The organism is Gordonia malaquae, assembly GCF_037148075.1.
Taxonomy (GTDB): Bacteria; Actinomycetota; Actinomycetes; order Mycobacteriales; family Mycobacteriaceae; genus Gordonia; species Gordonia malaquae.
In genome coordinates this window covers 1-110,697 of record NZ_JBBCUB010000001.1, presented here as the reverse complement: position 1 = coordinate 110,697, position 110,697 = coordinate 1, and the positions used below count along the sequence as shown (strand labels likewise).

Sequence of the window (110,697 nt, the reverse complement as noted above, 5' to 3'; positions counted from 1 at the left end):
GGTCGCATGTGCCGGCCCCGCGATCACTGCGACGTCGCGATGGCCGCGGTCGAGAAGATGCCGGGCGGCGAGCGCACCTCCTTCGACGTCGTCGGCCACCACAAAAGGCAGGCCGGACTGGCCGTGGCGCGTCACTGCGATCATCGGGATCGAGCCGACCGACAGTTCGTCGATGAACGGTTGCGCAGGCGCGTGGAGGCCGCCGAGGAGAAGGCCGTCCACCTGGCGTCCGACCAGAAGCTCGATCGCGCGCCGCTGCGCCTCCGGGTCGTCGGGTGGGCTCGACAGCAGCACCGAGTAGCCGGCGAGAGCCGCGGCCTCTTCGATCCCCTGGTAGGTGGTCGCGACGACGCCGTCGGTGAGCCGCGTCATCACCACACCGAGGGTGTTCGTCTTTCGTGTGCGCAGGCTCGCCGCCCATTGGTTCCGCTGGTAGCCGAGTTCTTCGGCGACCTCGCGCACTCGACGGGCCGCGTCGGACCATCCATCGGCGGGCTCGCTCTGGCGAAGGACGCGGGACACCGTCGAGGTGTGAACGCCCGCGATCCGCGCGATCTCCTTGAGCGTCGCGACCCGTTCGTCGGCCATCGTCGACTCCCTCGTCTTGTGGTTGACCAATCGTCATCCACACCTTAGCGTGTGCTGTGCAATCGTTTGCGCAATCGTTCTCACTAGGAGTTTCGGCCATGTCTCAGTCCATCGAATCACTGTTCGCCATCGACACCCTGATCGACGACGAAGAGCGCGCGATCCGCGACACGGTCCGCAAGTTCGGCGTCGACCGACTGCGACCGCACATCGCCGACTGGTTCGAAGACGCACGACTTCCTGCCCGTGAGCTCGCCCAGGAGCTTGGAGCGCTCGGCGCACTCGGCATGCATCTCGACGGTTACGGCTGCCCGGGTGCCAGCGCAACCGCCTACGGCCTCGCGTGCCTCGAGTTGGAGGCCGTCGACTCCGGCATCCGCAGCCTGGTCTCCGTGCAGGGCTCGCTTGCGATGTTCTCCATTCACCACTGGGGCAGCGAGGAGCAGAAGCTCGAATGGCTGCCAGGCATGGCGGCAGGCGAGAAGATCGGCTGCTTCGGCCTCACCGAACCCGACTTCGGCTCCAACCCCGCCGGAATGCGCACCAACGCACGACGCGACGGCGACGACTGGATTCTGAACGGCACCAAGATGTGGATCACCAACGGATCCATCGCCGACGTCGCCGTCGTCTGGGCCCAGACCGATCTCGAGGTCGGCGCCCGCGGCATCCGAGGGTTTGTGGTTCCGACGAACACGCCGGGATTCTCCGCACCGGAGATCACCAAGAAGATGTCTCTGCGGGCGTCGGTCACATCCGAACTCGTGCTCGACGACGTTCGGCTGCCCGCGGCCGCGATGCTGCCGAAGGCCGAGGGACTCCGCGGCCCGCTGACCGCACTCGGCGAGGCCCGGTTCGGGATCATCTTCGGAGCGACCGGCGCGGCACGCGACTGCCTGGAAGTGGCGGTCGACTACGCCCAGAGCCGTGAGGTGTTCGACAAGCCGCTCGCCGGCTACCAGCTCACCCAGGCGAAGATCGCCGACATGGCCCTTGAGGTCGGCAAGGCGAACCTCCTCGCACTGCACCTCGGCCGGTTGAAGGATCGCGGAGAGATCACCCCGGCCCAGGTCAGCACGGGCAAGCTCAACAATGTCCGGGAAGCCATCAAGATCGCCCGCCAGTGTCGGACCATCCTCGGCGCCAACGGCATCACCCTGGAGTACCCGGTCATCCGGCATGCGAACAACCTGGAGTCGGTCCTCACGTACGAGGGCACGTCCGAAGTGCATCAGCTCACCATCGGTCAGGCGTTGACCGGAGAGAGCGCCTTCCGGTGACTCTCGCTCCGTCGGAGTCCGCGCTCGGAGGGCTCGTCGTAGCCGACTTCGGACGAGTCCTCGCCGGACCGTACGCGACGATGCTGCTCGCCGACCTCGGAGCCGAGGTGATCAAAGTGGAACGCCCTGGCGTCGGCGACGACACCCGTTCGTGGGGACCACCGTGGGTGGGCGACGAATCGTCGTACTTCTTGTCGGTCAACCGGAACAAGACATCCGTCTCCCTCGATCTCAGGGATCCCGCCGACCTCGACCGCGCCCGCGAACTCGTGGCCCGCGCCGACGTCGTCGTAGAGAACTTTCTTCCCGGGACCATGGATCGCCTCGGCCTCGGCTACGGCGACGTGGCGCAGGTCAATCCGGGGGTCGTGTACTGCTCGGTGACCGGCTTCGGCGGCGAGAACAACCTGCCGGGTTACGACCTGCTGATCCAGGCCGTCGGCGGTCTGATGAGCATCACCGGACCCGACCCGCAGACCCCGACCAAGGTGGGTGTCGCCATGGTCGACGTGATCACCGGATTGCACGCGGCCGTCGGAATTCTGGCGGCACTGCGGCATCGCGACCGGACGGGAGAGGGCCAGCGGGTCGAGGTGAACCTGCTGTCGTCGCTGCTGTCGGCGCTGGTCAATCAGTCGTCCGGATTCGTGACGGCCGGTGTTGTGCCGAGCGCGATGGGCAACAGCCATCCGAGCATCGCGCCCTATGCGGTCTTCCATGCCGCGGACCGGCCGTTTGTCCTCGCGGTCGGGAACGATCGCCAGTTCGCGGCGCTCGTCGACGCATTCGGGCGCCCCGAACTCGCCGATGATCCACGCTTCTCGACAAACGCCTCACGTGTTGCGAACCGCGGCGAGCTCTCGCACATCGTCGACGCCGAACTCGCGAGCGACACCGCCAATCAGTGGTACAGCATGCTGACCGAGCGCGGCGTGCCGTGCGGACCGTTGAACGACCTGGCGGACGCCTTTGCTCTCGCCGAGCGCCTCGGACTCCAGCCGGTCACGACGATCGACGACCCGGGACGACCCGACCCGAGCCGGACCGTCTCCAATCCGATCCGGTTGAGCCGCACTCCCCCGACATACCGCACCGCACCGCCCCGCCTCGACTCGTGAGCCTCCTGCTCGGCGAGCGCAGTGTCCGCTCACGCCGATGCGGCCAGGATCTCTCGGGGATCGAAGGTGACGTTGACAGCCGTGATCAGTCCGTTCTCGACGTGAGTCCAGTTCGCGACGGCGGTGGCCGGTGCTCCGCCCATGCCGAGGTCGAACCAGGTGATCACGTCGGTCTCGTCGGATATCCGCTTGCGGACGTCGAGCGAGTCGGTTCCGGCGGCCATTCCGGTCAGCCCGCGGAGGAACTCGTTGGGTCCCTGTGCGACGCCGAACACGCCGGTGAACGTGCAGTCGGGTGACAGGTGCGGCGCGAGGTCAGTGAAGTCTTTGCGCTCCCAGCAGTCGAAGTAGAGGGCGGCGATGGAAGCTGGAGTTGTTGTCATGCATCCACTCTCACCCCGCAACCACCCAGCAGTCCAACAGATAGTTCTACTAGTGGCTAGCATTGTTGGTTATGGAGCTGCATCAACTGCGATACCTCGTCGCCGTTGCCGACTCCGGTTCGTTCACCGCCGCCGCAGCGAGTCTGCACGTGAGCCAGTCGGGAGTGTCGGCGCAGGTCGCGAAGCTCGAGCACGAGGTCGGACACCGACTCCTCGAGCGCGGAGGGCGAACCGTCCGGCTCACCGACGCCGGCACGCAGATCCTCCCGCACGCCCGCGCGGCACTCGACGCGGTCTCGACGATCGGCTCCGTCTCCGACGAACTGTCCGGAGTCGTCCGCGGCAACCTCCGCCTGGGCACGGTGATCGGATGCACGATCCCCGGCTACCTCGCAGGCTTCGCCGACTTCCGCCGAGCCCACCCCGGCGTGCACGTCTCCGTGATCGAGGACAACTCCGACCGACTGATCGCCGACCTCGAGAGCGGCAGGCTCGATGTCGCGCTCGTTGCGCACGCCGAGCGCCTTCCGGGGGCTGTCAGCGCTCAGACCCTGGTTCGGGAGCCTCTGGCAGCTGTGGTCCCCGCCGATCACCCTTGGTCGTCGAAGACGTCGGTGACCTGCGCAGAGCTGGCAGCAACGACAGTGCTCAGCCTCCCAGTCGGCACCGGTGTCCGGTCCGCGTTGTCGTCGACGTGCGCAGTCGAACGTGTTGACGTCGTCCCGGCCGTGGCCGCTCACTCCCCCGAGTCGATCCTGTCGCTCGTTGAACTCGGCAGCGGTGTCGGGTTGCTGACCCCATCGATGGCGAGCGGGCATCGAACACTGGCAGCGGTTCCGGTGGCGCGGTCCACCCGGTCGATGCTGTCTCTCGCGATCGGCCCGGCGCCCTCCGCCGCCGCTCGGGCGATGGCCGCCGCCCTGGCCGCCCACCTGTTGCCGACTCGGTAGTCTTTCAGGGTGGATCTGCAGGATTTGAGACGGTTTCCCGACGTGGACGGGCCTGGGCTCGCCGCATCGGATGCCGCAGACCGGCTGATCCTCGACGAGGCCGCAGAGTGTCTGGCAACTGCCCCGGACGGATCGGTCGCCGTCATCGACGACGCGTACGGCGCGCTCGCGCTGGGCTCGCGGGCCGCCGGGGTCCGAGTCCATCAGGATCTCGTCACCGGCGAACGAGCGCTCGCCGCCAACGCGGCGACCTTCGGTGTCACCGACGTGCGGTCCCTCCCGTTCGGATCGGAGGTCGTCGACGGGGCGCGGGTCGTCCTCGTTCGGCTTCCTCGGTCGCTCGACCGTCTCGCCGAGGTCGCGGCGTTGATCGCGGCCACCGCCGACGACGAGGTCGTGGTCGTCGCAGGAGGTCGGATCAAGCACATGTCGGTCGCGATGAACGATGTGCTGCGCGAGTGCTTCGACCGTGTCGACGTGAGTCACGCCCGACAGAAGTCACGTGTGCTGTTCGCTCGCGGCCCCCGGCGCGCTCACGCCGAGAATCGTCTCGCCGCGTGGCCCCAGACCCAGACGCACACCGATCCCGCGGTGACTGTGGCGGCCCACGGCGGGGTGTTCGCCGGTACCCGCATCGACATAGGCACACGTCTCCTCCTCGGCGTTCTCGACGCCGCTCGCCCCGACGCGGACAGCATCATCGACCTCGCCTGCGGCACCGGCGTCATCGCGGCATCACTGACTTCGGCCCGACCGTCGGCGTCCGTCCTCGCAACAGACAGGTCGGCGATCGCGGTGCGGTCGGCCCGCGCCACTGCTGAGCTGAACGGCGTGGGCGACCGAGTGCGCGTGGAACAGGCCGACGGGCTGGAGAACGTCGCCGACTCATCCCAGCACCTGATCGTGTTGAACCCGCCGTTCCACAGCGACGCGGCGCTGTCGACGGGGATCGCGCATCATCTCTTCGCCGACGCGTCCCGTGCGCTCGCACCCGGCGGCGAACTGTGGTGCGTCTGGAACTCGCATCTCGCCTACCGTGGTTCGCTCGGCCGGATCGTCGGGCCGACACGCCAGATCGTGCGGAACGCCAAGTTCACCGTGACGGCGTCGACCAAGGTCTGATCCGACGCTCTCGGCCGTGCGACAGTCGAGGGATGGACGTCACCGAACTCATCGACCGCCACCAGATCACCGCCTTGATGACCGCCTACACCAGGGCCGTCGACACCAGCAGCTGGGACGACCTCGACTGCGTGTTCTCCGCGGACGCAGTCCTCGACTACAGCGCTCCGGGCGGCCCCGTCGGGCCACTCACCGAGGCGAAAGCGTTCATTCGCAGCCTCGAAGGCTTCACTCGATGGCAGCACATGCTCGGGCAGTTCGACATCACCCTCGAGCCGGGGGCCGACACCGCTTCCGGCGTCACCTACTTCTTCAACCCCATGATCGCCACCCGAGCCGACGGCACGGAACAGTTGTGGGAGGTCGGCGGCTACTACCACTTCGACGCAGTCCGCACGTCCGACGGCTGGCGCCTGTCCAAGCTCGTCGACGACATCGTCTGGACCCGCGTGCAACCCTGACTCACTCCGTCCGCCAGTTGTGTCACGTATGTGGTCACAACTGGCGGACGGGGAACGTCACTTCGCAACTAGGGTCGCCGCGACCAGCTTCGCTTCGAACCCCGGTCCAATCAATGGATTCAACAGCATCAGCCGGCGCTTGCTCTTCAATTCGACGAGCAGTACCTCGTCGATCCAGAACACAGCCCTCACCGTCGAGGCCCGCAATATGAGTTGCCCACTCGCGTCCATGATCCGGAGCACGCCTGAGTCAAGCCCGACCGCCGCCTCGCGGCCTGGTTCCGCCCACCAGAACGCCTTTCTCATGCGGTAGGCCGTCACGACGAAGAAGAACAACGCCATTGCGGGAATACCCAGCAAATACAGCAGTTCGTCGAACTGTATCGCGCAAAGCCCGAACGCCACGGTTTGCACCGCGATCATGATCCAGAGCCCACGGTTGTGCGACAACCACAGAATCCAGGCCACGCGGCGCAACTTCGCTCTGTCGCCCTCCACGTACGTGTACTCGTGGTCGAACTCGGGCACATAGCCCTTCGTAGTCGTCATCGCCGCATACCTGCGTACACACGGTTGTACGCTTCGGGCGGCATAAGCTCGGGCCCTGCGATGAGCGTCACACCTCGGAGGTGCTTCGCGCGCATCGCCGTGGCCCGCTTGTATGCACGCAGCGAGACGACGTCGGTGTACGGGATCTCAGCGGGGAGCTTCTCTGCGCGCGGACCGTAATAGGAGAAGCCGTTCTCACGGAAGACGAGTTCCTGTTGCCCAGGCTTCCTGTTGACGCGTCGAACAGCGACCAAGAAGACCAGTCCGAGCACGATCGGACCGACAAGCAGGTACCCGAATCCGACCAGTGCGAACAGCCCGTCGAATGGCGAAAGCACTGTCGTCATGAGAATCATGATGATCACGCTCCATGCCACCGCGGGGCGTCGGAAGAACTCGGGAATCAGGACTGTCACGATGATCGCCAGCGACTCGGACCAGTCCCACTCATCAGGACCGAGATTCTCCCGGTAGCGAAGCTCCGCGACCCGTGACTGGCCCATAGTCGTCCCCCTGAACAACCCAAAGCGCGCAGACCCCCTGCGCCGTTGATTTTTACCACATAGTGGTCACGATCAACGGCATAGCGGACACGAGCGGGTCAGCGCGGGAGGATTCCGTCGAGGACGATGGAGAGGTACTGGTCGGCGATCTGCTCGACGGTCTTGGCACCGCCGGGGCGGTACCAGCGGACGGCCACCCAGACGGTGTCGCGCATGAATCGGTAGACGAGGTCCACGTCGAGGTCAGGGCGGAAGTCGCCCTCGGCGACGCCGCGGCGCAGGACCGAAGCCCACAGTTCACGGTTCTCGCGATTGCGATCGTTGATGTAGGAGAAGCGTTCCTGACCAGTGAGTTGACGCGCTTCGTTCTGATAGATCGCCACTGCCGTGTGTCGAGTGTCGATCGCCTCGAACGAGGCGATCACCAGCTGCCGCAAGGTCTCGGCAGCGCTCAGGCCTGCGGCGTCGATCTCGCGATACCGGGAGAACAGCGCGTCGAGGAAGTCGCGCAGCAGCTCGTCGACCATCGACTCCTTGGAGTCGAAGTGGTGATACAGACTGCCGGACAGTATCCCCGCGGTGTCGGCAATGTCGCGGACTGTCGTCGATCGCAGGCCGCGCTCGGCGAACAGTTCACCTGCGATCCCGAGCAGTTCTTCGCGTCGGGACGAACCCGACGTCGTCTTCGACGTCAATCCAGCCTCCTCACTACACTGCCTCCACCCTAGCAAGTGCTTGGTTTTCCACGACGCCGCAGGTGATCGCCCGCAACTTGTCATAGCCTCATGCGAGAGTCGGTGCATGGCTCGAAGTCGCACCTTCTACACGTCCGACCTCCATCTCGGGCATCAGTTGGTGGCGGATCTTCGCGGATTCACCACAACCGACGACCACGACGCATGGATCGTCGACATGTGGGCTACATCGGTCACCGACAACGACTGCGTCTGGATCCTGGGAGATCTGACCGGAGGCGGACCCGGCAAGCAGTTGCGTGCATTCGAGATCCTCAATTCACTTCCGGGAAGGAAGTTCCACATTCTCGGCAACCACGATCTCGCGCACCCGATGCACAAGCGGGCCCGCAGTTGGACTGCGAGATACAACGACGCCTTCGACTACGTCGGCATCGCAGCGCAGGTCCAGGTCGACAACACCTCGGTGATGCTGTCGCACTTCCCCTACGCCGCCGCCGACGCTGCGAGTTCACGTCACACGCGCTACCTCCAGTGGCGGCTGCCCGACGTCGGAGCGCCGCTCCTGCACGGTCACACGCACCGGGAGACCGCGACCCACCCCGACGCACCGCGGCAGTACGACGTCGGCCTCGATGCACACCGGTCGCTGGTGTCCGAGGCCGCCGTCGCGAACGCCGTCGCCACGATGACCCGGTGAAAACAACGAGGGCCGCCCGCACAAGCGGACGGCCCTCGATGGGGATGCGTGAGATCAGCGCTTGGCCGACTTGCGGCTGGCGCGACCCTGGATGAAGTTCCACATCTTCATCTGGGCGTTGGTCAGGCGGGTGTCGCTCTTGGTGAACGGCGCGGAGACGAGCTCGGCGAACTTGATCGGCATCGTCGAGACGGTGACCGCACGAGCATGGCTGAACGTGTCGAACCCGAACTTGCCGTGGTAGTTGCCCATGCCCGACCGGCCGACGCCGCCGAACGGCAGACCGTGCGAAAGCAGATGCAGCGCGAAGTCGTTGCCGCTGATCGACCCGCTGCGGGTGTTGTCGGCCACGCGCTTGAGGTTCTCGTTGTCGTCACCGACCCAGTACAGGGTCAGCGGGTGTCCCGCCGAGTTGATCTTGTCGATCGCCTCGGACAGGTTGCGGTACGGGTAGACGGTGAGGACGGGTCCGAACACCTCGTCCTCTTCGATCTTCATGCCGGCCTTGACACCGGTCAGGAGGGTCGGCGGGATCTTGCGTGCCTCGGCGTTCGGCAGCGACTCGCCGGCCGGGATCACCTGGTGCTTGGTGGCGCCGAGTTCGACGGCGTCGTCGATCAGGCCGGTGATGCGCGTGTAGTTCTTCTCGTTGATCGTCGACGTGTACTGATCGTTCTTCTCGATCGTCGGGAAGTTCTTGGTCCAGCGGGCGATCACCTTCTCGGTGAACTCGCCGACCTTGCTCTCCGGCACGAACACGTAGTCCGGGCACAGGCACACCTGACCGCCGTTGATCATGCGGGCGTCGGCGATGAAGTTCGCGGCCTCGGTGATGTCCTGAGTGGCGTCGACGATCACCGGGTTCTTGCCACCGAGTTCCAGGGTCACGGGGACCAGGTTCTTCGCGGCCTCCTGCGCGACCGACGCACCGACCTCGGGTGAACCGGTGAAGAACATGTGGTCGACCTTCAGCTTCGCGAAATCGGAGCCGCCGCCGTGGGCGGAGGTGACGACAGCGAGCTCTTCGATCGAGAAGTAGTCGGGGGCCACACGCGCGATGACGGCGGTCGTCTTCGCGGTGATCGACGACGGGCGCAGCAGCACGCGGTTGCCGGCGGCGAACGCCGAACCGGCGGGGACGATCGTCAGCTGCAGCGGGAAGTTCCAGGGACCCATGATGCCGACGACGCCGAGCGGATCGTGGCGCAGGCGCTGCTTGTAGCCGAGCGCTCCCTGGATCTTGGAGACGTTGGTCTCCTTCATCCATTTCTCGGCCGAACGACGCTGGTGGGTGAGGTCGATGAGGCAGCCTGCGACGTCAGTGGCGATCGACAGTTCGCGGGGACGGGTGCCGAAGTCCTCGTTGAGCGCGGCGGTGATCTCGTCGGCGTTGTCGAGGAGCATCTGACCGAGACGGTTGATCCGGTCGACGCGGGTCGCAGCGTCAGGGATGCCGTCGCGCAGGAAGGCAGCCTTCTGGATCTCGAGGAGCTCGGTGAGACTGTGCGATTCCGACGAGACCTTGTCGCCGGCGCGCACCGGGGTTTCTGCAGGCTTGGTCATACGACCCTCCACTTCATGGCGAACTGCTCGATGTTGAGACGAATTCTGAATGTCATCCCATACTACCGGCCGGGTGGCCCGAATCACAGGGCCGCCCGGCCGGTGAGCGCGAGAGCGAGTCAGGCGCCGATCGCGCGGCCGAGCTGCGGCCACGACTTGTGCAGCTGGTCCTGCCAGTAGGGCCACGAGTGTGTGCCGCCGACCGGACGGTCGACCGTGGCCGGGATGCGCAACTGCTGCAGACGGGAGGCCAACTGTTCGGTGCACACGCGCGTCGCGGTCTCGATCGCGCCGCCGACGACGAGCCGGTCGGCGAGAGTCCCCACCTCCGGCACCTCCCGGAGGTTGTCGTGTTCGCCGGGAAGCCCTGTCGCCGCACTCAGATAGAGCGACAGCCCACGAAGCCCTTCCGCGTGACGGATCGGGTCGTTCTTCTTCCACAGCGGGCCGCGGAGTTCGCCCCACATGTTCCGGACGTCACCTCCGCCACGGGTCTCGACGACGATCCGCATGAACAACGTCCCGTGCTCACTCGACGTGCTGGCACAGCCGCTGTACGAACCGACCGCACGGTAGAGGCCCTTGTTCGCGATCGCGAGATTGAGCACCGATGTCGCCGACGACGAGATGCCCGCGATGGCGTTCTTGCCGGTCGTCTTGTACGAGCCGTCGATGGCGGGCGGCAGTTCGTCGGCCAGGAACGTGCCCCATTTGTTGACGCCGAGCTTCTCGTCGGCCTTGATCCAGTCGGTGTAGTACGAGAAGGCGCCCTGCATCGGGATGACCACATAGACGTGCTTGTTCGCGAAGAACTTCACGATGTCGGTGTTGAGCTGCCACGTCGCCGAGTCCTCGCCTCCGCCTGCACCGTTCAGCAGGTAGAGCACCGGCGCGGGCTTCGACGTATCCTTCGGCTTCAGGACCGTCAGCGGGATGTCACGCCCCATCGCGGCCGAGTGCACCATGATGTCGGACATCTGGGTCGTGACATCGGTCGAGGTGACGACGCTGCTCGGCGCCGCATGCGCGATGGAGGGAAGCCCGGTCAGCGTCATCGCCGCCGCGGAGGCGAGCGCGGCCGCGCGGAGGATGAGTCGCGAGCGCGTCATGGTGACTCCTTCAGAAGTTGGTGGGTGGTGGACGATCAGGAATGGGTGAGTCGTGCGGAGAGCGCCGGCGGCCGAGTCGAGGCGAGTCCGTACAGACGCGTCTCCTCGTCAAGGCGCCGCTCGGCGAACGGCGTGAGGTTCCACGCCGCGCAGTACAGGTCGCGGAGGTCCTCGCGGGCAGTCCACGCGCAGAACTGGACGCCGTCGGCGATGCACGCCTCCTCGACTACTCCGACGAGCGACCTGAGGACACCGCTGCTCCGGCGCGTTTTCGAGACGGCAGCGACCGAGATCGTGACCGCGTCCGGCTCCGGAATCGGGAGTGCGGGTTCGTTCACCCGAGCGAGCAGTCGGGTCGCGATATCGGGATGAGCCCGGAGGAACTCAAGGTCGCTGGCCGCGGACTCCATGTGGGGATCAAGCGAACCGGCCGACGGTCGATGCATCACGAGCAGCCCCGCGAGGCCGTCGCCGTCATCGACGCCGACCACACAGCCGGCGTTGATCAAGGGCCGCAGAAAGACTCGGGCAAGGGAGTCGCACACGGATGGGTCCGCGGTGTGAGCTCCGAGAAGTGCGGCGTAGTCCGGGATCTCGGGAAGCCCTTCGGCCAGCACCGCGGCAGCCGCCACGAGATCATCGGCGACCAGCTTCCGGGCTGCAGACATCTGTGCTCCTGTGCGGGATCGTGAGCGGACGAAGGGTGCCGGGCCGCGCAGTGCGCGGCCCGACGTGCGGGCACGCGGCCCGCTGTGCCAGTCGTCAGGCGGACGGAGTCTGGCTTCCGCCGTTCTCGTTGGAACCGGCCTGGTTGAGAAGCGCGTTGAGCGTCTTCATCAGATCGTTGATGCCGGAGATGTCAGGGATGTTGCCCATGATGGAGCCCTTTCGCGGGGTGAGGATTGAACAATTGAGACTCAGACTCGTGGTCGCGCGCACATGACACGCGGGACGTGACCAAGCTCTCGTATCGCAGTCAATCAGTTGATCAGATGAACCACTAATTGAGTTATTCAATCGTTACTGAATGGTCACTCAGTGCCATTGGGCATATGCGGCAAAACGTGAGCGTTCTCGGCCGAATCGGTCGATTCTTAGGTCGATCAGACGATAATTTCATCCCATGATCGGACTACTTGTCGGAGGCGAATCCACTAGTGGGGCACCGCGACACGACCCAGAAGCGATCGATCACACGTCGGAGACGACAACAGCCCGGGCAGTATGTGCCCGGGCTGTTGTCAAACGTCAGATCTGTGCCAGCTGAAGTCAGCCCAGTCGCTCGATGATCGTGACGTTGGCGGTTCCGCCGCCCTCACACATCGTCTGTAGTCCGTAGCGTCCACCGGTGCGCTCGAGCTCGTTGAGGAGCGTTGCGAACAGCTTCGCACCGGTCGCGCCGAGAGGATGGCCCAGCGCGATGCCGCCGCCGTTCGGGTTGACGCGGGCCGGGTCGGCGCCCGTCTCCTTCAGCCACGCGAGAACGACCGGCGCGAACGCCTCGTTGATCTCCACGACGTCGATGTCATCGATGCTCATGCCGGTCTTCTCCAGCGCCCACTTGGTCGCCGGGATCGGCGCCGACAGCATCATCACCGGGTCGTCACCGCGGACCGACATGTGGTGGATGCGGGCACGAGGCGTGAGGCCGTACTCCTTGAGTGCCTTCTCCGACACGACCAGGGTCGCCGACGAGCCGTCGCAGATCTGAGAGGCGACGGCGGCGGTCAGATCGGAGCCCTCGGCGAGAACGTTCAGGGACGCCATCTTCTCCAGCGACGTCTCACGCGGGCACTCGTCGACGACGCAGTCGCCGAGCGGGACGTACTCTCCCGCGAAACGGCCTGCTGCGATCGCGGCGCGGGCGCGCTCGTGGCTCTGCAGCGCCCAAGCCTCCATGTCACCGCGGCTGATGTCCCACTTCTTGGCCATCATGTCGGCGCCGACGAACTGACTGATCTCCGCATCGCCGAAGCGCTCGACCCAGCCCTTCGACTCCGCGGTGGGGGTGGTGAATCCGAGTTCCTGGCCTGCGATCATCGCCTGGCTGATCGGGATGGCGCTCATGTTCTGAACGCCGCCCGCGAGGACGACGTCCTGCGTCCCGCTCATCACTGCCTGGGCCGCGAAGTGGATGGCCTGCTGGCTCGAGCCGCACTGGCGGTCGACGGTGGTGCCGGGGACGCCGAGCGGCATGCCCGCGGTGAGCCATGCGGTGCGTGCGATGTTGCCGGCCTGCGGGCCGATGGTGTCGACGCAGCCGAAGATCACGTCGTCGACGATCTCCGGGTCGATGCCGGTGCGCTCGACGATCGCCGAGATCACGTGCGCGCCGAGGTCGGCGGGATGGACGGAGGCGAGTGAACCGCCGCGCTTGCCGACCGGGGTGCGGACGGCGTCGACGATGTAGGCCTGAGGTGCGGTCATGGTGGTTGGCTCCTTGCTATGCGCGCTGGCTGGAGATCGACACGATCTCGCCGGTGAGGTAGGTGGTGTAGTCGCTGGCGAGCATCGCGATGGTGGCCGCGATCTCCCACACTTCTGCGGCGCGGCCGTACGCCTCGCGGGAGGCGAGTTCGTCGAGCAGGTCGTCGCTGGTCACCTTCGCGAGGAACGGATGACGGGCGATCGACGGTGCGACGGCGTTGATGCGGACGCCGTAGTCGGCGGCCTCGACTGCAGAACAACGGGTGAGGGCCATGACACCGGCCTTGGCAGCCGCATAGTGCGCCTGACCCCGCTGCGCGCGCCAGCCGAGGACGGACGCGTTGTTGACCAGGATGCCGCCGTGGCCGGCGTCCCGGAAGTAGCGGAGGGCGGCGCGAGTGGCGCGGAACGTGCTGGTCAACGTGATGTCGACGACCCGGTCCCACTGCTCGTCGGTCATGTCGGCGACCGGGGTCTCCCCGCCGAGTCCGGCGTTGTTGACCAGGACGTCGATGCGTCCGAGCTTCTGCGCCGAGGCGGCGATCAGATCGTCGACCTGTTCGGTGGACGACACGTCGCAGACGTGGGACGTGACTCGCTCGGCGCCGAACTCGGCGGCGAGCTTCTCGACGGTCTCGCCGAGGCGACGCTCGTGGAAGTCGGAGACCAGGACGTCGCCGCCTTCGAGGAGCACACGGCGTGCGGTCGCGAAGCCGATGCCGGTTCCCGCGGCTGCGGTGACCACGACCTTCTTGCCCTTGAGCAGGTCGTGGCCCGCGATCTCCTCGGGAGGGGTGGCGAGTGGGGAAACAGGACGGGTCATGGACGTGCCTCTCGGGGAAGGCCGAGGACGCGCTCGGCGATGATGTTCCGCTGTACTTCGTTGGAGCCGCCGTAGATCGTGTCGGCGCGGGTGAACAGGAGCAGTCGTTGCCACTCGTCGAGTTCGACGTTCTCCGGATCTGAGATGTTGTTGGCTCGCCCCTCGGTGGTGGCGGGCGGCCCGATGAGGGAGGGCGCGCCGGCGACTGCCACCGCGAGTTCACCGAGGTCGCGGTGCCAGTTGCCCCAGAGCAGCTTGGTGACCGACGCGGCCCCGGCTTCGGAGACGATGTCGCCGGCGAGGGTGCGCCGCGCGTTGGCCTCCATCACCGAGAGGCCGACCTTGGCGCGCCGCAGGCGGGAGGCGATCTCGGGATCGGACGCCGCACCGTTGCGTTCGGCGAGGTTGATCAGGTTGTCGAGTTCGCGGTGGAAGCCCACCTGCTGGCCGAGTGTGGACACACCGCGCTCGAACTGCAGGAGGCCCATCGCGACCTTCCACCCGTCGCCCGGCTCGCCGACGATGAGGTCGGCGGAGGTCTTCGCGTCGTCGAAGAACACTTCGTTGAACTCCGACGTTCCGGTGATCTGTTGGATCGGCCGGATGGTGACACCGTCGGCGTCGAGAGGAACGAGCAGGAAGCTCAGGCCCTTGTGTCGACTCGAGCCCTTCTCGGTGCGAGCGATCACAAAGCACCATTGGGACAGGTGAGCCAGCGACGTCCAGATCTTCTGGCCGTTGATCACCCACTGGTCGTCGTCGAGCACAGCGGAGGTCGCGACGCCCGCAAGGTCACTGCCCGCTCCCGGTTCGGAGTAGCCCTGCGCCCATAGCTCGGTGACGTCGACGATGTGCGGCAGGAAGCGAGCCTGCTGCTCCGGCGTGCCGTATTCGATCAGTGTCGGGCCGAGAAGTTCCTCACCGAGGTGATTCACGCGCGCGGGTGCGTTGGCCCGCGCATACTCCTGGTGGAAGATGATCCGCTGCTCGATGGTCGCACCGCGGCCGCCGTGTTCAACGGGCCATCCGAGGCATGTCCAACCCGACGCCGCGAGGTGGCGGTCCCACTCGAGTCGTTCGGCGAAGAACTCGTGTTCACTGCCCGGTCCGCCGCGTCCGCGTAGGGACGCGAAGTCGCCCACCAGGTTGTCGGAGAGCCAATCGCGCACGGCCTGCGCGAAGACGGTTGCCGCATCAGGGGTGCGGGCCGCCCATTCGCCGAGGTCGACGGCCCGATCGGCGAGATTGATCGTCGTCATGACCGCTAGCTTAACCTACCAAGCATTTGCTAGGTTTTGTTCATGCTTCCGACTCCGCTCACCACTCCCGCAGCACTCCACCGCGCGGAACAGTTGTGGCCCGATCTTCCGGCGATCGTCGACGAACAGTGGGCCGAGCCGGTCCGACTCACCTGGAGCGAGTTCGCCGACCAGGTACGACGCTTCGCCGCGGGCCTGATCGACCTCGGCGTGCAGCACGGCGACCGCGTCGCCGTGTGGGCCCCCAACAGCCATCACTGGCCCATCGCCGCACTCGGCACTCACTACGCCGGAGCCGTCCTCGTCCCCCTGAACACGCGCTACACGATCAGCGAGGCGTCGGACATCGTTGAGCGCTCAGGCGCACGAGTCGTTGTGACGTCCGGCGTGTTCGCGGGCATCGACCGTCTCAGCGAGGTGCTCGACTCACCGATCGCGCAAGACCGCACGGTCGTCGGGATCCCTCTCGAGCAGGCCGTCGATCCGGCGACCGGCGCGGTGCCGTGGAACGACTTCATGAACGTCTCCGAGGCCGCCGCGGAGGCCACCCGCGAACGGGCGAACGCCGTCACCGGAGATGACCTGTCGGACATCCTGTTCACCTCCGGCACCACCGGCGCACCGAAGGGTGTGCTCGCCGAGCATCAGCAGACCGTTGCCGGCTCGCATGCCTGGGGCGCGAACGGTCGTCTCACCGAGACCGACCGGTACCTGATGGTGAATCCGTACTTCCACACGTTCGGCTACAAGGCCGGCATCCTGCCGTGCGTGTTGTTCGGCGCCGCGATGCTCCCGCTCGCCGTCTACTCCCCCACTGAGGCCTGCAAGCTGACGGCGGCCGAGTCGGCGACGGTCTTCCCCGGAGCCCCGACGATCTTCCAGACGATCCTCGACGACCCCGCCCGGGCCGACTACGACCTGTCGAGCCTGCGTCTGATCGTCACCGGCGCCACGATCGTCCCCGTCGTCCTGATCGAACGCCTCCAGTCCGACCTCGGCGTCGAAACCGTCGTCACCGCCTACGGCCAGACCGAGACCAGCGGATTCATCACCACCTGCAGGCCGGACGACGACGCGGTCACCGTCGCGACCACCTGCGGTCGGACCTTCGACGGCATGGAGATCATGCTGTCCGACGCAGGCGAGATCCTGGCGCGCGGCGCGATGGTGATGCGCGGCTACCTCGACGACCCGAGGGCGACCGCCGAGACCATCGACGCCGACGGCTGGCTCCACACCGGCGACGTCGGCACCATCGACGACCGCGGCAACCTCAAGATCACCGACCGCCTCAAGGACATGTACATCTGCGGCGGCTTCAACGTGTACCCCGCCGAGGTGGAGCAGGTCCTGTCCCGCATCGACGGTGTCACCGAGGCGGCCGTCATCGGAGTCCCGGACGAACGCCTCGGCGAAGTCGGCAAGGCCTTCCTGACCGTGCGGGACGGCGCGAACGTCACCGCGGAGCAGGTGACCGCTCATGCCCGCGAGCACCTCGCCAACTTCAAGGTCCCGCGGTCCGTCGAGTTCGTCGACGCGTTCCCCCGCAACCCGTCCGGAAAGATCCTCAAGCGCGAACTGTCGTAGGCGGCCGATCGCCGGAACGACGACCACCGGCGGCACGCTTCAACGCGTCAAGCACCCTCGCGACGCAGGACGAAACGCTGCACCTTGCCGCTCGGCGTCTTCGGCAACGACTCGACGAAGTGGACGGTCCGCGGGTACGCGTGCTTCGAGTACTCGTCGCGGACCAGATGCTTCAACTCCGTCGCGAGGTCGTCGCTCGCCGTGAAACCGGTGTTCAGGACGGCAAACGCTTCGACCACCTCGCCGCGAATGCCTTCGGGGTCCGGCCTGCCGACGACGGCGACCTCGGCGATCGACGGATGCACCGCCATCACGCTCTCCACGTCGAACGGTCCGATGCGATATCCGGCGGCGAGGATCACGTCGTCATCGCGGGCGGTGAAGGAGAAGTACCCCTCGTCGTCGAGCTTTCCGGTGTCGGCTGAGAGGTACCACGCACCGTCCTCGGTGAACCGTTCGGCGGTCTTCTCCGGTGCGGCGTCGTAGCCGGTGTACCAGAGCAGCGGGCTGCCCTTCACGTCGAGTGCGATCTGGCCGTCGACGATGCCCGCCGCGTACCCCGGCATCACCTGCCCCATCGATCCCGGCTTGAGCGGAAGCGCGACGTCGGACTGCCAGTGATTGCCGATGACCATCCCCGTCTCAGTCTGGCCGTAGTGGTCGCGGACCTCCGTGCCGAGCTGGGTGAGACCGAACTCGACGATGTCCGGGGTCAGCGGTTCACCGGCCGACGAGGCACGGCGCAGGGTCACCCCTGACATGTCCGCACCCGCTCGCAGCGCCCGGTACATGGTCGGCGCGCCCGCGAAGTTGGTGACGCCGAAGGTCTTCACGACGGCGACTGTCGAATCCGGCGTGAAGCCCGCGTTGAAGAGCAGACTCGTCCGGGCACCGACGAGCGGACCGAGAATCGCGTAGTAGAGACCGTACGCCCAGCCGGGGTCGGCGGCGTTCCAGAAGACGTCGTCGGGTGTCACGTCCAACGAGTAGTGCTGATACGTCTGGAACGCGGCGAGCGCGCGCAGCGGCACCGGGACGCCCTTGGGCTTGCCGGTGGTGCCGCTCGTGTAGAGCTGGACGAGTGTTCCGTCGCCGCCGATCACGGCGTCGTCGGAGAACGGCTCCGCACCGACCGACTCGGCAGCCAGATCGTCGACGTCGAGCACCGTGACGGCGTCGATCGGATCGACTTTGTCTCGCTGCGACGCATCGGTGATGACGACCTTCGCAGACGCCCCCTCCACCCGGAGCAGGATCGCACCGGTCGCGAAGGCCGTGAAGAGCGGTACGTGGACGGCGCCGATCCGCCACAGCGCCATCAGCGCGACGATCAGCTCGCGCCGTTTGCCGAGGAGAACCGGGACCCGATCGCCGCGCTCGACGCCTTTGGCGACCAGGACCGTCGCCATCGCACGCGACTCGTCGGCCAACTCGCCGTGGGTGAACGGCGTCGACGTCAGATCGGGTTCGACCAGCGTGAATGCGACGGCGTCGCGGTCGTATCGATCGCACAGCAGGTACGCGGCGCTCGCATTCGGCGCGCTGTACTCGTCGAGCCACTGATGCACCTGCCGCTCGGCCGCCTGGCGTCCATCGGTCATGTCTTGCACTCCATCGTCGTCGTGTGATCACGGATGGAACAATGATGTGTGTGACCCCCGCCACCGACAACCCTCCGAAGAGGGGTACGCCATCGGACGAGCTGGCTCGTCGATTGCGCATGCCGCTGGAACGACTGCGGCTGCGCACTGGTGCCGGGCTGGCGTTCGCGGGCCGAGTGCTGCCGGGAACCGCCGATCACATCGAGCTGTTCGCGTTCGACGGCGATGTCGTCGGACCGTTGCGCGGCGCCAATCTCTATCCCGGACACGGGCTCGGCGGTCGAGTGATCGGCCGCAGGCGGGCGGCCGCTGTGCACGATTACGTCCGGTCGCCGCTCATCACGCACACGTACGACGAGATCATCCGCGCCGAGAATCTGCGGGCGATGGTCGCAGCGCCGATCATCGTCGGACGCAAGCACATCGGCGTTCTCTACGCCGCTCGGCGCAATCCGCACGATCAACTCGGCGTCTCGTTGGACGCCGTCGCCGACGAGGCCCGCGGAGTGGAGCAGCAGCTCGCAGTGGCCGACGTGCTCGCCACTCTCCGCACAGACGACGAGGAGCGCGACCTCGCCGCATGGCGTGCACAGATCCAGGACTCACATGCTCGCCTGCGCGCCCTCGCCGACACCACGTCCGACGCTGCACTCCGCGATCAGATGCTCGACATCGCGGACGGTCTCGCCCACGACTCCCCGTTCGACGAACCGTCCGTCCACCTGACCGCACGCGAACAAGACGTGCTCGGCCTGCTCGCCGCAGGTCTGCCGAACGCGACGATCGCCGACCGCCTGGGCATCGGCGTCTACACGGTGAAGGACCACGTCAAGCGGTTGCTGGTGAAGCTCGACGCGTCGACGCGGTTCGAAGCCGTCGTCAACGCCCGGCGTGTCCGCCTCATCCCCTGACCTAGTGTCATTCGTTTGGACTACACACCCCTAACGGTCCGCGCATGGACGTTCGACATACCAGGTAGCGGTCGAGCACACCCGACAACGCAGCGCACACCGCGGCCTGACCGCTACCGCTCGCCTGCGAGAGGACGTGAACATCATGCGCAATCGAACTCGAGTCATCGCCGGAACGATCGTGGCAGCCGGACTGGCCGGCGCGAGCCTTTCGGCTGTGGGAGGTGCGGCCGCCGACGGTTTTCCCGGCGGTCCGTACTGCCGCGGGCCGGCGAAGGTCATGGCCGAATCGGCACTGTCGCAGGTCGTGATCTGCCCAGTGCAGGGACCGACCGGCTGGGGGTACAGCGGCAAGGCCAAGACGACTGGCAACTGGATCGACGTGAACGGCGCCACGCAGGACCAGTTCGGCAGGTTCCACGCCTACAACAACGGCTACACCTATCACGTCCACCGCGAGTATCTGCACATCACGGCACCGGACGGCACCACCGTCTCGTACGAGCCATGGACGTTCTACACCCAGCGCTGAGCGTCAATGCTCCTGAGATCGGTCGAATCATCCGGGTCCGACGGCACTACGCCATCGAACTTCGCTGATCCGACCGATCTCAGGACCACATTCGACTTATCGTCGACGAATGACTGAGATCACCGACCTCGTAGCCCTTTTCGACGACGAATCCGCAAACTTCCGCATCGCCGTCGACGGCGTGACCGAAGAGCAGGCACGCGCCACGCCGACCGTGTCCGCCTTGAGCATCGGCGGGCTTCTCAAGCACGTCACCCTGACACATGAGGGTTGGTGGAAGACGATCACCGACGCCGACCCGAACGCCGAGTTCGACATGGCCGGCGCGGCCCACGCCTATGAGCTCACCGACGACGAGACCTTCGCCGAATGGGCCGAGAAGTACGACGCGCAGTACGCGAGCACCGTCGCCGCGCTGAAGGCGACGTCGGACCTCGACGCGTTGATCCCACTCCCCACCGCACCCTGGGCGCCAGAGCGGGAGTACCGGTCGGTGCGGTGGATCGTCCTGCACATGCTGCGCGAACTGGCCCATCACGCAGGACACGCGGACATCATCCGCGAAACCCTGGATGGCCAGAGCACCACGATGACCCACGCCCGCAACGCGGGCATGGACGTGTGAAGTGCCGACGGCGACCTACTGAACCGGCTTGACCAGCGGGAAGAGGATCGTCTCGCGGATGCCGAGTCCGGTGATCGCCATCAGGAGACGGTCGATGCCCATGCCGGTGCCTGCGGTCGGGGGCATCGCGTACTCCATCGCGGCGAGGAACTCCTCGTCGAGGACCATCGCCTCGTCGTCGCCTGCGGCGGCGAGGCGGGCCTGGTCGACGAAGCGCTCACGCTGGATCACCGGGTCGACGAGCTCGGAGTAGCCGGTCGCCAACTCGAAGCCGCGGACGTAGAGGTCCCACTTCTCGACGACGCCCGGGATGCTGCGGTGCGCGCGGACCAACGGCGAGGTCTCGACCGGGAAGTCACGGACGAACACCGGCTCGTCGAGCTTGCTGCCGACCATGTGCTCCCACAGTTCTTCGACGAGCTTGCCGTGGCCGTAGCCCTTGTCCTTGGGGACGTCGAGGCTGACTTCTGCGGCGATCGCCAGCAACTCGTCGACGGTGGTCTCGAGCGGCACGATCTCGCGGCCGAGCGCCTCCGACAGCGACGGGTACATGGAGACGGACTTCCATTCGCCCGACAGGTCGTAAGTGCTGCCGTCCGGCATCGTCGGGGTGAGCGTTCCCGCCGCCGCCAATGCCACCGCTTGGACGAGTTCACGCGTGGTCACGGCCGCGTCGTCGTACGTCCCGTACGCCTGGTAGGTCTCGAGCATCGCGAACTCCGGCGAATGCGTCGAGTCGGCGCCCTCGTTCCGGAAGTTGCGGTTCACTTCGAAGACTCGTTCAAGGCCGCCGACGACGGCGCGCTTGAGGAACAGCTCCGGCGCGATTCGCAGGAACAGGTCCATGTCGAAGGCGTTCGAATGCGTCACGAAGGGGCGCGCGGCGGCGCCGCCGTGCAGCGTCTGCAGCATCGGCGTCTCGATCTCGAGGAAGTCACGCTCGGTGAGGAAGCGGCGAAGCTCGGCCATCGCCTTCACGCGGGTGCGGGCGATCTCGCGAGCGTCAGGATTGACGATGAGGTCGACGTACCGCTGGCGGACGCGCGACTCCTCGTTCATCTCCTTGTGCGCCACGGGCAGGGGCCGCAGCGACTTCGACGCCATCTGCCAGGCGTCGGCCATCACCGACAGTTCACCGGTGCGGGAGGAGATGATCTCGCCGTGCACGTAGACGATGTCGCCGAGGTCGACGTCGGACTTCCAGCTCGCGAGCGAATCCTCGCCGACCTTGGCCTGGCTGAGCATGGCCTGCAGCTGTGTGCCGTCACCCTCCTGGAGGGTCGCGAAGCAGAGCTTGCCCTTGTTGCGGATGAAGATCACGCGCCCGGCGACTCCGGCGATCACCCCGGTCTCGGCTCCCGCTTCGAGGTGGGAGTACTCGTCACGGACTGCGCGCAGCGTGTGGGTGCGAGCGATTTCGACGGGGTACGCCTCGCGTCCTTCGGCCAGAATCCGTTCGCGCTTCTCGCGGCGGATCCGCAGCTGCTCGGGGGTCTGGTCGTCGTCGCGGGTCGTCTCGTCGTTCTGGTGCTCGCTCACGCCTCTAGGTTAAGTGTCCGGCCAGCGCAGACACCAATCGAGACGGCCAGGTCAGCGCGGGTCGTACAGACCGAGCGCGTCGGAGCCGATCGAGCCGGTCACGCCGCGGCTGCGCAACGCCCGATGACCTCCCACGACGAACCGCGCACCACGCACACCGCGCGCCTGCAGGTGCCAGGCGAGCCACTCGGCGTCGTAGCCGTCCTCGGAGACGAGGATCCACTCGGCGTCGACAGTGGCCGCGCGGAGCGCGACGGGGGAATCTGGGCCCAGGAGATCAAGCGCCTGATCGGAGGCGACGGCGACCGCTCCGAGCAGTGCGCCGTGCGCACGGTGCTGGGCGGCGTCACGCAGGTCGACGGCGACGGCGCCTGCGGCAAGCGCGGCACGGAAATCGTTCGCCTGCACAGAGAGGGGAACGGAGACGAACGGAGCAGAGACGGGTGCGGTGAGCGCAGTGGTCATGAGGGATTCCTCGAATGGTGATCGAACGTGCAGGGAGGCTGAAGAACAGGGCCGTCCTCGCTCAAAGGCGGGACGTCAGCCCTGACAACACTCCTGACAGCTCTTGATCACGTCGACCACTCTGCCACACCGGCACGCGAGGCGGCCAGAGTTTTGTGCAGGCCCGCGCGAAATCCGGCAAGCGAACTCTGGCGGCGATTCTTGGTAAAGGGCCAAGAATCGCCGCCAACGTTCAATTGCAGCTACAGCGAGCGGCCGATCAGTTCCTTCATGATCTCGCTGGTGCCGCCGTAGATGGTCTGAACGCGGGTGTCGGCGTACATGCGGGCGATCGGGTACTCGGCCATGTAGCCGTAGCCTCCGAACATCTGCAGGCAGCGATCGACCACTTCCTTCTGCTTCTCAGTACCCCACAACTTGGCCATCGACGCCGTCGCCGGGTCCAGACGGCCGGCGATCTGCTCCGAGATGCAGTGATCCATGAGCGTCTTGCCCGCAAGAACGTCGGCCTTGCATTCCGCGAGAACGAATCGGGTGTTCTGGAACTTGAGGATCGGCTGCCCGAACGCCTCTCGCTCCTTGACGTACTTGAGGGTCTCGATGACGGCGGCTTCGGCGACGGCGACGGCCCCGACGCCGATGATCAGACGTTCGCGCTGCAACTGACTCATCAACTGATAGAAGCCCTGGCCTTCGACGCCGCCGAGGAGATTCGCGGCAGGCACCCGCATGTCGGTGAACGACAGTTCGCGCGTGTCCTGGCCGTGCTGCCCGATCTTGGCTAGGACGCGTCCGCGCGCGAAGCCGGGAAGGTCCTTCGTCTCGGCGACGATCAGCGAGACCCCCTTCGCACCCTGGGTCGGGTCTGTCTTGCACACGATGACGAGGAGGTCGCAGTGGGAGCCGTTCGAGATGAACGTCTTCGATCCGTTGATCACGTACTCGTCGCCTTCGAGGACGGCGGTGGTCCGGACGGACTGGAGATCGGAACCGGTGCCCGGTTCGGTCATGGCGATCGCGAGAACCGACTCACCGCTGGCCGCGCGCGGCAGCCACCGGCGCTTCTGCTCGTCGGTGCCGTACGCGTTGATGTAGTGCGCGACGATCGTCGAGTGCACGGCGAAACCGAATGCCGAGTCGCCCGCGAAGGCGAGTTCTTGCTGAACGATCGCCTCGTGCCCGAAGTCGCCGCCCGATCCACCGAACTCCTCCGGCAGATCAAGGCAGAGCAGACCCGCATCGCCGGTCTTGGTCCAGAACTCACGGTCCACCTGGTGCTGTTCCGCCCACCGTTCCTGATTCGGGGTGGCCTCCTTGGTGAAGTACGCGCGAGCGTGTGCGCGGAGCGCGGCCTGGTCGTCGCTCTCCCACGATGCGCGGTAGTCGGGGAACAGTGTGGTCATGGGCTTCTCGATTCCGATAGGGGTGGGTGGCGTCGCGAGCCGGCAGAGGAGCATCTCCATCCAACATCGCTATACAGCCGTATAGTAAGCAGTGTGCGTGTATCGGTCAATGGTCCCGCCGTAGACTCATCCACTGACGATCGGAAGGAGCCGACATGAGTGATCCCCGCACGTCCGCCTCCGATCTGACCGCTCGCGCGAAGATCCGGAACGCGGCGCTCGACCTGTACTCCGAGCACGGCGAGGACCGCGTGTCGATGCGAATGATCGCGGCGCAGGCCGGGGTCACCGTCGGTCTCGTGCAACACCATTTCAAGACCAAAGACGGTCTTCGTGACGCCGTCGAGCAACTCGTGGTCGACTATCACGCACAGGCGATCGCCGACGCCCCCTCAGGCGACTCGCCGGCCGAATCGGCTGCGGCTCGTGATCGTGCGGTCGCACAGATGCTCCACGCGCACCCGCCGGTGGTGAACTACATGCGTCGTGTGCTCCTCGACCCGCACAACAGCGGCGGCACTCTCCTCGCGCGCCTCACCGAACTGAGTCGGCAGGGTGTCGTCGAGATGCGTGGAGCCGGACAGGCGTCGACCGACCGCAGCGTCGCCGATCAGACACTCGGGCTCATGATCAAGCACGTCGGCCACCTGTTCCTGCAGCCGATGGTCGACGCGATGTGGGCCCAACTCACCGCGGACGACGAGCCGCCCGCCGACAAGCCCGTGCTCAGCGTGACCGCTCGTACGACGGATTAGCGCCCACTTCATCAGCTACGACGCGTCTCCGGTTACAGTCGCTTCATGTCGTGTTCAGAATCACTTCATCTGAGCGAGGTCGCCCGATGAGCATGTCCCGCCGTTCCTTCTTGCGTCGCAGCGGTGCTGCGGCCGGAGCCGTCGCCGCATCGTCCCTGGTCTCCGGTGTGGCACACGCAGAGCCCGGCGCGACGTCGTCCGCGAATGCGGCGGGCACCACGCTGGAGAAGGTCGGCGTCGGAGGACGCGCGAATGCCAAGGGCTACCGCAAGCTGGTGCAGGGCAAGGGCTGGCCGCTCTTCATCCGCGAGGAGCTCGCGACGGCGAAATCGGGCCGCGACGACCGTCGGACCGCGGTCGCGTCGTTCGTGCAGCTCACCGACATCCACATCACCGACGTGCAGAGCCCCGCACGATTCGAGTACGTGCACCCGATTCAGGGCCCGGCGTTTCGTCCCCAGGAAGCCCTCGGCACCCAGGGCGCCGTCGCCTTGATCAACCGGATCAACGCACTCTCTGGTGGACCGTTCACCGGTCGCGCGTTCGACTGCGTCGTCTCGACCGGAGACAACACGGACAACCACGAGATCATCGAACTCGAGTGGTACCAGCGACTCCTCGCAGGCGGTGCGATCACCCCGAACACCGGCTCGAAAACCCGCTTCGAGGGTGTCCAGGCCCTCGGGTCCGCGCTCTATTACCGACCTGAGCTCGACAAGCCCGACATCTACAAGGACCGCGGATTCCCGACGATCCCCGGGATGCTGCACGCCGCGATGCGCACGCACACCAGCCCGGGCCTGAACATGCGGTGGTACTCGGTCTTCGGCAACCATGACGACCAGTTGCTCGGCACCGTTCCCAACGGACTCGTGGACTGGCTGTACCTGTCCGACGTGAAGTACGACCTTCCCGGCTCCGACCCGACCGCGCAGGCGATCGGCCAGGCGCTCGGCTCCGACCCGGCGGCGGTCGCCGGGATGCTGGCGAAGCTCAAGACCACCGGCCCGACACTGCCGGCCACCCGAGATCTGCGCCGACGCCCGTACTCGCCGCGAGAGTTCGTCCGCAGGCACTTCGATCCGGCGTTGACCGGAGCGGGTCCGGTCGGCCACGGATTCGCCGATCCGGAGGGCCCCACCTGGTACAAGTTCCAGATCGCGCCCGGACTCCTCGGCATCGCGATGAACACGACGAACAGCATGGGCATCGCCGACGGCTCGATCAGCGAGAAGCAACTCGCGTGGATCGAACGCCAGATCTCGTCGCACAGCGACCAGCTCGTCATGGTGTTCAGTCACCACACGTCGTCGACGATGACCGCCAAACTCCCCAACCCGGAGACCCCGGGGGAGCGGACGTTCGACGGCACGCACCTCGTCGAACGACTGAAGTCGCACTCCAACGTGATCGCGTGGGTCAACGGCCACACGCACCGCAACGAGATGATCGCGCACCGCGGGTCCACCGGAAAGCACAGCTTCTGGGAGATCAACACGGCGAGTCACATCGACTTCCCTCAGCTCGCACGCATCATCGAGGTGTCCGACAACAAGGACGGCACGCTCAGCATCTTCACCCCGCTGATCGAGGCCGACAGCCCGTATACGGCAGACACGTCCGACCTGTCACAGAAGGGTCTGGCCAGCCTGTACCGCGAACTGTCGTACAACGACATCCACGCCGACCTCGAACTCCTCGGCAAGGCGTCGGACCGCAACTGCGAGCTCCTGCTCACTCACCCTCTGCGCTGACTCGCGACGCGCAGTTCGGCGTCCGTCGCCGAGACGACGTGGTCGACGGTCACTCCGGGAGCGGTCTCGCGCAGGACGAGCCCACTGCCGGTGACGTCGATCACGGCGAGGTCGGTGATGATCCGGTCGACCACTCGCCTGCCGGTCAACGGCAACGTGCAAGTCGGAACGATCTTCGACGATCCTGCGCGGTCGCGATGTTCCATGACGACGATGACGCGAGCAGCACCGTGCACGAGGTCCATCGCGCCGCCCATGCCCTTGACCATCTTGCCGGGGACCATCCAGTTGGCCAGGTCGCCGTCGGCCGACACCTGCATCCCGCCGAGAACCGCCGTGTCCACGTGACCTCCGCGGATCATCCCGAACGACAGTGCCGAGTCGAAGAACGCGGCGCCGGGTTCCACGGTGACGGTCTCCTTGCCCGCGTTGATCAGGTCCGGATCGACGTCCTCGACAGTCGGGTAGCCGCCGGTGCCGAGTATCCCGTTCTCCGAGTGGAGCACAACGTTCACCGAGTCGTCGAGGTACGTCGGAATCAGGGTGGGCAGACCGATGCCGAGGTTGACGTACTCGCCATCGATCATCTCTGCCGCGGCACGTTGCGCCATCTGCTCACGTGTCCAGCCTCGTGCGACGGTGGTCGTCATGCTGCGGCTCCTTCGGTCGTGACGGTGAGTTTCTCTATCCGTTTGGCCTGCGGTCCGGTGTCGACGATGCGCTGGACGAAGACACCGGGAAGGTGCACCTCGCTCGGGTCGATGACGCCGGGCGCCACCAGCTCCTCGACCTGAGCGATCGTGATGCGCCCGGCCATGGCGGCGAGCGGATTGAAGTTCTGGGCGGTCTTGTCGAAGACGAGGTTGCCGTCGGTGTCGCCGAGCGCGGCGTGGACAAGCGCGTAGTCCGCGGTGATCGACCGTTCCATCACGTACTCCCGACCGCCGAAGGTGCGAACCTCCTTCGCGGGCGACGCCACCTCGATCTCTCCGCCCGGCGCGTACCGCCAGGGCATCCCGCCTTCGGCGACGAGGGTGCCGACTCCGGCCGGGGTGTAGAACGCGGGAATCCCCGCTCCACCCGCGCGGAGTCGTTCGGCGAGTGTGCCCTGCGGGACCAATTCCACCTCGAGCTCGCCTGCGAGGTACTGCCGCGCGAACTCCTTGTTCTCACCGACGTAAGAGGCGGTGACCCGCCTGATCCGCCGTTGAGCGAGGAGGATTCCGAGGCCGTAGTCGTCGACGCCGCAGTTGTTGGTGAACACCTCGAGGTCGCCGACGCCCAGATCGTGCAGCGCCTCGATCAAGGCGTCCGGCACACCGCAGAGCCCGAACCCGCCGACAGCGAGCGTCGCGCCGCTGGTGATCACACCGACCGCGTCAGTCGCCGACGCACACACTTTTCTGGACATGTCCAGCCTCATTCCTCCGTTGAACAAACACCTCAGCATCGGCTTCGAGTGTCACTTTCTGCACGTCAACAGTTCAAGAGGTGCGGTCCAACCTCTCTCTGGGCGGTCGCCGGATGAACCTTGCGTTCATTGAGTGAACGCCTTAGCGTCGAGGCCATGGCGTCGACAGACAAGTCAGGACAAGGCGTTGCGCGGATCGCCGCGCTGCTGCGGGCCATCGGCTCGAGTTCGGCGGCGACGTCGACGACGGCGCTCGCCGCAGCCGCGGGCCTGGCACGCCCAACCGCGCACCGTCTGCTCACCGCGCTGGCGGCCGAGGGCCTCGTCGATCGCGACAACAGAACCGGCGATTGGTCGCTCGGGCCGGAGCTCTATCTGCTCGGCGCCACCGCAGCCGCGGCCTACGACATCAGGGACGACGCCCAGTCCGTGCTCGATCGACTGGCCGGCGAGTCGGGCGAGTCGGTGTTCTTGAGCGCCAGGCGCGGTGACGAGACCGTGTGCGTCGCAGGTCAGGAAGGAAGCTTTCCGGTCCGTTCGCACGTGCTGTACGAGGGCATTCGGTTCCCTCTCGGCGTCGCCTCGGCCGGGCTCGCGATCCTGAGCCATCTCCCGGACCGCGACATCGACGACTACTTGCGAAGGTCCGATCTGGGTGCCACGTGGGGCCCCGAGCATGCGCACGACATGATCCGCCGCCGCATCGCTCGAACTCGCCTCGACGGGTACGCCACCAATCCAGCCCTGCTCGTCGAAGCGAGTTGGGGCATGGGCGCAGCAGTGTTCGATTCCGACGGCCGTCCCGCATGGGCCTTGAGCCTGACCGGCGTGGAGGCTCGATTCCAACCAGAGCGCAGGACCGAACTGGGCCGACTACTCCTGGCTCAGGCACACGAGTTGACACGAAAACTCCAGGTCAGGCGTAAGTCCAGCACGCGGCTCGTGTGACGCGTCTCAAAAACGACGCTTCAGGCTTTGCCGCCGACAACGACGAGCAATAGGGTTGGCTGACCTTACTAGAGAATTGTGAAGGACGGCCATGCGACGCCCGATCATCCGACTGTCCGTCGTGACGACGTCTGTTCTGCTCACCGCAGCGCTCGGCGTCGCACCCGCGTACGCCTCACCGATCGACGACGGCCTCGCCGCTGTCGGCAATCTACTGCCCGGTGCGCCGCACCCCGACAAGCCGAAGCCCACGAAAACCGCTCCCTCGACACCGAAGGCCCGACCGACCACATCGTCACCCAAGCCTTCAACGACGACGTCTGCGGCGCCCACACCGGCCGCCGCTCCAGCCGGTGAGCGTGTCGACCTGGTGGACGGCACGTCGATTCTGCTGCCGCACAACGCATCCGCCGCGACCAAGGTCTCCATGCTGACCGACGTCCGCGAACGTCTCACGGCACAGGGCATGGACCTGCTGAACCGGCTGATGTCCCTCCTCCCGGGAACGAACGGTCCCAGCCGTGGAACTCCGGTCCTCACAGTGACGCCCACGACCGGTCTCCGGTCGGGCGCGACGGTGACCGTCAGCGGCAAAGGATACCGCAGCGGCGAGAACGTGTACGTCACCCAGACGATCGCGAAGCCTTCGTCGGGCTACCCGAGCACATACGCCGACGCCAAGAAGGTCACGGTGGGCTCCACCGGGACCTTCAGCACACAGATCGCCGTCACCTCGACGTTCGGCAAGGTGAACTGCCTGCGCACGGCATGCTTCGTCGCATCGTTCACGGCATTCCCGAAACTCGCCGACCGTAGTCAGGACGCATGGGTCCCGATTTCGTTCAGCGCGGCGGGCGGCCCGGCGGAAACCGCTCCCAGTGCACCCGGCCGGCCGGCCGCACCAGTGGCTCCCAGGCCGGGCGCAGGTCCGTCCGTCAGTGTCGATCGAACCTCCGGACTCAACCCGTCGGGCGATTCCGTCACCGTCTCGGGCTCGGGATTCTCCACCAGCGGTCCCGGAGTCTACGTCGGCATCGCGCAGTCGAACCAGTTCTCAGTCACCGACCAGTCGTCGTTCGACGATCGTGCAGTCTGGGTGGCCACCAGCAACGGGCGCATGCGCGCCGACGGCTCGTTCAGCGTGCAACTCCCGGTCAAAGCGAAGTTCGGCCGCGCCGACTGCACCACGTCGCCGTGTGCGGTCTACACGTTCGCCGCACACGGCTCATCCGACCGCAGTCAGGACACCGCGACCGGTGTCTCGTTCACCGGAGGGCCCGCCGCCGACCGCGCCGTGGCGGTTCCGACCGACGGCGGCCGGTCGCGCCCCGCGCCGCCTGCGGAGAACCGCGGCACCGGCACTGCCTCGACGTCCCTGTCCACATCGACGATCGCCGCGACCGGCACCACGTCGGTCACCGTGAACGGCACCGGTTTCGCGACCACCGGTCCGGGTGTCTACGTCGGTGTCGCCGAGACCGGCAAGTACTCGACCACCGACTCGAGTGCGTACAACCCGGTGACATGGGTGCCGTCGACCCAGATCTCCGCCGACGGCTCGTTCTCGGTGACCCTCGACGTGGCCCCTGTGTTCGGTGCGGGCAACTGCATCAAGAACGCGTGCGCCGTGTACACCTTCGCCGCCCACGGATCATCTGATCGCAGCCAGGACACCTCGTCGCCGCTGACCGTCGCAGGCACTGCTGCCGAGAAGGCGCGCGCGCTCAGCGACGGCCCGAAGCCCGGCGCCCCGTCGTCAACCGCTCCCGGCTCGTCGACGGCGCCCGCCGTCGCTGCGGCAGGCGACCCGTCCACACCGACCACCACGGCGTCCGCACAGGACGATTCCTCGACCAACTGGTGGGCGTGGGGAGGCGGAGCACTCGCCGTGGTGATCGCAGCGGCTGCAGGCTACGGAGCCGCTCGACTCCGCAACTGATCTCCAGAGGTGGGCGCCAGGTGCACGTAGAGGGTCGTCGACACGGCCAGCACCTGGCGTCCCGTCTGGTTCGTGAGCGTCCGCTCGACCGCGACGAATGCTCGTCGACGATCGGGCTCGTGGTCGATCCGCATGATCTCGCCCTGACCGGACAAGACGTCACCGACGCGCACCGGACGCAGAAATCGCACGTCGACGCTGCGTCCAGCGATCACGTGCCAGTGCCGGTACATCGCTTCGACGGACAGTCGTTGGTTGATCGCCATCGTGTGGACACCGGACGCGATCAGCCCGTCGTATGCGCCGTCGTCGGCCGCCTCCGCGTCCGAGTGAAAGTCTTGCGGGTCCCACTTCTGCGCGAACTCGACGAGTTCGTCGTGCGTCACCTCGTGTCGGCCGAACCGGTACACGGTCCCGACCCGGAGGTCGTCGCCGTAGAGCTTGTCCATCGTCCGACCGTATCGGACGAGTTCGACGTCAGACCTTGCGGCGGATGAGTCCCTGCATCATCTTGTGGTGACCGAGGACCGCGCGGGCACGATCGGGCAGGCCGGTGACGACGGGACTGTCCTGATTCGGCGAGACGACGTGCACCGGTCCGGCGGCGAGATTCGCCAGCCCTTCACGAGCGACGTCGCTCGGCTGCCCGACAGCGAGGCCCGGCATGTCGAAGTCGAGGCCCCCGCGTCGCATCGCAGGAGTGTCGGTGACTCCGAGGACAAGATGGAGGACGTCGACGCCCGCATCCCGAAGCTCCAGCCACAGGCCTTCCGTGAAGATCCGCATGTACGCCTTCGACCCGCCGTAGACCGTGTGCTCCGCCGATCCCAGATACCCGCTCATCGATCCGATCGTGACGATCCCACCGGAGCCACGCTTGCGCATGCGCGCGCCGAAATGGTGAGCGAGCGCCATCGGCACGGTCACGTTGAGCGTCAACACGTTCATGAACTCGCCGAGATCACCTTCGACGAACCGCGAGCCGTAACTGTTGGCGCCCGCGTTGCAGACGAGCAGCCCGACGTCGAGCCCGTGAGTCTCGTCCATGACGAGTTGGAGGTCGGAGGGAACTGTGAGGTCGGCGCTGATCACGAGGACATCGGCGCCGAGCGCCCGGCATCGCTCCGCAGTCTCCTCGAGCGGAGCCTTCTTCCGTGCGACCAGGACGACGTTCAGACCAGCAGCGGAGACCTGTTCGGCGAACTCCGCGCCGACGCCTTCGGAGCCCCCGACGATCACCGCCCACGGGCCGTACTTCGCGGCGTCGATTCCTGGCACGTCTGACATCGCTCTCCCGTCGTCGAAGGCTTGCATCACCTTCGACGCTACCTGTGCGGTGAGACTCGCTCAGCGCTTACGGGACCGTTCATGGACGCGACGCAGGCCGTCCAGGGTGAGATGGGGCCTGTGGTCGGTGAGCGTGACGCATTCGCCGAACATGAGCGGCGCCAGGTAACCGGTCGCGACGACGGCGACGTCCGGACCGTCGAAGCCGGGAACGTCACGGCGGATCCGCTGGACGAGACCGTCGATCTGACCTGCGAATCCGTAGAGGATGCCCGACTGCAGCGCTTCCACGGTGTTCTTGCCGACGACGCTGCGCGGGGGTCGGAGTTCCACCTTGCGCACAGTCACCGTGTGGTCGCTGAGAGCTCCGACGGCGAGGTCGATGCCCGGAGCGATCGCGCCTCCGAGGAACTCGCCGTTCGCCGACACCGCGTCGACGACTGTCGCCGTTCCGCAGGCCACCACGATGCACGGGCGGCCGGGGAAGTTCTCGTGTGCGGCGAGCGCGTTGGCGACCCGGTCCGTGCCGACTTCCTTTGGGTTGTCGACGAGCAATGGGACACCCGTCCGGACGCCCGGCTCGAGCAGCACATGCGGCCCGTTCCCGAAGTACCGCGGCAGCATCACGCGCATCTCACGCAGCAGCGACGGGACCGTCGACAGCACTGCCACCGCCGTCACCTGCTCGACGTCGCGCCCGAGCAGGCCGCGCAATGTCAGCGCGAGTTCGTCAGCGGTGTAGTTCGGCTGGGTGTGGATTCGCCAGTCGCGCACGAGTGCCGCATTGTCACCGACACCTGCGAACACTCCGAGATGGATGTTCGTGTTGCCGATGTCGACCGTGAGGAGCATCAGGCGGGGGTGGTGACGAGTTCACGCTCGGGGTGGCGCGGATCCTTGAGGCCGGAGTCGGCGGGGACGTCCGCCGGGTCGTCGCCGACGCTGATCTGTCGGTTGTCGGCGTCGACGAACACCACGCGCGGGGAATAGGCGGCCACTTCGGCCTCGTCCATCACGCCGTAGGCGATGATGATCACCAGATCGCCAGGGTGGACGAGATGGGCTGCAGCACCGTTGATCCCGATCACGCCGGTGCCGCGTTCGCCTGCGATGGCATACGTCTCGAGGCGGTTGCCGTTGTTGATGTCGACGATCGTCACCTGCTCGCCCTCGAGGATGTCGGAGGCCTCGAGCAGGTCGGCGTCGATGGTGACCGAGCCGACGTAGTGCAGGTCGGCCTGCGTCACCGTCGCCCGGTGGATCTTGGACTTCATCATGGTGCGGAACATGCTCAACCTTCTTCTTTTCCGATGAACCCGGTACCGATCGCGACGCCGACGTTGTCGAGCAGTCGTGTGGATCCCAGTCGGGCCGCCACGAGCAGCCGCCCGTCCCCCACCTCGGGGGGATCTTCCAGTCCTCTGCCGCGCAGCGCGAGGTAGTCGACCTCGATGCTCGGCTCGGTGTCGAGCACGGCCCGGGCCGCCGCGAGAATCGCGGCCTCCCCGTGCTCTGCGGCGTGCGTGCCAGCGAGCAGAGCCGCCGACAGCGTCGTCGCCAGCTCGCGATCCTGCGCCGACAGGTACCGATTGCGCGACGACAGGGCGAGACCGTCCGCCTCGCGGACCGTCGGGACACCGACGACCGCGACGTCCAGGTTCAGATCGTTGACCATCTGGTTGATGAGAACGAGCTGCTGGTAGTCCTTCTCGCCGAAGTACGCGACGTGCGGGGCCACGATGTTGAAGAGCTTGTTGACGACGGTGAGCATGCCCGAGAAGTGCGTGGGACGCGCAGCTCCCTCGAGTATCTCCCCTGCCGGGCCCGGGTGGATCGTCGTCCGCGGCCCGATCGGATACATGTGCTTCGCGGTGGGCGCGAACACCAGCTCGACGCCGATCTCGCGGAGCTTGGCGACGTCGTCGTCGAACGTGCGTGGGTACGCGTCGAGGTCTTCGCCCGCGCCGAACTGCAGCGGATTGACGAAGATCGACACGACCACCACGGTGCCCAGGTCCTGTGCGGTCCGCACCAACTGCAGGTGTCCCTCGTGGAGGGCGCCCATCGTCGGGACGAGCGCGACGCGCTTGCCGGTGCCGCGCAGGGCCTTGGTGATGCGACGCATCACCGCGGGTTCGCTGTGCACGGTCAGCTCGCCGGGCGTGAACAGGGGTGCATCGGTCACGGGTGTGCCTCCAGCATTTCGCGGAGGGCCTGCGGCGAGTCGTGCTGGGCTGCAGCTCGACCGGCGAGCACACGGTAACCGTGAGCGATGCCCTCGTGGACGTCGGACAATTCATCGAGGTGTCGGGCGACTGTGTCGATGTCACCGCGGGCGACGGGACCGGTCAGTGCGGACCGCCCCTGTGCAAGCACGTTCTCCAACGACGCGGTGACCAGCGGTGCGAGGAGCTGCTCGGCGAGACCGATGGATCCGCCGTCTACTGTCGCGGTTCGCGCGGCGTGACCGCCGGGCCCCGCGATCGCCGCCTGTAATGCCGTGACGGCGTCGATGATCAGTGCGTTCAAATTGTTCGCGCCGTGCGCGAGGGCCGCGTGATAGAGCGTCCTGCTCGTCTCGGCGATGCGGATGGGCGTCGCTCCCAGTTCCAGCACCAGAGCCATCGCGATCGCGTCGCCGATCTCATCGGCCGCCGTGACGCCGAAGCACGACGCCGACAGCCGAGCCGTGTCGTCGCGGGTGCCGACGAATGTCATGGCCGGGTGGGTCGCGAGAACGATGCCGCCGCGGCGGGCGATCGGGCCGAGGACATCGACGCCGTGGGCGCCTGCGGTGTGGGTGACGATGATTCCCGGTCGAAAGGCGTCGGCGGCGGCGATCTGCGATGCGACGTCGGCGAGAACGGTGTCCGGGACGGCGACGACGATGAGGTCAGACGCCGCGACGAGCGAGTTCAGATCGCAGATCTCAGCGGACGGCAGTCGATCATGGACGCGTGCCGCAGACTGCGGGGAGTTCGCGACGACGGAGTTCACGTGGTGACCTGCGGCGGCTAGGGCCTCGCCGAGTGCAGTACCGACACGTCCCGCACTCACGATCCCGACGCGTAGCCGCGCCGACGCCGTCGGTGAATTCACCGCTGCCTCCAACTCGATGTTCCAGTCCCTCCCACATGCGGTGCGCATGCTCCGGGTACCAGACGTCCGGACACCACGATAGGCGTCCCGCCACGACCTCGCCAGACGCCTGTGACTGGCTTCACCCTGAAGTGGTGTCGCCGTGGTGAGTCCTGACGCAGATCAGTCGCGGCGGCGGCGGCCTCCGGACTTGCGTTCGCCGTCGTTCGCGCCTTCGCGAAGTCGCGAGAACAGTTCACTCGCGGGCCGGCCTGCGGCGTGCGCGCCGTCTTCGTTCGGATGCTGCTGCGGCTGGGACTGCGGGGGCTGGGGACCTTGCGGGGGCTGGGGACGCTGCGGGCGAGCGGGCGTCTGACGCATCGGGCCCGACGGCGGTTCGTACGCGCCTGCGGCGAACGCGGCACGCTGATGTCCACCGGTCTGCGGGCCCGCGGGAAACTGCGGCCGTGGTCCGGGTCCGGTCTGGTGGGGACGCTGGGGCGCCTGCGGGACCGGCGGCGGCTGCGGGAACCTGCCCGATGGAGCCTGTTGGGGCTTGGCCTGAGACGGCTGCGGCTCTGCACGGGCAGGTTCGGGTGCCGGTTCCTCGGTGACCACCGGGATGATCTCCGTCATGCCCGACGGCGGGACGTCACTCGCGGGGGCATGGCGTCCCGACTCGACGGGCGGGGCCGTCGAGGCGAAGTCTCGCTCAGCGGCGGCACGGTCGTCCGAGTCTCCGGCGTATGTCGCTCCCGCAAGGCCCGATCCGAGTTCGCGGGGCCGTTCGAGGCCGATCGCGATCCGCGACGCAGGCAGTGGCTCGCCGAGCAACTGCTCGAGGCTCGACCGCAGCGCCAGTACCTGAATCTTGAGGTCTTCGAGTTCGTGGTTGGTCTCCGTCGACATCTCGTGCCGGATCGACGCCTCGACGTCCGACTCGTACTGACGACGGGCCGCGATCTCACGCTCCAACTGGAGCTCGTAGACGAGTCGCAGATCTCGGGTGCGCCCTTCGGCGACGTCTGCCTGGCGTCGGTACTTCGTCACCAGGACCGCGCCGATCACCGCCGCCCACAGAGCCGCGATCACGGCGAGAGACGCCTGCATCGACAGGTCGTCGCCCAGGACCATGAGCAGACTCGCGACCAGGGCCAGCACCACGAAGAGCGCGATCACCCACTGGCCTGCGGAAGTACGCGAACCCTGATTGGAGTCGGACTGTGCCTCGTCGGTCATGCACGCCAACTTACCGGCCCGTAGACGCGTACGGACGTACCGGACCTCGGAAAGTCGTCCCCGTCGCCTTCGTTCGCCGTCCGACGCCCCCATCGAGGCGACGCTGTCAGGCGGGAGCGGGGTCGGAGGCGTCCGATTCGGAGTCGGGATCGTCGGGTGCGCGGCAGCAGTGCTCCAGCCACACTGCGGCGGCCGCGAGCAGGACACCACCGACGGCCCCGACAATCGCGGCCGGACGGTCGGCGCGCGCAGCGTCGAGCAGGCCGTTGTCGAGCAGGAACACGAGCACACCGGTCCACCCGCCTGCGGCGATCGCACCGAGGATGGCTGACGCCTTCGCCAGCACCATCACTCGGGCGACGGCGATCGGGTGCAGTTGTCCGCGTGCCCGACCGATGTCGCGTCCGGCGACGCGCGCTCGAACGATGAAGCCCGTGATGAACTCGAACACCGCGAGAACGTACAGGGACACTCCGGCGGGCCACGGCAGCGACGGAAACGCGCCGTAGTTGTAGCGGATCAGGATCCACAGTGCGAGTCCGGCGACCACGGCGATCAGAAGCAGGTCGCGGACGCGAGTGAGGGTCATCCGCTCTTCGTCGTCGCCGGTCCCCTTCATCGCAGCGCTCCCGCACGGCGGACGCCCGCCGCTTCGGCGGAATCCAAACCGCTGATCAGGTCGGCGACTGCCCGCGGACCGACCTCTGTGACGAGCACGGCGTCGGGGTCGACTGCGAGCCACGGCACGAGCACGAAAGCACGCAGTTCGGCACGCGGGTGCGGGAGCGTGAGGTCCGGGTCGTCCGCGACGACTGTCGTTCCGTCGACGTCGACGGTGATCACGTCGACGTCCAAGGTCCGCGGCCCCCATCGCACGTCGCGGACCCGTTCCGCGGCCTGCTCACACGATCGGCAGAACTCGAGCCACTCCGCCGGAGTCCGGTCGGCTTCGACGATCAGGGTCACGTTGGCGAAGTCGTCTTGTTCGACGCCGCCCCACGGCGCGGTGAGGTAGACGTCGGACACCGCGACCAGGTCGTCGCCCGCAGCGTCGACCACCGACCGCAGGAACGCCTCGCTGTCGCCGATGTTCGACCCGGCGGACAGGACTGCGCGGCTGGTCACGCTCCGCGCGGCTTCCGTGAGCGTCGTGCGACGACCGCGACGTCGTCGAAGGTCAGTGGGATCGGCGCAGACGGCTTGTGCAGAGTCACTTCGCACGCGACGATCCGTTCATCGTCGGCCATCACCGTGTCGGCGATCTCGGCGCTGACCGTCTCGATGAGGTCGCGCGACGGACCTGCGATGATGTCGTGCGCACGCTGCGCGAGCGTGCCGTAGTCGACGGTGTCGGCGAGGTCGTCGGACGCGGCGGCGGCCCGCAGGTCGACCCACAGTGTGACGTCGACGATGAACTCTTGGCCGTCGCGCTTCTCGTGGTCGAAGACGCCGTGGTTGCCGCGGACCCGCAGTCCACGGAGTTCGATCCGGTCAGCCATGAGTTCCCCTCCGTCCCCCGGCACGCCATGCGGCGGCCACGTCGATCGCGTCACGGCTCGCCGCGACGTCGTGCACTCGCACTCCCCACGCGCCCCCGGCCGCCGACAACGCCGAGACGGCCGCGGTCGCGACCTCACGTCCGGCAGGCGGGCGGTCACGCCCGTCCGCAGCCAACAGGGACCCGAGGAATCGCTTGCGTGACGCCCCGATCAGAATCGGGAAACCCAGTCCGACAAGCGTTGGAAGCGCGTGCAGCAAGGCCCAGTTGTGCTCCGCGGTCTTCGCGAAGCCGAGACCCGGATCGAGGACGATCCGATCCGGATCCACTCCGGCGGCGACTGCCGCGTCGACCTGACCGAGGAGTTCACCCGAGACCTCGGCGACGACGTCGCGGTACCCGACCGCGTCGTCGACCCGGTGGGTGAAGTGACGGTCTCCGGCCGCAGCCTCACCCGCTGGTCGCCAGTGCATGAGAATCCACGGCGCGCCGGCGTCGGCGAGGACACGACCCATGTCAGGGTCGGCACGGCCACCCGACACGTCGTTGACGATGCTCGCACCCGCTTCCAACGCCGCCGCCGCGACCGACGCACGCATCGTGTCCACGGACACGCGAACCCCGGCATCGGTGAGCGCCGAGATCACCGGGACCACCCGCTGAGCCTCCGTACCGGGATCGACGCGAATCGCGCCCGGCCTCGTGGACTCCCCGCCGACGTCGACGATGTCGGCGCCGGCCGAGGCGAGAGCCTGGCCGTGCCGAACCGCGTCGTCCACGTCGAGGTACCGACCGCCGTCGGAGAACGAGTCGGCCGTCACATTGAGCACACCCATCACCAGGGTGCGCTCATCGACGGGCTCGTCTGCGAGTGGTCGGCCGGTCACCGAGTGATCAGGTCCAGAGCTTCGCCGCGCGAGGTCGCGCTGGTCTTGAACAGTCCGCGCACGGCGGACGTCGTGGTGGTGGCTCCGGGCTTGCGGATGCCTCGCATCGCCATGCACAGGTGCTCGGCCTCGATCACGACGATCACGCCGCGCGGGTCGAGTCGACGCACGAGCGCGTCGGCGATCTGACTGGTCAGGCGCTCTTGAACCTGCGGACGCTTCGCGTACAGGTCGACGACGCGAGCAAGTTTCGACAGGCCGGTGACCTGCCCCGACTCACCCGGGATGTAGCCGACGTGCGCAACGCCGCGGAACGCGACGAGATGGTGCTCGCACGTCGAGTACATCGGGATGTCCTTGACCAGGACCAGCTCTGAATGACCCTCGTCGAAGACTGTCGCGAGGACCTCGTCGGGCTCGATGTAGAGCCCGGCGAACATCTCGCGGTAGGCGTTGGCGACGCGGTGCGGCGTGCGCTTGAGCCCTTCGCGGTCGGGATCCTCGCCCACTGCGATGAGAAGCTCGCGGACTGCGGCCTCCGCGCGAGCTTGGTCGAACTCTCCGACCGCACCGTGTCCCGGCGCAGTCACGCCGTCCACCGCGTGGGTGTCGTCGACGCTGGTCATTGTCTCTCCTCGAGTCACCGGCGATCGGACGAGCCGTCGCCGTCAGTCTGGTTCTCCGGCGGCCATCCGGGTGCCGACCAGTCACGCGGAGCCCCGTAATCGGGCCGCGTGCCGTGCGTGGACTGACCGTTCGGGGCGGCAGGCGGTGTCGTCCCCGGGTACAGGTAGCCCTGGCCTGCCTGTGGCTGTGGTCCGGTGGCCGGCTGCCCGCCCGCAGGTTGCCCGTACGACGGCTGCCCAGCCGGAGGCTGCCCGTACTGTGCAGGAGCACCGTACGCAGGCGGCTGCTGCGGGTACGCCTGCCCGTCGTACGCGGGCTGCGGCTGGTACTCAGGCGCCTGCTGGTACTGGGGCGGCTGTTGCTGGGGAGCCTGGTACTGGGGCGGCTGATTCTGCGGTGCCTGGTACTGGGGCGGCTGATTCTGCGGTGCCTGGTACTGGGGCGGCTGATTCTGCGGAACCGGTGCGACGGGCTCTGCAGGCTTCGGCGGCCACTCCTCCCCACGCTCGACTGCCAGCTCACCCGGCGTCTTGATCGGCGGCTTGGTGCTCGGCGTGCGGTCGCCGAAGACGTCGAACTTGGTGATCCGCGGACGTTTCACGACGCCTTCGAGGATCTCTTCGAGGTCCTTGCGGAGCAGCGTCTCCTTCTCCAGGAGAGCGCCCGCGAGAACGTCGAGGACGTCACGGTTCTCGTCGAGGATGGCCCACGCCTCGGTGTGGGCCGCCTCGATGAGGTCACGGACCTCGGCGTCGATCTCGGCCGCCACGCCGGACGAGTAGTCCACGCTGTTGCCCATCCCGCGCCCGAGGAACGGGTCGCCCTGTTCCTGGCCGTAACGGACGGCGCCGAGCTTGGCGCTCATGCCGTACTCGGTGACCATGGCGCGCGAGATCTTGGTGGCCTGATCGATGTCAGAGCTCGCTCCGGTGGTCGGTTCGTGGAACACGAGTTCCTCCGCGGCCCGACCGCCCATCGCCATCACCAGACGCGCAAGCATCTCCGAACGGGTCATCAGTTCCTTGTCCTGCTCGGGCACGGCGAGCGCGTGTCCGCCGGTCTTGCCTCGGGCCAGGATGGTGACCTTGTAGATCGGGTCCAGATCCGGCATCGCCCACGCGGCGAGCGTGTGACCGCTCTCGTGGTAGGCGACGACCTTCTTCTCGTGCTCGCTGATGATGCGGCTCTTGCGACGCGGTCCGCCGATCACGCGGTCGACCGCCTCTTCGAGCGCCTCGCCGGTGATGACGTTCTTGTGCTCACGGGCGGTGAGCAATGCGGCCTCGTTGATCACGTTCGCGAGATCCGCGCCCGACATGCCGGGCGTGCGCTTGCCGAGACCGTCGAGGTCGGCGTCGGGCGCGATCGGCTTGCCCTTCGCGTGGACGGCGAGGATGGCGCGACGGCCCGCGATGTCCGGGTTCGAGACGGGGATCTGACGGTCGAAGCGGCCCGGCCGCAGCAACGCCGGATCGAGGATGTCGGGACGGTTGGTCGCGGCCATCACGATGACGCCGGACCGGTCGCCGAATCCATCCATCTCGACGAGCAACTGGTTCAGCGTCTGCTCGCGCTCGTCGTGACCGCCACCCATGCCTGCGCCGCGCTGGCGTCCGACGGCGTCGATCTCGTCGACGAAGATGATGCAGGGACTGTTCTCCTTGGCCTGTTCGAACAGGTCACGGACACGCGACGCACCGACACCGACGAACATCTCGACGAAGTCGGAGCCGGAGATCGTGTAGAACGGCACGCCCGCCTCGCCCGCCACTGCGCGCGCGAGGAGCGTCTTGCCGGTTCCCGGAGGACCGTAGAGCAGGACGCCCTTCGGGATCTTCGCGCCCAACGCCTGGTAGCGGGCCGGATTCTGCAGGAAGTCGCGGATCTCGTCGAGTTCTTCGACGGCCTCATCGGCGCCGGCGACGTCGGCGAACGTCGTCTTCGGCATGTCCTTGCTGAGCTGCTTGGCCTTCGACTTCCCGAAGCCCATCACGCCGCCGCGTCCACCGCCCTGAGCCCGGTTCATCAGGAAGAAGAACAGGCCGAACAGGATGATCATCGGTAGGACGAAGATCAGGATCGACTGCCAGATCCCCGAGTCCTTGGTGATGTTCGTCTGGTAGGTCGCCCCCGACTTCTGGGCTGCGGTGAAGATGCGCGACGAGACACCCGACGGGTACTGCGTCGTCACCTTGGTCTGGTCGGCGTCGTCGACCTTGACGGGCTTCTTCAACTCCATCCGGAGTCGTTGTTCGCGGTCGTCGATCTGAATCGACTTCACGTTCTTCGCGTCCAGCTGCGCCATGGCTACGGACGTGTCGACGCCGGTGTATTCACGGTCGGAGTTCCGCATCACGCTCCAACCCCACAGGGCGAGCAGCACCACGGCCACGATGGCGAGGTTTCGGAACAGTTTCTTACGGTTCATGGGTGTGCGCGTGGACCGGTGCGTGAGGTGGCGTACTCGCCGCGCATGGGCACCGGACCTCTAGTCCTTCCCGTCGTTCGACGAATACGAGGCTACCTGTCAACGCTCGGGCGACCCGCGGTGTTCCCGGCGACGCCAGATCAGGACGAGTAGACGTCCGGATGCAGGGTGCCGATGTACGGCAGATCGCGGTACCGCTCGGCGTAGTCGAGTCCGTATCCGACGACGAACTCGTTGCCGATGTCGAAGCCGACGTCTGCCACGTCGATCACGGCGCGCATCGCATCCGGCTTGCGCAGTAGGGTGACCACTTCGAGTGACCGCGGTGAACGGGTCGCGAGATTCTTCATCAGCCACGACAACGTGAGTCCGGAGTCGATGACGTCTTCGACGATCAGAACGTCACGCCCCGCGATGTCCCGGTCGAGGTCCTTGAGGATGCGGACCACACCGGACGACGACGTCGACGAGCCGTAACTGGAGACCGCCATGAACTCCATCTGCGACGGGATCGGTAGCGCACGAGCGAAATCGGTCATGAACATGATCGCGCCCTTGAGGACACCGATCAGGACGAGGTCTTCGTCCGCGTCCTTGTACCGTTCGCCGACGGCCTGAGCCATCTCGACCGTGCGTGCATGAATCTGCTCACGGCTGATCAGGACGGACTCGATGTCTCCGCCGTAACCGCTGTCTGAACCCAAGGCGTTGTCGTCACGTGCCACGTCTCTAGCTTGTCACGCCGACCATCGGTGCGGCACATCGGCACCGATCCGATCGATCGAAGGCTGCGAATACCACTGATTCAGAGAATCAGAAGTCTCTTCCATCACAGTTGTCACAACTTTGCCGAAAGCGAGGAATCCATCATGTTTCGTGTGGCACGTTCAGACGACACTCCGCGCTCTCGTGCGCGCTCCATCATTGAAATGAGGCTCATGCCCACCCCAAGGCTCAACCGTGTCCGAATCACGGTCATCTCACTCATCGCAGCCGTTCTGACGATCCCCCTCGTCGCCGGACCGGCCGCAGCAGCACCCGCGAACACCACTGTCCAAGCCACCGTTCAGGCGAATCAGAACGACATCGTCGTCCGTATCGCGGACGGGTCGCTCGCCGTCGAATCCGGTTCGCTCGTCGTCCGCGACGCGGCCGGGTCCGTACTCGAAACGGTTCCCCTCACATACCTGAACACCGACAAGCGCGCGTACCCGATCGATGCGACGGTGAAGGGCCGTACCGCCACCCTGGTCCCGTCGACCGACGTCACCCGTTCGGTCGCCGCTCCGGCGCGGGTCCGGAACGCGGCCGAGGTCCGACAGTCGGTGGCTGACGAGAAGCAGCTCTGCGGCCCGCAGACACGCAAGCAGCGCGATCTGGAGGCACTCAATCGGATGAACTCCGAGCTGGCGACAGCCACCACCATCGGCGGTCTCGCCGGCGCGGTGATCGGCGCGGTCGTCGGTCTTGTCGGCGGCCCGCTCGCTTTTGCGGGCGCAGCGATCGGCGTTGTCGTCGGCGTCGCACTCGGCCTCGGCGGCGCCGCCATGGCAGGCACCTTCACCCGCTACTTCGACACCATCCACTCGAAGTTCACGCCGAAGTTCTGCAAGGTCACCTAGCGGCACGCTCGACGACGAGCACTCCGGCCCGTCTGGTCACGACCAGGCGGGCCTCGTCGTCTCCCCCGACTGCGATCGGCCCCTGTCCGCGCCAGTCGGAGACCAGTGCGTCGACGGCCGTGACAATTCGGTGCGACGGCGTCTCGATCCCCCGCCGCTGAAGCCAGAAGCGCACCGCACGGGTGCGAACGGCAGGTGGCGCGTCTGCGATGCCGCCCACCGCGAGCCCCTCGTCCGCCTGCCGGTCGAGGAGGCTCTCAGCGAACCCGTCGAGGGCGTCCGAGTCGGCGGTGAGCTGATCAGCGGTGCGCGCGAGGGCTTCGGCGACCCCGGACGCCAGCACGTCCTCGAGCAACGGGAGCACTTCGGTGCGCACCCGGACGCGGGTGAACCGCGGATCGTCGTTGTGCGGGTCGTCCCACACCGGCAGCCCCCAGCCCGCGCACGCGGCAGCGGTCTGCGCGCGACGGATGCCAAGCAGTGGGCGCCCCCACGGAGCCGACCACGGCCGCATTCCCGCGAGCGACCTGCCGCCCGATCCGCGTCCGAGACCGAGGAGAACCGTTTCGGCCTGATCGTCGAGGGTGTGGCCGAGCAGTACCGGCCTGCCGTCGCGTCCCGCCCGCAGCGCGGTGTAGCGCGCCGTCCGGGCAGCCGCTTCGAGCCCTCCGCCGCCGTCGACAGTCACTCGGCGGACCTCGGCGGTCGCCCCCAGCCTCCTGGCCGTGGCCGCAGCCGTTTCGGCGACGACATCGGATCCGGTCTGCAGGCAGTGATCGACGACGATCGCGTGGACGTCCAGTCCCGCGCGTGCCGCACCCGCAGTCAACGCGAGCGAGTCCGCACCTCCCGACAATGCGACGCAGACGGGACCGCCGTCGAGGTGGGCCGACACGAAGCCGCGGATCGCGCCGATCACGGCGCGTTCCGCGGGGCCGGTCAGAGAACCCTGTCGATCCACTTCGACGGCTCGTCGATCTCGCTCATCTTCGGGAGCGTGTCGGGTGAGGTCCAGACGGTGTTGAACCGCTCCATGCCGACGGTCTCGACGACTTCGTCGACGAACGCCTTGCCGCGCACGTACTGTGCGATCTTCGCGTCCATGCCGATCAGCGCCCTGATGAGCCGCTGCAGCGGATTGCGCGGCGCACTGCGCCTCGCATCGAATCCGGCGCGGATCTGCTCCACGGTGGGAACGTGGGCTGGCCCGACGGCGTCCATCACGTGATCTGCGTGGCCTTCGAGGAGAGTCCCGAGCACCAGGACGCGCTCGAACGCTTCGAACTGTTCCGGCGACTGCAGCAGCTGCATGACACCGACCATGCCTTTCTCACGGGGCTTCCCGCTCCGCACCGCGTCGGTGACGCGTGTGAGGACCTCGGTCACCGAGTCCTCGTCGCCGCCCGCGAGTCCGCTGACGTTCTCGCGCATGTAGCCGGTGAGCCAGGGGTTGGCGGAGAACTGCACGCGGTGGGTCACCTCGTGCAGGCACACCCACAGCCGGAAGTCGGACGGCACTGCGCGGAGCTGCCGTTCGACCGCGATGATGTTGGGCGCCACCAGCAGCAGCACTCCGGGTTCATCGGTGTCGGGGTCGGTGCTGAACGGGTCGTACTGTCCGAGAATCGCGCCCGAGAGGAACGCCAGCAGACCGCCGGCCTGGACACCTGCGATCTTCGCTCCCAGCCCGGTCTCGGGTTGCGGGTCGTCAGTCAGCATCGCAGGCATGGACCGCGACGCCGCGTCGATCCATCCGGCGCGGTCGACGATGCGCGCCGTCGGCACGCGCAGTCCGTCGGCGAGTCCGGTGACCTCCCGGACCGGGCCCTCCGCGCGCACTGCGGCGGCCGCCAGTTCGGCGCGCGCCTGGTCCATCGTGTATCGGGTCACGCGCGGCCCCGGCCGCGCCACTCGTCGCCCGATCGAGGCCGCGAGCTCCCAGTCCACGCCGACCGCGAGCGCAGACGTCTCGGCGGTGACGATCGATTCGTCCCGGGTGGTCTCGGCCATGTCGCGGCTCCTGGTCTGTGGGTCGGTCATGTCAACTCCGGCATCCGCATTCGCGGAGCGCGCCGGCGACGGTGTCTATCGCGGGCCGCGCGTCGGCCGGTGAGGTGCCGCCCGACATCAATGCGAACGACAGCACTCGACCATCGACGGTCTGCACTATTCCGGTCAACGACGTGACACCTGTCAATGTTCCGGTCTTCGCACGCACCCATCCCGCACCGGGCATCTCGTCCGGATCGAATCGGTCGGCGAGCGTTCCGGTGCCATGCGCCACTGGAAGCGTGTCGAGGAGCGATCGCAGTTTCGGCGAGTTGTCGCCGCCCACTGTCGCGCCCATCACTGCGTCGAGAACACCGGCAGGCACCTTGTCCGCGTACGACAGTCCGGACAGGTCGGACAGCTTCACGTCGTCTACGTCGAACCCGGCGGTGCGCAGGGCCTTCAGGACGGCGTCCACACCGCCGCTTGTGCTCGCCTCGCCGCCGGTCGCTGCGGCGAGTTCGACACCGAGCATCTCGGCGAGCACGTTGTCGCTGAACCGCATCATGTCGCCGACCCGCACGGAGAGCGGAGCAGATTTCACCGACGCGATGGTCCGAGCCCCCGCCGGGGCGTCGACCTCCGTGACTGGACTGTGCACGCCGAGCGCGTCGGCGAGTGCACGGCCTGCCTCTTCCGCAGGCTGATCGGTACGCGGCGAGTACTCGTCCAGCGGATCGCGGCGGCCGGCGTCGACCATCAGTGACGTCAGCGGGGTGATGTCCCCGCCCTCGATGTCTCGGCGATCCCACGTGCGAACCATCGACGGCCCGGTGAAGCCCGGCGTCGCGAACGCCACCGAGGTGACCTCCACTCCGGACCGTTTGATCTGCGTCGCCAGGTCGGAGATGCGACCGGGATCCGAGTAGAACGTCTGCTCCCCGTCGCCGGAGGTGAGTGTCGGATCGCCCGCGCCGACGAGAATCGCCTGGCCGTCGTCGCCGAGGACGACGTTCGTGGTGATCCGCTTATCATGGGGAAGCGTCATCAGGACCGCCGCCGCGGTGAGGATCTTCGCATTCGACGCGGGGGTCCGCGCTTCGTCGGCGTCACGACTCCACAGCACCTTGCCGGTCAGCGGGTCGGTGACCTGCCCGGTGAACTCACCGAGTGCATCGGCCCGCGACGGCTTCGACAGCACCGCGCGGACACCGGCTGCCGTCGGTGCGGGTGCAGTCCCGGACACGGCTGTGATCACCTGGTCGACGGTGACCCCGGCCGGCTGCGCGGGGGTTCCGTCCGGCACGGGGTCCGGTCGCTGCGTGTAGAACCACCAGCCCGCCGTTCCGCCGCCTGCGAGCAGTGCGACGAGCAGCAGGATCAGCGTGATGCGCAAGCCTTTTCGGGACTTCCGAGTGGGCTCGCCCGTCGGCGGGATCACGGTCGGCGGGATGCGCGAAGCCACGGAACCTCCGGTCTGGGAAATACAGGGGACGGAACTAACAGTATCGTTGGAGGCCGTCGCACGTGTTTTCCACCGGCGCTGGGCCCACACGCTTTGATGCAGGGTCCCACACACGAGATGAAGGAGTGAACGCATGGAGTTCGAGGTCACCGTCGAGATCCCCAAGGGCGCACGCAACAAGTACGAAGTCGATCACGAGACGGGCAAGGTCTACCTGGACCGCTACCTGTACACGTCGATGGGCTACCCGGCCGACTACGGCTACATCGACCACACCCTCGGCGAGGACGGCGACCCGCTCGACGCGATGGTCCTGCTCCCCGAGTCGGTGTACCCCGGCGTCATCGTCAAGGCGCGCATCGTCGCGATGTACACGATGACCGATGAGGCCGGCGGCGACGACAAGCTGCTCGCGGTGCCCGCAAGCGACCCGCGCTGGGACCACATCCAGGACGTCGGGGACGTCAACGAGTTCGAACTCAAGGCCATCGCCCACTTCTTCGAGCGCTACAAGGACCTCGAGCCCGGTAAGTCCGTCACCCCGGGCGGTTGGGTCGGCAAGGACGAGGCGATCAAGGTCGCCGAGGCCGCTGTCGCCCGCTACCAGGGCTGACACTCCTCCCGAGATACACCAAGACGCCGCGAACCTCTGAGGTTCGCGGCGTCTTTCTTCTCACTCGGCAGCCGGAACCTCTGCGGGTTCGGATTCCTTCTTCGGGCCACCGCGAAGAGGCACTTCAGTCCAGGTGATGGTGCCGATGATCGCGAGAAGCGACAGAATCGACACCGACAGGAACACCTTGTCCATCGAGTCCGCAAAACCCTGCTTGATCGGGTGCGAGATGCCGTGAGGCAGCCGTTCGATGATCGTCGTGTCCTTCATCAGCCCATCGCTGTCGCCTCCGCCGGCTTCCGGGTTCTTGGCGGACGCGATGAGGCCCTTGCCGAATGCCGCCACGTCGGGGTCGTCGCTCTGCGCGGCTTCGACCATCGCCTGCTGAAACTCCGGGGTTCCGGCGGCGGCACGCATCTCGTCGGAGATGTTGGTTCCCATCGTCGAGAACAGCAGCGAGAAGAACACCGCCACGCCGAGCGTTCCACCGATCTGACGGAAGAACGTCGCCGTGCCGGTCGCCATGCCGACGTCGCGCATCGGCAGGATGTTCTGCATCGCGAGCATCATCGGCTGCATCAGGTTGCCGAGGCCGAAGCCGAGGCCGAACGCCGCGAGCATCACCAGGTACAGCGGTGTCTCGGTGCTGAGGTAGTGCAGGAGGAACGCCATCGTGGTGATCAGGATCGAGCCGATGATCGGGAACTTCTTGTAGTGCCCGCTCCGGGAGATCAGCTGGCCCGACAGGATCGAGGCGCTCATCATGCCGAGGACCATCGGCAGCATCTGCAGACCGGCCATCATCGGGCTCGAACCGCGAAGCACCTGGAAGTACTGCGGCAGCATGGAGATGCCGCCGAACATCACGGCGCCGACCACCAATGAGATGAAGACGCCCTGCGTGAACACTCGGTTCTTGAACACGCGCAGCGGGATGATCGCCTCGTCACCCATCCGGGATTCGACGAGCACGAACAGCGCGATGCCGATGAGGCCGATGGCGTAGCAGATCATCGAGTTGGTCGACGTCCATCCCCATGTGCGGCCCTGCTCGGCCACGATCAGGAGCGGAGTGACGGCCACGGCGACGGTCGCCGCACCCCAGTAGTCGGTGCGGTGTCCGACGAGCTTCTGCTGCGGGTAGTTCAGGACCTTGTAGACGACGACGAGTGCGATGAGGCCGATCGGCACGTTCACCAGGAACACCCAGCGCCACCCGGACACACCGAGGATCGAATCGGCTCCGGCGAACAGGCCGCCGAGCACCGGTCCCAGGACGCTCGAGGTGCCGAAGACTGCGAGGAAGTAGCCCTGGTACTTGGCTCGTTCCAGCGGCGGAACGATGTCGGCGATCGTGGTGAGCGCCAACGTGAACAGACCTCCGGCTCCGAGACCCTGCAGTGCGCGGAAGCCGGCGAGCTCGTACATCGACGTCGCCATGCTGCACGCGAGGGAGCCGATCACGAAGATCGTGATGGCCACCAGGAAGAACGGCTTGCGTCCGTAGATGTCGGACACCTTGCCGTACAGCGGCGTCACGACGGTCGACGTCACGAGATAGGCAGTGGTGACCCACGCCTGCATGTCGTAACCGTTGAGGTCGTCGGCAATGGTGCGAATGGCCGTCGACACGATCGTCTGGTCGAGCGCGGCCAGGAACATGCCGATCATCAGGCCGGCCATCACCGTGAGGATCTGACGGTGTGTCAGACCCTTTCCGGGGAAGTCGGCCGAAGCTGCGGAGGTCATCGGGCGTCTCCTTTCTCACTACAGGGATCGATGCGGTCTTCCACCGCGTCGACGAATCGGGTCAGCAGAGCTGAGAAGGTGTCGAACTCTTCGTCGGACCAGTCGGCCACCATCTCGCCGACCACCTGGCGACGACGTGCGCCGAGTTCGCGGACTCTGACGTGACCTTCGTCGGTGAGGATCAAGCGGAACGCGCGGCCGTCTGCGGGATCCGGTTCTCGCCGAACGAATCCTTCGGAGACGAGCTTGGCGACATGCCGGCTGGTGGTGGACGGGTCGGCGGCCATCGCCGCGGCGAGCTCACTCGCGCGCATGGGGCCGTGTTTGAGGACGAACAGCCCACGGTAGGCCGCTGTCTCGACTTCGCCTTCCGGTGAGCGAAAGGACGTGTGGATGCCCCGGTCGCGGAGTCTGATGAATCGTCCCAGCGCGAGGAACACCTCGTCGATGCGTTCGGGCGCGGGCATGGTTCGACTCCAATTACTTGCGTTGTGCAACTAAGTTCAGGTCCACCAGCATGCGCCTAGAACTATCGGCATGCAACCGCCGGAAAGCCACCGAACCACCTGAACGCCGCCAACTCGCCCGGCACACGACGCGACCCTCCCCGCTCAGTGAGCGGAGAGGGTCGCGTTTGGAGAAAGTCAGGCCAGTTCCGCCAGAGCGTTGAGAAGGCGATCGACGTCGTCGGACGTGGTGCCCACACCGAAGCTGGCGCGGACGGCGCCGTCCGGATGACCCAGCTTGGCCAGGAGCGGGTGCGCGCAGAACTTGCCGTCACGAACGCCGATGCCGCGACTGCTCAAATGCTCGGCCACAGCACGAGGCGTGTGGCCGACGACAGTGAAACTCGCGATGGCGACCCTGTCGAGGCCGTCGTCGAACGCGCGGAGCGGACGCACGTGCGGGAGCGCTGCGAGACCCGCGTCGAGGCGGCGGATCAGCACGTCGTCGTGAGCCCCGATGTTCTCGAAGCCGACTCGGCGCAGTTCGTCGGCCGCCGCGGCGATGGAGACGGCGCCGAGCACGTTCGGCGAACCGGCCTCGTGCCGAGCGGCCCCGGCATGCCATGCGACGTCGTCGATCGAGACGTCGGCGCTCGCTCCCCCGCCTGCGAGGTAGGGAGGTGCGCTGTCGAGCCAATCCGGACGACCGACGAGCACTCCCGCGCCGAACGGCGCGTACACCTTGTGGCCGGAGAACACCAGGTAGTCGATGCCGAAGCTCGCGATCGACACCCCGCGGTGCGCCACCAGCTGAGCTGCGTCGACGAGAATTCTGGCCCCGTGGCGATGAGCCAAACCTGCGAGGCGCGCGAGCGGGAGCACCTCGCCGGTCACGTTCGACGCAGCGGTGACGGCGAGGAGCGCAGCGGGCGCCGAGGCGAGCTCGTCCTCGAGAGCGGCGAGCGTGGCGTCGATCGTCGACTGCGATTCGACGATGCGGGCCCGACCGGTTCGCGTCCACGGCAGCAGGTTGGCGTGATGCTCGATGTCGAGGACGACCACGTCGCCCGGCACGATCGATGCGGCGAGGTTGATCGAGTCGGTGGTGTTGCGGGTGAACACGACGGTGTCGTCCGCACGACCGCCGACAAACGTCCTGACCGTTTCTCTGGCCTGTTCGTAGCGGGCCGTCGTGACCTGCGACAGGTGACCTGCACCGCGGTGCACGCTCGCGTACTCCGCGAGCGCACCCGCGAGTCGATCCGCGACTGCGGTCAACGCGGGAGCAGACGCCGCGTAGTCGAGATTGGCGTACGCGACGCCCCCGGAGTGTCCGGTAGCGGGCACCGTGACATCGGCGCCCACCACCGGGGCCAGAGCGAGAACAGAGGAAGGACGGCACACGGGCGCGTCGAGAACAGCGGTCATGGTGAAGACTCCTTGAAATCGCGCTTGCCGCGCACTCCTTGCGCGCGGCCAGGTCGTCACCCGGAGCACCCCACCGCGGAGGAGGGTTGCCGACCAGCTAGCCGGGGCTTGTCGCTGATACTCGTGACCTGCCGACCACTATCCGCGGCCTCGTGGGTGCAGACGAGGGTTTGGCGCGCGGTGGTTTCAACTTCCGGGTCATTCGTTCACTCGTCGCCGACTCCTCCCCGCCCCAGTCGACAGATAGAGTCGTCAGCAGACACTTCGGGCATCGCCCGACCGCGATGGAAGGCCCGAACCCGTGACGTATCCGCAGGACCCGCGCTTCGGCCATCCGGGCAGCCCGGCGGACCCGCACGCACGGCCGGGCTTCGGCGGTCCGGCGGCGCAGGCGCCCCATCAATACACGCCTCCCCGATACGCACCTCCCCGGTACGGGCAGCAGCCCCCGCAGTTCGGCCAAGCGCCGTTCGGCCCGCAGGCTCAGTTCGGCCCGCCCAACCCGTTCGGGTACCCGCCGCTTCCGAAGAAGTCGCGGACCGGGCTGATCGTCGGCCTCACCGCGCTGGTCGCGGTGATCGGCGTCGGGGTCGGCGTACTCATCTGGCAGCCATGGAAGTCCGAGGCAGAATCCGGCCCGCACACCGAGACCGCGATGCTCAACGACAGCATCGCCCTCACCGTCGAAGTCCCGGAGGGGTGGACGCTCACCACCGGCACCATCGAGGACAAGGACGTGACGATGATCGTCCCCGACTCCGAGACCCGCTCCCCGGCCCAGATCGACTCCGACGGAAAGTCGCTCGCCAGCGGCGGCCGAGGCGTACCGATCCACGCGCTCATCGCCCGATCCGGGACGTGCCCGCGCGACGAGTCCCTGCAATTGGGCACGTGGTCGCAGGACGTCGATAACAGCTCGTCGCATGCCAAGGCATCGCGCCGCGGTGCGACCACCCGGGTCGACGACACACACTGTGTCCGCGTGGTCGGCGTCGATTTTGCGCACTCTGCGGACACGCTCAGCACGGAGGCGTCCGAACTGCTTCCCGAACTCGTCAACAAAGAGAAGATCACCGCCGCCCGCGCGGTCTGACCTGCACCATCTGCGAACGGAGACTTCACATGGGCATCATCGACAAGATGCGTGGCGAACTCGTCGACATCATCGAATGGGTCGACGACTCGCGTTCCACCCTCGCGTGGCGCTTCCCGCGCTACAACAACGAGATCAAGAACGGCGCTCAGCTGATCGTGCGCGAGGGCCAGCAGGCGGTGTTCGTGTACCGCGGGCAGCTCGCGGACACCTTCGAGCCGGGCCACTACGAGCTGACTTCCGAGAACCTGCCGATCATGAGCACGATCCAGGGGTGGAAGCACGGGTTCAACAGCCCGTTCCGCAGCGAGGTGTACTTCATCAACCGCAGGCCGGTCACCGACCTGCGCTGGGGCACGCCCAACCCGATCACGTTGCGCGATCCCGACTTCGGCATGGTCCAGGTCCGCGCCAACGGACTGTGCGTCATCCGCATCGCCGACCCGGCGATCTTCCTCCGCGAAGTGATCGGCGCCGACAGCCAGGTGAACGCCGACGAGATCGCCGAACTGCTGCGTCGCGTCATCTCCACAGCGTTCTCGGACATGATCCTCGAGACCGGAGTCGGAGCGATCGATCTGCAGGGCAAGCAGGTGGAACTCAGCGACAAGCTCCGCGAGTACGTGCAGACCCGAGTCGACGACGAGTACGGACTGGCCATCGAGTCGGTGACGATGAACATCTCGCTGCCCGACGAGATCACCGCCGCGATGACCCGCGGTGTCGCCCGAGGTGTCGAAGAACGCGGCTTCCTCAACAACGTCGGCGACATGAATCGCTTCCAGCAGGGTCGTGCGGGCGACGCCATGCTCGCCGCCGCCCAGAATCCCGGCGGAGGCACCGCGGGCGACATGATGGGCATGGGCGTCGGGATGGCGATGGCCGGGCAGTTCGCCAACCAGTTCAATCAGCAGCAACAGCAGGCGCCTGCCGGGCCGCCACCCGTTCCGTCGGCGCAGACGTTCCACGTGGATCAGAACGGCACCGCTGCAGGCCCGTTCACGATCGACCAATTGCGCGGCTCACTCACGCCGACCACACTCGTCTGGTCCCAGGGCATGGCCGGCTGGACGCAGGCGGGCCAAGTTCCGTCACTCGCACCGCTGTTCGCCCCGGCCGGGCCTCCGCCCCTGCCGCCGCAGGCTCCGCCCGCACCCCCTGCGCCCGGGCAGTGACCCGATGACCCAACCGCCACCCATCCCGCCGACCGGCGGGCCCTCTGGCGCGCTACCGCCGATCCCGAGGGCCGCCGCGCCTGCGCCCGCACCGCCCTCGACGCCCAACGCCGCCGACCGTGCGCAGCGTCAGGTGACCGAGCAGACCCGCACCTACCCGTGCGGGAACTGCGGGGCGCCGCTCGCATTCGTCCCCGAGCGGCAGTGTCTCGGCTGTTCGTCGTGCGGAACGTCGTACCCGATCGAATTGGATCAGTCGGCGCGCATCGTCAAACACGACCTGCAGTCGACGATGAACCAGCTCGCGCAGCGTGCACCCCTCGGCCTCGCGTCGATCGGCGGAAACGAACACGTCGTCACGTGTCAGGCGTGCGGCGGCAAGACCATCTTCAACGGCAGCCTCACCGCAACCCGCTGCCCGTACTGCGCCACTCCGATTCAGCGCGACGACGTCCAGGACGCTCCCGAGCGTCTCGCGTTGGACGCCGTCCTGCCGCTGCAGGTCGGCGAGCCACAGGCCCGCGACTCGATCGAGAAGTGGATCAACAGCCGCTGGTTCGCACCGACCGAGTTCAAGAAGTATCGGACGCTCGGTTCGTTCACCAGCGTCTACATGTCGTATTACACCTACGACGTCGAGGCGACGACCGGCTACTCCGGGCAGCGAGGCGACAATTACACCGTCGTCGTCGGATCGGGCGACAACCAGCACACTGAGACACGCATCGCCTGGCGGTCGGTGTCCGGGGTGGTCCACAACAGCATTCGCGACCTGCCCGAACTCGCCAACACCGGAATGGACGAGCCGCGCGTGCGGGAGCTCGAACCGTGGCCGATCCAGGCAGCGGTGCCGTACACCCCGGAGTTCGTCGCGGGACATCTGTCTCGGACCTACGACCGCGACCCGGGCGACGTGTTCGACCGCGACGCCCGCCCGCGCGTCGACGCCCAGGTGGAGAGCTCCATCCGCTACGACATCGGCGGCGACCACCAGCGGATCAGCCGCAAGCAGACGTCGTTCGACATGTTGCAGTTCATGTATCTCCTGCTGCCCATGTGGCTGCTCACCGTCAACTTCGACGGCAAGCCGTTCCAGGTGGTCGTCAACGGGCTGACCGGCGAGGTCCAGGGCCAGCGACCGTGGAGCAAGGTGAAGATCGCCGCCGCCGTCATCGCCGGGCTGATCCTGATCGGCGTCATCGTGTTCCTGTATCAGAGGATGAGGTAACTCCATGATCGTTGTCGTGATCCTGCTCGTGCTCGTGGCGATCGCCGGCCTTGCGACCGCGTTCGCCGTCGCACTGGCGAGATCGGGGAAGAAGTCGCAGGCAGCGGCGATCCACATCCCCGGAGTGGACGTCGCCGTCCCCGCGTCCTGGGCCGGCTCGCACGATCCGGAGGCTCGACTGCATCGCCGGATCCGCGATGCCGCCAAAGCCCTCGACGCGACGATCGGCAACGCCGACGTCACTCAGCTCGACGAGCGCGCACGCCTGCTGATCACGGCGCGGGAACTCGATCAACGCCTGGTGACCATCTGGGCGCTGCCTGCGAACGCGAAAGCCGATCCGCTGGCCGCCGTGGACCGCGGCATCTCTGATTTCGAGAAGGCCGCCGCGTCGATCACGCTCGCTCCCGGACTCGACTCCGGTCTTTCGACGCCGCCGACGCTACCGCCGATCCCACCTCTCCCGCCCCAGCCGGCGGAGCGCCGCGACCAGCCCGAGCCACCTGCTGGTCTGGCTCAGTGACCCTCAGTTCGTTCTTCTCCTCACCCACCCTGACCCTGCGAGGTTCCGGCGTGTCCGCCGAGTTCAGCAGCGTCGGGCAGGCCCACGACGCGATGGCCGCCGGTGCGGTCACCACGGTGACCGGCGCGTTCGGATTCGACCCGACCGGCGACGCCGCGTTGATCGCGCCCGAGACCTTCGGCCCCGCCGCACCCCTGTCCGTCGTCACCTCCGGGTTCGGTCGAGCCGTCTCCACGATCACTCCGGCCGACGTGCACGCCGACCGCGTGCGGTCCGCTCTCGCCGCCATCGGTCAAGGCCGAGTCGGCAAGGCGGTCCTCGCACGCACCCTGAATCTCCGGTTCGACGATCCGATCGACCCGGTTGCACTCGCGTCGCGGTTCGTTCCCGGCCGCGATGCCACCACCACCACCGCGTTCGCCGTCCCCCTGGACGCTGCCGGCCGCCGTGGACACTGGTTGATCGGCGCGAGCCCCGAACTCCTCGTCCGCCGGTCCGGCCGAGTGGTGACCTGTCACCCGTTTGCCGGCACCGCACCTCGCGGGAGCGACGCCGCATCCGACCGCGCAGCCGTCGAATCGTTGCGCGCCTCCGACAAGGACCTTCGCGAACACGCCTTCGTCGTCGACTCCTTGGTCAACGCGCTCCGTCCGCTCTGCACCGAGCTCGACGTACCGGATGGGCCGCAGATCCAGTCCACGCCCGCTGTGTGGCATCTCGCGACGCCGATCCGCGGTGTGCTGGCGGACGCCTCGATCACTTCGCTCGACCTCGCAGCTCTGCTGTCCCCGACTCCCGCAGTCTGTGGAACTCCGACAACGGCGGCGGCCGAGTTGATCGCAGAGATCGAAGGCCCCCGAGACTTCTATGCCGGCGCAGTCGGCTGGTGCGACGCCTCGGGCGACGGCCAGTGGCTGGTCTCGATCCGCTGCCTCGAACTCGACGCGGCGCACACCGGTGTGACGACGTGGGCGGGCGGCGGCATCGTCGCCGGTTCCGATCCGGACGCCGAAGTGGCAGAGACAGAAGCCAAGTTCCGAACCGTGCTGTCCGCCCTCGGCTTGTCCGACTGATCCCAACGCGCTTGCTCCAACGACCTTTCGACTCACTCCGTTCGCTCAAGGAGCAGTGAAATTCCCCTGCTCGTTGAGCGCCTTTCGTCTCGCAAGCTCGCTCAAGACCCACGAAGTGAGTCGAAGCGTGCCCGCTAGACGACGATCAGGCTGCTCACGGAATCAGCCGAGAGCCTGGTCGAGGTCGCGAAGGAGGTCGTCGGCGCCTTCCAGCCCCACCGATAGGCGCACCATCGCATCGGTGAGACCGATCGAGGCGCGTCCCTCCGGGCCCATCGCCCGGTGGGTGGTGGTCGCCGGATGCGTGATCAGGCTCTTCGCGTCGCCGAGGTTGTTCGAGATGTCGATCACCTGCAGCTTGTTGAGGACCTCGAAGGCCCGCTCCTTGCCCGTCTTCCCCGGCTGCGCACCGAGTTCGAAGGTGATCACGGTACCGCCGCCCGCCATTTGGGCACGCGCGAGATCGTGCTGCGGATGAGAGGTGAGGAACGGGTAGATCGCGTTCGCGACGCGGGGGTCGGCGTCGAGGAACTCCGCGATGCGCAGCGCAGACGACACCGACTGGTCGAGGCGCACCTTCATCGTCTCGAGACCCTTGAGCATGGTCCACGCGTTGAACGGACTCAGTGCAGGCCCGGTGTGCCGCATCAGTTCGCGGACCGGCCCGTCGATGAACTCCTGTGTGCCGAGCACCGCCCCGCCCATCACCCGGCCCTGGCCGTCGATGTGCTTGGTGCCCGAGTAGACGATCACGTCGGCGCCGAAGTCGAGGCCGCGCTGCAACAGCGGCGTCGCGAAGACGTTGTCCAGCACCACCTTCGCGCCTGCAGCGTGCGCCATGTCGGCGACCGCGCGAATGTCGACGAGCGTCTGCATCGGGTTGGACGGCGTCTCGAAGAACACTGCGTCCGTCGGTTTGGACAGCGCCTCCTCCCACTGGGAGAGGTCTTCACCGTCCACGAACACCGTCTCGACGCCCCACGACGGCAGGATCTCGTTGCAGATCACGAAGCACGACCCGAACAGACTGCGTGCGGCGACAAGGCGCGTCCCCTTCTTGCAGATCGCACCGAGTGCGACGAAGACCGCAGCCATGCCGCTGGCGGTGGCGAACGCCGCCTCCGTGCCCTCGATCTGCCGGAGGCGTTCCTGGAACATGGCGACCGTCGGGTTGCCGTAGCGGGTGTAGACGAAACGCTCGTCTTCACCGGTGAACGCGCGTTCCGCCGCCTCAGCGGACTCGTACACATAGCCGCTGTTCAGGTACAGCGCCTCCGAGGTCTCGAAGAAGCCGGAACGCATCAGCCCGCCGCGGACGGCGAGGGTCTCCGGCGACACCCAGTCGGGAAGCTCGTTGCTCATGATTGATGCTCCTTACGGCTGTCGCCAGGGAAGAGATTCTGCGCGCCACCCGGCGCCGCCGCGATGCCCCTCGGCGTCGGTCGCGCCTTCGAAGCCGTCGCTGATGTTGAACGCCGACTGGAAGCCCGCGGCAGTCGCGGCTTCAGCGGCGCCGATCGACCGTTGGCCGGACCGGCACAGGAAGAGCACCTCATCGTCGTCCGCCAGTCCGGCGGCGCGGAGTTCGTCGACGAAGTGCGGGTTGCGGGCGCCGTTCGGGTAGTCGACCCACTCGACGAACACCGTCTGCTTGCCGAGCGATGTGATGTCGGGGACACCGACGAAGTTCCACTCCGCACGGGTGCGGCAGTCGACCAGCACAGCCTTCGGGTTGTCGCGGAGCCTGACCCACGCGTCGCTGACCGGGATGTCGCCGGAGTACGTCATGCTGCGCACACCTTCCACTCGTCACCCTGCTTGATCACGGTGAGTTCGGTCTTGGTCTCGACTCCCTTGTTCTCGCGCTTCTCGGTGACAGTCACCGCGGCACGGTCCCCGGCCACTTCGACGTCCATGTTCGGGACGATCAGCTTTCCGTCGCGATCTCGCTCGGCCCGGTTCTGGTTGGCGAAGTCCAACGACTTCGGGAATGCGGCGTCGGAGAGGTTCTTCTCACACTGGGTGCTGCGGTACTTCTCGTAGTCGAGCGAGTTCCGCGCCGTGTACATGTCGTTGACGACGTTCTGAATCTGAGCGGAGTCGGTGAGCCGCTCCTCCGCGGGGTTGGTCCAGTGACGGATCCCGATGAATCCGACGGCGAGCAGCACGACGACGAACGCGATGATGAAAGGCAGCGCGTCCCGCCACGTCTTCGGGGCCTGCTCCTCGGCGGGCACGTCGGTGCTGTCGGGCTGTTTCGCGCTCATAGGTCCTGAGTCTATCGAGTTGGGCGTCGGTGGTCGGCGGGGCGTCCCGCCCAGTTCAGCGCGGCATACCGGGTCCAGATCGTCAAGAGTTTCCCTCACGCCCAGGACGACTGAGGTTCACCTCACTTAGAGATTTTGGCAGGGACCGCACACGACCTAACGTTAGAGACGACAGCATTCCAACCAGTGCGAGGAAGCACGAGCACATGACTGACACCAACCGCCCGTTGCGGGTCGCCATCGTCGGCGCCGGACCGGCAGGCATCTACTGTGCCGATGCCCTGATGAAGTCGGACACCGCCGGTGAACGCGGCGTGAGCATCGACCTCTACGAGCGCATGCCCGCTCCGTTCGGCCTGATCCGCTACGGCGTCGCGCCTGACCACCCGCGCATCAAGGGCATCATCAACGCCCTGCACAAGGTCCTCGACAAGCCGCAGGTCCGCCTGCTCGGCAACATCGACTACGGCACCGACATCACGCTGGACGACCTGCGCGCCCACTACGACGCCATCGTCTTCTCGACAGGTGCCACCGACGACCGCGGCATGGACATCCCGGGCATCGATCTCGAGCGCAGTTACGGCGCAGGCGAGTTCGTCGCCTGGTACGACGGCCATCCCGACTTCTCGCGCACCTGGCCGCTGGAGGAGGAGAAGGTCGCCGTCATCGGTGTCGGCAACGTTGCACTCGACGTCGCACGTGTCCTCGCCAAGACCGGCGACGAACTGCTGCCGACGGAGATCCCGGACAACGTCTACCAGGGTCTCAAGTCGAACAAGGCGATCGAGGTGCACGTGTTCGGCCGTCGTGGTCCGGCGCAGGCCAAGTTCACGCCGCTCGAGCTCAAGGAACTCGACCACTCGCCGAACATCGAGGTGATCGTCGATCCCGAGGACATCGAGTACGACGAGGGATCGGCCGTCGCCCGCCGCAGCAGCAAGATCACCGATCAGGTCGCGACGATCATCGAGAACTACGCGATCCGTGAGCCGAAGCAGGGCGCGATTCACAAGCTGTTCCTGCACTTCTTCGAGAACCCCGTTGAGGTCCTCGGTGAGGAAGGCAAGGTGGTCGGTCTCCGCACCGAGCGCACCGAGCTCGACGGCACGGGCAACGTGAAGCCAACCGGCGCGATCCGCGAGTGGGACGTCACCGCCATCTACCGCGCGGTCGGATACCTCTCGGACAATCTGCCAGGTCTCCCCTTCGACAGCCAGGCAGGCGTCATCCCGAACGAGGCCGGGCGAGTGTTCGACGACGGCGCTCATCTGACCGGGCTGTACACGACCGGATGGATCAAGCGCGGGCCCGTCGGTCTCATCGGCCATACCAAGGGCGACGCCAACGAGACCGTCGAGTGCATTCTCGACGACATGAAGGCCGGCACGTTGAACACGCCTGCGACCCCGGCAGACGGCGCGATCATCGCGCTGCTCGAAGAGCGCAAGATCCCGTTCACCACCTGGGACGGCTGGAACCGTCTCGACGAGCACGAGCGCGCTCTCGGCGCCGAGCAGGGTCGCGACCGCATCAAGGTCGTCGAGCGCCACGACATGCTGGCCGCATCCGAGCCTGACAAGGTCTGATCTGCACAGACGACAAAAGGTCCGTCCCGAAAGGGACGGACCTTTTTGTCTGTTGTAGAAGTCTACGGCTTCGGCTGCGAACGCTTCACGTTCTGCCAGTAGCCTGCGTTGTTGAACGGGTTCTCGACCTGCTGGCCGATCGTGTAGCCGGAGATCGACGCGGGCCAGCAGCCCTTCCACTTGTCGTTCCACAGGATCGCGGTCTGACCGGGCTTGAGCTCGCCGGTCTTGGTCTTCTTGTCCTTGTCTGCCTTGACCCACCGGGTCGGTCCGCCGAACTCGGTGACGGTCACGCCGGTCATCGTCGAGCCGCCGATGTTCTTGACGCCCATGAAGCGGTTCATCTGCCAGACGGGGCCGTCGGACCAGTTGGGGCCCCAGAGTTTGAACGTACAGGTGACGCCGCCGATGATCTGGAGATCTCCGGGGCCTGCGGCCTGAGCCGGAGCAGCGACAAGCGAGCTTGCACCGATTGCGCCCGCCGCGGCGATGCCGACGGCAGCACGTGTCAGGGTCTTCTTCATGAGGAGTACCTTTCGTTTCGTCTGATAGAGCAACAGGTGGAAGCGTGTCCGCCCTTAACCGGTCTATCGGGACCCGCATACACGGGTGTTACGAAACTGTTCAGGTTTTCCTCAGGTGGGGCACGGATCAGGCGGGTGGGGGTCCCGGCCTGCGGGGCGGAGCGGGGTGGCCGCCCGCACCGGGCGGAGGCGGGGCGACGGGCCTCGGGCCTGCGGGTCCGGCTGGTCCGGGGCGCGGTCCTCCTGGACGTCCCATGGGTGGGCGCGGAGGCTGGCCCATGGGACCTCCGCGTGGCATCGGCGGCCGGGGCTGCGCGGGTTGCGGACGTTTGACCGCGACAGTCTCCTGCGCGACGGTCGGCGGCGCCGTGGGTTCGGCCGCGTCGGCGACGAGTGGCTGAACGAGTTCCGCCGCGCGTGTCGCCTTCTGACGCGCGATGTCGGTGGTCTGCGCGGTCGCGACGGCGACGCCCATCCGACGGCGCGCGAAGCTCTCCGGCTTTCCGAACAGTCTGACGTCGACGGCCGGGTCGGCCAGCGCCTGGGCGACGCCGGCGAACTTGATGCCGACGGCTTCGTGCCTGCCGTAGATAACGGCAGACGCGCCCGGCGACACCGCGGTGGTGTCGACGGGCAGCCCGAGGACCGCTCGAGCATGGAGTTCGAACTCGGAGAGTCGCTGAGTGGCAAGGGTGACCAGTCCGGTATCGTGCGGGCGGGGGCTGACCTCGGAGAAGTACACCTCGTCGCCCTTGACGAACAGTTCAACGCCGAACACACCGCGGCCGGTGCTCTCGCCGTCGCCCATCGCGGTGGCGATCCGCGCTGCCACCGACCGTGCGGTGCCGTAGGCGATCTCGCTCATCGGCTGAGGCTGCCAGCTCTCGACGTAATCGCCGGACACCTGACGGTGGCCGATGGGATCACAGAAGTAGGTTGCGAGCTTGCCTGTCGACGGATCGACGGCGCGCACGGTGAGCATGGTGATCTCGTAATCGAAGTCGACGAAGCCCTCGATGATCACGCGGTTGTTGTTGACTCTGGCGCCGGTCCGCGCCGCTTCCCATGCCGCATCGATGTCGTCGGGGCCCTTGAGCACGCTCTGGCCCTTGCCCGACGATGACATCACCGGCTTAACCACACATGGGAATCCGATGCTCGTGACGGCGCGACGCATCTCCTCCAACGAGCCCGCGAACAGGTAGGGCGACGTCGGGAGCCCGAGTTCCTCGTCGGCGAGGCGACGGATCCGTTCACGATCGAGCGTGGCCGACACTGCCTTGGCACTCGGGATCACCTCGGCCAGGCCTTCGCTCTCGACCGCTTCGAGAGCGTCGGTCGCGATCGCCTCGATCTCTGGGAGCACGTAGTGCGGCTTGTGCTTGTCGATCACGGCACGGACCTGCGCGGCGTCGGTCATGTCGATCACTTCGGCGTGATGTGCCACCTGGTGGGCCGGAGCGTCGGCGTATCGATCGACGGCGACGACCTCGACGCCGAATCGTTGCAGAGCGATCGTCACTTCTTTGCCGAGCTCACCCGAACCGAGCAGGAGGACTTTGACCGCGGTCGGACTCAGCGGGGTGCCGATCACTGTAGACGCCATACCCGGCAGTTTACGGGCATCCGCGCGTGCACCACCCACGGCGGCATTCGATGGAAGCACGCTCGGTGAATGGGCGTGTTCGACTCCGTGAAGAAGGCATCTCAGAATCTCGCAGTGAAGCAGTCCGCAGAGGACAACGCCCGCGTCGCGACGATGTTCCCCGGCGTTGAACTGCCTCGAGTCGACTACATCCCGAAGTCGCGCGAGTACGGCACCGCGACACCGACCGCGTACATCGCGACTGTCGGACTACTGCCGGAGGACGTGTTCGGAATCCTCCCGGTCAACTCGGAGAGTGCAGCACAGGGTTTCGAGTTCGTCTACCGAGACCGGCCGGAGTACGCACGCGGGCGAGCCGCGTGGCATCGACATCACGGATAGGAATCATGAGTCTCGACATCCAGGTCACCTTCGACGCCCACGATCCGCGGAGTCAGTCGCGTTTCTGGGCGGCAGTGCTCGACTACCGCGTTCCGGGCCCACCCGGAGTTCAACTCGGACCGGGTGACGACCCGTTCGACGCGTGGGACACGTTCCTCACAGGCCTCGGCGTGCCCACTTCGCAGTGGAACTCGCGGTCGGCGGCGGAGGATCCCGACGGAGTGGGTCCACGGCTGTTCTTTCAGCAGGTACCGGAAGACAAGGTCGTCAAGAATCGTGTGCATCTAGACGTGCGCGGGGCGCCCGGCCTGGTCGGCGACGCCCGCATGGCCGCGCTGGAGGACATGTGCGCTCGCCTGACGTCGCTCGGCGCACAGCGTGTGCGCCGCCAGGATCCCGTCCCGCCGATGGAGGGCGGTTACATCGTCATGACCGACCCCGAAGGCAACGAGTTCTGCCTCGACTGAGGAAACGCTGCACTCCTCGACACCGACCGACACCTCGTTGGCAAACGCGGCCTCCCTGAAAGCCGCGTCTGTGAGTGAAAGTCGCGGGCGACGTCCAGCGCGGCCGCTCCCTACGGAGCAACACCCAAAGCCATGTCCACGACGAGAACGGGCTGATTCACGCCGAACCGGCCATCTCCCTGCCGAGCACAGGCGAACGAAGCCCCTCACACCCACCACAACCCTCGCCGCGACCCTCACAGACAAACGCGGCCTTCACAGAGGCCGCATTTGCCAACGAAGCGTCGGTTTACGTCAACGAAAGCCGCGTTCGTCGACGAGGGCCGCGGCTCGTTGACGACGGAGGCCCTACTGCTCGTTGAGCGAGACGCAGCGAGTCCTAGTGCTCGTTGAGCGAGCGCAGCGAGTCGAAGCGTCTGGCGTCGGCCACGGGTTGAGTGGGCACGGTGGGTACTGCGGCCGCTCAAGGAACAGGGTGGCTACTGTGCGCGGTAGACGGGCGTCGATTCGGTCCGACCGCGGAGGGTCATCTCACGAAGCAGCGACCAATGCGCGGCCTCGTCGGGTGATGCGGCGCCGATCGCACGAGCCGACGCGACGGGGTGGCGGGGATCGTCTTTGGCGACCTCGGAGAGTCGAGCGCTCTCATTGACCGGATCACCGATGACCGTGTACTCGAACCGTTGAACCGCGCCCACGTTGCCTGCGACGACTGTCCCGTGGCTGACGCCGATGCCCGCCGTCAGTTCCGGCACGTCGGCGGCGAGGCCGTCAGCGATCTCCCGCGCTGCGGTGAGCGCTGCGGTGGCCGGCTCATCGAGCGCGACCGGCGCACCGAAGATCGCGAGAACCGCGTCGCCCTCGAACTTGTTGACCAGTCCACGGTTGCGTTCGGTGGCGTCGACGATGACGGCGAAGAACCTGTTGAGCAGGGCGACGACCTCTGTCGGTGAGCGCTTCTCGGCGATCGTCGTCGACCCGATGACGTCGACGAAGACCACGGCGACCACTTGCTCGGTTCCGCCTAACTCTGGGTCGCTGCGCAGAGCGGCGGCGGCGACGTCACGCCCGACGTGCCGTCCGAACAGGTCTCGCAGTCGCTCCTGCTCCCGAAGCCCCGAGACCATCGTGTTGAATCCGTACTGCAGTTCTCCCAGCTCTGAGCCGTCGTAGACGACGAGGTCGACGTCGTGATCGACGGCTCCGCCTCGGACCTGCGCCATCCCTGCACGTACGCTCTGCAGCGGCCCGGTGATGCTCCAGACGAACAGCGACGTAGTGAGCAGACCGACCGCTCCCGCGATCACCGCGAGCACGGAGACTGAGATGAGGACGCTGGTACTGCTCGTCTCACCGCGTATCGCACCGAACAGGACGACGAATGTGATGCCGAGCAGCGGCACGCCCGTACCGATGAACCAACTGGTGAAGGCGCGAGACCGCACCGTGCCGCCGCGCATGCCGAGGCCTGCCTGCATCATCCTCGCCCACACCGGCCGCAGCAGTATCTCGGTGAACAGACTCGCGATCGACACGACGACGAGTCCGCACATCAGGATGATCAGGACCGTCTTCGGGATCAGCTCGGGATCGGCGAGCCCGTACAGCAGGCCGAGCACACCCGCGCCGCCGATCCACAGCACACCTTGCAGAAGGACGAGGCGTCGTTGTGCACGACGCGCCCGCCTGGCGTCGTCGCGAGACGGGACCTCCCCGTCGATCGACCACCGGACGGCTTTGACAGTCGACGCCGTTCCGACGACCACACCGAGCAGGAGTGCCACTCCGATGTAGACCGGCACCGCGAGAAAGTTGATCAGGACCAGATCACGCCGCAGGAACGACGGTTCCGGGATGCCGAACAGCACCAGGCAGATCGCGATCACGATGCCGATCACGTTCGCAGTGACGATCGCGATGGTGAGGAAAGTCTGGATCCGCACCCGCTGGCTGCGGCTCGACTGATCAGCCGACCCCAGCAGCACGGAACCGTAGTCCCTGCTGATCCCCGGCATCCTCATGAGAGGACTCTAGCCAGTCTCAGACGATCTCACGACGGACGATGGTCTGGTCACGACCGGGACCGACGCCGATGCACGAGATGTGTGCGCCCGACAGCTCTTCCAGACGCAAGACGTAGTCCTGTGCGTTCTTGGGCAGATCCTCGAACGTGCGGCAGCCGGAGATGTCCTCCCACCAGCCGGGCATCTCTTCGTAGATCGGCTTCGCGTGGTGGAATCCGGTCTGTGTCATCGGCATGTCGTCGACACGCTCGCCGTCGACCTCGTACGCGACGCAGATCGGGACCGTCTCCAGGCTCGACAACACGTCGAGTTTGGTGAGGAAGTAGTCGGTGATGCCGTTGACCCGCGTGGCGTAACGCGCGATGACGGCGTCGAACCAGCCGGTACGCCGTGCACGGCCGGTGGTGACACCCACCTCGCCGCCTGTCTTGGCGAGATACGCGCCCCACTCGTCGAACAGCTCCGTCGGGAACGGCCCCTCGCCGACGCGGGTGGTGTATGCCTTCAGGATGCCGAGAACGGTGTCGATGCGGCCCGGGCCGATGCCCGCGCCGACGGCTGCGCCGCCCGCGGTCGGGTTGGACGACGTCACGTACGGGTACGTGCCGTGGTCCACGTCGAGGAGCGTGCCCTGCGAGCCTTCGAGCAGGATCGTCTCGCCGCGCTCGAGCGCCTGGTTCAGCAGCAGACGCGTGTCGGAGATGCGGTGCTTGAAGCCTTCGGCGAGTTCGAGCGTGCCGTCGACGACCTCGTTCGGGTCGAGGCCCTTGCGGTTGTAGATCTTGGTGAGGATCTGGTTCTTGACCTCGAGGGCCGCTTCGACCTTCTGGGTGAGGATCTTCTCGTCCAGGACGTCGGCGACACGCACGCCGACGCGAGCGATCTTGTCCTGGTAGCAGGGACCGATGCCGCGGCCGGTGGTGCCGATCTTGCTGTTGCCGAGGAATCGCTCGGTGACCTTGTCGATGGCGACGTGGTACGGCATCAGCAGGTGCGCGTCGGCCGACAGCAGCAGTCGTGACGTGTCGACGTCGCGGTCTTCGAGGCCCTTGAGTTCAGCGAGCAGAACGCTCGGGTCGACGACGACGCCGTTGCCGATCACGTTGTTGACGCCCGGGGTCAGAATGCCGGACGGGATGAGGTGGAGGGCGAACGTCTCACCGTTCGGCAGGACAACCGTGTGTCCCGCATTGTTTCCACCCTGGTAGCGGACCACCCACTGCAGCTTCTCGCCGAGCAGATCTGTCGCCTTACCTTTGCCTTCGTCGCCCCACTGGGCGCCGATGAGCACAATCGCAGCCATGTCTGGTGCTCCTCCTGTTCGGCACTACCCTATCGGGTCGCGGGCCGCGAGCGCCTATTGGTCGCCGAGTGTCTTCGGCAGCGACTCGACAGGCGTGGCGTGAGCCGCTGGTTAGGCTGGTCGAGTGGCAGCAACACATCTCACGCCGTCGAGGCCGGAAGACGGTGGCCTCACCGCGGCTCAACTCGTAGCCGACGCCGTGACCGACCCCGACCTGACGCGCCTCATCGTGTCGCCCCCGGCCGCAGCCGAGTCGGGCGTCGACCCGGACGTCTTTCTGTCCCAGGTGGTGGCGGCGCTGATGAAGAACGACCGCCTCGACGTCGAGATCGCCTACATCGCACCGCATTCGACACGGGCGACCAAGGTGTACGGGCTGAAGCACGGCGCCAGGGCGATCGCTCTCGCCGAGTCGGGCGTGGCGCGGACACTCCCCTTGATCCGCGACGACGCCGCCACCGTGCTCGTCGGACGGGCTCGGCATCTGGGTGCGGAGGGCGCGCGGCTGCACGGCGAGACGTACGTGGACTCGCATCGTCTGTTCGACGGGGAGACGACGGCCGTCGAGATCGAGCCCACCGTTGACGAGCCGGGAGTCCGCGGGCGTGTCGCGCGCAGGCTGCCGGGCGGCTGGCACGCCGGGCGCGCCGTCCAGACGGGCGGGACCAACGTGGTCGTCGAACGCGAAGGTGTGCTCACCGAGCGGGTGGTGAAGCGGTCGACCTTCTACCGCCACCACATCGACTGGAAGCTGGTCGCGACGTGACGACACCCACCGCGGCCGCATTGAAGTCGGTCCGTCCCGGACCCGTGTTCCTCGGCTTGTGCGCCGCGTTCGGCGTCGGTGTCTACCTGCTGATCGACTCGGGCAAGGACGACACCGCCACCGCGACGGTGGGCACGGTGCTTGTGGTGTTGAGCGGTTGGGTGATCTCGTTGTCGCTGCACGAGTTCGCGCACGCGTTCACCGCATTCAGGTTCGGCGACCGCTCGGCCGAGCTCCGCGGGTATCTGACGTTGAATCCGCTCAAGTACACCCACCCGGCGATGTCGATCGGCTTCCCCCTGCTGATCATCGCGCTCGGAGGCATCGGCTTCCCCGGCGGAGCCGTCTACGTGAACGAGGCCGGTTTCACCCCGGAACAGCGGACCAAGGTCTCACTCGCGGGCCCGGCGGCGAACCTGATACTCGGTCTGGTGCTGTGTGCGGCGCTGATCGGTCTCACCCCCGGCGACGACCTCGCAGGCCTGAATCTGTACTCTGCGCTGACATTGTTGACATTCCTGCAGTTCACGGCCGTTCTGCTGAACATGCTGCCGGTCCCCGGACTCGACGGTTTCGGCGCGATCGAGCCGTACCTCTCTTACGAGACTCGTCGCTCGGTCGCCAAGGTCGCGCCGTTCGGTTTCCTCATCGTGTTCGTCCTGCTCTACATTCCCGTGCTGAACAGGACGTTCTTCAACATCGTGTACACGGTGATGGACACGTTCGGCATCGACTCGGCGTTCATCAGCTACGGCTGGGCGCTGTTCGAGTTCTGGCGGTAACGCTCCACCAGCGTCCGCCTCAGCAGTTTCCCGGCGGCGGTGCGGGGCAGTTCGTCGACGAAGTGCACCTCACGCGGTGTCTTGTACCTCGCCAAGTTCTGCTTCACGTGGGCTCGGATCTCGTCCGCGGTCACCGTGGATCCGGCCCCGCGGACGACAACTGCCACCAACCGCTGGCCGAAGTCGTCGTCGGGCGTTCCGACGACCGCCGCGTCGAGCACGTCGTCGTGCGCGAGGATGAGATCTTCGACTTCGCCGGGATACACGTTCTCTCCGCCGGACACGATCATGTCGTCGTCCCGGCCGTCGACGAACAGCCTGCCGTCGGCATCCCAGTGGCCGCGGTCGCCGGTGGCGAGCAGTCCGTCGATGCGGTCTTTCGTGCCGCCACCGGTGTAGCCGTCGAAGGCGAGCGCGCTTCCCGCGTGAATCGATCCGATCCGTCCGGGTTCGGTGATCTCTCGACCGTTCTCGTCGTAGATCCTGGTGCGGACGACGGATGGCGGGCGGCCCGCGGTGGTCGGGGCCGCCGCGAGGTCCTCGGGTGTCGCGACCGAGACGACGCTGACCTCGCTCGACCCGTAGAGGTTGTAGAGCACCGGGCCGAACCGTTCGAGCGCCGCGACCGCGACGGGGCCTGGAAGCAGGGAGCCCGCCGTGAAGATCACTTCGACCCTCGACGCGTCGAACCTGGTGTGATCGGCGACGGCGAGGAGTCGTTGGAGGATCGTCGGAACGAGGACGATCGACGTCGCGCGGTGCCGCTCGATCAGTTCCCACAGTTCGTCGGACGAGTGGCCCGCCGCGGGCACGATGGTGCTGCCGAGGGACATAGAATACAGGACCTGGCTCAGCCCGGTGCCGTGGAACAGAGGCGCCGCGCACACCACGACTCCGCAGCGTGGGAGCGGGATCCTCTCGATGAGACCGGCCGCGTCGAGGGGATTGCGCACACTGCGTTCGGCGCCCTTCGGAAGCCCCGTGGTGCCGCCGGTGAGCAGCACCATCGAGCCCGGACGCTTCGGCCGCGGCGCGGGCGCCGACGTGACGCCCTCTGCGATGAGGTCGGCGACGCTCTCCTCCCCTGCGGTGTCGCCGTTCACGACGAATCGGTTCGGCACCGCGCACATCTCGGCGATCGGCGAGAACTCCGCGTCGTACGCGAGCACCGTGACGTTCTCGCGCGCCACGATGTCTGCCACCTGGGGACCCGCCATGGCCGTGTTGAGCAGGACCACCCTCGCGCCGGTCTTCGACGCCGCGATCATCGCCTCCATCGAGCCGATGCCGTCCCGGCACAGGACTCCGACGGTGCGTCCCTGCGTGCTTCCGCGTTTCACGAGGGAGGCGGCGAGGGCGGACGACGCCGCGTCGAGCTCGGCGTAGGAGATCGATCGGTCACCGTCGATCACCGCGGTGCGGTCCGGGTACCGGCGGGCACTCGAAGCGACCGGGGTGGCGAGTGGACCGATCGTCGGCATGTCGATGACCGATGCCAGTGCGTGGTCGGGTCGGGTGACGTCGGCGACTCCGGACCGGGCCACGACAAGCGCCGATCGTGCGGTTCGCGCAGCCGTGTCGAAGAGGTCTGCCATGCGAGTCAGCATCCCGCCCCCTCACCCGTCGCGCGCTTCTCGTACGCACGGCGTTCTGGCACGCCCGCCGAGTCGAGGATCTGGTGATCCGCGCCCAGCCGTCTGAGCAGGCTGTCGCCGACGCGCGTGGGCAGTACCGAGTGCAGTGTGTTCATCGACCCCAACCAGTTCGGAACGGTGACGTGCCTTCTCCGGTGCCGCACACCGTCGACGATCGCGGTCGCGACCTCGGTCGGCTCCAGGGTCCGCAGCAGTCGATGCTGGGGGACGCCGGAGGCGAGGTCGGTGTTGACCAGACTCGGCATGACGCAGGTGAATACGACTCCGGAGTCAGCATATTCTCGCGCGAGCGTGTCGGTGAGTCCCACGACGGCGAATTTGGTGGCGCTGTAGGTCGCGACGCCCGGATAGCCGATCCGACCTGCAGCCGACGCGACGTTCACGACGGCCCCGGCTCCACGGGGCGTCATCCGCCGCAGTGCCGCTTGGCAACCGTGAACGACACCTTCGACGTTGATCGCGAGCTGCCGGCGGACCGACGCTGCGGACTCGTCGACGAACGCGGCGATCGGCATGATTCCCGCGTTGTTGACCACCACGTCCACGGGACCGACCTCCAGTTCCACGCGGTCGAACACCGCATTCACCTCGTCGGGGTCGGTGACGTCCAGGCGGTACCCGAACCCGTATCCGGCCCCGAGCTCCTCCACCAGTGCCCGAGCCGCCTCGTGGTCGACGTCGGTCACGACGACGCGTGCGCCGCGTGCTGCGAACGCACGGGCGGTCGCCGACCCGATGCCGCCGGCCGCACCGGTGATCAGCACGGTGCGGCCGGTCAGGTCGAGTGTTCGCGTCACCGGAGCGCCACCTGTCGGATGCGCGGGAACCGTCGCCTGGGCGGGGTCGGCTTGCCGAGCCTGCCGGCCCGGTGGTCGTCGATGAGCGCGGTGACCGTCTCGCGGGCGCACGCCCGATTGGATCCGATGACACCCTGCGCCCCTCGTTTGATCCACCCGACGCAGTACAGACCGGGGACGGTCTCGCCTGCGGTGTCGATCACCCGCCCGCCTCGGTTGCCGACGGTCTGCGTCGCCGGGTCGAGGTCGACACCGTCGAGAGGTGTCCCGACGAATCCGATGGCGCGGATCACGAGTTCGGCATCGATGACGCCGCTGCCGATGCGCACTCCGGTGACGGCCCCCTCGCCGACGAAGCCGGTGGCCGACGTGTGGAATCGCAGGATCACCCGACGTGCGGAGCTCGGCCGAGCGCGAGCGGCGGCGCCGAGCATCTCCAGCATTCGACGCATCGCCGGGTCGTCCGACTCGGTCGGCTCCAGTTCCGCGGCGGTGGCGTTCTCGACGACGAGGTCGACGTCGTCGAGGGCGGCGAGTTCGAGCAGTTCGCCGAGCGTGAAGGACGCATCCCGCGGTCCACGACGACCGAGCACCACGACCTCCGAGATCCGGCTCGTGGAGAGAGCGCGTTCGACACGAGCGGCGAGTCGCCCGCGCGCAGTCCGTCGGCCGGCGACGAGCATCCGCGCCGAGTCGAGCGCCACGTTTCCATTGCCGATCACGACTGCGCGTGCAGACCGCATGGGCGGGCCGTCGTGGTTCTCGTCAGGGTGCCCGTTGTACCAATTGGCGAAGCTCATCGCGCCTATCACGCCGTCGAGGCCCTCGCCGTCGACATTCAAGAAGCGCTCTCCATGAGCGCCGTGAGCGAGGACCACTGCCTGATGGCGTCGGCGCAGTTCGGCGACACTGACGTCGACTCCCACCTCGACCCCGCTGTGCAGAGTGAGCCGTGCGGCCTTCGACGGAGAGAACACGAACTGCTCGGTCACCCGTTTGGTCTCGGGATGATCCGGCGCCACCCCGTAGCGCACCAATCCGTGCGGTTCATCGAGCCGCTCGTACATGTCGACCACAACGCCGGGATGGTGCAGCAGTTCCTTGGCGGTGTAGAAGCCCGCAGCGCCCGAGCCGACGACCGCCACCCTCAGCGGGTCACGTGAGGTGACTGTCGGCTCCGGCGCCGTGCCGACCGAGAACACTGGCGAATACGTTTCGCCGGACCCGTAGTGGTCGGCGTTGATTGCGACGTACGGTTCGGAGTCGGGGCCGAGTGCGCGATCCGACACGATCGCGTTGACGGGACACGCGTCCGCGCATGCGCCGCAGTCGATGCAGACCTTCGGGTCGATGTACAGCATGTCACTGGTGGCGAAGCCCGGTTCGCCGGGTGCCGGGTGGATGCAGCCGACCGGGCAGGCCGCGACACACGCAGCGTCCGCGCAGCAGTTCTGGGTGATCAGATACGGCATCGAGCAATCCTGTTCAGTAAGGCATCGGATAGGGGCTGGCGCCGTCGCCCGCCACGTGAACGCCGCCCCACGGGTCGCCGTCGACGAGGAGCGCAGGCACGGGCTCACTGCCCGGAGTACTCAAGCGCACCGGCTGCCGCAGACGTGTGTGAAGTGACGAGATCGCGGCCGACGGTTCGAGGCGGCCGGTCCATACGACGGAGTTCGCGACGGGCTGGTACTGCGCGAGGAGATGAGCGGTCACCGGATGTGCGACGCCGTTGTCGTCGATGACCGACGCTGGACCGTGATACTCGTCGTCGTCCTCGCGGTCGTCGGCCGTCGTGAACTCGAAATCGGCGAGACGCGGTCGGGGCGAGCGGAGAGCTGCAAGCAACGAGCTCGGCGACGCCGCCCTCGCGAACTGGCCCTGGACATGGCGTTTGACCTCGACACGGGAGAATCCTGCATCGCGCATCGCCTGGACCGCGTCGCCGACGAACGCCACCTGTCTGTCGAGCCGCAGCGGACCGGTTTCGTCGACTATCCACCGATTCGGTGCGCCGTTCTCGGCGATGCCCAGATACGGGGTCGGCCCATCACCGACGGCTCGCTTCGAGCTGACGACGATTCGCGCTCGAACGGTGCGCCCTTCTGCGCTCGTCACGACCCAGCAGTCGGCATCGGGATCAAAAGCCTCGGCGGTCACGTGGTCCACCACCGCGGAGGGGTCGAGTCCTCGCTGACGCAGGCGTCGACCGGTGTCGACTCCGACAGCCAGCACCTCGCAGTCGACACTCATCAGAGAAATCCGTGGCTGCGCCACATGAGCCGGGAGATCGGATTGAGCAGACCGTTCTCAGTGAGGAACCCGTGGAGCCCTTCGAACGACTCTCGACGCCTCGCTCGGACCTGTTCGTTGTTCCGCGCCTGCCGCATCGCCTCCCGAACCGGCAGCCCACAGCGGCGATAGACCTCTTTGTCGTAGTAGAGCCGTCGCAGGATGAAGGCTGCCCCTCCGTTCGCCGTCGCCACGAACTGCCGCTCCCACCAGGGAGCCCGCGCGATTCGCCTGCGAACTCCCTCTCTCGCGTACCGGATGTGGCGAGCTTCCTCAGTCACATGGATGCGGAACACCTGCAGCATGATCGGTTGGACGTCAGGATGCCTGGCGTTCTGCTTCTGGCTCTCGTCGATCACCTCCTCGCCGCACAGCGCGGCGACCCACAGCATGAGACCCCGATACGCGAGCGGCATCGCCTGAACGGCGAGAGTTTCGCGACGCGACAGGCGGTACGGGAGTGCGCCGATGGCGGACACTGCTCGCCCGAACATCACCATGTGACGGGTCTCGTCGCCGATCTCGGTGAGGGCGTAGTGCACGTTGCGCGATGTCGGGTCCTGGTGGAGCATCGCGCGCAGGAGCCCTTGGTTGAGGGTGTTCTCGAACCACACCGCGCGGGTCAGGGTGTTCGCGGCCTCCTGCCGAGACAGCTCCACTCGTTGGCGATGTGTCATCGACTCCCAGAGCGGGGTGCCGTACAGCGACATCATCTCCGGCGGCAGATAGAACAGATCCGGATCCTGCGGTGCGTCCCAATCGATGTCGATGTTCGAGTTGAACGACCGACGCATCGATCCCTGGATGAGTCGATCTCCCAAGGCGTCGCGATCCGCTGCGTTCGCTGCCGCAGAGGTCGCCCCTTCTGGGTCGAGCGCATCAGGTTTCAGTGATTCCGGTGCCGATGTTCTGGTCGAGACCATGGCGGACACTCCTTCGTCTCGGTCGGGCGATCACCCGACCCTGGTGTATGACTACCCTCACACAAGAGTAGACACTTTCCGTATTTTTGTCTCCCCCTAAGCTTGGGGCATGGTCCGACTCGCTTCACCGACGCCGAGTACTGAGGCAGGGGGCGCGAAGGCGCGCATCCTCGACGCCGTCGTCGCCATCGCGCACGCCACCGGCCTGCGGAAACTCGCAATGGACGAGATCGCGCGCGAAGCCCACGTGGGCCGGGCCACCCTGTACAAGCACTTCTCCGGGCGGGATGCGCTCGTGAAGGCCGCGGTCCGCGCAGAGCTCGACAAGTTCTTCCGAGAGTTGGAAGGGACCGTCCGCCGATACGACGATCAGGACGAGCGGATCGTTCACAGCTTCGCGCACGCGTATCGCCTTCTCGACGAGCATCCGGCCCTCGCTCCGATCCTCCGCCTCAATCCCGATCTGCTGCTTCCCTATGTGGTCACGCCATCGAGTTCGGCACTGAACCGCGGCACGGAGTTCATCACGTCGTTCCTCGACGACGGGTACCTCTCCCCGCGGCAGGCGACGCGGTTCGCCGAGCACACGGCCCGGCAGTTCCACACCCTGACACTCATCTCGGAGACCGACCTCGGCCTCCGCGACCCAGGCGGGGCGGAGCAGTACGCGCGCGATTTCCTGCTGCCCGTGCTGCACCGCCTCCACCTGGACGACACTCTCTAACCAAGCAGCCCCTTGGCGATGTGCGTCACCTGGACTTCATTGGTGCCCGCATAGATCATCAACGACTTCGCGTCTCGGGCGAGTTGCTCCACCCGGTACTCCGACATGTAACCGTTGCCGCCGAACAGTTGCACCGCGTCCATCGCCACCTCTGTCGCGATCTCCGACGAGTAGAGCTTGGCTGCCGACGCCTCGGCGAGTGACGGGAGTCGGCCCGAGCTCAACCCTTCGATGGCGGCGAAGACCATGTTCTGCACATTGATCCGCGCCACCTCCATCTTCGCGAGCTTGAGTTGGATCAGCTGGAACGATCCGATGTTCTGACCCCACAGCGTCCGAGTCTTCGCGTAGTCGATCGACAGGCGGTGGCACTCGTTCACGATGCCGAGCGCCAGCACCGCGACACCGATGCGCTCGACGGTGAAACTCTGTCTCGCGCTCTCTCGCCCGTCACCTCCGCCGTGATCCTCAGTCTCTCCGAGGAGACGGTCGGGTGTGAGCCGGACGTCGTCGAAGAACAACTCGCCCGTCGGTGACGAGTGCATGCCCATCTTGCGGAACGGTCTACCCTGCGTGAGGCCCGGCATCCCGGAGTCGAGCACAAAGGTGAGGACCTTGCGATCCCGCGGCGCGATCGACTCGTCCCCTTCGTCGAGCTTGGCGTAGACGACGATCGTGTCGGCGTACGGACCATTCGTGATGAACGTCTTCTGCCCGTTCAGGATGTAATCGGAGCCGTCTCGTCGCACGTAGGTCTTCATCCCGCCGAAAGCGTCCGATCCCGAGTCGGGCTCGGTGATCGCCCACGACGCGATCTTGTCCAGGGTCACCAGATCCGGCAGCCATCGTTCCTGTTGCGCGAGAGTCCCGCGCGACATGATCGTCGCCGCTCCGAGCCCCAACGACACACCGACCGCCGCGACGGACCCGAGGCTCACACCGGCGAGTTCGGCGAGGATCGCGGCACCCATCGACACCTGCGCGCCGACGTCGCCCAGGCCGCCTCCTTTCCCTTTGGCCGCAGTGTCGCTCGGAGCCTCCGCCTTCGTGCGCTGCTTCGCGAGGTACCCGGACAGGGCTTCGGAGGCCATCACATCGAGGCCGAACTCGCTCCACAGCTTCCGCATCATCGGATAGGGCGGGAGATCACCGTGCTCGAGGTCGTCGAGTTGAGGACGGACGTGCTCTTTGACGAAGTCGCGCATCGCGTCCCGCATGATGACGTCGGTGTCGGACCACTCGATCATGGGAGCCTCGCCGCGATGTCGTCGACGGTCCACGGACCGTCGGTCTCGATCGTCTTCACGTCGTGCCAGCCCGCCAGTTCGGATATCGCGCCACCTTGCACGGCGAACACCTTGCCGGTGATGGCACACAGATCCGACGCCAGATAGGCGACGACCGGCGAGATGTTGGCGGGACTGAACGCGTCGAAGCCCTCGTCTTCCATCGCGGCCTCCATGATCGCTCCCATCCCCGGCGTCGCGAGCGTCAGCCGGGTGCGTGCGATGGGCGCGATCGCATTCACGCGCACGCCGTACCTGTCGAGTTCCTCCGCGGCCACCTGCGTCAACGCGGCGATCGCAGCCTTCGCCGCCCCGTAGTTCGACTGTCCGGCATTCGGGAGGGTCACACCAGAGGCGGACGCCGTGTTGACCACCGCCGCTTGCGGCTGCCTGCCCGCCTTCGACTCCGCTTTCCAATGGGCCGCCGCATGGCGGAGCACATTGAAGTGCCCTTTCAGGTGGACGCCGATCACCGCGTCCCACTGCGATTCGTCCAGCGAGGGGATGAATCCGTCCCGCAGGATGCCCGCATTGTTGACGACGACGTCGAGGCGGCCGAACTCTGCGAGGGCCTGATCGACAAGCGCCTTCGCCCCGTCCCATTCGGCGACGTTCGCCCTGTTGGCCACCGCACGTCCACCTGCGGACTCGATCTCGGCGACGACGTCCGCCGCCGGGCCCGCGTCCGCGCCTTCACCGGCGTTGCTCGATCCGAGATCGTTCACGACGACGCTCGCACCGAGCGAGGCGAACAGGAGCGAGTGCTCCCGCCCGATTCCCCGGCCTGCGCCCGTGACGATCGCGACCTTTCCATCCAATGCGCCCATGGCGTCTCCTTCGTGAGTTGTGCTTGTCAGTCCGCGACGACTGCGAGGCCGTCGGTGATCACGACGTCGCTTCCGCGAGTCGTCTGGAATCCGTACTCGGTGGCGCCGTCCGCCGATCCGCTGCGCCAGATCCGAGTGGTGAGGTCGTCGCCGGGGAGGACCATCGTCGAGAAGCGGACTGCGAACCGCCTGAGCCGATGCACATCGGACGCGGCCACCTCGGTGAGCACCGCCCACGAGGTGAACGCCATCGTGCACAGCCCGTGCGCGATGATCCCGGGCAAGCCCGCGTCCTTGGCGACCTCTTCGTCGAGGTGGATCGGCATCGGGTCCCCCGACGCGGGCGCGTAGCGGAACGTCTGGTCGTCGTCGACGTGCGCCTCGACGACGGCCACGGGCTCCCGACTTGTCGTGGTGGTGTCGAGGCGATGACCGGGGACTCGCTCTCCGACGTTCCGGCCCGCATCGACGCCGCGGAAGAACCCGATCAGGTACTGCTCGTTGACCAGGTCGTCCTGCGCGTCTCGCGTCTCGATCTGAATAGACAGGCGGGTGCCGGAGTCGACGGTGTCGTATCCGATCACGCGGGCCCGGGTCGTGAGCACGTCGCCGGGCACGATCGGTCGGTGGAAGTGGAAGTCCTGCTCCCCGTGGACGATCCGTCCGAAGATCTCGATCGGCACCACGTCGACGGCGGGTGACATCATGGCGTCGAACGCCGGAACGATCCCGAACACCGGCGGCGCGACGTCGCCCCGCAGATGAGCTTCGATGGGATCGTTGGTCGCGGCGGCATATGCGGCGATCGACTCCCTCGTGACCGTGACGACCTCGGGTTCGGCCCAGACACCGATCGCGGCGTCGTCGAAGCCGTTGTCGACGACAGTCATGCCGAGGCCAGTGCGTCGAGCTTCTCGAACGTCGCAGCGATCTGGCTCCGCGCGTCCTTCTCGACCGCCTTGGACAGCGCGCCCTTGAGCAGCGCTCCTTCGAAGTCGCCGGTCACCGTGAGGGCACTGCCGCCCTCGTCCTCTGCCAGCGTGAACACGAACTCGGTCTTGACTCCTGCCATCCCGGTTCCCCGGAGCACCATCTTGGTTGGGCTGACGAGTTCGCCGACTGTCCATTCGATCTTGTTGGCCATGCCGAGCATGACGATCTTCGCGGTGAGGTGCGCGCCCTCGGTGAGCTCGGCCGGGGGCTCCTCCATCCACCGCTCGTGGATCGTGAACCAGGAGTCCCACGTGGACGGGTCGGAGATGACTCGCCAGACCGCGTCCGGAGCTGACGAGAGGGTGGTGGTGGTTTCGATGTGTCCCATGATCGTTTCCCTGTCTTGTCGGTGTTCTGTGTCGTGCGGGTGATTGTGCGGTCAGTCGCCTGGTGTCGATCAGCGGTTCGCGCGCTGATAGGCGGACACGACGGCGGCGCCGCCGAGGCCGATGTTGTGTTGGAGCGCCGCTGTGACGCCGTCGACTTGGCGTCCGTCGGCGTCGCCGCGGAGTTGCCACGTCAGTTCTGCGCACTGAGCGAGCCCGGTCGCGCCGAGTGGATGCCCCTTCGAGATGAGACCGCCTGAGGGGTTGACCACCCACTGTCCGCCGTAGGTGGTCGCGCCGGCGTCGATGAGCGTGTGCCCTTCGCCTTCGCCGCACAGGCCGAGTGCTTCGTACAGAAGCAGTTCGTTGGCCGAGAAGCAGTCGTGGAGTTCGATCACCTGGAAATCGGCCGGTCCAAGGCCCGCCTGCTCGTAGACCGACTGTGCAACCTGAACATTCATGTCGTGTCCGATGAGGTTCTTGCAGGTGCCGTTGAACGACGATCGGTAGTCGGTGGTCATCGCCTGTCCGACGATCTCGACCGCGCGGTCGGCGAGATCATGCTCATCGACGAACCGCTCTGACGCGAGCACGGCCGCGCCGGAACCGTCCGACGTCGGCGAGCACTGCAGTTTGGTGAGCGGATCGTAGATCGTCCGTGAGTCGAGGATCTCGTCGAGCGTGTACTCGTCCTGGAACTGGGCGTACGGATTGTTCGTCGAGTGCCGGTGATTCTTCTCGCCGATCTTCGCGAAATGCTCGGCTGTCGAGCCGTGCTCCCGCATGTGCTCACGCCCGGCGGCGCCGAACATCCACGGCGCGGGCGGGAACAGGACTTCGCTGATCTCCGCCATTGCGAGGATGTGCTTCTCCATCGGCTGCGCACGATCGTCGTACGTCGATCCGAGCGAGCCCGGCTGCATCTTCTCGAAACCGAGCGCCAGCGTGCAGTCGGCGAGGCCGCCGCGGATGGCGCGCGCTGCCAGGTACAGCGCAGTGGAGCCCGTTGAGCAGTTGTTGTTCACGTTCACCACCGGGACACCGGTCATGCCGAGTTCGTACACGGCTCGCTGACCCGATGTGGACTCTCCGTAGACGTAGCCGACATAGGCCTCCTGGATCTGGTCGTACGTCACTCCGGCATCGGCGAGCGCCTTCGTTCCAGATTCCCTGGCCATGTCCGGGTAGTCCCAGTCGGATCCGTCGTCGTTCTTCCGACGGCCCGGCTTCTCGAATTTCGTCATGCCTACGCCGATGACGAACACTCTCTGTGTCATGTGCATCACACCTCCTGCCACATACAAACATTCGTGAATGTATGTAAGCAAGCGATGTGTGACCACTGTCACTTTGAAACGGGTGTGGAGTCAGGCGCGGGCCGAGGCGGCCCAGTCGAGAAGACGCGGGTCGGCAGCCGCCCGGAGCACTTCCTTTGCACGCTGCCACCTGCGCAGAGGCCGATCCGAGCCCGGCGTGAGGAATCCGGACACGAGCAGTCCTCGCAGCGCGTCCATCGCCGTGTACGCGAAGTCGAGCATCGGCCGCGCCAACTCAGACGGCACATGAGCGGCGACCGCCTCACCGATCGTCTTGTCCACGAGCGACTCGAACTCGACAACGTCCACGCGCAGATCGGCGTCCGTCCGCGCCGCCACCCAGAGTTCGACGCTCGCCACGAACAGCGGCCCGTCGTGAAGATCCCAGAGCAGGTCGAACAGTGAGTCGAGGGGATCGAGCGACTCCGCGATCCGACCGACCCGCTCCACCGCCTCCGCCGACCGCCGTTCAGCGAGGTGCCGGATCGCGTGACTCACCAGTTCGTTCCGCGACCCGAAATGATGCATCTGGGCGCCGCGGGTCACCCCGGCGCGTTCTGCGACGCGAGTTGTGGTGATTCCGCTGTAGCCGAACTCCACGAGGCAGTCGATGGTCGCATCCATCAGAGCGGCACGCGTCTGCGCACTCCGCTCCTCCTGTGTCCGCCGAACCGGTACAGACATTCCGCCGTCGCCCATTCACAGGAGGCTACACAGCGACGCGGCACAAACAGTGCCACATGCGATCACCAGGTCAGTTGGCCGGCGCACGCGCCACTGCTGCCGCTCGACTCGATCTGAACCGTCGCGTGTTCCAGCCCGTGACCGTCGAGCACACGGCGAGCGTCCACCAGCACCTGCTCGTGATCGCCCGAACTGGTCAGATGCACGGTTGCGACGTCCATGCCGGTGGTCACCGACCAGACGTGCAGATCGTGAACATCGTCGACACCCGGCAGATCTGTCAGTTCGGCCCGCAGCGCCGCGAGGTCGAGATGAGCCGGCGCCTGCTGGTTGAGGATCTTGAGCGCGTCTCGAGCGAGCTTGACCGCGCGAGGCACCACCCACAGGGCGATGAGGACCGCGACGAGCAGATCCGCGTATCCCCACCCGGTCGTCATCGCGATGACGCCTGCGACGAGGACTCCTACGCTGCCGACGGCGTCCGCGAGCACTTCGAGATACGCGCCACGGACCGCGATGGACCCCTCCGCGTCGGCACGCAGCAGGAACATCACGACGATGTTGGCGAGCAGCCCGAGACTGGCGACGATGATCATCGCGCCGCCGGGAACTTCGGGGTCGGTGCCGATGCGGCGGATCGCCTCGACGAGGACGAACACGCCCACACCGATCAGGAGCACCGCGTTCACCACCGCGGTGAAGACCTCCGCGCGATACCAACCGAAGCTCCGACCGTCGGTCACCCGACCGTGTCGCGCCAACAACAACGCGGACAGACCCATGCAGAGCGCAACCACGTCGGTGAGCATGTGCCCGGCGTCGGCCACCAGCGCCAACGAACCGAACACGAGTCCGGCGACCAATTCGACGACGAAGAATCCGCCGATGATGACCACGGAGACGACCATCGGCCACAACCTGCGGTTGACCGCACCCGAAGCCAGGTCGGCGGCCGTCGGCCCGTGCGAGTGCCCCTCATGCCCATGCTCACTACCCATGACCTCAATATATGCGCATTATTGAATATGTCAAGAGTTTCTGCACTCCGTGTTCAGAGGTCGCGGACCAACACCGCGGCGGGCCACCCCTCAAGGTCGAGGGTCTCGACGAGCACATACCCGCACGATCGGTAGAAGTCGACGAGCGCCCCCGAACCTCCTGCATAACAGTCCAAACGGAGGCGTCGACTGCCCGCCTCCCGCGCGTGTCGTTCAGCCGCGGCCAACAGTTCACGACCGACTCCCCGCGCGCCGTCGACCCGCGATCCGACGAGCACCCGGACGTAGGTCTCGGAGACGGTGGAAGCCTGCACGTACGGCATCGCCGAGCCGAGGACCATCCCGCCACACACCCCGAGCCCGGGCCTCTCGGCGATCCAGGCGCCGTCGGTCGCGAACTCCCGCCTGACCCGATCGGCGCTGGCGCTCTGCTCGGACCACGGCACCGAGCCCCATTGTCCGGACAGCCCGGCGGCTGCGAGCCACGCGATCGCATCGTCGAACAATCCGAGTACAACGTCGGCGTCGTCGGGCCGCGCCGCCCGAATCGTCGTGGTCACCGGTTGAGATGGAGTTGGGCGATGGCCGACGACCGCTTCAACCCCGCGACCATCAGCATGTCGACGAGCAGGGATCGCAACTCCACGAGAACCGCGGTCTCGGAGATGTCCTCCACGTTGTCTGCGATCGAGGTTCGTGCTTTACGCACGATCGACCTGATCTCACGAGCCGCGTCGGCCTGGTCGGGCGACTCCCCGGGCTCGGCCATCATCATGGCTCGCAGCATCTCGAACCCCGACGACATCGAGTCGATGATCTCGACGATCGCCGGCTCGATGGTCACCCCGCGCTGGGTGACGCCGAGGCACCGTCTGGTGATCACCCTGAAGTTTCGGACGGCATTGTCGATCGGATCCGCAGTGGCGGCGATCCGCTTGAGACGGTCGCGCGACGACCAGTAGAGGGGAGACAGCCGTCCTACCTCACGTCCCGCGGCAACGTCGTTCCGCAGCGCCTCAATCGACGCTTGCGTGCCGCGCGCGGACGCGAGAACGCGATAGATGGCGTCTTCGTCGTTCGTACGGAGCCCCACGGCCAGGTCGGCCGACAGGTTCTTGAGCGTGTGGAGGATCGCAGCGGCGTCACGGCGTGCTCGTCGAGCAGGGTTCACGGGCGCCACTGCCACCACCAGAATGCCGAGGCCGCCGCCGATCAGCGCGTCCACCGCGCGGTCCAGGCTGCCCGGTCCCGGTGGGATCAGCGTCGCAATGAGAACAGCGGACGATGCCGCCTGGATGGGAATCATCAGACCGCCGTCGAGGAACACCGCGATCGACATCGCGACGGCGACGACCACACAGATCTGCCAGGCACCGGAGCCGATCGTGGAGATCAAGAGGTCTCCGACGAAGATGCCGATGAGCACTCCGCCGATCAGCTCAACAGAGCGGCGCCATCGTTTCGCCAGGGAGAGACCCAGGGAGACCACCGCGGCGATCGGCGCGAAGAACGGTCTCGAGTGTTGGAGCAGGTCCGCGGCCACCCACCACGCAAGACCCGCCGCGGCCGCGCACTGCGCGATGGGGACCAGCGACAGCCAGAGCCGGCGGAGTCGCACGAACAACCACCGCGGGATTCGCCTGGCGATGCGGGCACGCATCGTCCGCAACGCCTCGTCACCGGCGTGATGAGCGTCGCGGAGCGAACGCGCAGTGCTGCTCAGCGGGACCTCCGGTCAGTCGAGGCCGAGTTCGGAGATCGCGCGGGGATCACTGTCGTTGAGCAGGTCGAGGCAGCGGAGGTGCTCGTCCTCCTCACCGATCGCCCCTGCGGCCCGCGCGAGGGCGCCGACGCAGCGCAGGAACCCCTGGTTCTGCTCGTGGCTCCACGGCACCGGACCGAAACCCTTCCAGCCGTGTCGACGCAGCTGGTCGAGTCCACGGTGGTAGCCGGTGCGCGCGTAGGCGTAGGCGGCGACGATTCGTGCCGTGTCCGGCTCGGCGCCGTCAGTCGCACCGTCCAGTGCAGCTTCAGCCAAGTACGCCCACGCGATGGACGCCGTCGGGTGCTCCGCCGCGACAGCGGCCGGGTCGGCCCCGTTGAGCAGGTCCGATTCGGCCTCATCGTCTCCGGTGAGGAGCGTGGGCTGGGGTCCGAGGAGGTCTCCGAATGACGTCACACCACCATTGAATCATTCGACTGGACTCTCCGAAGAGACCGTTGCCAGACTAATTCGATAGTCTCAGGCGACGCGCGTATGCGCGTTGCACCATTTTTCACCACACGGGATTGAGCCGCATGCCTGACTCAGACAACGACAAGTCCACCCCCGACGCACCCACGCGCGTCGTGAAGCTGGGCGACGACGCCCCGAAGGCTCCCCAGCCCCAGGGCAGCGACTCGGAGTCGCCGACGAGGGCGTTCGCCGTGCCCGCAGATGTGGCTGCGGCAGCCGCAGCCGCGACATCCGGCGACGAACTTGTGGAGGAGAACGTCGTCGGCGATCCAGTCGAGGCACCCGAGCCCGCAGTCGAGGCAGACGAGCCCGCGGCCGAGGCAGACGAGCCCGCGGCCGACGATGCGGCGAGCTCGGACGTCGTCGAGGAGTCAGTCGATGTGGCCTCTGACGCCAACGATTCGACGGAGGGTTCCGTCGAATCGACCGCTGACGTCACTCCGACCGTCCAGATCACCAAGCCCGCTGCCGCCGCCGCGCCGGTTGCAGCCGCCACCGCGGACAAGACCGAGAAGTTCGCCGCTCAGCAGCCTGCACCTGCCGCACCTGCGGCTCCCGCTGCCCCGGCGCCCGAAGCTCCGGCACAGCCGGCGGCTCCGCAGGTGATCGCCCCCGCCGCCCCGGCCGCTCCGAAGAGCAAGCGCGGCAAGCTGATCGGCCTCGTGATCGCAGCTCTCGTCGTGATCGCAGCCATCGCAGTCGGCATCTGGTACATGACCATCGGCACCTCACCCGAGACGAAGGCCGCGGACGCCGCGAAGTCGTACCAGCAGGCGATGAACGACGGTGACCTCGCGAAGCTCCGCGACATCACCTGCGGCGAGGAGAACACGACCTACACATCGATGGACGAGGCCGAGTTCAACAAGGCCTACCAGGCTCAGAAGGCCAACGACCAGCTGATGAAGTTCGACGACGTGAACGCGGTCGCGATCGACGGCGACACCGCCCGTGTCGGTGTCGACATGTACCCGTCCGGCGACCCGTCGAACAAGGCTCCCGCGCAGATCACCCTCCACAAGGTCGGCGACGACTGGAAGGTCTGCAAGAAGCCGTAAAGGCGGAACGAGACGAAGAAGGGGCGCCCGGAATCATCCGGGCGCCCCTTCTTGTCAGTGCCGCGGGTCAGCGACCGATGGTCTTGCCTGCCGAACCGAGGTCGTTGCACGCTTCGACGACACGCTCGGCCATCGAGGTCTCGGCCTTCTTCAGGTAGCTGCGCGGGTCGTAGACCTTCTTGTTGCCGACCTCTCCGTCGACCTTCAGGACGCCGTCGTAGTTCGCGAACATGTGCGCCGCGACCGGTCGCGTGAATGCGTACTGGGTGTCGGTGTCGACGTTCATCTTGATGACGCCGTAGCTGACGGCTTCTTCGATCTCACTCTTGAGCGAACCCGAGCCGCCGTGGAAGACGAAGTCGAACGGCTGTGCATCGGCGGCGAGGCCGAGCTTGTTGATCGCCGCGTCCTGGCCCTCCTTCAGGACCGCCGGGCGCAGCTTGACGCCGCCCGGCTTGTACACGCCGTGAACGTTTCCGAAGGTCGCAGCGAGCAGGTACTGACCGTTCTCGCCGGTGCCGAGGGCGTCGACGGTCTTCTCGAAGTCTTCCACCGAGGTGTACAGCTTGTCGTTGATCTCGTTCTCGACGCCGTCCTCTTCGCCGCCGACGACGCCGATCTCGACCTCGAGGATGATGTTGGCTTCCTTGGTCTTGGCGAGGAGTTCCTTGGCGATCTCGAGGTTCTCGTCGATCGGCACGGCCGAACCGTCCCACATGTGCGACTGGAACAGCGGGTTCTGACCGTTCGCGACGCGCTCGCGCGAGATCTCGATGAGCGGGCGGACGAAGCCGTCCAGCTTGTCCTTGGGGCAGTGGTCGGTGTGCAGGGCGATCGTCACGTCGTACTGCTCGGCGACGACGTGTGCGAACTCTGCCAGCGCAACAGCACCGACGACCATGTCCTTGACGTTGAGACCCGATCCGAACTCCGCGCCGCCGGTCGAGAACTGGATGATGCCGTCGCTGCCCGCGTCGGCGAAGCCCTTGATGGCTGCGTTGATCGTCTCCGACGAGGTGCAGTTGATGGCGGGGAAGGCGTAGCCCTCCGACTTCGCCTTCGCCAGCATCTCGGCGTACTTGGCGGGTGTTGCGATGGGCATGCGCATGTTCCTGTCGAGCCGGTGGATGTTTTCCACGCTTGAAATAGGGATCGGCATCCAGTCTGCCAGGTCGCTCTCGACGTCGGGGCGGTCCCCCGTCAATCGTCTATAAGGGTTCTTGAAGGTTTCACCGGTATCGTGTGGGCCTGTGATCGACACACTTCTTGCCGAGTCCACCTCGACCGTCGCCCTGATGCCCGGATTCATGGATCCGTTCAACTTGATCGGATACTTCGGGCCCGTCGCGTTCTGGGGCCTGCTGCTCGTCATCCTGATCGAGTCCGGCGTCCTGTTCCCCGTGCTACCAGGCGACTCGTTGCTGTTCGTGGCGGGCCTCATCGCTGCGGGCAGCGCAACCGCGGAGAACGCGGAGAAGGTGGCCGACGCGAACTTCAACATCGTGCTGTTGTGCATCGCCGTACCGATCGCCGCTATCATCGGCGGCCAGATCGGGTACTGGATCGGCCGCTACGCCGGAACCTCCATGTTCAAGCCCGATGCGCGCTTCCTCAAGGAGAAGTACCTGGACGAGGCGCATGCGTTCTTCGAGAAGCGTGGCCCGATCACGATCCTGCTGGCACGCTTCGTGCCGATCGTGCGCACTCTCGCTCCGATCGTCGCGGGTGCCGCCCGCATGAAGTTCGCGGTGTTCTCGCTGTACAACGTCGTCGGCGCGATCATCTGGGGCGCAGGCATCACCCTGCTGGGCTACTGGCTCGGCCAGTTCGAGATCGTCCAGAAGCTCATCGAACCGATCTTCATCCTGATCGTTCTGATCTCGGTGCTGCCGATGGTGTTCGAGTGGCTGCGCCGTCGCCGCAACAACCCGTCCGACGCCGAAGCCGCCTGACGGTCTCGCAGGCCTGGCGTCAACGCTCACAGGCGACTCCCACGTCACTCGCATCGGGGCTCCAACTTCGCGAGCCATTCTCGGTGCATGAGAAACCGACGGAAGATCACTCCCACCGACATTCCACTCATCGTCCTCGACGACGAGACGACCGAGTACGCGAGGCGCCTCGCCGAGGCGGGCACACCGATGGCCGTGGTCAGCGACCAGTACGCCCCGGTGCTGCCGTTCATGGTCGGCAACAACGGCTACACGGTCGCGATGGTCGCCGATGTCGAGGATCCGATCCAACTCGCCGACGTCCTGGGACGGGTCGAGTCGCGGATCGGGCCGGTGACCAGGACCGTCCGCGGGCATCGTTCGACGCCCGCGGCGTGACCCTCAGATCGTGACCCCGACGTCGTTCGCGACGATGTCGTCAAGCGCCCGTTCGGCGATCGCCGCAATGGTCATCGACGGGTTGCAGGCCGCGGCGGTTCCCGGAATCAGTGCTCCGTCGATCACATAGAGGCCCTGCTGACCGTGCACCCTGCCGCTGAGGTCACAGACGGCGCCCATCGCCGCACCGCCGAGCGGATGCCAGGTGGTGTCGACAAACCTGTTGGAGTCGGTGAGGACCGACCCCGGCCCGGCGATCTTGAGTGCAGTCGGATGAATATGGCGCCACTGAATCCTAGTGTCACCACTGGCCGGCCAGACCAGCCGTGCGTCGCCTGTCGACGCATCGTACCGGAACCGGCCCCGCGATTCGCTCACGCCGTAGCCGACCATCATCGTGCTGTGCACGTCCACGCCGAACGGCGGGATCGACGCCTGGATGACGGTGTGTGCGGTGGACGGCGAGTCCCAGTTGAGGCTGCCGAAGACGACGGGTCCACCCTGTTTGATCCCGAAGTCCAGGCCCGGGTTGCTCCACACGTAGATGCGGTCGGCGTTGGTTCCCCACCCGCTGCCGATGGCGTCGGGGAGGTCCCGCGCCGAGTTCGCCCGAGCACGAATGAGCAGGCGCGTCGTGTGGACACTGCCTGCGGCCATGATCAGCGACGGCGTGACGAGCTTCTTGCGGGCGACGGTCGTACCGTTGACATCGGTCTGCACGACGTCCAGGCCCCACTTCCCGTCGCTCAGACGCTCCACGTCGAGCACTTCGTGCAGGGTGGCGACGGTGAGCAGCCCGGTGGCAAATGCTTTCCGAATGTATGTGGTGTCGACGCTGTGCTTGCCCCCGTTGTTGACCCCGAGGGCACCGGATCCGTCGGTGTAGGACGGCTTCATCCTTCCGTCGATCTCGGCCTGCGCGTAGCTCCAGTCGATGGGCATCGGAATCTTGGAGATCGGGAGTGCCGCTTTCCTGGCGCGGTCGGCGAAGATGCGCGCTGCGCGGTACTCCGGTCGCCGTACAAGGGAATCCGGCGCCGTCTGGAGACCAAGCATCTTCGCAACGCGGGGATAGTGGACGCGATTCATCGTCGGCCAGTCGAGCGACTCGGGAAGGCACTCGTTGAAGATCTCCTCCTTCGGCTGCAACGACATGCCCTGGTAGATGAGGCTTCCGCCGCCCAGTCCTGCCGCAGTCACCGCAGTCATACCGTCTCCGACGACGGCGTCGATCAGGCCGACATAGGGATCGAACGCTACAGGCCTGCCGAACAGTTGGGGATCGCCGCGATGCCATAGCGCCCGCTTGTCGGGTGAGGCCGGGTCAGGGAAGGTGTCTGCGTTCGGCCCGGTCCTCCATGCTCGACCACGTTCCAGCAACAACACGGGCACTCCCGCCTGAGTGAGACGCAGTGCCGCGATCGCTCCCCCGAAACCCGAGCCGACCACAATCACACGATGGTCCGACGTCGACGTGCGAACACGACTCGGCGATGCACCAGCCTTTCCGACAGCCGCCAGTCCCGCTGCACCAGCCACCAGGGCCGCCGTTCCGGCAAGGAGACTGCGTCGGCTGATGCCCTCCGATGTGGGTAAGAGCATGAAGCACACCTTTCAACTATTCGGTCAGATGACTTAAAATTCGACCGGCGGCGTCGGCCGACACTCAGTGAGGGATCATGGTCCGGTGAGCGCCGACCGCAGCAGCAGGGCAGACGAGACTCGCGCGCGTCTACTGAGCGCTGCCGAACGCCTGTTCGCCGAGCGCGGCCTGTCCGCCGTCTCAAATCGACAGATCAGCGAAGCAGCAGGTCAAGGCAACAACTTCGCCGTCGGCTACCACTTCGGCACCAGGGCCGATCTTGTACTCGCCTTACTCAAGGCGCACCAGGAGCCGATCGACGTGATCCGCAAGCGGATGGTGGCCGACATCGGGTACGTCGCCGAACTCCGGGACTGGTTGAGATGCCTGGTCCAACCCCAACTCGAGCACATCGGAACAAGTCCCGACCCAACGTATTACGGACAGTTCTGGCGTCAGTTGTTGAATGATCCCATCTCGGTCGCACTGGTGCACCAGGAAGCGTTCACCTCGGAACCGTTGGCCACGATTCTCGACGGCATGTACCGCAGTCTTCCGGCATTGCCGGCGTCGACCGTCCATGTCCGGAATCTGATGTCACAGAACACCCTGATCGCGACTTTCGCCGACTTCGAACGCAACAGGAACGAACTCGGCGCCCTCGACACCACGTCGTGGTCAGAATTCTCCGATTCGATGGTCGACAGCCTCGTCGGCCTCTGGCTCGCGCCGGTCACCACTCGCTGACCGGACGTCGCATCGGCGATCACCTCCCTCTCAGGACTACGTTTGCCCGCAACACGTTCGTCCATGTTCAGTCATGCGACTTAGAAATGGAAGACCGCGCCGGCAATGTGACACGCATCACCATGTGTGCATCGCTGCTCGACTGAATCCGTCTACGCTGGTGTCGTCGACGAACGAACGGGAGACTGCTGTGAGTGACTGGAACGCCGGAATCATCGACGAGTTCCGCGCCAACGACGGGCACGTCGGAGGCCCCTTCGAGGGCACCCCGATGATCCTGGTCCACCATGTCGGACGGAAATCGGGCAAGCAGAGCATCGCGCCGATGATGTACTTGCAATCCGACGACGACCCGTCGACGGTGTACGTCTTCGCGTCCAAGGGCGGCGCCCCGACGAATCCGGCCTGGTACTTCAACCTCGTCGCAGCCGGAAGCGCAAGCGTGGAGCGCGGCACCGAGACCTACGACGTCACCGTCGCCGAGGTGACGGGAGCCGACCGCGACCGCATCTTCGCCGAGCAGGCGAGCCGCTACCCCGGGTTCGCCGAATACGCGGAGAAGACGGCAGGCATTCGCGTGATCCCGGTGCTGGCTCTGACCCGCGTCTGACCCAGGAGCTACCAGGCCTGATCGAGGTCTGCGTGACGGGCGATCCAGGAGTGCATGACGATCCCCGCCGCCACACCCGCGTTGACGCTGCGCGTGGACCCGAACTGCGCGATGGAGACGGTGAGATCGGCGCGCGCCTGCGCATCGTCGCTGACACCCGGGCCTTCCTGGCCGAACAGCAGGACGCAACGACGTGGGAGCTCAGTCGTCTCGAGACGGACCGATCCCGGCGTGTTGTCGACGGCGACGACAGCCAGGTCGTTCTGCCGCGCCCACACCATCAGCTCGTCGACGGTGTCGTGATGCCGTAGGTGCTGGTAGCGGTCGGTGACCATCGCTCCACGACGGTTCCATCGGCGGCGGCCGACGATGTGGACCTCCGCAGCCAGAAACGCATTGGCAGTACGGACGACCGTCCCGATGTTGGCGTCGTGCGCCCAGTTCTCGATGGCCACGTGGAAGTCATGGCGACGCGTGTCGAGGTCGGCGACGATGGCCTCACGCCGCCAGTACCTGTAGTCGTCGACTACGTTGCGCCGGTCCCCGTCCGCGACGAGCTCCTGGTCGAGCCGCGGATCGTCGGGAGACTGACCCGGACGTTCGACTGCCCACGGGCCAACTCCGACTGCGGGGCCGACGCCGGTGACCCACTCGGTTGGTCCAGTCGTCTCGACTGCGCTCGACGAGCAGGAGGACTCGCTCGACGGGCCGGAGGACTCGCCCGACGCGGCGGAAGACTCGCTCGACGGGCGGGGAACGTCAGGCAAGGCCGAGGTCGGCCAGTCCCAGCAGCGAGCGGTAGGGCACGCCGAGGGCGCCGATCACCTGGTCCGCGCCGGTCGCACGGTCGACGACAGTCGCCACGCCGATCACTTCCGCGCCTGCCTCCCGTGCCGCTTCCACAGCCTGCGACGGCGAGGCGCCGGTGGTGGACGTGTCCTCGACGACCAGCACTCGCTTGCCGGCGATGTCCGGCCCCTCGATACGACGCTGCATGCCGTGCGTCTTGGCCGCCTTGCGCACCACGAATGTGTCGATCGGGCGACCGTCGGCATGCATGATCGACGTCGCAACCGGATCTGCACCGAGGGTGAGCCCGCCGACGGACGCGTAGTCCCAGTCCGCGGTCAGGTCACGCATGAGCTTGCCGATGAGGCGGCTCGCCTCGTTGTGCAGCGTCGCGCGACGGAGGTCGACGTAGTAGTCGGCCTCCTTGCCGGACGACAGGGTCACCTTGCCGTGGACGACGGCTAGTTCGGTGACCAGTTCGGCGAGGCGGGCACGGTCGGCGTCCGACATGAAGCTCCTTCAGAGGTGACGCGGATGCGTCAGCGATTACGCGGGTCGTTCAGCGGCGGCAGGTTGGGCGGCGCGACACGTTCACGCCGGGGCTGCTGCTCCGGAATCGCGGTCGTCGGTTCCTGCGGGCGCGGTGCGGCGCGGCGGATCGGTTCGACACGCGACCGCTCGTCGGACGCGGGCTGCGGGCGAGCCGCGGGGCGGGACGGTGTGCGTGCGCTCTCGGCTACGGGAGGCGCCGATCGTGGAGCCTCCGCGGCGGCCTCTTCGAGACGACGGCGGCGTTCCTTGTCGCGCAACGACTCCGTCTTCTTGTCGGCCAACTCCTCGCGGGCCGGGCCGTGCGGATCGCGCGGGTCGGGCGCATCCTGCGGATCGACTGCCGGAGGCAGCACGCGCAGGAGGTCGGCGAAACGGCGGACCGTGTCGAGCGCTACATCGAGCTTGGTGTCGTCCGCGGTGAGCGGCATGGACCCGAGCACCCAGTTGCCCTCGTTCCAGAGGATCTCGACGTAGTCGGGCGCCTCGGTCGCAAGCGTCACCATGCGGCGGTCGCAGATGCGGCGCGCGGCGTCGAGGTTCGACGCGAACATGACACGCGAGCCCATCGCACCGAGCAGGTCGACGTCGTCCTCCGCCGGCGCGAGGACGTCTTCGTACCGCAGGTCGACGGTCACAGCCGATGCCGTGGGACGTCGGACGGCGATCACGGTGGCCGTCTCCTCGAGGTCGAAGACGACGGCCTCGGCGCCTTCGTAGACGCCGTAGGCGACGTTGCGCACCACGACGTGGTCGGGCGCGTCCATCGCGGCACGCTGGAAGACGGTGCGCAGCTTGGAATCGCTGTCGCGGAACTTGAAGGAGTGCGTCTCTCCCCACACTGCCCGCTGGTGGTGTACCTGCTCGGACCGGTTACGGTCGAGCCACAGCAGTACCACCGCACCGGCAAGTGCGAGCGCCGCAATCACGAAATAGACAATGGTCATCACCGATAGCCTACTATCGAACGCCCTGCGAACCATGCCGACGCGTGTGCCAGAGAAGGGAAACCCCATGACCGAACGACGCGACGACGCCCTGCAGCGCCTCGTCGACAGCGTCGACGTCTCCGCTATTGACGCGCTGACCTGCGCATTGATCGCTGAGCCGAGCGTCAACCCCGGAGGAACCGAGGAGTCGACGGTCACGGTCCTCGCCGACGCCTGCAGAGCCGCAGGATTCGCCGTGGCGGTTGTCGACGCCGCTCCGGGGCGACCGAACCTCTTGGCGACCGCCCAGGTCGGCGGTGACAGTCCCGGTCTCATGCTCCTCGGGCATTCGGACGTGGTGCCTGCGGGACCGGGATGGACGGCCGATCCGTTCGTGCCGCGCCGGGACGGCGATCTGATCATCGGCCGCGGCGCATCGGACATGAAGGGCGGGATCGCCTCCGCAGTCGCCGCCATGTCTGCTCTGCAACGCGCCGCCGAGTTCGGCGTCACCCTCACCGGTCCCGTCCAGCTCGTGGTGACCGTCGACGAGGAAGAGCACGGAACCGGCGTCCGACAGCTCGTCGCCCGCGGGGTCGACCGTGAGTTCGCGGGCTGCATCGTGGCGGAGCCGACGCGGATGGAGGTGGTTCGCGGGTGTCGCGGCGCGTCGTACTTCGACATCGAGGTGACCGGTCGAGCCGCCCATTCGGGACGCCCCAGCGACGGGGTGAGCGCCATCGATGCCGCCGCACGGGTGATCGAAGTGATCCGGGCGGATCAAGAGCGTCTCGCCGCAGATCCTGATCCGCTACTCGGGTTCGGCACGTGGAACGTGGGCACCATCGAGGGCGGTCAAGGAATATCGGTGGTGGCGCCGTCGTGCTCCCTCGGCGTAGACCGACGCCTGATGCCCGGTGAAGACGTCGAGCAGATCGGCCGAGATCTACAGGCGGCGATCCGCGCCGCGGGAATCGAGTCGGACGGCGTGACGGTGACCGTCACGCCCACGATGTTTCTTCCCGGATTCGCCACCGACGGCGACCATCCGCTGGTCACCGCCGCCGCCGACGCGAGCGGAGGCGCCGTCGGCGGATGGACCGCCGCCTGCGACGGCGGATTCATCAGCACCGCGCTCGGTATCCCGACAGTCGTGATGGGTCCCGGCGACATCAACGGCCAGGCACACCAGCCCGACGAATCGGTCCGCCTCTCCGAACTCGCCGACGCCGCACGCGCGTACGTCCGGGCGGCGGTCGCTCTGCTGGGTGAGGCCGAATAGTCGCGTCCACGTCAGGGCCGTGCAAGCGGTGTGGATCAGCGGAGGAGAAAGAGCTCGCGCGATTCCGGAGAACCGCCGTTGCACCGGATGAGGACTCCACCTCCCACGGTGAACACACTGCTCGTCGAGTCACGGGTGAGCCGGCACGGAGACGTCTTCATCGTCACGTTCGGTGGCGGCTGGAGAGTTCCACTTCCGGGAATCGACGGACCGACGAAGGTGAGGGGCGCAACCTGCGGGAATGAAGTTCGATCGTCCACCTCGATCGGCGTCGCATAGGCGGCGGTGGTCACGAGGGAGTCGCCGAAGCCGGTCCACGCGGACGCGAAGCGATCGCCGACCGCCTGCGTCGAGCCGGTCGATCGGGTTCGACGCACGGGATTGGAGTAGATGACCGCGGCGTGACCTGCGGGATCAACGCCGGTGATCGTCCAATCGTCGTTCGACCGAGCCAGTCCGGTGACGGTCCACCCGGCGGGAAGTCCATCGGGCGCCGCGGTCCCCCGCGATGCCACGAAGGCTGTCTTCCGTCGATCTCCGTCCTCAACCGCGAGAGCCGCGACACTGCCGACGGACGCCGACACGCGAACGCTCGCATCCGGGGCGCCGAAGTCGCGCCCGGTGTAGGTGTGCACCCGCTTTCCGTTCGAATAGTCGTATGCGTCGACCGTTCGGGGTCCGTGACCGCACACGACCGGGAGAGCAACCGCCCCTTCGACGAAGTCGAAGCGTTCGGGGCGCTCGCACTGACCATCCGTAGGCGGCACCGACACCCGTCCGGCGTAGACACCGTCCGCCAGACTCAGTTCGCCGACGGAGACGCTGCGGTCGTCACTCCAGGTGAGGATCATCGCGCCCGCGTCGTCGAAGCGACCCGCTTTGATTTCGTCGACGGCATCCGTCACCCAGTCGATCCGACCGGTTTCGCCGTCCACCCCGTAGGTCAGCAACGTTCGGGTGGTCAGGTCGCGGACCTGGACCACAACCGGCGAGGCTGTGTTGGAGGCGTCGACGACCGGACCCCACAGTCCGATCACCGGACGCCGGAACTGGATTCGCCACGACTGTGTCGCGCCGACGAACGCGGTGACCGATGTGTCGTCCGCGACGGCGAAGCCACCCGCGATCGGAACGGGCGCGATCGACGTCCAGGCGGCCGGCCGCAGAGTGGAATGCCAGTCGATACGGCGGACGTCGTTCTGGAACCCCTGAGGCACCCAGCCGATTCCACGCGCGGTCGCCTGGTCGACCGTCGGCGACACCCCCTGCGGCCACGCGACGACAGCCGCCACGGTCGCCAGCAGCGCAGTGGAAGCGGCGAACGCCGCTCCGAACCGTCTGCGCAGTCGGTGGCGGCTCCGGTGCTCGACCCGTGCACGTCGGGCGAGGAAGTTCACCAGCCCGATGATCACGCCGAGCACGCAGACGAACATCAGCACTCGCCCGACGCCGACGACACCCGGCAACGTCTGGACTGTCGATGCGGCTCGACGGTCGTCGGATGTGGCGATCAGGATCGCCACCAGCGCTGCGACGCCGAGGACGGTCACCGCGACGTCGATCCGATCGAACGTCGCTGACGGGCGAAGGCGGGCGCCGACATGTACGAGCACCGGGACCACGACGGCGACGCCCGCTCCGACAAGGAACCACCTCAGCTCCTCGCCGGGGAAGTCGCCGGGCGAGTGATGCCACATCGGCGCGGCCCATACGACGGCGACTGTGACGACGCCTACCGTGACCAGGATCGATCCGGCCAGCACACCCGTCCACACGGCCCGGAATCGACGTATCTCACGGACCGGTGCGGCGTCCGCATCGTCGAGCTTCATGAGAAGAGCAAACACCGCAGAGTGGCGCAGACCACGCATTAGTCCAATCGGACTACATCTTCGTGTCGCGTCAGACCACGTCGCGGACGCGGATCTCCACCGTCGCATCCGCTCCTCGGCGAATCCTCGAACCCCATACAGTGAGACGCCCGAGAATCCCGTACTTCTTGACGATCAGATCGGCGGCACGCGACGAATCGTCGATCACCTCGCCGACGCCCGCAACCTCCGGTCCCGACGTCTTCTTGCCCCGTGCGTCACAGGTCTGCACCAGCACCCGATTGTCGCGGCGCAGACGTTTGACCTTCCACGAGTCGCCGACCGTCCACATCACGAGGTCGTCGCCGTCCCGCGCCGCCCACAACGGTGTCGGTACCGCCGTCCCGTTCTTCCGGTAGGTGGTCAGCATGACGTAGGTGGATTCGGCGATCGCCCCAACTGTTTCGCTCATACCTGCAGGGTACGCAGGTTCTTGACCCTTCGACCCGCTCGGACGGCAGAGGCCGCCGAGACTCTCGTCTCGGCGGCCTCTGGTCAGAAGTCAGATCAAGAGCGACGCTTGGCCTCTTCGGTGAGCCCCTTCTTGGCCGTGTCCACGGCCATCTTCTGGGCACGCTTGACGATCAGCCCGGGCAGCTTGATCTTGAGCTCGACGCTCAGGTCGAACTTGACGTGCGAACCGTCGCCCTTCGGCGTGACGGTGTAGGTGCCTTGCTGCTCGCTGAGCTGTGAGCTCTCGACGAGGCTCCACGAGCAGGAGTTGTCGGTCCAGGTGTAGTCGAGCACCTGGTCGTCGGTCATGCCGACGGCGCTGACGGACGCTTCGACGCGTGCCGGGCTTCCGTCCTCGTGTTCGGTGATGATCTTCGCGGACTTGTGCGGGCCCGACCATTCCGGCAGGGACTCGACGTCGAGAAGGATTTCCATGATCACCGACGGCGGCGCGTCGATGTCGAATTCGGTGCTTGCAGAGACAGCCATGAGGAAGAACTTACCCCGCAGTCACGACCGAGGCTGCGCCCCTTGCCCGAATTCACCGGCCCGCAGGGGATCTCACCATCTGTTGCAACTGGTCAGCGACCCGGTCGAGGGGTTCCACGCTCTGTCGTGCTCGGCATAGGATCACCGCTCCCTCCAATGCGGCGAGCACCGTGTCGGCAACGGATAAGGCCTGGTCTGTGTCGAATCCGTGGGCCCGGAGGCTCACGGACAGCAACTGCTCCCACCGGGAGTACCGGGCTGCTGCGATGTTCGCCGCGTTCGGTGCGGCGTCCCGAGCGAGAGCCGCCGCGGCGACGATGCTGCCGACCTCGAAGTCGGAGTCGGTGAGAATCCGCCGCCACATCGACGTCATGTCGGCCACGGCGTCGGACGGCGACACCCGCGCGCCCTGCGTGATCACATCGTCCAGCCGCGACGCGCCTCGTTCGACCGCAGCCCCGATCACCTCCGCACGACCGCGGGGAAAGTGGTGGTACACGCTGCCCCTCGGCGCGTCGGCCGCTGACAGGACGTCGCCGATCGATGTCCCCGCGACGCCTTTGCGCGCAATGAGGTCGGCCGCCGCGGCCACCATCTTCACGCGCTGCGACGTCATGCCAGGAAGGTCGCGCGGAGTGTCGCCTGAGTGTCGGCGTTGATGCCGAGGCCGTCGGCGAAGTACTGCTCAATGGATCCATGGACGTTGCTGACCTCGTCGAACGACGCGGCGAGAAACTCCTCGCGGACGCCGAAGACCGGGAGGAGCACAGCCGGATCGCCACCGGCAGCGGCGAACTTGTCGAAGATCGGCTGCAGCGACGGAACGAGTCGCTCGTTGGTGAGCAGGTAGTCGGTCAACACGTCGTCGCGACTCACGCCGAGCAGCGTCAGGAAGGCGGCCGCGGCCCATCCGGTCCGGTCCTTACCTGCGGTGCAGTGGAACAGCGACGGATTGGCACCGCTTGCGAGGCCGGCGAAGAACTGCCGGTAGGCGGCCCGCGCGCTCGGCAGGGTCACGAGGTCGCGGTAGGTGGACGTGATGGCCTCGACTGCTTTGCCGCCGCTGAGCTGCTCGCCCGCCTTCGCTACGAGTGCAGGGTCGCTGAAGAACTCGGCGAGATTCGCGGGAACGGCCATCGACGAGTCGGCCAACACGTCGAGTCCTACGTTGGACGCGCCGTCGAACGTCGGGTCGGGCGCTGATTCGCGTTCGCCTGCCGACCGGAAGTCGTAGACGGTGCGGACGCCGAGTGCCTGGTATGCGGGCGCGTCGTCGTCGGTGAGGGGGCGGAAGTCCGCCGACCGGAACAGCATCCCGGTCCGGACGGTTCGACCGTCCGAACCCGTCCAGCCGCCGAGGTCGCGAAGGTTCACGAGCGATCCGACCGGGCTCGGCGCCCCGGGGGATGCCACGGTCGCGGGAGTGTTCACGTCTGGGGACATGATCGCCATTATGCCGTGAGTCGTATTAGCGAGAGACTCCCTGCGCGGCACGGATACGCTGGCAGACATGGTGACTGCACGCTCCCTGCCCCAGGATCTGATCGCCCGCGTGGACGACATCATCGACGCCGACAGCGTCCGACTCGTCGACCTGTTCAAAGACATTCACCGAAACCCCGAACTGGGATTTGAAGAGATCAGAACCGCCAGGCTGATCGAGAAGGCCCTGCAGAACCTCGGCTTCGACGTCACGAAGGGCATCGGGAAGACCGGCATCGCGGCCACTTTCCGAAACGGCCCCGGCCCGGTGGTCATGTACCGCGCCGACATGGACGCCAACGCCGTCCGCGAGGAGACCGGGCTCGATTACGCCAGCACCGTCACCGCCACCCGCGATGACGGCACACAAGTGCCCGTCGGGCATCTCTGCGGGCACGACGCGCACGTCACGTGGCTCATCGGCATGGCGAACGCCTTGGTGTCGGTCCGCGACTCCTGGTCTGGCACCGTCGTCCTCATCGGCCAGCCGGCCGAAGAACTCATCATGGGCGCACAGGCGATGCTCGACGACGGCCTGTACAACTTCATCCCGACGCCCGACGTCCTGATCGGACTGCACACCGCGCCCGGCCCGGTCGGCACGGTGATCAATCCGCCCGGCACCCGGATGGCGGGGACGGATCAGGTGGACGTTCACTTCCACGGTGTCGGTGGGCACGGTTCGATGCCGAGCAAGACCAAGGATCCGGTCCGGATGGCAGCTCAGGCGACGCTCGAGTTCTCCTCTCTCGTGGCTCGGACCGTCGAACCGAGCGCGACGGCCGTCCTGTCTGTCGGTTCCATCCAAGCGGGCGCCGACAACAACGTGATCCCGTCGGAGGCCCTGGTCAAGGCGAATCTCCGCTGGTTCGAACCGCACGTCCGCGAAGCACTGCTCGGCGCGATCCGCACCGTGTCCGACTCGATCGCGCGGGCGGCGGGCGTCGATGAGGACAAGCTGCCCGGAATCGTGATGAAGGGAGGGTCACCGCCGCTGGTGAACACCCCCGACCTGGCCGTATCCATGTCGGCATCCCTCGGCGAGATCATCGGCGCCGACAAGGTCATCACCGACATGCCCGCAGTGACCGGATCAGAGGACGCGCACATGCTGCGCGGACCACACACCGACCTGCCGTTCAACTACCTGCTTGTCGGCGTCGCCGCGCCGGAGGTGTTCGCGGAGGCCCTGTCCCGGGGCGAACTGGTCCCGTACTACCCGCACAACCCGAACTACGTGGTCGACCTCGCCGCCATCGCTTTCGGGACCAAGATCGCCGCCTACTCTGTCCTGAGCCTCGTCGACGGCAGCTGACGCGACCTTCCCTGACAAACGCTGCCTTCGGCGACGCAAACCGGCGCCTCGTTGACAAACGCGGCCTTCCTGAAGGCCGCGTTTGTCAGTGAGGGTCGCGTCACCAGGCTGCGGCGATCACCTCGCCGAACAATTCCTGCGGGTCGACGTTCAAACCGCGTCGGACGAACCAGTCGCACATGTTGACGCAGTCGCGCAGCAGGTACTCGGAGCCGTTCGGGTTGGCGATGAGGTCGATCATCTGAGGGAGGTCGATGATCACGAGCCGGTCGGCGGCCGCGAGAACGTTGTACGGCGACAGATCACCGTGGACGAAACCTTCTCCGGCCATGACTGTCATGGCGGTCCTGAGCTGGTCGAACCAGTGCTCGAGGCGATCTCGATCGGGGCGTGCGGCGGCCAGCCGGGGCGCCGGATTCCCGTCGACGGTGACGAGTTCCATCAGGATCTCGGTGCCGTCGATCTGCACCGGATACGGCACCGGCACACCCGCCGTCCAGCAGCGTCGCAGCGATTCCCATTCGGCCTGCGCCCACTGGCCCGCGGCGACCTCGCGGCCGAATGACGACTTCTTCGCCAGTGCCCGCGTCACGCGGGAGTCCCGGACGCGACGCCCTTCGGTGTAGGTCGTGGTGCGGCGGAACGAGCGATGGTCGTCGTCTCGGTACCGCTTGGCTGCGACAACACAGCTCGATCCGGCAACCGAGCGTTCGAGGAGATGGACGTCGGCTTCTTTGCCTGTCTTGAGGACACCGAGGTCGGTTTCGACTGCGGCGCGATCGGTCACGAGCCAGTCGGGGACGGGTTGCGGGCCGCGCTGCAGGGGTTCGACGTCCCAGTACCGCGTGAACCGCTGGTGGTCGCCCGGATCGTCGATCGGGCGGTAGTCGAAGGTGTAGAGGTCAGCGTCGGTGGACGCCTCGTTGGGCGAAGTCATGGTGGCTCCAGGGAGAAGTGATGTGGCGGTTCGAGGTCACGCCGACGGCAGTCATATGCATGTCACTTCCTTTCCTTGGAGCGAGCCGTGTTGCTCGTCCGACACAGAGATAGTGCCGCTCGGCAGGGCCCGGGGCAACTGAATTAACGCCGAAGGCCGGCCACCCGTTTCGGGTGACCGGCCTTCGGTGAGTTCTGCAGTGAACTTTCTGATCAGGAGATCAGAAGCCCATGCCGCCCATCTCGTCGCCGCCCGGCATCGCCGGCATGGCGTTCTTCTCGGGCTTGTCGGCGATGACGGCCTCGGTGGTGAGGAACAGAGCCGCGATCGACGCTGCGTTCTGCAGTGCCGAGCGGGTGACCTTCACCGGGTCGTTGATGCCTGCAGCGAGCAGGTCCTCGTACTCGTTGGTCGAGGCGTTGAGGCCCGTGCCGACCGGCGAGTTGCGAACCTTGTCGGCGACGACGCCGGGCTCGAGGCCTGCGTTGATCGCGATCTGCTTGGCCGGAGCCGACAGCGCGACCTTGACGATGTTCGCACCGGTGGCCTCGTCGCCGTCCAGCGAGAGTCCCTCGATTGCGGGCTCCGACTGCAGCAGTGCAGCGCCGCCACCGGCGACGATGCCCTCTTCGACGGCAGCCTTGGCGTTGCGCACAGCGTCTTCGATGCGGTGCTTGCGCTCCTTGAGCTCCACCTCGGTCGCAGCGCCGGCCTTGATGACTGCAACGCCGCCGGCCAGCTTGGCCAGGCGCTCCTGCAGCTTCTCGCGGTCGTAGTCGCTGTCGCTCTTCTCGATCTCCGAGCGGATCTGTGCAACGCGGCCTGCGATGGCCTCTGCGTCACCTGCACCGTCGACGATGGTGGTCTCGTCCTTGCTGACAACGACCTTGCGGGCGGTGCCGAGCAGTTCGAGGCCTGCGGTCTCCAGCGAGAGGCCGACCTCTTCGCTGATGACCTCGCCACCGGTGAGGATGGCGATGTCGGCGAGCATGGCCTTGCGGCGGTCGCCGAAGCCCGGGGCCTTGACGGCGACGGACTTGAAGGTGCCCTTGAGCTTGTTCACGACGAGGGTCGAGAGAGCTTCGCCCTCGATGTCCTCGGCGATGATCAGCAGCGGCTTGCCGGCCTGGATGACCTTCTCCAGCAGCGGGAGCAGGTCCTTGATGGTGCCGATCTTGCCCGAGACAAGCAGGATGTACGGGTCTTCGAGAACGGCTTCCTGGCGGTCTGCGTCGGTGACGAAGTAGCCGGAGATGTAGCCCTTGTCGAAGCGCATGCCCTCGGTGAGCTCGAGCTGCAGGCCGAAGGTGTTCGACTCCTCGACGGTGATTACACCCTCGTTGCCGACCTTGTCCATGGCCTCGGCGATCAGGTCGCCGATGCTCTGGTCGCCTGCCGAGATACCTGCGGTCGCAGCGATCTGCTCCTTGGTCTCGACCTCCTTGGCGGAAGCGAGCAGCGAGGCGGTGACGGCCTCGACGGCCTTCTCGATGCCGCGCTTGAGGACCATCGGGTTCGCGCCGGCTGCGACGTTGCGCAGGCCTTCGCGGACCAGTGCCTGTGCGAGCACGGTGGCGGTGGTGGTGCCGTCGCCTGCGACGTCGTCAGTCTTCTTGGCGACTTCCTTGACCAGCTCTGCGCCGATCTTCTCGTACGGGTCCTCGAGCTCGATCTCCTTGGCGATGGAAACACCATCGTTGGTGATCGTGGGGGCGCCCCACTTCTTCTCCAGGACGACGTTGCGACCCTTGGGGCCGAGGGTGACCTTGACGGCGTCGGCGAGGCTGTTCAGGCCGCGCTCGAGTCCGCGACGGGCCTCTTCGTCGAAAGCAATCTGCTTTGCCATTGGTAAGTGATCCTCCGGTGGGGGGTGACACTAAGTTCTGTAGTGCCGGACTCGATGCCCGCGACGGACGATCGGGGTGTCTAGTGAACCGATCTCATCGTTCCGACCTGGCACTCACATGCCGCGAGTGCCAATCTCCGTTTTAGCACTCGCCCATGGAGAGTGCAAGGTCGATCTGATGACCTGTGGGTACCAGTTCTGGGACTTACCGACGCAGGCAGTCGCGGCCTAGTGTTCTGCGGTGATCACCCGAATCTGCACAGCCGCAGCCATCGCGCTGACCGTCGTCGCCGTCGTCCCGCACGGCGAGGCAAACGCTGCTCCGGCCAAGCGCTACGCCAACTGCGCTGCTCTCAACAAAGACTTCCGACACGGTGTCGCCCGCCCCGGCGGACGTGACCTCGTCAAGGGCAAGAGCAAGCCCGCCCGTGGTTACGCCGTCAATCGGACCGTCTACTCGAAGAACACTCACCTGGATCGGGACAAGGACGGCGTCGCCTGCGAGAAGAAGTAGAACGCTCCGTGCGAAATGTGCACGCCACAGCGCTTACGCCTCCATATAGGACGACGTACGCACTGTGGCGTGTACTTTTCGCAGCGGCCGGCTACTTCTTGTCGCGGTCCAAGCCGAGCTGGTCGGTGATGTAGAAGAACGGATCCGTCTGGTCGCTCAGTCCGGTGACATTCACGGCGCCCGGGCCGTACGCGGCGATGCGGACCTGGCCACCGGTGTGCTGCTCTTCGCCGGCTTCGAGCGACGTGCCGTAACTGACGGTGATGGTCTCGCCGTCCTTGGTCGTCAGATTGCGGGTGAGACCCGGCATCGGGAGCTCCGCGTCGGTCTCGGCGATCTGGCTGGAGTGCGCGTGGTCGCCGGTGACGATGACGAGCGTGTCCTTGCTCTCCTTCGCGAAGTCGAGGGCGGCCTTCACTGCGTCGGCGAGCTGGACGGTCTCACCGATCTGACCGCACGGGTCGGCGTCGTGATTGGCCTTGTCGACCGAGCCCGACTCGACCTGCAGGAAGAATCCCTTGTCGCCCTTGAGGAGATCGATCGCCTTGGTCGTCATCGCGCCGAGCTTCGGAACTGCTGACGTGAACTCTGCGTTCGGCGAGCACTTGACCGCCGGCTGCTTGTTGCCGTCCTTGACGGCCGTGGCCTTGGACCACATGCGGGGCAGGTTGCCGTCGGCGAAGACACCGAGCAGCGGCTTGTCCTGATCGGCCGCCTTGACGCCGGCCAGCTCGTCGGCACTGCGCACCACCTGGTAGCCGCGCTCCTTCGCCTGAACGTCGAGAGTCTTGCCCTTGTACTCGCCTGCCGTCGCGGTCTCGTTGAAGGTCTCCCAACCGCCGCCGAGGGTGACGTCAGGTCGGGTGGCGAGCAGCTGCTCGGTGATCGAGCCGAGGCCGCCGTTCTCCAGGGCGTTCTCCGGGCACTTCTCCAGGGTCGCCTTCGGTCCGTAGCACTTGCGCTGCGACACGTGCGACACCTGGACGGCCGGGGTGGCGTCCTGCAGTTCGGTCGTCGTCACGTCGCCGGTCTTGAGCCCGTTGGCCTTCGCGATCTCGAGGATGGAGCGCTGCGCCTTGCCGTTCACGTCGACACTGATGCCGCCGTTGTACGTCTTGGTTCCGGTCGACCACGCTGAACCCGACGCTGCCGAGTCGGTGACATAGGAGGGCTTGTGGGAGTCCTTGTTCAGCGAGTACGTCGTGTAGTCGCCGCTGAACGGAAGCTGATCGATGCCGGGGAGCTGTCCGGCCGCGCCGTACTCGTAGTCGCGCGCCAGCGTGTACTCCTGGTTCGCGGTGCCGTCCCCGATCACGAGGATGACGTTCTTCGCACCGGACTTCTGAATCGAGTCGGCGATCATCTGCGTCTGATCCTCGGACAGACGACGTGCGCCGCCGTTCTTCGTGATGTCGCCGGTCGCCGCACGTTGGATGTCGACGCCCGCGACCTTGTCGCCGTCGTTGCCGACCGCGTCGTCGGACGAGCAGGCGCCGAGGACGCCGGCCGCACCGAGGACGGCCACCGCTCCGAGTGCGCTGATGGCGCGCACCCTCTTCTTGCCATGTTTCTGAGCCATGGACGTATGGCAACAGTCGAATATGAACTGACGGAACCGGTCGGTTGAACAGATGACATACGGACAGTGATCGCCCGAGTCGCCGGTACTTTCTCAGCCTCAGAACGAAGTGACCTCGGCCTCGCTATCGTCGGATCCATGTCGGGCGAACTGATCACCATCGTGATCTTGGGGACCGTGTTGGCGGCGTTGCTGATCGTCATCGCACTGCGGACCCGACGCGTGGTCGTGACCCCGCACGAGCGCGCCGTCTACGACACCCTGCAGACCGCCGCGTTGGCGGCGCGACCACTGCGCGACGGACTCACCGAAGAGTCGGCAGCCGAGGCCGTCGGCCCGCTGCTGGCGCTGACCTCGGCCGACGGCGTCGCACTGTACGGTCCGGACGCCGAGCTACTCGCGAGCGACGGCGAGGCCGACCTCTGGACGTCGCCCGTCATCGCGTCGTCGGCGAGACTCGCAGCCGACGCGCTGCAGGATCAGCGCCCGCTGGCGGCTCCCGGCCCCGGCGGAGCGTCGGCTCTCGCCCGACACCTCCTGGCAGCGCCCCTGCTCACCGACGACATCAGTGCGGGCGTGCTGGTGGTTGCGTCGTTGGACGAACCCGGACCAGGCCGGATCGGTGCGATCACCGAGGTGGCACGCTATGCCGCCAGCCAATTGCAACTCGCCGAACTCGACGCGTCTCGGGCCCGCCTCGACCGGGCCGAAGTGCTCGCGCTCCGCGCACAGATCAGCCCGCACTTCATCTACAACGCCCTCAACACGATCGCATCGTTCGTCCGCACCGACCCCGACCGGGCACGCGAGCTGATCCTCGACTTCGCCGACTTCACCCGCTACTCGTTCCGCGCGGCGGGCGAGTACACGGCGCTCGCCGACGAACTCCGCAACATCGACCGCTACCTGACCCTCGAACGTGCACGATTCGGACCCGGCCTGACCGTGAAATTGCAGGTGGCGCCCGAAGTACTCGGTGTCGTCGTGCCCTTCCTCGCCCTGCAGCCGCTCGTGGAGAACGCCGTCCGCCACGGCCTTGCGGGCAGGAAAGCCGGCACCATCAGCATCATCGCGCGCAACGCCGGTCCCGACTGTCTGCTGTCGATCGAGGACGACGGCGTCGGGATGGATCCGGAGCTGCTGCGGACCGGCGCGATCGACGCCCTCAACCCCGCGGGGCCGAAAGAGTCCGACGGCGCGCACGTCGGGCTCACCAATGTCGACCAACGTCTCCGATCGGCGTTCGGCAACGACTACGGTCTAGTGGTCGACACCGCCGTCGGCGCAGGAACCAAGGTCAGCATGCGGATCCCGAAGTTCGCGTCCGGCATCCGAGCCGACCCGGCGACAGACGGGAGAGAGGCCCACCACCGATGACCGGACTGACAATCCTCGCCGTCGACGACGAGGCCCCCGCCCTCGACGAACTCGCCTACCTCCTCGACCGGCACGACTCCGTCGGCCAGGTGATCATCGCTTCCGACGCGACGAGCGCGCTCCGGGAACTCACCGACCACACCATCGACGCCGTCTTCCTCGACATCTCCATGCCGGGGTTGTCCGGCATGGAGCTCGCCGGGGTTCTCGCCAACTACGCCTCGCCCCCGCCCGTCGTCTTCGTCACCGCGCACGACGACCGCGCTGTCGACGCTTTCGCCATCGGCGCCCTCGACTACGTCTTGAAACCGTTGCGCGACGCCCGCCTGGCCCAGGCGATCGACCGCGTCGTCGCGCATGTGACCGCCCGCAACGACGAACCGTCGGAGCCTGAAGCCGCGGAGCCGGACGATGTGATCCCCGTCGAGTCGGGCGGTGTCACCTCGCTGGTGCGACGTGACTCGATCTCGTGGGTGGAGTCCGTCGGCGACTACGCCCGTCTGCACAGCGACACCGGCGCGCACCTCGTGCGGGTCACCCTGTCCACACTTGAAACCCGTTGGCAGCCTGCCGGGTTCGCCCGCGTGCATCGCAGTTACCTCGTGAATCTGCCGATGGTCGTCGGACTCCGGTCGGCGGGTGCCACCACGATGGTCCGAGTCCAGGCCAACGGGCGGTCTGCGGCCGTCGAACTGCCCGTCAGCCGCCGCCAGGTCCGCGAACTGAAGGACCGTCTCGTCCGCGACCCGATGCGCACGATCCGCGGCGACACCGGGGGCTGACGTGCCAGACGTCCCGCCCCGCGAACGTGTTGTCCTGTCGCAGCGACGCGGCGCACGAATGGTGCGCACTCGCGTCCAGGTGGCCGAGCAGAGCGGCGTCGGCGAACACCTGGTGCGGGGTCTGGTCCGCGCGCAGCTCGCGCTCGCTCTGCGTCTCGGGGTCGCCGTCACCCTGCTGTTCGTCGCGATCCCCATCCTCGGCGCCACTGTCGAACCGTTCGCCACGGCGACCGTCTTCGGAATCAGGCTCAACTGGCTGATCCTCGGAGTCGCACCGTATCCAGTCCTCTACCTCGCAGGACGGCTCTATCTGCGTCTCGCGGAACAAGCCGAACGCGACTTCGAACGCCTCACCTCCGACGAGCCGGGCGCCGACCGGTGACCGGCTGGACTCTCGCGGCAGTCGTCGCCGCGGCCGCGGGAACCCTCGCCGCAGGCGCCTACGCGGGACGGGGCGCCCGTTCGACGTCCGACTTCCTCGTCGCCTCCCGCGGTATCGGACCCGGCTGGAACGCCGCGGCCATCGCAGGCGAATACCTGTCGGCTGCATCGTTCCTCGGGGTGGCCGGGCTCGTCGCCAAATACGGCGCCGACGCCCTCTGGTACCCGATCGGGTTCACCGCCGGGTACCTCGCGCTCCTGCTGTTCGTCGCCGCGCCGCTGCGCCGGTCCGGCGCGTACACCGTCCCCGACTTCGCCGAGTTCCGCCTCGCCTCTCCCCTGGCCCGCCGCGTGTCGATGCTGGTGGTGGTCGGTGTCTGCGTCCTCTACCTGGTCCCGCAGCTGCAGGGCGCGGGCCTCACCCTCGACATCCTCCTCGGCCTGCCCCCGTGGATCGGTGTCGTGACCATCGGACTGCTGGTGATCGTGAACGTCGTCGGCGGCGGTATGCGGTCGGTGACGTTCGCGCAGGCGGCGACCTACTGGCTCAAACTGACGGCGATCGCAGTCCCGGCTCTCGCGCTCTCGGCACTGTTCCTCACCGGCTCGCACGATCTCGGCGAACCGCTTCCTCCACACGTCCAGACCGCCACCACCGTCGACGTGGGACGGACCGTCTCCGTCGAGATCACCGACCCGTCGGGCGTCCGGATCGACGGCATGCCCGCCACGGCAGGCACGACGACCGTCGACGAGGGCTCCACCATCACGCTCGACGCCGGTGCGCAGACGCCCGTGGTGTCCGGGGTTCCGCAGACCGGGCAGGGGTGGGCGGCGTCCGGCGGTGGCCTCGGCGGCGACCACCCGCTCTACCAGGTCCTGTCGCTGATGGTCGCGACGTTCCTCGGCGCGATCGGACTCCCCCACGTGCTCGTGCGCTTCTACACCAACCCCGACGGCCGCGCCGCCCGGCGGACGGCGCTCAACGTGATCGCCGCGCTGTCGGTGTTCTACCTGTTCCCGACGGTCCTCGGCGCGCTCGCCCGGATCTGGACGCCGCAGATCCTGACGACGGGCGACGCCGACGCGGCCGTCCTGCTCCTGCCCGACGCCGCGTTCGGCGGGGTGTGGGGGACGCTGTTCGGCGCGCTCGTCGCGGCCGGGGCGATCGCCGCGTTCCTCGCCACGTCGTCGGGCCTGCTGGTGTCCATCGCAGGCGTCATGTCGACCGACCTGCTGCCCGCCGGGGTGCGCAGTTTCCGGATCAGCGCCGTCATCGGCGGACTGGTCCCGATCGGTCTCGCACTCGGCGCGGGATCGCTCGAACTGTCCCGTTCGGTGGGCCTGGTGTTCGCGGTGTCGGCCGCCACGTTCTGCCCGCTGCTGCTGTTGGGCATCTGGTGGCGCGGGCTCACCGCGACCGGCGCCGTCGCCGGACTCGTCGTCGGCGGCGCCACCTCGATCGCCGCGGTGGCGCTCGGGACGGGCGACCTCCTCGCCGGCTGGCCCGGCGTGGTCGTCGACTACCCCGCGGCCGTCACCGTGCCGTTGACGTTCGCGGTGATGATCGGCGTCAGCCGAATGACACGCGCGACGATTCCCCCGCGGGTCGCCGCGATCTTCGCAGCCATGCATGTACCCGAACGCCTCGGCCTCGGCGTGGAGAGGACTCCCTGATGGGTGCCGGTGGCGCCGCGCTGGTGCTCATCCTCATCCTGCTATTGGTGGTCACCGTTCCGTTGGGCCTGATCCTGCTGGTCGTCGCCTACAACACCCGCGGCGACAAGCACTCCCGGGCCACTGCGATCATCGGCGGTGTCCTCATCGGAAGCGTCCCCGTCGGAACCCTGGTCCTCATAGTCGCGATGGTCACTCTCGACGCATCAGGCCTGCTCGACGCGACTCCCAGGCGGGACCCGGACACCCTCGTCGTCGACCTCCGCAGTCCCGACAACGCCTCCGAGCTGGGTGGCACCCGGAACCTCAGTCCCAACACGATCCGCGAGTTCACCTCCGACAACATCGATCTCACCTTCCCCGACGGCTCCTCATTCACGGCACACGATGTGCAGATCTCCATCCATATCGACACCTCCGATCGCATCGAGTTCATGTCGATCATGCGCCGCTCGGAGCCGCGGGCCGTTGCCGTCGGCACTCTCCGCAGCTGGTCGCACGACCTCGGCATCACCTTTGTGCCTCCGACGCCTCTCGATCGGGAGTGGGAGCAGTCCGCAGAGTCCGACGGTGCCGTCATCGGCATGCGTCTACTACCGACGGGCGCGGGGGGCGGCATTTCGATGCTCACAGTCCAGCTCTGAGTCGACGGCGAGTGCCGCCGTCGCCGACCGTTCATCGGCGACGGGAGACCGTTCATCGCACCATCGATCAGCCTGGTCGATCAGATCACAACCCGCACTCCATGTGACTGTCGTCTCGTTCATGCTCATCGCATGCGATTCACCGTCAACCCAGCGAAGGAGTGATCGTGTCCGACCAGCCTCCCGCCAGGCTCGAACCGTCACCAGACGAGTTCCTCGTAGCCGAGGCCAGCCCCGAGTTCCACAAGCTCCGCAGCTCACTGCGGCGCTTCGTCTTCCCGATGTCGGCGTTCTTCCTCCTCTGGTATGCCGTGTACGTCCTGCTCGGCGCGTTCGCCACCGACTTCATGGGCACCAAGGTGTGGGGCAACATCAACGTCGGCCTCATCCTCGGCCTGCTCCAGTTCGTGACGACGTTCGCGATCACCTTCGCGTACGTGCGGTTCGCGAACCGCGACCTCGACCCGCAGGCGGACGCGATCCGCCAGAAGTTCGCCGACGGCGGCTACAACACTCCGGAGGCCACCCGATGATCACCCATCTCGCCGCCGCAGAGGCGGTCGGCAATCCTGCGGTCAACATCTCGATCTTCATCGCGTTCGTCGCGGTCACGATGTTCGTGGTGATCCGCGCCAGCCGCAAAAACACCTCCGCGTCTGAGTTCTTCACCGCGGGCGGCGGCTTCTCCGGGCCCCAGAACGGCGTCGCCATCGCGGGCGACTACCTGTCGGCGGCGAGCTTCCTCGGCATCGCGGGCGCCATCGCCGTCTACGGCTACGACGGCTTCCTGTACTCGATCGGATTCCTCGTCGCGTGGCTCGTCGCGCTCCTGCTGGTGGCCGAGCTTCTCCGCAACACGGGCCGATTCACGATGGCCGACGTGCTCAGCTTCCGACTCAAGGAACGCCCAGTCCGCATGGCCGCCGCGATCTCGACTCTTGTCGTGTCGCTGTTCTACCTGCTCGCGCAGATGGCCGGAGCGGGCGGCCTCGTCGCACTCCTGCTGAACATTCACGACAAGACGGGACAGTCCATCGTCATCGCCGTCGTCGGTGTCCTGATGATCGTGTACGTGCTGGTCGGCGGAATGAAGGGCACCACCTGGGTGCAGATCATCAAGGCTGTGCTGCTCATCGCGGGCGCTGCGATCATGACCGCGATCGTCTTGGTCAAGTTCGACTTCAACATGTCGAGCCTCCTCGGTGAGGCCCAGAACATGATCACAGGCAATGAGAAGACCGCGACGCGTGACGTCCTCGCCCCCGGCGCCAAGTACGGCGGCTCCACCGTGTCGAAGATCAACTTCCTCTCGCTCGGCCTCGCGCTGGTCCTCGGCACGGCAGGTCTGCCGCACGTCCTGATGCGCTTCTACACCGTCCCCACCGCGAAGGAAGCACGACGCTCGGTGGTCTGGGCGATCTCGCTCATCGGCGCGTTCTACCTGTTCACGCTGGTCCTCGGCTACGGCGCGGCTGCGCTCGTCGGCCCGGAGAAGATCCTCGGCGCCGCGGGCGGCGAGAATGCCGCGGCACCTCTGCTCGCGCTCGAACTCGGCGGAACCGTCCTGATGGGCATCATCTCGGCCGTCGCGTTCGCGACCATCCTGGCCGTCGTCGCCGGTCTCGCGATCACCGCGTCGGCGTCGTTCGCACACGACATCTACGCGTCGGTCATCAAGCGTGGTCAGGCGTCGGAGACCGATCAGGTGCGCGTCTCGCGGATCACCGTTGTGGTACTGGGCATCCTGAGCATCATCCTCGGCATTCTCGCGAACGGTCAGAACATCGCGTTCCTCGTGGCCCTGGCGTTCGCGGTCGCGGCGTCGGCCAACCTCCCGACTATCGTGTACTCGCTGTACTGGCGTCGTTTCAACACTCGCGGCGCGCTGTGGAGCATGTACGGCGGCCTGATCTCGTGCATCGTGCTCATCGTGTTCTCGCCCGCCGTCTCCGGCACCGCGAAGTCGATGATCAAGGGATCCGACTTCCACTGGTTCCCGCTTGAGAACCCGGGCATCGTGTCGATCCCCCTCGCGTTCATCCTCGGCATCGTCGGCACGCTGACGTCGAAGGACCGCGGCCAGCCCGCGAAGAACGCCGAGATGGAGGTCCGCTCCCTCACCGGAGTCGGCGCCGAGGGCGCCGTCGCCCACTGACCGCCTGCGCAGACACTTAGGGTGTCGTTGGGGGGGGCCGGGAGGGACCCCAACACCCCCCAAGAGCACTTATGAGGCGGGGTAGGGGGCGCGCGGGTGGGTGGT

The 110,697-nt window shown here is 66.7% G+C and carries 114 protein-coding genes and 1 riboswitch (1 of these 115 only partly in view); of the genes, 42 read left to right on the top strand and 72 right to left on the bottom strand.

The genetic code is table 11. The features are described 5' to 3' along the window. Positions 1 to 588, bottom strand: the 5' portion of a protein-coding gene (locus WFK36_RS00570) for a LacI family DNA-binding transcriptional regulator (RefSeq protein ID WP_336788806.1). 417 nt of this gene lie to the left of the window's left edge; 588 of the gene's 1,005 nt are visible here — the first part of the coding sequence; the start codon lies at positions 586 to 588; the stop codon falls past the left edge of the window. Positions 589 to 686: 98 nt separating this feature from the next. Between WFK36_RS00570 and WFK36_RS00565 the strand changes: the two genes are divergently transcribed. Further along, a complete protein-coding gene (locus tag WFK36_RS00565; RefSeq protein ID WP_008377358.1) occupies positions 687 to 1,868 on the top strand; it encodes an acyl-CoA dehydrogenase family protein in 1,182 nt (393 codons plus the stop codon). Beyond that, positions 1,865 to 2,986 carry a CaiB/BaiF CoA transferase family protein gene (locus WFK36_RS00560; RefSeq protein WP_336788803.1) on the top strand — a complete coding sequence of 374 codons (1,122 nt, stop codon included), beginning with the start codon at positions 1,865 to 1,867 and terminating at the stop codon, positions 2,984 to 2,986. Before WFK36_RS00565 ends, WFK36_RS00560 begins: the two co-directional genes overlap by 4 nt. Before the next feature lie 29 nt (positions 2,987 to 3,015). Here the strand turns inward: WFK36_RS00560 and WFK36_RS00555 are convergent, their stop codons facing one another. Then, on the bottom strand, positions 3,016 to 3,369 hold the full coding sequence (locus tag WFK36_RS00555; RefSeq protein WP_336788801.1) for a nuclear transport factor 2 family protein: 354 nt from the start codon (positions 3,367 to 3,369) through the stop codon (positions 3,016 to 3,018). A 71-nt stretch (positions 3,370 to 3,440) separates the two neighbouring features. On the opposite strand from WFK36_RS00555, the gene WFK36_RS00550 reads away from it, so the two are divergent. From WFK36_RS00550 to WFK36_RS00540, 3 genes are read left to right on the top strand one after another with little or no spacing between them, the layout of a single operon-like run. Beyond that, positions 3,441 to 4,319, top strand: a complete 879-nt coding sequence (locus tag WFK36_RS00550) for a LysR family transcriptional regulator (protein ID WP_336788799.1) — start codon at positions 3,441 to 3,443, stop codon at positions 4,317 to 4,319. 9 nt (positions 4,320 to 4,328) lie between these two features. Further along, positions 4,329 to 5,441: a class I SAM-dependent methyltransferase gene (locus WFK36_RS00545; RefSeq protein WP_336788797.1), complete on the top strand. Its 1,113-nt coding sequence runs from the start codon at positions 4,329 to 4,331 to the stop codon at positions 5,439 to 5,441. 32 nt (positions 5,442 to 5,473) lie between these two features. Next, complete coding sequence (locus tag WFK36_RS00540) at positions 5,474 to 5,902, top strand: nuclear transport factor 2 family protein (RefSeq protein WP_336788796.1); 429 nt, start codon at positions 5,474 to 5,476, stop codon at positions 5,900 to 5,902. Positions 5,903 to 5,959: 57 nt separating this feature from the next. Here WFK36_RS00540 and WFK36_RS00535 read toward each other — a convergent pair whose 3' ends face one another. The 3 genes from WFK36_RS00535 to WFK36_RS00525 form a co-directional block, all read right to left on the bottom strand. After that, a complete protein-coding gene (locus tag WFK36_RS00535; protein WP_336788794.1) occupies positions 5,960 to 6,451 on the bottom strand; it encodes a hypothetical protein in 492 nt (163 codons plus the stop codon). After that, a complete protein-coding gene (locus tag WFK36_RS00530) occupies positions 6,448 to 6,954 on the bottom strand; it encodes a hypothetical protein (protein ID WP_336788792.1) in 507 nt (168 codons plus the stop codon). The genes WFK36_RS00535 and WFK36_RS00530 overlap by 4 nt, the downstream gene beginning before the upstream one ends. Positions 6,955 to 7,052: 98 nt before the next feature. After that, positions 7,053 to 7,649 carry a TetR/AcrR family transcriptional regulator gene (locus WFK36_RS00525; RefSeq protein ID WP_008377346.1) on the bottom strand — a complete coding sequence of 199 codons (597 nt, stop codon included), beginning with the start codon at positions 7,647 to 7,649 and terminating at the stop codon, positions 7,053 to 7,055. 106 nt (positions 7,650 to 7,755) lie between these two features. On the opposite strand from WFK36_RS00525, the gene WFK36_RS00520 reads away from it, so the two are divergent. Further along, on the top strand, positions 7,756 to 8,349 hold the full coding sequence (locus WFK36_RS00520) for a metallophosphoesterase (RefSeq protein WP_336788789.1): 594 nt from the start codon (positions 7,756 to 7,758) through the stop codon (positions 8,347 to 8,349). A 54-nt stretch (positions 8,350 to 8,403) separates the two neighbouring features. Here the strand turns inward: WFK36_RS00520 and WFK36_RS00515 are convergent, their stop codons facing one another. The 6 genes from WFK36_RS00515 to WFK36_RS00490 all read right to left on the bottom strand — a co-directional run bounded on the left by WFK36_RS00515 (position 8,404) and on the right by WFK36_RS00490 (position 15,530). Beyond that, positions 8,404 to 9,912: an aldehyde dehydrogenase family protein gene (locus WFK36_RS00515; RefSeq protein WP_336788787.1), complete on the bottom strand. Its 1,509-nt coding sequence runs from the start codon at positions 9,910 to 9,912 to the stop codon at positions 8,404 to 8,406. A gap of 119 nt (positions 9,913 to 10,031) precedes the next feature. Continuing rightward, the gene (locus tag WFK36_RS00510) at positions 10,032 to 11,021 is read right to left on the bottom strand and encodes an alpha/beta hydrolase (RefSeq protein WP_336788785.1); all 990 of its coding nucleotides are present in this window, start codon (positions 11,019 to 11,021) and stop codon (positions 10,032 to 10,034) included. A gap of 35 nt (positions 11,022 to 11,056) precedes the next feature. Then, complete coding sequence (locus WFK36_RS00505) at positions 11,057 to 11,689, bottom strand: hypothetical protein (protein WP_336788784.1); 633 nt, start codon at positions 11,687 to 11,689, stop codon at positions 11,057 to 11,059. Between the two features lie 601 nt (positions 11,690 to 12,290). Then, positions 12,291 to 13,448 (bottom strand): acetyl-CoA C-acetyltransferase, encoded by a 1,158-nt coding sequence (locus WFK36_RS00500; protein WP_336788783.1) that lies wholly within the window; start codon positions 13,446 to 13,448, stop codon positions 12,291 to 12,293. Between the two features lie 16 nt (positions 13,449 to 13,464). Beyond that, on the bottom strand, positions 13,465 to 14,271 hold the full coding sequence (locus WFK36_RS00495) for an SDR family oxidoreductase (protein WP_008377335.1): 807 nt from the start codon (positions 14,269 to 14,271) through the stop codon (positions 13,465 to 13,467). Continuing rightward, positions 14,268 to 15,530, bottom strand: coding sequence for an acyl-CoA dehydrogenase family protein (locus WFK36_RS00490; protein WP_336788780.1), 1,263 nt, complete (start codon positions 15,528 to 15,530; stop codon positions 14,268 to 14,270). Before WFK36_RS00490 ends, WFK36_RS00495 begins: the two co-directional genes overlap by 4 nt. Positions 15,531 to 15,572: 42 nt before the next feature. On the opposite strand from WFK36_RS00490, the gene WFK36_RS00485 reads away from it, so the two are divergent. Further along, positions 15,573 to 17,117 (top strand): FadD3 family acyl-CoA ligase, encoded by a 1,545-nt coding sequence (locus tag WFK36_RS00485; protein WP_336788779.1) that lies wholly within the window; start codon positions 15,573 to 15,575, stop codon positions 17,115 to 17,117. A gap of 47 nt (positions 17,118 to 17,164) precedes the next feature. On the opposite strand, the gene WFK36_RS00480 is transcribed toward WFK36_RS00485, so the two are convergent. Beyond that, positions 17,165 to 18,718, bottom strand: coding sequence for an AMP-binding protein (locus tag WFK36_RS00480; RefSeq protein ID WP_336788777.1), 1,554 nt, complete (start codon positions 18,716 to 18,718; stop codon positions 17,165 to 17,167). Between the two features lie 44 nt (positions 18,719 to 18,762). Here WFK36_RS00480 and WFK36_RS00475 point away from each other — a divergent pair, with 44 nt between their 5' ends. From WFK36_RS00475 to WFK36_RS00465, 3 genes are all read left to right on the top strand, one after another. After that, positions 18,763 to 19,629, top strand: coding sequence for a LuxR C-terminal-related transcriptional regulator (locus WFK36_RS00475; RefSeq protein ID WP_336790901.1), 867 nt, complete (start codon positions 18,763 to 18,765; stop codon positions 19,627 to 19,629). A 145-nt stretch (positions 19,630 to 19,774) separates the two neighbouring features. Next, the gene (locus WFK36_RS00470; protein WP_336788775.1) at positions 19,775 to 20,161 is read left to right on the top strand and encodes a hypothetical protein; all 387 of its coding nucleotides are present in this window, start codon (positions 19,775 to 19,777) and stop codon (positions 20,159 to 20,161) included. Positions 20,162 to 20,270: 109 nt separating this feature from the next. Continuing rightward, a complete protein-coding gene (locus tag WFK36_RS00465; protein WP_336788773.1) occupies positions 20,271 to 20,786 on the top strand; it encodes a DinB family protein in 516 nt (171 codons plus the stop codon). Positions 20,787 to 20,801: 15 nt separating this feature from the next. Here the strand turns inward: WFK36_RS00465 and lysS are convergent, their stop codons facing one another. The 3 genes from lysS to WFK36_RS00450 all read right to left on the bottom strand — a co-directional run bounded on the left by lysS (position 20,802) and on the right by WFK36_RS00450 (position 24,193). Beyond that, positions 20,802 to 22,325, bottom strand: a complete 1,524-nt coding sequence (gene lysS / locus WFK36_RS00460; RefSeq protein ID WP_336788771.1) for a lysine--tRNA ligase — start codon at positions 22,323 to 22,325, stop codon at positions 20,802 to 20,804. Between the two features lie 51 nt (positions 22,326 to 22,376). Continuing rightward, a complete protein-coding gene (locus WFK36_RS00455; RefSeq protein ID WP_008377319.1) occupies positions 22,377 to 22,790 on the bottom strand; it encodes a hypothetical protein in 414 nt (137 codons plus the stop codon). 242 nt (positions 22,791 to 23,032) lie between these two features. Further along, positions 23,033 to 24,193 (bottom strand): acyl-CoA dehydrogenase family protein, encoded by a 1,161-nt coding sequence (locus tag WFK36_RS00450; RefSeq protein WP_336788769.1) that lies wholly within the window; start codon positions 24,191 to 24,193, stop codon positions 23,033 to 23,035. Positions 24,194 to 24,348: 155 nt separating this feature from the next. Between WFK36_RS00450 and WFK36_RS00445 the strand changes: the two genes are divergently transcribed. Beyond that, positions 24,349 to 24,948, top strand: coding sequence for a TetR/AcrR family transcriptional regulator (locus WFK36_RS00445; protein WP_008379466.1), 600 nt, complete (start codon positions 24,349 to 24,351; stop codon positions 24,946 to 24,948). A gap of 86 nt (positions 24,949 to 25,034) precedes the next feature. Continuing rightward, positions 25,035 to 26,702, top strand: coding sequence for a TIGR03767 family metallophosphoesterase (locus WFK36_RS00440; protein WP_336788767.1), 1,668 nt, complete (start codon positions 25,035 to 25,037; stop codon positions 26,700 to 26,702). On the opposite strand, the gene WFK36_RS00435 is transcribed toward WFK36_RS00440, so the two are convergent. Together WFK36_RS00435 and WFK36_RS00430 are read right to left on the bottom strand one after the other, a co-directional pair. Continuing rightward, on the bottom strand, positions 26,687 to 27,352 hold the full coding sequence (locus WFK36_RS00435) for a 3-oxoacid CoA-transferase subunit B (RefSeq protein ID WP_336788765.1): 666 nt from the start codon (positions 27,350 to 27,352) through the stop codon (positions 26,687 to 26,689). The two genes, WFK36_RS00440 and WFK36_RS00435, sit on opposite strands and share 16 nt — an antisense overlap. Then, entirely contained in the window at positions 27,349 to 28,113 is a 765-nt protein-coding gene (locus tag WFK36_RS00430) for a CoA transferase subunit A (protein WP_336788763.1), read from the bottom strand. The genes WFK36_RS00435 and WFK36_RS00430 overlap by 4 nt, the downstream gene beginning before the upstream one ends. A gap of 156 nt (positions 28,114 to 28,269) precedes the next feature. On the opposite strand from WFK36_RS00430, the gene WFK36_RS00425 reads away from it, so the two are divergent. Both WFK36_RS00425 and WFK36_RS00420 read left to right on the top strand, forming a co-directional pair. Further along, the gene (locus WFK36_RS00425; protein WP_336788761.1) at positions 28,270 to 29,061 is read left to right on the top strand and encodes an IclR family transcriptional regulator; all 792 of its coding nucleotides are present in this window, start codon (positions 28,270 to 28,272) and stop codon (positions 29,059 to 29,061) included. A 91-nt stretch (positions 29,062 to 29,152) separates the two neighbouring features. Then, entirely contained in the window at positions 29,153 to 31,000 is a 1,848-nt protein-coding gene (locus WFK36_RS00420; RefSeq protein ID WP_336788759.1) for a neocarzinostatin apoprotein domain-containing protein, read from the top strand. On the opposite strand, the gene WFK36_RS00415 is transcribed toward WFK36_RS00420, so the two are convergent. From WFK36_RS00415 to hpt, 14 genes are all read right to left on the bottom strand, one after another. Next, a complete protein-coding gene (locus WFK36_RS00415; protein ID WP_336788757.1) occupies positions 30,973 to 31,449 on the bottom strand; it encodes a MaoC/PaaZ C-terminal domain-containing protein in 477 nt (158 codons plus the stop codon). The genes WFK36_RS00420 and WFK36_RS00415 overlap by 28 nt on opposite strands. Positions 31,450 to 31,477: 28 nt before the next feature. Continuing rightward, complete coding sequence (locus tag WFK36_RS00410; RefSeq protein ID WP_336788755.1) at positions 31,478 to 32,287, bottom strand: SDR family NAD(P)-dependent oxidoreductase; 810 nt, start codon at positions 32,285 to 32,287, stop codon at positions 31,478 to 31,480. A 60-nt stretch (positions 32,288 to 32,347) separates the two neighbouring features. Further along, entirely contained in the window at positions 32,348 to 33,139 is a 792-nt protein-coding gene (locus tag WFK36_RS00405) for a type III pantothenate kinase (RefSeq protein WP_008379482.1), read from the bottom strand. Continuing rightward, positions 33,139 to 33,576, bottom strand: coding sequence for an aspartate 1-decarboxylase (gene panD, locus WFK36_RS00400; protein ID WP_336788752.1), 438 nt, complete (start codon positions 33,574 to 33,576; stop codon positions 33,139 to 33,141). Before panD ends, WFK36_RS00405 begins: the two co-directional genes overlap by 1 nt. Positions 33,577 to 33,578: 2 nt before the next feature. Beyond that, positions 33,579 to 34,472 (bottom strand): pantoate--beta-alanine ligase, encoded by an 894-nt coding sequence (panC, locus tag WFK36_RS00395; protein ID WP_336788751.1) that lies wholly within the window; start codon positions 34,470 to 34,472, stop codon positions 33,579 to 33,581. Continuing rightward, positions 34,469 to 35,434, bottom strand: coding sequence for a Rossmann-like and DUF2520 domain-containing protein (locus tag WFK36_RS00390; protein WP_336788749.1), 966 nt, complete (start codon positions 35,432 to 35,434; stop codon positions 34,469 to 34,471). Before WFK36_RS00390 ends, panC begins: the two co-directional genes overlap by 4 nt. Positions 35,435 to 35,548: 114 nt before the next feature. After that, positions 35,549 to 36,604 carry a DUF6779 domain-containing protein gene (locus tag WFK36_RS00385; protein WP_336788747.1) on the bottom strand — a complete coding sequence of 352 codons (1,056 nt, stop codon included), beginning with the start codon at positions 36,602 to 36,604 and terminating at the stop codon, positions 35,549 to 35,551. Positions 36,605 to 36,710: 106 nt separating this feature from the next. Next, positions 36,711 to 37,223 (bottom strand): DUF3180 domain-containing protein, encoded by a 513-nt coding sequence (locus WFK36_RS00380; protein ID WP_336788745.1) that lies wholly within the window; start codon positions 37,221 to 37,223, stop codon positions 36,711 to 36,713. Beyond that, entirely contained in the window at positions 37,220 to 37,729 is a 510-nt protein-coding gene (gene folK, locus WFK36_RS00375) for a 2-amino-4-hydroxy-6-hydroxymethyldihydropteridine diphosphokinase (RefSeq protein ID WP_336788743.1), read from the bottom strand. The genes WFK36_RS00380 and folK overlap by 4 nt, the downstream gene beginning before the upstream one ends. Beyond that, complete coding sequence (folB, locus tag WFK36_RS00370) at positions 37,726 to 38,103, bottom strand: dihydroneopterin aldolase (protein ID WP_336788741.1); 378 nt, start codon at positions 38,101 to 38,103, stop codon at positions 37,726 to 37,728. Before folB ends, folK begins: the two co-directional genes overlap by 4 nt. After that, positions 38,096 to 38,938: a dihydropteroate synthase gene (gene folP, locus WFK36_RS00365; protein ID WP_040520119.1), complete on the bottom strand. Its 843-nt coding sequence runs from the start codon at positions 38,936 to 38,938 to the stop codon at positions 38,096 to 38,098. The genes folB and folP overlap by 8 nt, the downstream gene beginning before the upstream one ends. Positions 38,939 to 38,985: 47 nt before the next feature. Next, on the bottom strand, positions 38,986 to 39,615 hold the full coding sequence (gene folE, locus WFK36_RS00360) for a GTP cyclohydrolase I FolE (protein WP_008379499.1): 630 nt from the start codon (positions 39,613 to 39,615) through the stop codon (positions 38,986 to 38,988). A 14-nt stretch (positions 39,616 to 39,629) separates the two neighbouring features. Beyond that, a complete protein-coding gene (gene ftsH / locus WFK36_RS00355; protein ID WP_336788738.1) occupies positions 39,630 to 42,044 on the bottom strand; it encodes an ATP-dependent zinc metalloprotease FtsH in 2,415 nt (804 codons plus the stop codon). Between the two features lie 140 nt (positions 42,045 to 42,184). Further along, positions 42,185 to 42,769: a hypoxanthine phosphoribosyltransferase gene (gene hpt, locus WFK36_RS00350; RefSeq protein WP_008379502.1), complete on the bottom strand. Its 585-nt coding sequence runs from the start codon at positions 42,767 to 42,769 to the stop codon at positions 42,185 to 42,187. A gap of 213 nt (positions 42,770 to 42,982) precedes the next feature. Between hpt and WFK36_RS00345 the strand changes: the two genes are divergently transcribed. After that, positions 42,983 to 43,666, top strand: a complete 684-nt coding sequence (locus tag WFK36_RS00345) for a DUF8020 domain-containing protein (RefSeq protein WP_336788735.1) — start codon at positions 42,983 to 42,985, stop codon at positions 43,664 to 43,666. On the opposite strand, the gene tilS is transcribed toward WFK36_RS00345, so the two are convergent. Genes tilS through dacB form a run of 3 tightly spaced genes read right to left on the bottom strand, consistent with a single transcriptional unit; the run spans position 43,659 to position 47,120 of the window. After that, entirely contained in the window at positions 43,659 to 44,627 is a 969-nt protein-coding gene (gene tilS / locus WFK36_RS00340) for a tRNA lysidine(34) synthetase TilS (RefSeq protein ID WP_419717198.1), read from the bottom strand. The genes WFK36_RS00345 and tilS overlap by 8 nt on opposite strands. After that, positions 44,606 to 45,706: a zinc-dependent metalloprotease gene (locus WFK36_RS00335; protein WP_419717197.1), complete on the bottom strand. Its 1,101-nt coding sequence runs from the start codon at positions 45,704 to 45,706 to the stop codon at positions 44,606 to 44,608. The genes tilS and WFK36_RS00335 overlap by 22 nt, the downstream gene beginning before the upstream one ends. 1 nt (position 45,707) lies before the next feature. Further along, a complete protein-coding gene (dacB, locus tag WFK36_RS00330; RefSeq protein ID WP_419717195.1) occupies positions 45,708 to 47,120 on the bottom strand; it encodes a D-alanyl-D-alanine carboxypeptidase/D-alanyl-D-alanine endopeptidase in 1,413 nt (470 codons plus the stop codon). A 133-nt stretch (positions 47,121 to 47,253) separates the two neighbouring features. On the opposite strand from dacB, the gene WFK36_RS00325 reads away from it, so the two are divergent. Beyond that, positions 47,254 to 47,733 carry an inorganic diphosphatase gene (locus WFK36_RS00325; RefSeq protein WP_336788733.1) on the top strand — a complete coding sequence of 160 codons (480 nt, stop codon included), beginning with the start codon at positions 47,254 to 47,256 and terminating at the stop codon, positions 47,731 to 47,733. A gap of 60 nt (positions 47,734 to 47,793) precedes the next feature. Here the strand turns inward: WFK36_RS00325 and WFK36_RS00320 are convergent, their stop codons facing one another. The 3 genes from WFK36_RS00320 to WFK36_RS00310 form a co-directional block, all read right to left on the bottom strand. After that, positions 47,794 to 49,482: an MDR family MFS transporter gene (locus WFK36_RS00320; protein WP_336788731.1), complete on the bottom strand. Its 1,689-nt coding sequence runs from the start codon at positions 49,480 to 49,482 to the stop codon at positions 47,794 to 47,796. Beyond that, positions 49,479 to 49,949, bottom strand: coding sequence for a MarR family winged helix-turn-helix transcriptional regulator (locus WFK36_RS00315; protein ID WP_336788729.1), 471 nt, complete (start codon positions 49,947 to 49,949; stop codon positions 49,479 to 49,481). The genes WFK36_RS00320 and WFK36_RS00315 overlap by 4 nt, the downstream gene beginning before the upstream one ends. A 177-nt stretch (positions 49,950 to 50,126) precedes the next feature. After that, positions 50,127 to 51,356 carry an aminotransferase class V-fold PLP-dependent enzyme gene (locus WFK36_RS00310; RefSeq protein ID WP_336788727.1) on the bottom strand — a complete coding sequence of 410 codons (1,230 nt, stop codon included), beginning with the start codon at positions 51,354 to 51,356 and terminating at the stop codon, positions 50,127 to 50,129. Positions 51,357 to 51,371: 15 nt separating this feature from the next. Beyond that, positions 51,372 to 51,485, bottom strand: a riboswitch (SAM riboswitch). 172 nt (positions 51,486 to 51,657) lie between these two features. On the opposite strand from WFK36_RS00310, the gene WFK36_RS00305 reads away from it, so the two are divergent. Genes WFK36_RS00305 through WFK36_RS00285 form a run of 5 tightly spaced genes read left to right on the top strand, consistent with a single transcriptional unit; the run spans position 51,658 to position 56,448 of the window. After that, positions 51,658 to 52,449, top strand: a complete 792-nt coding sequence (locus WFK36_RS00305; RefSeq protein ID WP_336788725.1) for a hypothetical protein — start codon at positions 51,658 to 51,660, stop codon at positions 52,447 to 52,449. 29 nt (positions 52,450 to 52,478) lie between these two features. Then, complete coding sequence (locus tag WFK36_RS00300) at positions 52,479 to 53,624, top strand: SPFH domain-containing protein (protein WP_336788724.1); 1,146 nt, start codon at positions 52,479 to 52,481, stop codon at positions 53,622 to 53,624. Positions 53,625 to 53,628: 4 nt separating this feature from the next. Next, on the top strand, positions 53,629 to 54,852 hold the full coding sequence (locus tag WFK36_RS00295) for a TFIIB-type zinc ribbon-containing protein (protein WP_336788722.1): 1,224 nt from the start codon (positions 53,629 to 53,631) through the stop codon (positions 54,850 to 54,852). Between the two features lie 4 nt (positions 54,853 to 54,856). Continuing rightward, on the top strand, positions 54,857 to 55,375 hold the full coding sequence (locus WFK36_RS00290) for a hypothetical protein (RefSeq protein ID WP_336788720.1): 519 nt from the start codon (positions 54,857 to 54,859) through the stop codon (positions 55,373 to 55,375). Continuing rightward, the gene (locus WFK36_RS00285) at positions 55,372 to 56,448 is read left to right on the top strand and encodes an isochorismate synthase (protein ID WP_336788718.1); all 1,077 of its coding nucleotides are present in this window, start codon (positions 55,372 to 55,374) and stop codon (positions 56,446 to 56,448) included. The genes WFK36_RS00290 and WFK36_RS00285 overlap by 4 nt, the downstream gene beginning before the upstream one ends. A 162-nt stretch (positions 56,449 to 56,610) precedes the next feature. On the opposite strand, the gene WFK36_RS00280 is transcribed toward WFK36_RS00285, so the two are convergent. The 3 genes from WFK36_RS00280 to WFK36_RS00270 are packed head-to-tail and all read right to left on the bottom strand — an operon-like array spanning position 56,611 to position 58,715. Next, on the bottom strand, positions 56,611 to 57,810 hold the full coding sequence (locus WFK36_RS00280; protein ID WP_336788716.1) for an O-succinylhomoserine sulfhydrylase: 1,200 nt from the start codon (positions 57,808 to 57,810) through the stop codon (positions 56,611 to 56,613). Positions 57,811 to 57,822: 12 nt separating this feature from the next. Beyond that, positions 57,823 to 58,236: a rhodanese-like domain-containing protein gene (locus WFK36_RS00275; protein WP_336788714.1), complete on the bottom strand. Its 414-nt coding sequence runs from the start codon at positions 58,234 to 58,236 to the stop codon at positions 57,823 to 57,825. Beyond that, positions 58,233 to 58,715 carry an Rv0361 family membrane protein gene (locus WFK36_RS00270; protein WP_336788712.1) on the bottom strand — a complete coding sequence of 161 codons (483 nt, stop codon included), beginning with the start codon at positions 58,713 to 58,715 and terminating at the stop codon, positions 58,233 to 58,235. Before WFK36_RS00270 ends, WFK36_RS00275 begins: the two co-directional genes overlap by 4 nt. Before the next feature lie 206 nt (positions 58,716 to 58,921). Here WFK36_RS00270 and WFK36_RS00265 point away from each other — a divergent pair, with 206 nt between their 5' ends. Next, the gene (locus WFK36_RS00265; RefSeq protein ID WP_336788710.1) at positions 58,922 to 60,304 is read left to right on the top strand and encodes an FAD-dependent oxidoreductase; all 1,383 of its coding nucleotides are present in this window, start codon (positions 58,922 to 58,924) and stop codon (positions 60,302 to 60,304) included. Between the two features lie 62 nt (positions 60,305 to 60,366). Here the strand turns inward: WFK36_RS00265 and WFK36_RS00260 are convergent, their stop codons facing one another. Continuing rightward, a complete protein-coding gene (locus tag WFK36_RS00260; RefSeq protein ID WP_008379531.1) occupies positions 60,367 to 60,828 on the bottom strand; it encodes a hypothetical protein in 462 nt (153 codons plus the stop codon). A gap of 127 nt (positions 60,829 to 60,955) precedes the next feature. Next, positions 60,956 to 62,434 carry a formate-dependent phosphoribosylglycinamide formyltransferase gene (gene purT / locus WFK36_RS00255; RefSeq protein ID WP_336788707.1) on the bottom strand — a complete coding sequence of 493 codons (1,479 nt, stop codon included), beginning with the start codon at positions 62,432 to 62,434 and terminating at the stop codon, positions 60,956 to 60,958. Between the two features lie 69 nt (positions 62,435 to 62,503). On the opposite strand from purT, the gene WFK36_RS00250 reads away from it, so the two are divergent. Both WFK36_RS00250 and WFK36_RS00245 read left to right on the top strand, forming a co-directional pair. Further along, positions 62,504 to 62,815, top strand: coding sequence for a hypothetical protein (locus WFK36_RS00250; RefSeq protein WP_336788705.1), 312 nt, complete (start codon positions 62,504 to 62,506; stop codon positions 62,813 to 62,815). A gap of 5 nt (positions 62,816 to 62,820) precedes the next feature. After that, positions 62,821 to 63,282: a VOC family protein gene (locus tag WFK36_RS00245; RefSeq protein ID WP_336788703.1), complete on the top strand. Its 462-nt coding sequence runs from the start codon at positions 62,821 to 62,823 to the stop codon at positions 63,280 to 63,282. Between the two features lie 479 nt (positions 63,283 to 63,761). On the opposite strand, the gene WFK36_RS00240 is transcribed toward WFK36_RS00245, so the two are convergent. Together WFK36_RS00240 and WFK36_RS00235 are read right to left on the bottom strand one after the other, a co-directional pair. Further along, entirely contained in the window at positions 63,762 to 65,297 is a 1,536-nt protein-coding gene (locus tag WFK36_RS00240) for an adenylate/guanylate cyclase domain-containing protein (protein WP_336790893.1), read from the bottom strand. Between the two features lie 25 nt (positions 65,298 to 65,322). Beyond that, on the bottom strand, positions 65,323 to 66,609 hold the full coding sequence (locus tag WFK36_RS00235) for an adenylosuccinate synthase (RefSeq protein WP_008379538.1): 1,287 nt from the start codon (positions 66,607 to 66,609) through the stop codon (positions 65,323 to 65,325). A gap of 124 nt (positions 66,610 to 66,733) precedes the next feature. Between WFK36_RS00235 and WFK36_RS00230 the strand changes: the two genes are divergently transcribed. Then, the gene (locus tag WFK36_RS00230; RefSeq protein WP_419717189.1) at positions 66,734 to 67,375 is read left to right on the top strand and encodes a hypothetical protein; all 642 of its coding nucleotides are present in this window, start codon (positions 66,734 to 66,736) and stop codon (positions 67,373 to 67,375) included. Continuing rightward, on the top strand, positions 67,372 to 68,157 hold the full coding sequence (locus tag WFK36_RS00225) for a site-2 protease family protein (RefSeq protein WP_336788700.1): 786 nt from the start codon (positions 67,372 to 67,374) through the stop codon (positions 68,155 to 68,157). The genes WFK36_RS00230 and WFK36_RS00225 overlap by 4 nt, the downstream gene beginning before the upstream one ends. Here the strand turns inward: WFK36_RS00225 and WFK36_RS00220 are convergent. Genes WFK36_RS00220 through WFK36_RS00200 form a run of 5 tightly spaced genes read right to left on the bottom strand, consistent with a single transcriptional unit; the run spans position 68,124 to position 73,824 of the window. After that, a complete protein-coding gene (locus WFK36_RS00220; RefSeq protein WP_336788698.1) occupies positions 68,124 to 69,752 on the bottom strand; it encodes an AMP-binding protein in 1,629 nt (542 codons plus the stop codon). The genes WFK36_RS00225 and WFK36_RS00220 overlap by 34 nt on opposite strands. A 5-nt stretch (positions 69,753 to 69,757) precedes the next feature. Beyond that, positions 69,758 to 70,609 carry an SDR family oxidoreductase gene (locus WFK36_RS00215; RefSeq protein ID WP_336788696.1) on the bottom strand — a complete coding sequence of 284 codons (852 nt, stop codon included), beginning with the start codon at positions 70,607 to 70,609 and terminating at the stop codon, positions 69,758 to 69,760. Beyond that, entirely contained in the window at positions 70,606 to 72,081 is a 1,476-nt protein-coding gene (locus WFK36_RS00210) for an FAD-dependent oxidoreductase (RefSeq protein ID WP_336788694.1), read from the bottom strand. Before WFK36_RS00210 ends, WFK36_RS00215 begins: the two co-directional genes overlap by 4 nt. Before the next feature lie 13 nt (positions 72,082 to 72,094). Beyond that, positions 72,095 to 72,862 (bottom strand): DUF4873 domain-containing protein, encoded by a 768-nt coding sequence (locus tag WFK36_RS00205; protein WP_336788692.1) that lies wholly within the window; start codon positions 72,860 to 72,862, stop codon positions 72,095 to 72,097. Beyond that, positions 72,862 to 73,824, bottom strand: coding sequence for an AurF N-oxygenase family protein (locus WFK36_RS00200; RefSeq protein WP_336788690.1), 963 nt, complete (start codon positions 73,822 to 73,824; stop codon positions 72,862 to 72,864). The genes WFK36_RS00205 and WFK36_RS00200 overlap by 1 nt, the downstream gene beginning before the upstream one ends. 109 nt (positions 73,825 to 73,933) lie before the next feature. Between WFK36_RS00200 and WFK36_RS00195 the strand changes: the two genes are divergently transcribed. After that, complete coding sequence (locus tag WFK36_RS00195) at positions 73,934 to 74,548, top strand: TetR/AcrR family transcriptional regulator (RefSeq protein WP_336788688.1); 615 nt, start codon at positions 73,934 to 73,936, stop codon at positions 74,546 to 74,548. Here the strand turns inward: WFK36_RS00195 and WFK36_RS00190 are convergent. The 10 genes from WFK36_RS00190 to WFK36_RS00145 all read right to left on the bottom strand — a co-directional run bounded on the left by WFK36_RS00190 (position 74,545) and on the right by WFK36_RS00145 (position 83,157). Then, positions 74,545 to 75,795 carry an acyl-CoA dehydrogenase family protein gene (locus tag WFK36_RS00190; RefSeq protein WP_336788686.1) on the bottom strand — a complete coding sequence of 417 codons (1,251 nt, stop codon included), beginning with the start codon at positions 75,793 to 75,795 and terminating at the stop codon, positions 74,545 to 74,547. The two genes, WFK36_RS00195 and WFK36_RS00190, sit on opposite strands and share 4 nt — an antisense overlap. Next, positions 75,792 to 76,661 (bottom strand): SDR family oxidoreductase, encoded by an 870-nt coding sequence (locus WFK36_RS00185; RefSeq protein WP_336788684.1) that lies wholly within the window; start codon positions 76,659 to 76,661, stop codon positions 75,792 to 75,794. The genes WFK36_RS00190 and WFK36_RS00185 overlap by 4 nt, the downstream gene beginning before the upstream one ends. Positions 76,662 to 76,687: 26 nt before the next feature. Continuing rightward, on the bottom strand, positions 76,688 to 77,551 hold the full coding sequence (locus tag WFK36_RS00180) for a MaoC/PaaZ C-terminal domain-containing protein (RefSeq protein WP_336788682.1): 864 nt from the start codon (positions 77,549 to 77,551) through the stop codon (positions 76,688 to 76,690). Beyond that, positions 77,548 to 77,982 carry a type II toxin-antitoxin system Rv0910 family toxin gene (locus WFK36_RS00175; RefSeq protein WP_336788680.1) on the bottom strand — a complete coding sequence of 145 codons (435 nt, stop codon included), beginning with the start codon at positions 77,980 to 77,982 and terminating at the stop codon, positions 77,548 to 77,550. Before WFK36_RS00175 ends, WFK36_RS00180 begins: the two co-directional genes overlap by 4 nt. A 69-nt stretch (positions 77,983 to 78,051) precedes the next feature. Next, positions 78,052 to 79,257, bottom strand: a complete 1,206-nt coding sequence (locus tag WFK36_RS00170; protein WP_336788678.1) for a lipid-transfer protein — start codon at positions 79,255 to 79,257, stop codon at positions 78,052 to 78,054. 90 nt (positions 79,258 to 79,347) lie between these two features. Beyond that, positions 79,348 to 79,995 carry a TetR/AcrR family transcriptional regulator gene (locus tag WFK36_RS00165; RefSeq protein ID WP_336788676.1) on the bottom strand — a complete coding sequence of 216 codons (648 nt, stop codon included), beginning with the start codon at positions 79,993 to 79,995 and terminating at the stop codon, positions 79,348 to 79,350. A gap of 47 nt (positions 79,996 to 80,042) precedes the next feature. Continuing rightward, the gene (locus tag WFK36_RS00160; protein ID WP_336788675.1) at positions 80,043 to 80,978 is read right to left on the bottom strand and encodes a cation diffusion facilitator family transporter; all 936 of its coding nucleotides are present in this window, start codon (positions 80,976 to 80,978) and stop codon (positions 80,043 to 80,045) included. Positions 80,979 to 81,031: 53 nt separating this feature from the next. Then, positions 81,032 to 81,538, bottom strand: a complete 507-nt coding sequence (locus WFK36_RS00155; protein WP_336788673.1) for a GNAT family N-acetyltransferase — start codon at positions 81,536 to 81,538, stop codon at positions 81,032 to 81,034. After that, complete coding sequence (locus WFK36_RS00150; protein ID WP_008379547.1) at positions 81,535 to 82,638, bottom strand: FUSC family protein; 1,104 nt, start codon at positions 82,636 to 82,638, stop codon at positions 81,535 to 81,537. The genes WFK36_RS00155 and WFK36_RS00150 overlap by 4 nt, the downstream gene beginning before the upstream one ends. A gap of 75 nt (positions 82,639 to 82,713) precedes the next feature. Beyond that, the gene (locus tag WFK36_RS00145; protein WP_008379549.1) at positions 82,714 to 83,157 is read right to left on the bottom strand and encodes a DUF3151 domain-containing protein; all 444 of its coding nucleotides are present in this window, start codon (positions 83,155 to 83,157) and stop codon (positions 82,714 to 82,716) included. Between the two features lie 119 nt (positions 83,158 to 83,276). Between WFK36_RS00145 and WFK36_RS00140 the strand changes: the two genes are divergently transcribed. Further along, entirely contained in the window at positions 83,277 to 84,272 is a 996-nt protein-coding gene (locus WFK36_RS00140; RefSeq protein WP_336788669.1) for an Rv0361 family membrane protein, read from the top strand. Between the two features lie 67 nt (positions 84,273 to 84,339). Here the strand turns inward: WFK36_RS00140 and fbaA are convergent, their stop codons facing one another. Continuing rightward, the gene (gene fbaA, locus WFK36_RS00135) at positions 84,340 to 85,374 is read right to left on the bottom strand and encodes a class II fructose-bisphosphate aldolase (protein ID WP_008379553.1); all 1,035 of its coding nucleotides are present in this window, start codon (positions 85,372 to 85,374) and stop codon (positions 84,340 to 84,342) included. Between the two features lie 193 nt (positions 85,375 to 85,567). Here fbaA and WFK36_RS00130 point away from each other — a divergent pair, with 193 nt between their 5' ends. Together WFK36_RS00130 and WFK36_RS00125 are read left to right on the top strand one after the other, a co-directional pair. After that, a complete protein-coding gene (locus tag WFK36_RS00130) occupies positions 85,568 to 86,224 on the top strand; it encodes a DedA family protein (protein WP_336790889.1) in 657 nt (218 codons plus the stop codon). An 87-nt stretch (positions 86,225 to 86,311) separates the two neighbouring features. Beyond that, positions 86,312 to 86,602, top strand: a complete 291-nt coding sequence (locus tag WFK36_RS00125) for a hypothetical protein (protein ID WP_008379557.1) — start codon at positions 86,312 to 86,314, stop codon at positions 86,600 to 86,602. 3 nt (positions 86,603 to 86,605) lie between these two features. On the opposite strand, the gene WFK36_RS00120 is transcribed toward WFK36_RS00125, so the two are convergent. Beyond that, positions 86,606 to 88,204 (bottom strand): GMC oxidoreductase, encoded by a 1,599-nt coding sequence (locus WFK36_RS00120; RefSeq protein WP_336788666.1) that lies wholly within the window; start codon positions 88,202 to 88,204, stop codon positions 86,606 to 86,608. An 85-nt stretch (positions 88,205 to 88,289) separates the two neighbouring features. On the opposite strand from WFK36_RS00120, the gene WFK36_RS00115 reads away from it, so the two are divergent. Continuing rightward, positions 88,290 to 88,931: a TetR/AcrR family transcriptional regulator gene (locus WFK36_RS00115; protein ID WP_336788664.1), complete on the top strand. Its 642-nt coding sequence runs from the start codon at positions 88,290 to 88,292 to the stop codon at positions 88,929 to 88,931. A gap of 190 nt (positions 88,932 to 89,121) precedes the next feature. After that, the gene (locus tag WFK36_RS00110; RefSeq protein WP_336788662.1) at positions 89,122 to 89,541 is read left to right on the top strand and encodes a nitroreductase family deazaflavin-dependent oxidoreductase; all 420 of its coding nucleotides are present in this window, start codon (positions 89,122 to 89,124) and stop codon (positions 89,539 to 89,541) included. Positions 89,542 to 89,549: 8 nt separating this feature from the next. Here WFK36_RS00110 and WFK36_RS00105 read toward each other — a convergent pair whose 3' ends face one another. Genes WFK36_RS00105 through WFK36_RS00095 form a run of 3 tightly spaced genes read right to left on the bottom strand, consistent with a single transcriptional unit; the run spans position 89,550 to position 91,826 of the window. Then, positions 89,550 to 90,308 (bottom strand): TrmH family RNA methyltransferase, encoded by a 759-nt coding sequence (locus WFK36_RS00105; protein ID WP_336788660.1) that lies wholly within the window; start codon positions 90,306 to 90,308, stop codon positions 89,550 to 89,552. Beyond that, entirely contained in the window at positions 90,301 to 90,840 is a 540-nt protein-coding gene (gene pyrE, locus WFK36_RS00100; RefSeq protein WP_008379565.1) for an orotate phosphoribosyltransferase, read from the bottom strand. The genes WFK36_RS00105 and pyrE overlap by 8 nt, the downstream gene beginning before the upstream one ends. A 29-nt stretch (positions 90,841 to 90,869) precedes the next feature. After that, complete coding sequence (locus WFK36_RS00095; RefSeq protein WP_336788657.1) at positions 90,870 to 91,826, bottom strand: type III secretion system chaperone family protein; 957 nt, start codon at positions 91,824 to 91,826, stop codon at positions 90,870 to 90,872. A 67-nt stretch (positions 91,827 to 91,893) separates the two neighbouring features. Between WFK36_RS00095 and WFK36_RS00090 the strand changes: the two genes are divergently transcribed. Further along, entirely contained in the window at positions 91,894 to 93,090 is a 1,197-nt protein-coding gene (locus WFK36_RS00090; RefSeq protein ID WP_336788655.1) for a M20 family metallopeptidase, read from the top strand. 35 nt (positions 93,091 to 93,125) lie between these two features. Here the strand turns inward: WFK36_RS00090 and WFK36_RS00085 are convergent, their stop codons facing one another. From WFK36_RS00085 to WFK36_RS00065, 5 genes are all read right to left on the bottom strand, one after another. Next, a complete protein-coding gene (locus WFK36_RS00085; protein WP_336788653.1) occupies positions 93,126 to 94,922 on the bottom strand; it encodes a hypothetical protein in 1,797 nt (598 codons plus the stop codon). 70 nt (positions 94,923 to 94,992) lie between these two features. Then, positions 94,993 to 95,373 carry a PPOX class F420-dependent oxidoreductase gene (locus WFK36_RS00080; protein WP_336788651.1) on the bottom strand — a complete coding sequence of 127 codons (381 nt, stop codon included), beginning with the start codon at positions 95,371 to 95,373 and terminating at the stop codon, positions 94,993 to 94,995. A gap of 95 nt (positions 95,374 to 95,468) precedes the next feature. After that, positions 95,469 to 95,903 (bottom strand): SRPBCC family protein, encoded by a 435-nt coding sequence (locus WFK36_RS00075; protein ID WP_336788649.1) that lies wholly within the window; start codon positions 95,901 to 95,903, stop codon positions 95,469 to 95,471. Positions 95,904 to 95,955: 52 nt separating this feature from the next. Further along, complete coding sequence (locus WFK36_RS00070) at positions 95,956 to 96,519, bottom strand: TetR/AcrR family transcriptional regulator (RefSeq protein WP_336788647.1); 564 nt, start codon at positions 96,517 to 96,519, stop codon at positions 95,956 to 95,958. Next, positions 96,516 to 97,355 carry a tyrosine-protein phosphatase gene (locus WFK36_RS00065; protein WP_336788645.1) on the bottom strand — a complete coding sequence of 280 codons (840 nt, stop codon included), beginning with the start codon at positions 97,353 to 97,355 and terminating at the stop codon, positions 96,516 to 96,518. Before WFK36_RS00065 ends, WFK36_RS00070 begins: the two co-directional genes overlap by 4 nt. A gap of 58 nt (positions 97,356 to 97,413) precedes the next feature. On the opposite strand from WFK36_RS00065, the gene WFK36_RS00060 reads away from it, so the two are divergent. Then, positions 97,414 to 98,700: an amidohydrolase gene (locus tag WFK36_RS00060; RefSeq protein ID WP_336788643.1), complete on the top strand. Its 1,287-nt coding sequence runs from the start codon at positions 97,414 to 97,416 to the stop codon at positions 98,698 to 98,700. Between the two features lie 100 nt (positions 98,701 to 98,800). On the opposite strand, the gene WFK36_RS00055 is transcribed toward WFK36_RS00060, so the two are convergent. Continuing rightward, on the bottom strand, positions 98,801 to 99,637 hold the full coding sequence (locus WFK36_RS00055; protein ID WP_336788641.1) for a serine protein kinase RIO: 837 nt from the start codon (positions 99,635 to 99,637) through the stop codon (positions 98,801 to 98,803). A gap of 220 nt (positions 99,638 to 99,857) precedes the next feature. Then, positions 99,858 to 101,483 carry a chaperonin GroEL gene (gene groL, locus WFK36_RS00050; RefSeq protein WP_008379580.1) on the bottom strand — a complete coding sequence of 542 codons (1,626 nt, stop codon included), beginning with the start codon at positions 101,481 to 101,483 and terminating at the stop codon, positions 99,858 to 99,860. Positions 101,484 to 101,724: 241 nt separating this feature from the next. Here groL and WFK36_RS00045 point away from each other — a divergent pair, with 241 nt between their 5' ends. Beyond that, complete coding sequence (locus WFK36_RS00045; RefSeq protein ID WP_336788638.1) at positions 101,725 to 101,997, top strand: excalibur calcium-binding domain-containing protein; 273 nt, start codon at positions 101,725 to 101,727, stop codon at positions 101,995 to 101,997. 91 nt (positions 101,998 to 102,088) lie between these two features. Here WFK36_RS00045 and phoA read toward each other — a convergent pair whose 3' ends face one another. Continuing rightward, positions 102,089 to 103,576 (bottom strand): alkaline phosphatase, encoded by a 1,488-nt coding sequence (gene phoA, locus WFK36_RS00040; RefSeq protein ID WP_336788636.1) that lies wholly within the window; start codon positions 103,574 to 103,576, stop codon positions 102,089 to 102,091. Positions 103,577 to 103,714: 138 nt separating this feature from the next. Here phoA and WFK36_RS00035 point away from each other — a divergent pair, with 138 nt between their 5' ends. The 7 genes from WFK36_RS00035 (at position 103,715) to WFK36_RS00005 (ending at position 110,592) form a co-directional block, all read left to right on the top strand. Continuing rightward, positions 103,715 to 104,953, top strand: coding sequence for a sensor histidine kinase (locus tag WFK36_RS00035; RefSeq protein WP_336788634.1), 1,239 nt, complete (start codon positions 103,715 to 103,717; stop codon positions 104,951 to 104,953). Then, entirely contained in the window at positions 104,950 to 105,735 is a 786-nt protein-coding gene (locus WFK36_RS00030) for a LytR/AlgR family response regulator transcription factor (RefSeq protein ID WP_336788632.1), read from the top strand. Before WFK36_RS00035 ends, WFK36_RS00030 begins: the two co-directional genes overlap by 4 nt. A 58-nt stretch (positions 105,736 to 105,793) precedes the next feature. Then, a complete protein-coding gene (locus tag WFK36_RS00025; protein WP_373278346.1) occupies positions 105,794 to 106,117 on the top strand; it encodes a hypothetical protein in 324 nt (107 codons plus the stop codon). Next, the gene (locus tag WFK36_RS00020) at positions 106,114 to 107,793 is read left to right on the top strand and encodes a sodium/solute symporter (protein ID WP_336788629.1); all 1,680 of its coding nucleotides are present in this window, start codon (positions 106,114 to 106,116) and stop codon (positions 107,791 to 107,793) included. Before WFK36_RS00025 ends, WFK36_RS00020 begins: the two co-directional genes overlap by 4 nt. Further along, positions 107,793 to 108,437 carry a hypothetical protein gene (locus WFK36_RS00015; RefSeq protein ID WP_336788627.1) on the top strand — a complete coding sequence of 215 codons (645 nt, stop codon included), beginning with the start codon at positions 107,793 to 107,795 and terminating at the stop codon, positions 108,435 to 108,437. Before WFK36_RS00020 ends, WFK36_RS00015 begins: the two co-directional genes overlap by 1 nt. A gap of 167 nt (positions 108,438 to 108,604) precedes the next feature. Continuing rightward, positions 108,605 to 108,970 (top strand): DUF485 domain-containing protein, encoded by a 366-nt coding sequence (locus WFK36_RS00010; protein WP_008379591.1) that lies wholly within the window; start codon positions 108,605 to 108,607, stop codon positions 108,968 to 108,970. Beyond that, the gene (locus WFK36_RS00005; RefSeq protein ID WP_336788623.1) at positions 108,967 to 110,592 is read left to right on the top strand and encodes a solute symporter family protein; all 1,626 of its coding nucleotides are present in this window, start codon (positions 108,967 to 108,969) and stop codon (positions 110,590 to 110,592) included. Before WFK36_RS00010 ends, WFK36_RS00005 begins: the two co-directional genes overlap by 4 nt. The last annotated feature ends 105 nt before the right edge of the window (positions 110,593 to 110,697 follow it).

Bases quoted from the DNA above. Each gene is read 5' to 3' on its own strand.
- WFK36_RS00565 (WP_008377358.1), top strand. From the start codon at position 687: ATGTCTCAGTCCATCGAATCACTGTTCGCCATCGACACCCTGATCGAC.
- WFK36_RS00555 (WP_336788801.1), bottom strand. From the start codon at position 3,369: ATGACAACAACTCCAGCTTCCATCGCCGCCCTCTACTTCGACTGCTGG.
- WFK36_RS00550 (WP_336788799.1), top strand. From the start codon at position 3,441: ATGGAGCTGCATCAACTGCGATACCTCGTCGCCGTTGCCGACTCCGGT.
- WFK36_RS00540 (WP_336788796.1), top strand. From the start codon at position 5,474: ATGGACGTCACCGAACTCATCGACCGCCACCAGATCACCGCCTTGATG.
- WFK36_RS00535 (WP_336788794.1), bottom strand. From the start codon at position 6,451: ATGACGACTACGAAGGGCTATGTGCCCGAGTTCGACCACGAGTACACG.
- WFK36_RS00530 (WP_336788792.1), bottom strand. From the start codon at position 6,954: ATGGGCCAGTCACGGGTCGCGGAGCTTCGCTACCGGGAGAATCTCGGT.
- WFK36_RS00520 (WP_336788789.1), top strand. From the start codon at position 7,756: ATGGCTCGAAGTCGCACCTTCTACACGTCCGACCTCCATCTCGGGCAT.
- WFK36_RS00515 (WP_336788787.1), bottom strand. From the start codon at position 9,912: ATGACCAAGCCTGCAGAAACCCCGGTGCGCGCCGGCGACAAGGTCTCG.
- WFK36_RS00510 (WP_336788785.1), bottom strand. From the start codon at position 11,021: ATGACGCGCTCGCGACTCATCCTCCGCGCGGCCGCGCTCGCCTCCGCG.
- WFK36_RS00505 (WP_336788784.1), bottom strand. From the start codon at position 11,689: ATGTCTGCAGCCCGGAAGCTGGTCGCCGATGATCTCGTGGCGGCTGCC.
- WFK36_RS00500 (WP_336788783.1), bottom strand. From the start codon at position 13,448: ATGACCGCACCTCAGGCCTACATCGTCGACGCCGTCCGCACCCCGGTC.
- WFK36_RS00495 (WP_008377335.1), bottom strand. From the start codon at position 14,271: ATGACCCGTCCTGTTTCCCCACTCGCCACCCCTCCCGAGGAGATCGCG.
- WFK36_RS00490 (WP_336788780.1), bottom strand. From the start codon at position 15,530: ATGACGACGATCAATCTCGCCGATCGGGCCGTCGACCTCGGCGAATGG.
- WFK36_RS00485 (WP_336788779.1), top strand. From the start codon at position 15,573: ATGCTTCCGACTCCGCTCACCACTCCCGCAGCACTCCACCGCGCGGAA.
- WFK36_RS00480 (WP_336788777.1), bottom strand. From the start codon at position 18,718: ATGACCGATGGACGCCAGGCGGCCGAGCGGCAGGTGCATCAGTGGCTC.
- WFK36_RS00475 (WP_336790901.1), top strand. From the start codon at position 18,763: ATGTGTGTGACCCCCGCCACCGACAACCCTCCGAAGAGGGGTACGCCA.
- WFK36_RS00470 (WP_336788775.1), top strand. From the start codon at position 19,775: ATGCGCAATCGAACTCGAGTCATCGCCGGAACGATCGTGGCAGCCGGA.
- WFK36_RS00465 (WP_336788773.1), top strand. From the start codon at position 20,271: ATGACTGAGATCACCGACCTCGTAGCCCTTTTCGACGACGAATCCGCA.
- WFK36_RS00455 (WP_008377319.1), bottom strand. From the start codon at position 22,790: ATGACCACTGCGCTCACCGCACCCGTCTCTGCTCCGTTCGTCTCCGTT.
- WFK36_RS00450 (WP_336788769.1), bottom strand. From the start codon at position 24,193: ATGACCACACTGTTCCCCGACTACCGCGCATCGTGGGAGAGCGACGAC.
- WFK36_RS00445 (WP_008379466.1), top strand. From the start codon at position 24,349: ATGAGTGATCCCCGCACGTCCGCCTCCGATCTGACCGCTCGCGCGAAG.
- WFK36_RS00440 (WP_336788767.1), top strand. From the start codon at position 25,035: ATGAGCATGTCCCGCCGTTCCTTCTTGCGTCGCAGCGGTGCTGCGGCC.
- WFK36_RS00435 (WP_336788765.1), bottom strand. From the start codon at position 27,352: ATGACGACCACCGTCGCACGAGGCTGGACACGTGAGCAGATGGCGCAA.
- WFK36_RS00430 (WP_336788763.1), bottom strand. From the start codon at position 28,113: ATGTCCAGAAAAGTGTGTGCGTCGGCGACTGACGCGGTCGGTGTGATC.
- WFK36_RS00425 (WP_336788761.1), top strand. From the start codon at position 28,270: ATGGCGTCGACAGACAAGTCAGGACAAGGCGTTGCGCGGATCGCCGCG.
- WFK36_RS00420 (WP_336788759.1), top strand. From the start codon at position 29,153: ATGCGACGCCCGATCATCCGACTGTCCGTCGTGACGACGTCTGTTCTG.
- WFK36_RS00415 (WP_336788757.1), bottom strand. From the start codon at position 31,449: ATGGACAAGCTCTACGGCGACGACCTCCGGGTCGGGACCGTGTACCGG.
- WFK36_RS00410 (WP_336788755.1), bottom strand. From the start codon at position 32,287: ATGTCAGACGTGCCAGGAATCGACGCCGCGAAGTACGGCCCGTGGGCG.
- WFK36_RS00405 (WP_008379482.1), bottom strand. From the start codon at position 33,139: ATGCTCCTCACGGTCGACATCGGCAACACGAACATCCATCTCGGAGTG.
- panD (WP_336788752.1), bottom strand. From the start codon at position 33,576: ATGTTCCGCACCATGATGAAGTCCAAGATCCACCGGGCGACGGTGACG.
- WFK36_RS00390 (WP_336788749.1), bottom strand. From the start codon at position 35,434: ATGCGCACCGCATGTGGGAGGGACTGGAACATCGAGTTGGAGGCAGCG.
- WFK36_RS00385 (WP_336788747.1), bottom strand. From the start codon at position 36,604: ATGACCGACGAGGCACAGTCCGACTCCAATCAGGGTTCGCGTACTTCC.
- WFK36_RS00380 (WP_336788745.1), bottom strand. From the start codon at position 37,223: ATGAAGGGGACCGGCGACGACGAAGAGCGGATGACCCTCACTCGCGTC.
- folB (WP_336788741.1), bottom strand. From the start codon at position 38,103: ATGGCTGACCGGATCGAACTCCGTGGACTGCGGGTCCGCGGCAACCAC.
- folP (WP_040520119.1), bottom strand. From the start codon at position 38,938: ATGGGTGTGCTCAATGTGACGGCCGACTCGTTCTCCGACGGCGGTCGG.
- folE (WP_008379499.1), bottom strand. From the start codon at position 39,615: ATGACCAGCGTCGACGACACCCACGCGGTGGACGGCGTGACTGCGCCG.
- ftsH (WP_336788738.1), bottom strand. From the start codon at position 42,044: ATGAACCGTAAGAAACTGTTCCGAAACCTCGCCATCGTGGCCGTGGTG.
- WFK36_RS00345 (WP_336788735.1), top strand. From the start codon at position 42,983: ATGCCCACCCCAAGGCTCAACCGTGTCCGAATCACGGTCATCTCACTC.
- WFK36_RS00335 (WP_419717197.1), bottom strand. From the start codon at position 45,706: ATGACCGACCCACAGACCAGGAGCCGCGACATGGCCGAGACCACCCGG.
- WFK36_RS00325 (WP_336788733.1), top strand. From the start codon at position 47,254: ATGGAGTTCGAGGTCACCGTCGAGATCCCCAAGGGCGCACGCAACAAG.
- WFK36_RS00320 (WP_336788731.1), bottom strand. From the start codon at position 49,482: ATGACCTCCGCAGCTTCGGCCGACTTCCCCGGAAAGGGTCTGACACAC.
- WFK36_RS00315 (WP_336788729.1), bottom strand. From the start codon at position 49,949: ATGCCCGCGCCCGAACGCATCGACGAGGTGTTCCTCGCGCTGGGACGA.
- WFK36_RS00310 (WP_336788727.1), bottom strand. From the start codon at position 51,356: ATGACCGCTGTTCTCGACGCGCCCGTGTGCCGTCCTTCCTCTGTTCTC.
- WFK36_RS00300 (WP_336788724.1), top strand. From the start codon at position 52,479: ATGGGCATCATCGACAAGATGCGTGGCGAACTCGTCGACATCATCGAA.
- WFK36_RS00295 (WP_336788722.1), top strand. From the start codon at position 53,629: ATGACCCAACCGCCACCCATCCCGCCGACCGGCGGGCCCTCTGGCGCG.
- WFK36_RS00290 (WP_336788720.1), top strand. From the start codon at position 54,857: ATGATCGTTGTCGTGATCCTGCTCGTGCTCGTGGCGATCGCCGGCCTT.
- WFK36_RS00280 (WP_336788716.1), bottom strand. From the start codon at position 57,810: ATGAGCAACGAGCTTCCCGACTGGGTGTCGCCGGAGACCCTCGCCGTC.
- WFK36_RS00275 (WP_336788714.1), bottom strand. From the start codon at position 58,236: ATGACGTACTCCGGCGACATCCCGGTCAGCGACGCGTGGGTCAGGCTC.
- WFK36_RS00270 (WP_336788712.1), bottom strand. From the start codon at position 58,715: ATGAGCGCGAAACAGCCCGACAGCACCGACGTGCCCGCCGAGGAGCAG.
- WFK36_RS00265 (WP_336788710.1), top strand. From the start codon at position 58,922: ATGACTGACACCAACCGCCCGTTGCGGGTCGCCATCGTCGGCGCCGGA.
- WFK36_RS00260 (WP_008379531.1), bottom strand. From the start codon at position 60,828: ATGAAGAAGACCCTGACACGTGCTGCCGTCGGCATCGCCGCGGCGGGC.
- purT (WP_336788707.1), bottom strand. From the start codon at position 62,434: ATGGCGTCTACAGTGATCGGCACCCCGCTGAGTCCGACCGCGGTCAAA.
- WFK36_RS00250 (WP_336788705.1), top strand. From the start codon at position 62,504: ATGGGCGTGTTCGACTCCGTGAAGAAGGCATCTCAGAATCTCGCAGTG.
- WFK36_RS00245 (WP_336788703.1), top strand. From the start codon at position 62,821: ATGAGTCTCGACATCCAGGTCACCTTCGACGCCCACGATCCGCGGAGT.
- WFK36_RS00240 (WP_336790893.1), bottom strand. From the start codon at position 65,297: ATGCCGGGGATCAGCAGGGACTACGGTTCCGTGCTGCTGGGGTCGGCT.
- WFK36_RS00235 (WP_008379538.1), bottom strand. From the start codon at position 66,609: ATGGCTGCGATTGTGCTCATCGGCGCCCAGTGGGGCGACGAAGGCAAA.
- WFK36_RS00220 (WP_336788698.1), bottom strand. From the start codon at position 69,752: ATGGCAGACCTCTTCGACACGGCTGCGCGAACCGCACGATCGGCGCTT.
- WFK36_RS00210 (WP_336788694.1), bottom strand. From the start codon at position 72,081: ATGCCGTATCTGATCACCCAGAACTGCTGCGCGGACGCTGCGTGTGTC.
- WFK36_RS00205 (WP_336788692.1), bottom strand. From the start codon at position 72,862: ATGAGTGTCGACTGCGAGGTGCTGGCTGTCGGAGTCGACACCGGTCGA.
- WFK36_RS00200 (WP_336788690.1), bottom strand. From the start codon at position 73,824: ATGGTCTCGACCAGAACATCGGCACCGGAATCACTGAAACCTGATGCG.
- WFK36_RS00195 (WP_336788688.1), top strand. From the start codon at position 73,934: ATGGTCCGACTCGCTTCACCGACGCCGAGTACTGAGGCAGGGGGCGCG.
- WFK36_RS00190 (WP_336788686.1), bottom strand. From the start codon at position 75,795: ATGATCGAGTGGTCCGACACCGACGTCATCATGCGGGACGCGATGCGC.
- WFK36_RS00185 (WP_336788684.1), bottom strand. From the start codon at position 76,661: ATGGGCGCATTGGATGGAAAGGTCGCGATCGTCACGGGCGCAGGCCGG.
- WFK36_RS00180 (WP_336788682.1), bottom strand. From the start codon at position 77,551: ATGACTGTCGTCGACAACGGCTTCGACGACGCCGCGATCGGTGTCTGG.
- WFK36_RS00175 (WP_336788680.1), bottom strand. From the start codon at position 77,982: ATGGGACACATCGAAACCACCACCACCCTCTCGTCAGCTCCGGACGCG.
- WFK36_RS00170 (WP_336788678.1), bottom strand. From the start codon at position 79,257: ATGACACAGAGAGTGTTCGTCATCGGCGTAGGCATGACGAAATTCGAG.
- WFK36_RS00165 (WP_336788676.1), bottom strand. From the start codon at position 79,995: ATGGGCGACGGCGGAATGTCTGTACCGGTTCGGCGGACACAGGAGGAG.
- WFK36_RS00160 (WP_336788675.1), bottom strand. From the start codon at position 80,978: ATGGGTAGTGAGCATGGGCATGAGGGGCACTCGCACGGGCCGACGGCC.
- WFK36_RS00150 (WP_008379547.1), bottom strand. From the start codon at position 82,638: ATGCGTGCCCGCATCGCCAGGCGAATCCCGCGGTGGTTGTTCGTGCGA.
- WFK36_RS00140 (WP_336788669.1), top strand. From the start codon at position 83,277: ATGCCTGACTCAGACAACGACAAGTCCACCCCCGACGCACCCACGCGC.
- fbaA (WP_008379553.1), bottom strand. From the start codon at position 85,374: ATGCCCATCGCAACACCCGCCAAGTACGCCGAGATGCTGGCGAAGGCG.
- WFK36_RS00130 (WP_336790889.1), top strand. From the start codon at position 85,568: ATGCCCGGATTCATGGATCCGTTCAACTTGATCGGATACTTCGGGCCC.
- WFK36_RS00125 (WP_008379557.1), top strand. From the start codon at position 86,312: ATGAGAAACCGACGGAAGATCACTCCCACCGACATTCCACTCATCGTC.
- WFK36_RS00120 (WP_336788666.1), bottom strand. From the start codon at position 88,204: ATGCTCTTACCCACATCGGAGGGCATCAGCCGACGCAGTCTCCTTGCC.
- pyrE (WP_008379565.1), bottom strand. From the start codon at position 90,840: ATGTCGGACGCCGACCGTGCCCGCCTCGCCGAACTGGTCACCGAACTA.
- WFK36_RS00095 (WP_336788657.1), bottom strand. From the start codon at position 91,826: ATGACCATTGTCTATTTCGTGATTGCGGCGCTCGCACTTGCCGGTGCG.
- WFK36_RS00090 (WP_336788655.1), top strand. From the start codon at position 91,894: ATGACCGAACGACGCGACGACGCCCTGCAGCGCCTCGTCGACAGCGTC.
- WFK36_RS00085 (WP_336788653.1), bottom strand. From the start codon at position 94,922: ATGAAGCTCGACGATGCGGACGCCGCACCGGTCCGTGAGATACGTCGA.
- WFK36_RS00080 (WP_336788651.1), bottom strand. From the start codon at position 95,373: ATGAGCGAAACAGTTGGGGCGATCGCCGAATCCACCTACGTCATGCTG.
- WFK36_RS00075 (WP_336788649.1), bottom strand. From the start codon at position 95,903: ATGGCTGTCTCTGCAAGCACCGAATTCGACATCGACGCGCCGCCGTCG.
- WFK36_RS00070 (WP_336788647.1), bottom strand. From the start codon at position 96,519: ATGACGTCGCAGCGCGTGAAGATGGTGGCCGCGGCGGCCGACCTCATT.
- WFK36_RS00065 (WP_336788645.1), bottom strand. From the start codon at position 97,355: ATGGCGATCATGTCCCCAGACGTGAACACTCCCGCGACCGTGGCATCC.
- WFK36_RS00060 (WP_336788643.1), top strand. From the start codon at position 97,414: ATGGTGACTGCACGCTCCCTGCCCCAGGATCTGATCGCCCGCGTGGAC.
- WFK36_RS00055 (WP_336788641.1), bottom strand. From the start codon at position 99,637: ATGACTTCGCCCAACGAGGCGTCCACCGACGCTGACCTCTACACCTTC.
- groL (WP_008379580.1), bottom strand. From the start codon at position 101,483: ATGGCAAAGCAGATTGCTTTCGACGAAGAGGCCCGTCGCGGACTCGAG.
- phoA (WP_336788636.1), bottom strand. From the start codon at position 103,576: ATGGCTCAGAAACATGGCAAGAAGAGGGTGCGCGCCATCAGCGCACTC.
- WFK36_RS00035 (WP_336788634.1), top strand. From the start codon at position 103,715: ATGTCGGGCGAACTGATCACCATCGTGATCTTGGGGACCGTGTTGGCG.
- WFK36_RS00030 (WP_336788632.1), top strand. From the start codon at position 104,950: ATGACCGGACTGACAATCCTCGCCGTCGACGACGAGGCCCCCGCCCTC.
- WFK36_RS00025 (WP_373278346.1), top strand. From the start codon at position 105,794: ATGGTGCGCACTCGCGTCCAGGTGGCCGAGCAGAGCGGCGTCGGCGAA.
- WFK36_RS00015 (WP_336788627.1), top strand. From the start codon at position 107,793: ATGGGTGCCGGTGGCGCCGCGCTGGTGCTCATCCTCATCCTGCTATTG.
- WFK36_RS00005 (WP_336788623.1), top strand. From the start codon at position 108,967: ATGATCACCCATCTCGCCGCCGCAGAGGCGGTCGGCAATCCTGCGGTC.